Origin of the sequence: Gordonia sp. 'Campus', assembly GCF_022206305.1 — a bacterium.
GTDB lineage: Bacteria > Actinomycetota > Actinomycetes > Mycobacteriales > Mycobacteriaceae > Gordonia.
The window spans coordinates 169,347-284,276 of record NZ_JAKOIW010000005.1; the positions used below are offsets into that span (position 1 = coordinate 169,347).

The 114,930-nt window shown below is 67.9% G+C and carries 105 protein-coding genes and 1 pseudogene (2 of these 106 running past the window's edge); 58 read left to right on the forward strand and 48 right to left on the reverse strand.

Annotation, left to right across the window (positions count from 1 at the left end; genetic code table 11):
* On the reverse strand, positions 1-436 hold the 5' end (the start) of the coding sequence (locus tag MAY35_RS07760) for a phosphotransferase family protein (RefSeq protein ID WP_238420386.1). The gene continues 698 nt to the left of window position 1, outside the view; the window shows 436 of its 1,134 coding nt (coding positions 1-436); the start codon lies at positions 434-436; its stop codon lies beyond the left edge, outside the window.
* Positions 437-551: 115 nt separating this feature from the next.
* Here MAY35_RS07760 and MAY35_RS07765 point away from each other — a divergent pair, with 115 nt between their 5' ends.
* From MAY35_RS07765 to MAY35_RS07775, 3 genes are read left to right on the forward strand one after another with little or no spacing between them, the layout of a single operon-like run.
* A complete protein-coding gene (locus MAY35_RS07765) occupies positions 552-1,139 on the forward strand; it encodes a TetR/AcrR family transcriptional regulator (protein ID WP_238420388.1) in 588 nt (195 codons plus the stop codon).
* A gap of 46 nt (positions 1,140-1,185) precedes the next feature.
* A complete protein-coding gene (locus MAY35_RS07770) occupies positions 1,186-1,611 on the forward strand; it encodes a CoA-binding protein (protein WP_238420389.1) in 426 nt (141 codons plus the stop codon).
* A gap of 16 nt (positions 1,612-1,627) precedes the next feature.
* A complete protein-coding gene (locus tag MAY35_RS07775) occupies positions 1,628-2,401 on the forward strand; it encodes a hypothetical protein (protein ID WP_238420392.1) in 774 nt (257 codons plus the stop codon).
* Positions 2,402-2,451: 50 nt separating this feature from the next.
* Here the strand turns inward: MAY35_RS07775 and MAY35_RS07780 are convergent, their stop codons facing one another.
* Positions 2,452-3,330, reverse strand: coding sequence for a LysR family transcriptional regulator (locus MAY35_RS07780; protein ID WP_238420393.1), 879 nt, complete (start codon positions 3,328-3,330; stop codon positions 2,452-2,454).
* Between the two features lie 100 nt (positions 3,331-3,430).
* Between MAY35_RS07780 and MAY35_RS07785 the strand changes: the two genes are divergently transcribed.
* The 4 genes from MAY35_RS07785 to MAY35_RS07800 all read left to right on the forward strand — a co-directional run bounded on the left by MAY35_RS07785 (position 3,431) and on the right by MAY35_RS07800 (position 7,122).
* Positions 3,431-3,808: a nuclear transport factor 2 family protein gene (locus MAY35_RS07785; protein WP_238420395.1), complete on the forward strand. Its 378-nt coding sequence runs from the start codon at positions 3,431-3,433 to the stop codon at positions 3,806-3,808.
* Positions 3,809-3,889: 81 nt separating this feature from the next.
* Positions 3,890-5,305 carry a phosphotransferase family protein gene (locus MAY35_RS07790; protein WP_238420397.1) on the forward strand — a complete coding sequence of 472 codons (1,416 nt, stop codon included), beginning with the start codon at positions 3,890-3,892 and terminating at the stop codon, positions 5,303-5,305.
* Between the two features lie 55 nt (positions 5,306-5,360).
* Positions 5,361-6,632, forward strand: coding sequence for an acyl-CoA dehydrogenase family protein (locus MAY35_RS07795; RefSeq protein ID WP_238420399.1), 1,272 nt, complete (start codon positions 5,361-5,363; stop codon positions 6,630-6,632).
* A gap of 13 nt (positions 6,633-6,645) precedes the next feature.
* A complete protein-coding gene (locus MAY35_RS07800; protein WP_238420401.1) occupies positions 6,646-7,122 on the forward strand; it encodes a hypothetical protein in 477 nt (158 codons plus the stop codon).
* A gap of 3 nt (positions 7,123-7,125) precedes the next feature.
* Here MAY35_RS07800 and MAY35_RS07805 read toward each other — a convergent pair whose 3' ends face one another.
* From MAY35_RS07805 to MAY35_RS07820, 4 genes are all read right to left on the reverse strand, one after another.
* Complete coding sequence (locus MAY35_RS07805) at positions 7,126-7,299, reverse strand: hypothetical protein (RefSeq protein WP_238420403.1); 174 nt, start codon at positions 7,297-7,299, stop codon at positions 7,126-7,128.
* Positions 7,300-7,386: 87 nt separating this feature from the next.
* A complete protein-coding gene (locus MAY35_RS07810; protein ID WP_238420405.1) occupies positions 7,387-7,917 on the reverse strand; it encodes a DUF1697 domain-containing protein in 531 nt (176 codons plus the stop codon).
* A gap of 55 nt (positions 7,918-7,972) precedes the next feature.
* Positions 7,973-8,152 (reverse strand): hypothetical protein, encoded by a 180-nt coding sequence (locus MAY35_RS07815; RefSeq protein ID WP_238420408.1) that lies wholly within the window; start codon positions 8,150-8,152, stop codon positions 7,973-7,975.
* Between the two features lie 232 nt (positions 8,153-8,384).
* Positions 8,385-9,152 carry a methyltransferase domain-containing protein gene (locus MAY35_RS07820; protein WP_238420409.1) on the reverse strand — a complete coding sequence of 256 codons (768 nt, stop codon included), beginning with the start codon at positions 9,150-9,152 and terminating at the stop codon, positions 8,385-8,387.
* A 102-nt stretch (positions 9,153-9,254) separates the two neighbouring features.
* Here MAY35_RS07820 and rnhA point away from each other — a divergent pair, with 102 nt between their 5' ends.
* From rnhA to MAY35_RS07835, 3 genes are all read left to right on the forward strand, one after another.
* Positions 9,255-9,746 carry a ribonuclease HI gene (gene rnhA / locus MAY35_RS07825; RefSeq protein WP_238420410.1) on the forward strand — a complete coding sequence of 164 codons (492 nt, stop codon included), beginning with the start codon at positions 9,255-9,257 and terminating at the stop codon, positions 9,744-9,746.
* The gene (locus MAY35_RS07830; protein ID WP_238420412.1) at positions 9,743-10,651 is read left to right on the forward strand and encodes a D-isomer specific 2-hydroxyacid dehydrogenase family protein; all 909 of its coding nucleotides are present in this window, start codon (positions 9,743-9,745) and stop codon (positions 10,649-10,651) included. Before rnhA ends, MAY35_RS07830 begins: the two co-directional genes overlap by 4 nt.
* 75 nt (positions 10,652-10,726) lie before the next feature.
* Complete coding sequence (locus MAY35_RS07835; protein ID WP_238420414.1) at positions 10,727-11,518, forward strand: SDR family oxidoreductase; 792 nt, start codon at positions 10,727-10,729, stop codon at positions 11,516-11,518.
* Here the strand turns inward: MAY35_RS07835 and MAY35_RS07840 are convergent, their stop codons facing one another.
* On the reverse strand, positions 11,519-12,211 hold the full coding sequence (locus MAY35_RS07840) for a hypothetical protein (protein ID WP_238420416.1): 693 nt from the start codon (positions 12,209-12,211) through the stop codon (positions 11,519-11,521).
* A 45-nt stretch (positions 12,212-12,256) separates the two neighbouring features.
* Between MAY35_RS07840 and MAY35_RS07845 the strand changes: the two genes are divergently transcribed.
* The gene (locus MAY35_RS07845; protein ID WP_238420418.1) at positions 12,257-12,829 is read left to right on the forward strand and encodes a YdeI family protein; all 573 of its coding nucleotides are present in this window, start codon (positions 12,257-12,259) and stop codon (positions 12,827-12,829) included.
* Positions 12,830-13,233: 404 nt separating this feature from the next.
* On the opposite strand, the gene MAY35_RS07850 is transcribed toward MAY35_RS07845, so the two are convergent.
* The 6 genes from MAY35_RS07850 to MAY35_RS07875 all read right to left on the reverse strand — a co-directional run bounded on the left by MAY35_RS07850 (position 13,234) and on the right by MAY35_RS07875 (position 22,266).
* Positions 13,234-15,153, reverse strand: a complete 1,920-nt coding sequence (locus tag MAY35_RS07850) for an ABC transporter ATP-binding protein (RefSeq protein ID WP_238420420.1) — start codon at positions 15,151-15,153, stop codon at positions 13,234-13,236.
* The gene (locus MAY35_RS07855) at positions 15,150-16,883 is read right to left on the reverse strand and encodes an ABC transporter ATP-binding protein (RefSeq protein ID WP_238420422.1); all 1,734 of its coding nucleotides are present in this window, start codon (positions 16,881-16,883) and stop codon (positions 15,150-15,152) included. The genes MAY35_RS07850 and MAY35_RS07855 overlap by 4 nt, the downstream gene beginning before the upstream one ends.
* A gap of 168 nt (positions 16,884-17,051) precedes the next feature.
* On the reverse strand, positions 17,052-17,861 hold the full coding sequence (locus tag MAY35_RS07860; RefSeq protein WP_238420424.1) for a family 1 encapsulin nanocompartment shell protein: 810 nt from the start codon (positions 17,859-17,861) through the stop codon (positions 17,052-17,054).
* A 49-nt stretch (positions 17,862-17,910) separates the two neighbouring features.
* Entirely contained in the window at positions 17,911-18,930 is a 1,020-nt protein-coding gene (locus tag MAY35_RS07865; RefSeq protein WP_238420425.1) for a Dyp-type peroxidase, read from the reverse strand.
* Positions 18,931-19,041: 111 nt separating this feature from the next.
* Complete coding sequence (locus MAY35_RS07870) at positions 19,042-20,715, reverse strand: FAD-binding dehydrogenase (protein WP_238420428.1); 1,674 nt, start codon at positions 20,713-20,715, stop codon at positions 19,042-19,044.
* Positions 20,716-20,787: 72 nt separating this feature from the next.
* The gene (locus tag MAY35_RS07875; protein WP_238420629.1) at positions 20,788-22,266 is read right to left on the reverse strand and encodes an amidase; all 1,479 of its coding nucleotides are present in this window, start codon (positions 22,264-22,266) and stop codon (positions 20,788-20,790) included.
* A 436-nt stretch (positions 22,267-22,702) separates the two neighbouring features.
* Here MAY35_RS07875 and MAY35_RS07880 point away from each other — a divergent pair, with 436 nt between their 5' ends.
* Complete coding sequence (locus tag MAY35_RS07880) at positions 22,703-23,668, forward strand: alpha/beta hydrolase family protein (protein ID WP_238420430.1); 966 nt, start codon at positions 22,703-22,705, stop codon at positions 23,666-23,668.
* Between the two features lie 360 nt (positions 23,669-24,028).
* Here the strand turns inward: MAY35_RS07880 and MAY35_RS07885 are convergent, their stop codons facing one another.
* Together MAY35_RS07885 and MAY35_RS07890 are read right to left on the reverse strand one after the other, a co-directional pair.
* Positions 24,029-25,384 (reverse strand): DUF3068 domain-containing protein, encoded by a 1,356-nt coding sequence (locus MAY35_RS07885; RefSeq protein ID WP_238420432.1) that lies wholly within the window; start codon positions 25,382-25,384, stop codon positions 24,029-24,031.
* Positions 25,385-25,485: 101 nt separating this feature from the next.
* Positions 25,486-26,862: an AarF/ABC1/UbiB kinase family protein gene (locus MAY35_RS07890; protein ID WP_238420434.1), complete on the reverse strand. Its 1,377-nt coding sequence runs from the start codon at positions 26,860-26,862 to the stop codon at positions 25,486-25,488.
* A 192-nt stretch (positions 26,863-27,054) separates the two neighbouring features.
* Here MAY35_RS07890 and MAY35_RS07895 point away from each other — a divergent pair, with 192 nt between their 5' ends.
* From MAY35_RS07895 to MAY35_RS07910, 4 genes are all read left to right on the forward strand, one after another.
* Positions 27,055-28,098, forward strand: a complete 1,044-nt coding sequence (locus MAY35_RS07895; RefSeq protein ID WP_238420436.1) for an NAD(P)-dependent alcohol dehydrogenase — start codon at positions 27,055-27,057, stop codon at positions 28,096-28,098.
* Between the two features lie 126 nt (positions 28,099-28,224).
* Positions 28,225-28,380 (forward strand): hypothetical protein, encoded by a 156-nt coding sequence (locus MAY35_RS07900; protein WP_238420438.1) that lies wholly within the window; start codon positions 28,225-28,227, stop codon positions 28,378-28,380.
* A 116-nt stretch (positions 28,381-28,496) separates the two neighbouring features.
* The gene (locus MAY35_RS07905) at positions 28,497-29,558 is read left to right on the forward strand and encodes a hypothetical protein (protein WP_238420631.1); all 1,062 of its coding nucleotides are present in this window, start codon (positions 28,497-28,499) and stop codon (positions 29,556-29,558) included.
* Positions 29,559-29,616: 58 nt separating this feature from the next.
* The gene (locus tag MAY35_RS07910; protein WP_238420440.1) at positions 29,617-31,077 is read left to right on the forward strand and encodes an aminotransferase class I/II-fold pyridoxal phosphate-dependent enzyme; all 1,461 of its coding nucleotides are present in this window, start codon (positions 29,617-29,619) and stop codon (positions 31,075-31,077) included.
* Between the two features lie 4 nt (positions 31,078-31,081).
* On the opposite strand, the gene MAY35_RS07915 is transcribed toward MAY35_RS07910, so the two are convergent.
* From MAY35_RS07915 to MAY35_RS07925, 3 genes are read right to left on the reverse strand one after another with little or no spacing between them, the layout of a single operon-like run.
* A complete protein-coding gene (locus MAY35_RS07915) occupies positions 31,082-31,687 on the reverse strand; it encodes a flavodoxin family protein (protein WP_238420442.1) in 606 nt (201 codons plus the stop codon).
* A gap of 36 nt (positions 31,688-31,723) precedes the next feature.
* Positions 31,724-32,158: an SRPBCC family protein gene (locus MAY35_RS07920; RefSeq protein WP_238420444.1), complete on the reverse strand. Its 435-nt coding sequence runs from the start codon at positions 32,156-32,158 to the stop codon at positions 31,724-31,726.
* Between the two features lie 54 nt (positions 32,159-32,212).
* Positions 32,213-33,814 (reverse strand): NAD(P)/FAD-dependent oxidoreductase, encoded by a 1,602-nt coding sequence (locus MAY35_RS07925; RefSeq protein WP_238420446.1) that lies wholly within the window; start codon positions 33,812-33,814, stop codon positions 32,213-32,215.
* 170 nt (positions 33,815-33,984) lie between these two features.
* Between MAY35_RS07925 and MAY35_RS07930 the strand changes: the two genes are divergently transcribed.
* Positions 33,985-34,968: an SDR family NAD(P)-dependent oxidoreductase gene (locus MAY35_RS07930; RefSeq protein ID WP_308192444.1), complete on the forward strand. Its 984-nt coding sequence runs from the start codon at positions 33,985-33,987 to the stop codon at positions 34,966-34,968.
* Between the two features lie 20 nt (positions 34,969-34,988).
* Here MAY35_RS07930 and MAY35_RS07935 read toward each other — a convergent pair whose 3' ends face one another.
* Positions 34,989-36,374, reverse strand: a complete 1,386-nt coding sequence (locus tag MAY35_RS07935; RefSeq protein WP_238420448.1) for a hypothetical protein — start codon at positions 36,372-36,374, stop codon at positions 34,989-34,991.
* Positions 36,375-36,432: 58 nt separating this feature from the next.
* On the reverse strand, positions 36,433-37,806 hold the full coding sequence (allB, locus tag MAY35_RS07940) for an allantoinase AllB (RefSeq protein WP_238420451.1): 1,374 nt from the start codon (positions 37,804-37,806) through the stop codon (positions 36,433-36,435).
* A gap of 248 nt (positions 37,807-38,054) precedes the next feature.
* Between allB and MAY35_RS07945 the strand changes: the two genes are divergently transcribed.
* Positions 38,055-39,566 carry an NCS1 family nucleobase:cation symporter-1 gene (locus MAY35_RS07945; protein WP_238420453.1) on the forward strand — a complete coding sequence of 504 codons (1,512 nt, stop codon included), beginning with the start codon at positions 38,055-38,057 and terminating at the stop codon, positions 39,564-39,566.
* Positions 39,567-39,582: 16 nt separating this feature from the next.
* Positions 39,583-40,305 carry an aspartate/glutamate racemase family protein gene (locus tag MAY35_RS07950; RefSeq protein WP_238420455.1) on the forward strand — a complete coding sequence of 241 codons (723 nt, stop codon included), beginning with the start codon at positions 39,583-39,585 and terminating at the stop codon, positions 40,303-40,305.
* 28 nt (positions 40,306-40,333) lie between these two features.
* Here the strand turns inward: MAY35_RS07950 and MAY35_RS07955 are convergent, their stop codons facing one another.
* Positions 40,334-40,939: a TetR/AcrR family transcriptional regulator gene (locus MAY35_RS07955; protein ID WP_238420457.1), complete on the reverse strand. Its 606-nt coding sequence runs from the start codon at positions 40,937-40,939 to the stop codon at positions 40,334-40,336.
* A gap of 170 nt (positions 40,940-41,109) precedes the next feature.
* On the opposite strand from MAY35_RS07955, the gene MAY35_RS07960 reads away from it, so the two are divergent.
* A complete protein-coding gene (locus tag MAY35_RS07960) occupies positions 41,110-42,936 on the forward strand; it encodes an ABC transporter ATP-binding protein (protein WP_238420459.1) in 1,827 nt (608 codons plus the stop codon).
* Between the two features lie 2 nt (positions 42,937-42,938).
* Here MAY35_RS07960 and MAY35_RS07965 read toward each other — a convergent pair whose 3' ends face one another.
* Both MAY35_RS07965 and MAY35_RS07970 read right to left on the reverse strand, forming a co-directional pair.
* The gene (locus tag MAY35_RS07965) at positions 42,939-44,423 is read right to left on the reverse strand and encodes an APC family permease (protein ID WP_238420461.1); all 1,485 of its coding nucleotides are present in this window, start codon (positions 44,421-44,423) and stop codon (positions 42,939-42,941) included.
* A gap of 148 nt (positions 44,424-44,571) precedes the next feature.
* Complete coding sequence (locus MAY35_RS07970) at positions 44,572-45,195, reverse strand: TetR/AcrR family transcriptional regulator (RefSeq protein WP_238420463.1); 624 nt, start codon at positions 45,193-45,195, stop codon at positions 44,572-44,574.
* 124 nt (positions 45,196-45,319) lie between these two features.
* On the opposite strand from MAY35_RS07970, the gene MAY35_RS07975 reads away from it, so the two are divergent.
* From MAY35_RS07975 to MAY35_RS07990, 4 genes are read left to right on the forward strand one after another with little or no spacing between them, the layout of a single operon-like run.
* Complete coding sequence (locus tag MAY35_RS07975) at positions 45,320-46,474, forward strand: saccharopine dehydrogenase family protein (RefSeq protein ID WP_238420465.1); 1,155 nt, start codon at positions 45,320-45,322, stop codon at positions 46,472-46,474.
* Positions 46,471-47,997: a class I adenylate-forming enzyme family protein gene (locus tag MAY35_RS07980; protein ID WP_238420467.1), complete on the forward strand. Its 1,527-nt coding sequence runs from the start codon at positions 46,471-46,473 to the stop codon at positions 47,995-47,997. Before MAY35_RS07975 ends, MAY35_RS07980 begins: the two co-directional genes overlap by 4 nt.
* A 32-nt stretch (positions 47,998-48,029) precedes the next feature.
* The gene (locus MAY35_RS07985) at positions 48,030-49,385 is read left to right on the forward strand and encodes an NAD-dependent succinate-semialdehyde dehydrogenase (RefSeq protein ID WP_238420469.1); all 1,356 of its coding nucleotides are present in this window, start codon (positions 48,030-48,032) and stop codon (positions 49,383-49,385) included.
* Between the two features lie 50 nt (positions 49,386-49,435).
* Positions 49,436-50,557, forward strand: coding sequence for a Zn-dependent alcohol dehydrogenase (locus tag MAY35_RS07990; RefSeq protein ID WP_238420471.1), 1,122 nt, complete (start codon positions 49,436-49,438; stop codon positions 50,555-50,557).
* Between the two features lie 27 nt (positions 50,558-50,584).
* On the opposite strand, the gene MAY35_RS07995 is transcribed toward MAY35_RS07990, so the two are convergent.
* On the reverse strand, positions 50,585-51,823 hold the full coding sequence (locus MAY35_RS07995; RefSeq protein WP_238420473.1) for a CdaR family transcriptional regulator: 1,239 nt from the start codon (positions 51,821-51,823) through the stop codon (positions 50,585-50,587).
* A gap of 55 nt (positions 51,824-51,878) precedes the next feature.
* On the reverse strand, positions 51,879-52,739 hold the full coding sequence (locus tag MAY35_RS08000; protein ID WP_238420475.1) for a phytanoyl-CoA dioxygenase family protein: 861 nt from the start codon (positions 52,737-52,739) through the stop codon (positions 51,879-51,881).
* Between the two features lie 305 nt (positions 52,740-53,044).
* On the opposite strand from MAY35_RS08000, the gene MAY35_RS08005 reads away from it, so the two are divergent.
* Genes MAY35_RS08005 through MAY35_RS08015 form a run of 3 tightly spaced genes read left to right on the forward strand, consistent with a single transcriptional unit; the run spans position 53,045 to position 56,309 of the window.
* Positions 53,045-54,577: an NAD(P)/FAD-dependent oxidoreductase gene (locus MAY35_RS08005; protein WP_238420477.1), complete on the forward strand. Its 1,533-nt coding sequence runs from the start codon at positions 53,045-53,047 to the stop codon at positions 54,575-54,577.
* Entirely contained in the window at positions 54,577-55,623 is a 1,047-nt protein-coding gene (locus tag MAY35_RS08010; RefSeq protein ID WP_238420479.1) for an alpha/beta hydrolase, read from the forward strand. Before MAY35_RS08005 ends, MAY35_RS08010 begins: the two co-directional genes overlap by 1 nt.
* On the forward strand, positions 55,620-56,309 hold the full coding sequence (locus tag MAY35_RS08015) for a hypothetical protein (protein WP_238420481.1): 690 nt from the start codon (positions 55,620-55,622) through the stop codon (positions 56,307-56,309). The genes MAY35_RS08010 and MAY35_RS08015 overlap by 4 nt, the downstream gene beginning before the upstream one ends.
* On the opposite strand, the gene MAY35_RS08020 is transcribed toward MAY35_RS08015, so the two are convergent.
* Positions 56,296-56,721 (reverse strand): STAS domain-containing protein, encoded by a 426-nt coding sequence (locus tag MAY35_RS08020; RefSeq protein WP_238420482.1) that lies wholly within the window; start codon positions 56,719-56,721, stop codon positions 56,296-56,298. The genes MAY35_RS08015 and MAY35_RS08020 overlap by 14 nt on opposite strands.
* A 231-nt stretch (positions 56,722-56,952) precedes the next feature.
* On the opposite strand from MAY35_RS08020, the gene MAY35_RS08025 reads away from it, so the two are divergent.
* A complete protein-coding gene (locus MAY35_RS08025) occupies positions 56,953-58,347 on the forward strand; it encodes an HNH endonuclease signature motif containing protein (RefSeq protein WP_238420484.1) in 1,395 nt (464 codons plus the stop codon).
* Here the strand turns inward: MAY35_RS08025 and MAY35_RS08030 are convergent, their stop codons facing one another.
* From MAY35_RS08030 to MAY35_RS08065, 8 genes are all read right to left on the reverse strand, one after another.
* The gene (locus MAY35_RS08030; RefSeq protein ID WP_238420486.1) at positions 58,348-59,283 is read right to left on the reverse strand and encodes an alpha/beta hydrolase; all 936 of its coding nucleotides are present in this window, start codon (positions 59,281-59,283) and stop codon (positions 58,348-58,350) included.
* Between the two features lie 36 nt (positions 59,284-59,319).
* On the reverse strand, positions 59,320-59,976 hold the full coding sequence (locus MAY35_RS08035) for an LGFP repeat-containing protein (RefSeq protein ID WP_238420488.1): 657 nt from the start codon (positions 59,974-59,976) through the stop codon (positions 59,320-59,322).
* Between the two features lie 32 nt (positions 59,977-60,008).
* Positions 60,009-60,947, reverse strand: a complete 939-nt coding sequence (locus tag MAY35_RS08040; RefSeq protein WP_238420490.1) for a TAXI family TRAP transporter solute-binding subunit — start codon at positions 60,945-60,947, stop codon at positions 60,009-60,011.
* Between the two features lie 9 nt (positions 60,948-60,956).
* A complete protein-coding gene (locus tag MAY35_RS08045) occupies positions 60,957-62,348 on the reverse strand; it encodes an MFS transporter (protein WP_004020228.1) in 1,392 nt (463 codons plus the stop codon).
* Positions 62,349-62,463: 115 nt separating this feature from the next.
* Positions 62,464-63,906, reverse strand: coding sequence for a HAMP domain-containing sensor histidine kinase (locus MAY35_RS08050; RefSeq protein ID WP_238420492.1), 1,443 nt, complete (start codon positions 63,904-63,906; stop codon positions 62,464-62,466).
* 3 nt (positions 63,907-63,909) lie between these two features.
* Entirely contained in the window at positions 63,910-64,572 is a 663-nt protein-coding gene (locus MAY35_RS08055) for a response regulator transcription factor (protein ID WP_238420494.1), read from the reverse strand.
* Positions 64,573-64,608: 36 nt separating this feature from the next.
* Complete coding sequence (locus MAY35_RS08060; protein WP_238420635.1) at positions 64,609-65,424, reverse strand: bifunctional allantoicase/(S)-ureidoglycine aminohydrolase; 816 nt, start codon at positions 65,422-65,424, stop codon at positions 64,609-64,611.
* A gap of 56 nt (positions 65,425-65,480) precedes the next feature.
* Positions 65,481-66,755, reverse strand: coding sequence for an aldolase/citrate lyase family protein (locus tag MAY35_RS08065; protein ID WP_238420496.1), 1,275 nt, complete (start codon positions 66,753-66,755; stop codon positions 65,481-65,483).
* Positions 66,756-66,945: 190 nt separating this feature from the next.
* Between MAY35_RS08065 and MAY35_RS08070 the strand changes: the two genes are divergently transcribed.
* A complete protein-coding gene (locus tag MAY35_RS08070; protein ID WP_238420498.1) occupies positions 66,946-67,707 on the forward strand; it encodes an IclR family transcriptional regulator in 762 nt (253 codons plus the stop codon).
* A 48-nt stretch (positions 67,708-67,755) separates the two neighbouring features.
* On the opposite strand, the gene MAY35_RS08075 is transcribed toward MAY35_RS08070, so the two are convergent.
* Positions 67,756-69,294 carry an FAD-dependent oxidoreductase gene (locus MAY35_RS08075; protein WP_238420500.1) on the reverse strand — a complete coding sequence of 513 codons (1,539 nt, stop codon included), beginning with the start codon at positions 69,292-69,294 and terminating at the stop codon, positions 67,756-67,758.
* 144 nt (positions 69,295-69,438) lie between these two features.
* Here MAY35_RS08075 and nadB point away from each other — a divergent pair, with 144 nt between their 5' ends.
* The 7 genes and pseudogenes from nadB (at position 69,439) to MAY35_RS08110 (ending at position 76,153) form a co-directional block, all read left to right on the forward strand.
* Positions 69,439-71,118 (forward strand): L-aspartate oxidase, encoded by a 1,680-nt coding sequence (gene nadB / locus MAY35_RS08080; protein WP_238420502.1) that lies wholly within the window; start codon positions 69,439-69,441, stop codon positions 71,116-71,118.
* A gap of 42 nt (positions 71,119-71,160) precedes the next feature.
* A pseudogene (locus MAY35_RS08085) lies at positions 71,161-72,161 on the forward strand (alpha/beta fold hydrolase).
* Positions 72,162-72,274: 113 nt separating this feature from the next.
* Positions 72,275-73,066 carry a hypothetical protein gene (locus MAY35_RS08090; RefSeq protein ID WP_238420506.1) on the forward strand — a complete coding sequence of 264 codons (792 nt, stop codon included), beginning with the start codon at positions 72,275-72,277 and terminating at the stop codon, positions 73,064-73,066.
* A gap of 109 nt (positions 73,067-73,175) precedes the next feature.
* Complete coding sequence (locus MAY35_RS08095; protein ID WP_159371641.1) at positions 73,176-73,469, forward strand: metal-sensitive transcriptional regulator; 294 nt, start codon at positions 73,176-73,178, stop codon at positions 73,467-73,469.
* 38 nt (positions 73,470-73,507) lie between these two features.
* Positions 73,508-73,714, forward strand: a complete 207-nt coding sequence (locus MAY35_RS08100; RefSeq protein WP_238420508.1) for a heavy-metal-associated domain-containing protein — start codon at positions 73,508-73,510, stop codon at positions 73,712-73,714.
* Between the two features lies 1 nt (position 73,715).
* Positions 73,716-73,868 carry a hypothetical protein gene (locus MAY35_RS08105; RefSeq protein WP_238420510.1) on the forward strand — a complete coding sequence of 51 codons (153 nt, stop codon included), beginning with the start codon at positions 73,716-73,718 and terminating at the stop codon, positions 73,866-73,868.
* Positions 73,865-76,153 carry a cation-translocating P-type ATPase gene (locus MAY35_RS08110; protein WP_238420512.1) on the forward strand — a complete coding sequence of 763 codons (2,289 nt, stop codon included), beginning with the start codon at positions 73,865-73,867 and terminating at the stop codon, positions 76,151-76,153. The genes MAY35_RS08105 and MAY35_RS08110 overlap by 4 nt, the downstream gene beginning before the upstream one ends.
* Positions 76,154-76,162: 9 nt before the next feature.
* Here MAY35_RS08110 and MAY35_RS08115 read toward each other — a convergent pair whose 3' ends face one another.
* Complete coding sequence (locus MAY35_RS08115; RefSeq protein ID WP_238420514.1) at positions 76,163-77,635, reverse strand: FAD-binding protein; 1,473 nt, start codon at positions 77,633-77,635, stop codon at positions 76,163-76,165.
* Between the two features lie 141 nt (positions 77,636-77,776).
* Here MAY35_RS08115 and MAY35_RS08120 point away from each other — a divergent pair, with 141 nt between their 5' ends.
* The 8 genes from MAY35_RS08120 to MAY35_RS08155 all read left to right on the forward strand — a co-directional run bounded on the left by MAY35_RS08120 (position 77,777) and on the right by MAY35_RS08155 (position 87,165).
* Positions 77,777-79,375, forward strand: coding sequence for a molybdopterin-dependent oxidoreductase (locus MAY35_RS08120; protein WP_238420516.1), 1,599 nt, complete (start codon positions 77,777-77,779; stop codon positions 79,373-79,375).
* 362 nt (positions 79,376-79,737) lie between these two features.
* Complete coding sequence (locus MAY35_RS08125) at positions 79,738-80,868, forward strand: Re/Si-specific NAD(P)(+) transhydrogenase subunit alpha (protein WP_238420518.1); 1,131 nt, start codon at positions 79,738-79,740, stop codon at positions 80,866-80,868.
* Positions 80,868-81,173 carry an NAD(P) transhydrogenase subunit alpha gene (locus MAY35_RS08130; protein WP_004020381.1) on the forward strand — a complete coding sequence of 102 codons (306 nt, stop codon included), beginning with the start codon at positions 80,868-80,870 and terminating at the stop codon, positions 81,171-81,173. Before MAY35_RS08125 ends, MAY35_RS08130 begins: the two co-directional genes overlap by 1 nt.
* Before the next feature lie 20 nt (positions 81,174-81,193).
* Positions 81,194-82,720, forward strand: a complete 1,527-nt coding sequence (locus MAY35_RS08135; protein WP_238420520.1) for an NAD(P)(+) transhydrogenase (Re/Si-specific) subunit beta — start codon at positions 81,194-81,196, stop codon at positions 82,718-82,720.
* Positions 82,721-82,857: 137 nt separating this feature from the next.
* Positions 82,858-83,097 (forward strand): nitroreductase/quinone reductase family protein, encoded by a 240-nt coding sequence (locus MAY35_RS08140; protein WP_238420522.1) that lies wholly within the window; start codon positions 82,858-82,860, stop codon positions 83,095-83,097.
* 97 nt (positions 83,098-83,194) lie between these two features.
* The gene (locus MAY35_RS08145) at positions 83,195-83,641 is read left to right on the forward strand and encodes a DoxX family protein (RefSeq protein ID WP_238420524.1); all 447 of its coding nucleotides are present in this window, start codon (positions 83,195-83,197) and stop codon (positions 83,639-83,641) included.
* 124 nt (positions 83,642-83,765) lie between these two features.
* Entirely contained in the window at positions 83,766-84,755 is a 990-nt protein-coding gene (locus tag MAY35_RS08150; protein ID WP_238420526.1) for a YdcF family protein, read from the forward strand.
* Positions 84,756-84,888: 133 nt separating this feature from the next.
* Positions 84,889-87,165: a bifunctional SulP family inorganic anion transporter/carbonic anhydrase gene (locus MAY35_RS08155; RefSeq protein WP_238420528.1), complete on the forward strand. Its 2,277-nt coding sequence runs from the start codon at positions 84,889-84,891 to the stop codon at positions 87,163-87,165.
* A gap of 16 nt (positions 87,166-87,181) precedes the next feature.
* Here MAY35_RS08155 and MAY35_RS08160 read toward each other — a convergent pair whose 3' ends face one another.
* Entirely contained in the window at positions 87,182-87,949 is a 768-nt protein-coding gene (locus tag MAY35_RS08160; RefSeq protein ID WP_238420637.1) for a metallophosphoesterase, read from the reverse strand.
* A gap of 246 nt (positions 87,950-88,195) precedes the next feature.
* Between MAY35_RS08160 and MAY35_RS08165 the strand changes: the two genes are divergently transcribed.
* Genes MAY35_RS08165 through MAY35_RS08175 form a run of 3 tightly spaced genes read left to right on the forward strand, consistent with a single transcriptional unit; the run spans position 88,196 to position 91,117 of the window.
* Positions 88,196-88,675, forward strand: coding sequence for a MarR family winged helix-turn-helix transcriptional regulator (locus MAY35_RS08165; protein WP_238420530.1), 480 nt, complete (start codon positions 88,196-88,198; stop codon positions 88,673-88,675).
* A 19-nt stretch (positions 88,676-88,694) separates the two neighbouring features.
* On the forward strand, positions 88,695-90,413 hold the full coding sequence (locus tag MAY35_RS08170) for an MDR family MFS transporter (RefSeq protein ID WP_238420531.1): 1,719 nt from the start codon (positions 88,695-88,697) through the stop codon (positions 90,411-90,413).
* Positions 90,410-91,117 carry a DUF998 domain-containing protein gene (locus tag MAY35_RS08175; protein ID WP_238420533.1) on the forward strand — a complete coding sequence of 236 codons (708 nt, stop codon included), beginning with the start codon at positions 90,410-90,412 and terminating at the stop codon, positions 91,115-91,117. The genes MAY35_RS08170 and MAY35_RS08175 overlap by 4 nt, the downstream gene beginning before the upstream one ends.
* Here the strand turns inward: MAY35_RS08175 and MAY35_RS08180 are convergent.
* From MAY35_RS08180 to MAY35_RS08190, 3 genes are all read right to left on the reverse strand, one after another.
* Positions 91,069-91,833: a dienelactone hydrolase family protein gene (locus MAY35_RS08180; protein WP_238420536.1), complete on the reverse strand. Its 765-nt coding sequence runs from the start codon at positions 91,831-91,833 to the stop codon at positions 91,069-91,071. The genes MAY35_RS08175 and MAY35_RS08180 overlap by 49 nt on opposite strands.
* An 8-nt stretch (positions 91,834-91,841) precedes the next feature.
* Entirely contained in the window at positions 91,842-93,362 is a 1,521-nt protein-coding gene (locus MAY35_RS08185; RefSeq protein ID WP_238420538.1) for a DHA2 family efflux MFS transporter permease subunit, read from the reverse strand.
* 106 nt (positions 93,363-93,468) lie between these two features.
* The gene (locus MAY35_RS08190) at positions 93,469-95,907 is read right to left on the reverse strand and encodes an ATP-dependent DNA ligase (RefSeq protein ID WP_238420540.1); all 2,439 of its coding nucleotides are present in this window, start codon (positions 95,905-95,907) and stop codon (positions 93,469-93,471) included.
* Positions 95,908-95,979: 72 nt separating this feature from the next.
* Here MAY35_RS08190 and MAY35_RS08195 point away from each other — a divergent pair, with 72 nt between their 5' ends.
* Together MAY35_RS08195 and MAY35_RS08200 are read left to right on the forward strand one after the other, a co-directional pair.
* Positions 95,980-96,969, forward strand: coding sequence for a Ku protein (locus tag MAY35_RS08195; RefSeq protein WP_238420542.1), 990 nt, complete (start codon positions 95,980-95,982; stop codon positions 96,967-96,969).
* Between the two features lie 57 nt (positions 96,970-97,026).
* Positions 97,027-98,355 (forward strand): MFS transporter, encoded by a 1,329-nt coding sequence (locus tag MAY35_RS08200; RefSeq protein ID WP_238420544.1) that lies wholly within the window; start codon positions 97,027-97,029, stop codon positions 98,353-98,355.
* A 66-nt stretch (positions 98,356-98,421) separates the two neighbouring features.
* Here the strand turns inward: MAY35_RS08200 and MAY35_RS08205 are convergent, their stop codons facing one another.
* Both MAY35_RS08205 and MAY35_RS08210 read right to left on the reverse strand, forming a co-directional pair.
* Positions 98,422-99,327: a LysR family transcriptional regulator ArgP gene (locus tag MAY35_RS08205; protein ID WP_238420546.1), complete on the reverse strand. Its 906-nt coding sequence runs from the start codon at positions 99,325-99,327 to the stop codon at positions 98,422-98,424.
* A gap of 9 nt (positions 99,328-99,336) precedes the next feature.
* The gene (locus tag MAY35_RS08210) at positions 99,337-100,401 is read right to left on the reverse strand and encodes an ABC transporter permease (protein WP_238420548.1); all 1,065 of its coding nucleotides are present in this window, start codon (positions 100,399-100,401) and stop codon (positions 99,337-99,339) included.
* A 92-nt stretch (positions 100,402-100,493) separates the two neighbouring features.
* Here MAY35_RS08210 and MAY35_RS08215 point away from each other — a divergent pair, with 92 nt between their 5' ends.
* From MAY35_RS08215 to crtI, 7 genes are all read left to right on the forward strand, one after another.
* Complete coding sequence (locus MAY35_RS08215) at positions 100,494-101,111, forward strand: TetR/AcrR family transcriptional regulator (protein WP_238420551.1); 618 nt, start codon at positions 100,494-100,496, stop codon at positions 101,109-101,111.
* Between the two features lie 73 nt (positions 101,112-101,184).
* Positions 101,185-101,805 (forward strand): LysE/ArgO family amino acid transporter, encoded by a 621-nt coding sequence (locus MAY35_RS08220; RefSeq protein WP_238420553.1) that lies wholly within the window; start codon positions 101,185-101,187, stop codon positions 101,803-101,805.
* A gap of 144 nt (positions 101,806-101,949) precedes the next feature.
* The gene (locus tag MAY35_RS08225; protein WP_238420555.1) at positions 101,950-102,798 is read left to right on the forward strand and encodes a YhjD/YihY/BrkB family envelope integrity protein; all 849 of its coding nucleotides are present in this window, start codon (positions 101,950-101,952) and stop codon (positions 102,796-102,798) included.
* Positions 102,782-103,510: a CDP-alcohol phosphatidyltransferase family protein gene (locus MAY35_RS08230; RefSeq protein WP_238420557.1), complete on the forward strand. Its 729-nt coding sequence runs from the start codon at positions 102,782-102,784 to the stop codon at positions 103,508-103,510. Before MAY35_RS08225 ends, MAY35_RS08230 begins: the two co-directional genes overlap by 17 nt.
* 129 nt (positions 103,511-103,639) lie before the next feature.
* Entirely contained in the window at positions 103,640-104,203 is a 564-nt protein-coding gene (gene idi, locus MAY35_RS08235; protein ID WP_238420559.1) for an isopentenyl-diphosphate Delta-isomerase, read from the forward strand.
* A gap of 44 nt (positions 104,204-104,247) precedes the next feature.
* Positions 104,248-105,189, forward strand: a complete 942-nt coding sequence (locus MAY35_RS08240) for a squalene/phytoene synthase family protein (protein WP_238420560.1) — start codon at positions 104,248-104,250, stop codon at positions 105,187-105,189.
* On the forward strand, positions 105,186-106,784 hold the full coding sequence (gene crtI, locus MAY35_RS08245) for a phytoene desaturase family protein (RefSeq protein WP_238420562.1): 1,599 nt from the start codon (positions 105,186-105,188) through the stop codon (positions 106,782-106,784). Before MAY35_RS08240 ends, crtI begins: the two co-directional genes overlap by 4 nt.
* Positions 106,785-107,063: 279 nt before the next feature.
* Here the strand turns inward: crtI and MAY35_RS08250 are convergent, their stop codons facing one another.
* From MAY35_RS08250 to MAY35_RS08270, 5 genes are read right to left on the reverse strand one after another with little or no spacing between them, the layout of a single operon-like run.
* The gene (locus MAY35_RS08250; RefSeq protein WP_238420564.1) at positions 107,064-108,572 is read right to left on the reverse strand and encodes an NAD(P)/FAD-dependent oxidoreductase; all 1,509 of its coding nucleotides are present in this window, start codon (positions 108,570-108,572) and stop codon (positions 107,064-107,066) included.
* The gene (locus tag MAY35_RS08255; protein ID WP_238420566.1) at positions 108,569-109,702 is read right to left on the reverse strand and encodes a glycosyltransferase family 2 protein; all 1,134 of its coding nucleotides are present in this window, start codon (positions 109,700-109,702) and stop codon (positions 108,569-108,571) included. Before MAY35_RS08255 ends, MAY35_RS08250 begins: the two co-directional genes overlap by 4 nt.
* A complete protein-coding gene (locus MAY35_RS08260) occupies positions 109,689-110,561 on the reverse strand; it encodes a carotenoid biosynthesis protein (RefSeq protein ID WP_238420568.1) in 873 nt (290 codons plus the stop codon). The genes MAY35_RS08255 and MAY35_RS08260 overlap by 14 nt, the downstream gene beginning before the upstream one ends.
* Positions 110,558-111,316, reverse strand: a complete 759-nt coding sequence (locus tag MAY35_RS08265; RefSeq protein ID WP_238420570.1) for a monooxygenase — start codon at positions 111,314-111,316, stop codon at positions 110,558-110,560. The genes MAY35_RS08260 and MAY35_RS08265 overlap by 4 nt, the downstream gene beginning before the upstream one ends.
* A complete protein-coding gene (locus tag MAY35_RS08270) occupies positions 111,313-112,458 on the reverse strand; it encodes a polyprenyl synthetase family protein (RefSeq protein ID WP_238420573.1) in 1,146 nt (381 codons plus the stop codon). Before MAY35_RS08270 ends, MAY35_RS08265 begins: the two co-directional genes overlap by 4 nt.
* A 138-nt stretch (positions 112,459-112,596) precedes the next feature.
* Here MAY35_RS08270 and MAY35_RS08275 point away from each other — a divergent pair, with 138 nt between their 5' ends.
* Both MAY35_RS08275 and MAY35_RS08280 read left to right on the forward strand, forming a co-directional pair.
* Complete coding sequence (locus MAY35_RS08275) at positions 112,597-112,890, forward strand: hypothetical protein (protein WP_238420576.1); 294 nt, start codon at positions 112,597-112,599, stop codon at positions 112,888-112,890.
* Positions 112,891-112,942: 52 nt separating this feature from the next.
* Positions 112,943-114,223 carry an alpha-hydroxy-acid oxidizing protein gene (locus MAY35_RS08280; RefSeq protein WP_238420578.1) on the forward strand — a complete coding sequence of 427 codons (1,281 nt, stop codon included), beginning with the start codon at positions 112,943-112,945 and terminating at the stop codon, positions 114,221-114,223.
* A 3-nt stretch (positions 114,224-114,226) separates the two neighbouring features.
* Here the strand turns inward: MAY35_RS08280 and MAY35_RS08285 are convergent, their stop codons facing one another.
* On the reverse strand, positions 114,227-114,930 hold the 3' portion of the coding sequence (locus MAY35_RS08285; RefSeq protein WP_238420580.1) for an oxygenase MpaB family protein. Its footprint extends 250 nt past the window's final position; 704 of the gene's 954 nt are visible here — the last part of the coding sequence; the start codon falls outside the window, past its right edge; it ends in the stop codon at positions 114,227-114,229.

A 114,930-nucleotide genomic window follows, 5' to 3' on the forward strand; every position in this document is an offset into this window, starting at 1 on the left:
TGTACGGCATCACGTCGGGAGCCACCTCGCCCGCGCACCGATCCATGAGGAAGAACGGTGCGCCGAGGAGGGAGCCGCTCGGCTCGAGATGGTGTACCGCGGGCACCGGGACATCGGTCAGTTCGGCGATCCGGCGCATCGTGTCGTACTGGTGGTCCATTCGGTACGAGCGGAAGACCGGTATGTCGTCGGCCGCCGGCGCCATCCGCATCACCCATTCGCGGGCAGGGGATTCGGGCCAGGTCACCGTGAGGGGGATGGTTTCCGACGACATGCCGTTGCTGTCGCCGCCGGCGCCCAGCTGGACCTCGGGTGCGCCGTCGGGTGCGTCTGCCTGTTCCGCGAGCCAGCGCGACAACACCTCGGGGACCGTTGCGTTGTCCCTGCTCGAGCGCTGCAGGTGGTCGACCTGCTCGACGGCGGGTTCGGTGGCCATGGGCACCCCCGGGATTCGGTACCGAGACATTCGCTACGGTGAGTAGCGTTATGACAGCAGACGGGTCGCTCGGTTCGCAGCGACTTCGCGAAATCTCCGGCGGAGGGCAGGCGCGATGACATCAGAGGTCGCCGAATCGGTCGGACGCCCTCGCGACGCGCGGATCGATTCTGCCGTGCTCGCCGCTGCCGCGGAGATGCTCGTCGACGTCGGCTACCGCAAGCTGACGATGGCAGCGATCGCCGAGCGCGCCGGTACGACCAAGACGGCCCTGTATCGCCGCTGGTCGGGCAAGGCCGAGCTGGTGCACGATGTGGCTTTCTCCCGGATGACGCGCCTGCCGCCGTCCAGCGGCGAGGTCGCCGACGACATCCGGACGCTGGTGGACTCGGCCCGAGAGTTGTTCGCCAGCCCGGTGACCCGCGCGGCGTTGCCCGGACTGATCTCGGACATGGCGGCCGACCCCGAGCTCGCGGTGCGCGTCCATGCCGGGTTCGCGGAGGTGTTCGGGGCGCTGCGGGAACGCCTGGTGGTGGCCGTCGAACGCGGCGAGGTGCATCCCGACGTCGACCCCGACCGGCTCATCGAGGCGGTCGGCGGGGCCGCGATGCTGCACGCGTTGCTGCTCGTCGACGGACAACGGTTCGACGCCACCTGGGCCGCGCAGCTGAGCGCGCTGGTCGTGCACGGTGTCGTCCGGTGAGCTCGATGGCCGCGGGCGGGCGCTGCCGCCGACCTACACTCGTGAGATGACCGCACCGAAGAGCACCGACGAGGCCGTCGAACAGATCCTGTCCACCTACGACACCATCACCGTGGTCGGGGCGAGCGCGAATACGTCCAAGGCCGCCAACGAGGTTCCGGCGTACATGAAGAACCACGGGTGGCGCATCATCCCGGTGAATCCCACTGCCGAGGAGATCGTGGGGGAGCGGGTGTACCGGTCGTTGGCCGACATCCCGGAGCAGGTCGGTCTTGTCGACGTCTTCCGTCCGGGGCCCGAGTGCGCCGAGGTCGCCCGGGCTGCCGTCGCGGCCGGGGCCAGTGCACTGTGGTTGCAACTCGGCATCCGCTCGGAGGAGGCGCGCGCGATCGCCGAGGAAGCCGGCCTGCTGTACGTCGAGGACCGCTGCCTGATCATCGAGCAGCGCCGCACCGGCATCGTCCCCGCCTGACGACGGTCGTGGCCCGGTGACATTCCTCGACGAGCTGACGCACCAACGACTTCCGCTGTTCCTGCTGTTCGCGTCGTTCGTGGTCACGTTCGTCGTGACACGGGTGATCACCCGGCTCATCCGAGCGGGCAAGGGGCCGTTCCGCAACAACGTGTCCGGCGGCGTGCACGTGCACCACATGGTGCCCGGGTTGATCCTCACGATCGTCGGCGCCTTCCTGTCGGTCGGCGTCAACGGGGCGTCGCCCGGTGCGGAGATCAGTGCGGTGCTCATCGGCATCGGCGCTTCGCTGGTGCTCGACGAGTTCGCGCTCATCCTGCGCCTCCAGGACGTGTATTGGTCGCCGGAAGGGCAACTGTCAGTACAGGTCGTGGCCCTCACGGTGGCTGCGCTGGGAATGGCATTGCTCGGCTTCAACCCCCTCGAGGACGCCGATCTCGAGATCGGCCCGGTTGCGCTGGTCGCCACTGTGCCGGTGAACATCGCGTGCGCGATCCTGTGCGTGCTGAAGGGCAAGTTCTCCACCGCGATCGTGGGTGTGTTCATCCCCGTGTTCGCCTGGGCCGGGGCGATCCGCCTCGCCCGGCCCCATTCCGCCTGGGCCCGACGCCGTTACGCGCCGGCCAAGGTGGAGAAGGCGCGCGATCGAGCGAAGAACTTCGACGACCGTTGGGGTCGGTGGGGTCTGAGCATCGGCGATCTGGTCGCCGGGAAACCGACCGACGAGCCCGACGTCGCGGCGGTCACCCCTCCCGGAACCAGCGGAAGCGACACGCCTGTCGGGCCCTGATCTGCTCGTTCATACCCTCAAAGTCTCTCCGGGAGTGCTCGATACAGCACCTACGGGACCATTCCGAAAGCGGCCTGTGCCAGCGTGACGAATCGCGAGGCAGCCGCCGACGGTTGCGACCTCCACAGCAGCCCGAGGTGGGCGGTGGCGTCGACTCCCCGGATGGGTAGTCCGACGACGCGGTCGTCCGCAGCGGCGATCGACTCGCTGAGGATTCCGATCCCCATTCCGCTGCAGACCAATTCGATGATGGCGTCCGGCGACGACGCCTCGATCGCGGGACGCACCGGGCCGCCCCGGGCGAGCGCGGCGGCGTCGAAGACCGCCCGGATGCCCGCGCCCACCGGGAGGCAGATGAGTGACTGCCGTCGGAGCGAGGACAAGTCGACGGTCCGCCGTGCCGAGTGTGTTTCGGCGGGCACGACCGCCACGACGCGTTCGGCGATGACCGTCAAGGACTCGATTCCGGCGGGGAGATCGTCGCCGTAGCCGGCCAGTGCGATGTCGAGCCTTCCGTCGTCGACGGAAGTGATCAGGTCCGTCGACGGGGACTCGCTCAGGCTCAACTCGATCTGTGGGTGTGCAGACCGGAAGTCACCGAGTGCGACGAACAGCGGTGCGATGGTGCAGCCCTCGACCATCCCGATCGACAAGCTGCCGCGGACCAGTCCGTCCACATCGGCGACCGCACGGCTCACCTGCTCGGCGGCGGCGAGAGCCGCGCGCGCAGCGGGCAAGGCTGCGACACCTGCATCGGTGAGCCGGATGGTACGACCCGACCGGTCGAAGAGAGCGGACCCGAGCTCACGCTCGAGTCCGCGGATCTGTGCGCTGATGTTGGGCTGCGTCGTGTGGACCCGGTTCGCCGCGGCCGTGAATCCGCCCTCGTTGGCCACGGCGACGAAGTACTCGAGCTGTCGCAGTTCCATAACTGGCAATGATACCTGGCATCAGAATCATCAGTTGGACTTATCTGCTGGCCGGCGACATCTTGGAAACAGAACGACCACATCAACGAAAGGAAAGGCCATGACCACCTACGAGACCGCCCGTAGCCCCGAGGACCTCACCCGGTTATTCGTCGAATTCTCCAACGCCGGTGACGCCGACGCGGTGGCATCGCTGTACGACGAGAACGCCGTGATGGCCTACCCTCCCGGCGAGATGACCCGGGGTCGGCAGGCCATCCGCGACATGTGGGCATCCGTGCTCGAGCACCGGCCGACCTTCGTGCCCGAGCCGCCGCTGCCGACGCTCGTTTTCGGCGACGACCTCGCGCTGACGTCGACACCACCCCGCGACGGCGCCGGCGCCCGCGCCCAGGTGGTGGCCCGGCGTCCCGACGGGACCTGGGTGCGCATCATCGATCAGCCGGAGTTCCAGACCCCGAACGACCCAGATTTCTGAGGATGGATTCAGCTTTCGTGCTAGCTTCGCTGTGTCGGCGGTTACACCCGCGAGCGAGGCGGCGCGAAGGGACGGGATTGCGTGGGAGTACCTGAAGCGGGAGAAGTGGCCGCCGCGATCGCGTCGCGACTGGCCACGACGCGCGGCGCGACCATCACCGTGGACTCGGCTCGCCGCCTCCCGGCCGGCGCCAGTCGTGCGACATATGCGGCGACGCTCTTCGACGGCGCAGGCAACACCGAGCCGATCATCATCCGTGCCGTACCCGCCGCCACCGACGACGGCGGGCTGCGCGACGAAGCCCAGGTACTCCGGGCGGCGGCGGACGCGGGCGTACCGGTGCCCGTGATCCTCGACGCGGGGTTCGACGAGCCGGACAACGTCCTGGGTTTTCCCTACCTGGCGATGAATTTCATCGGCGGAGAATCAATTCCGCGACGGATCCTGCGCGACGACGCCTACGCGGGAGCCCGTACCGGCTTCGCGACCCAGGCGGGTCAGATCCTCGCACGCATCCACGCGATCGACATCTGGAAGACCCCCGGCCTCGTCGAGCTCACCGATCCGATCGACGGTCTGCGCCGGCTGTTCCCCCGCGAGTTCGACGCCATGCCCGCGGGTCTGGTGTTGGCCACGCAGTGGCTCATCGAGAACAGGGGGCTCATCGAGAACCGACCCGCAGGGTCCAGCCGAAAATGTCTGGTGCACGGGGATTTTCGTCTCGGAAATCTCCTCGTCGACCCCGACGGTGTTGCCGCGGTACTGGACTGGGAACTCGTCCACATCGGTGACCCGGTGGAAGACCTGGGCTGGTTGTGCGCGAAGGCATGGCGATTCGGTGGTTCGACGCCCGTCGCCGGGATGGGTGATCGCGCAACGCTGCTGGACGCCTACGCGGACGTGGCCGGTTGGCGGCCCACCGAGGATGCGTTGCGGTGGTGGGAGCTCTACGCCACCGTGAAGTGGGGCCTGATCTGCGCGGTCCAGGCCGCGCGGCACCTCGACGGCGTCGAGCGGTCCGTCGAGCTCGTCGCGATCGGAAGGCGAAGCGCCGAACAGGAATTCGACGCACTACTCGACCTGGGTCTCGTCATCCCACAACCGGTGGCCGACCCGTTGGACGATCCGTCGACGGCACCGCGCGAGGATCTGTACGGGTCCCCGAGCACCTCCGAATTGCTCGAAGCGCTCGCCGAGTTCCTCCGCTCGGATGCCGTGCAGGCCGACCTGTCGCCTCAGGTGCGGTTCCACACCCGGGTCGCGGGCAACGTCGTCGATGTCGTCCGGCGTGAGGAACTACTCGGAGCCCGGCACGCCGCCGAGAGCGCGCAACGCCTGAGCGCGCTCGGGGTCGTCGATCAGCGGGCGTTGTGCGATGGGCTCCGGACCGGCGAACTCGACGGCAACGACGAGAAGGTGCGCAACGCGATCGTCGCGGATGTGCGCGCGCGATTGCTGGTCGCGAACCCCAGGTACTTCGCGGTCCCGCATCCGTGACCGCCGGCCATCCGTACCCGACCGTCCCCCCGATACCGACCGAGAAGGATTGACCGTGGACTTCGCAGTGCCCCAGTCGCTGAGCGACTACCTCGACGAACTCGACGCCTTCATCGAGGCCGAGATCGTGCCCCTCGAGCAGACCGACGACAACATCCGGTTCTTCGACCACCGTCGGGAGGATTCGCGAACCGATTGGGAGCGTGGCGGTCTGCCGAACAAGGAGTGGGAAGCACTCCTCGGCGAGGCCCGTCGCCGGGCCGACGCCGCCGGTCACTTCCGGTATCCGTTCCCGGCGGAGTTCGGCGGACGTGACGGATCGAACCTGGCGATGGCGATCATCCGGGAACACCTGGCGTCGAAGGGGCTCGGTCTGCACTGCGATCTGCAGAACGAGCACGCCATCGTCGGCAACAACATCGGTCTGCTCCTGATGCTGGAGTACGGAACTGACGAGCAGAAGCAGGAGTGGGTCGAAGGGCTTGCCGCCGGAACCAAGTTCTTCGCGTTCGGTATCACCGAACCAGATCACGGTTCCGACGCGACGTGGATGGAGACGAGCGCGGTCCGCGACGGCGACGACTGGATCATCAACGGCGAGAAGACCTGGAACACCGGGATTCACGCCGCGCACCGGGACATCATCTTCGCGCGGACCAGTGGTGAGCCCGGCGAGGCCCGCGGGATCACGGCGTTCCTCGTGGACCCGCAGGACCCGGGCTTCGCGGTCGAAGAGTATCTGTGGACGTTCAACATGCCCACCGATCACGCCCACATCAGCCTGCGCGACGTGCGGGTGCCGGACTCGGCGGTCTTCGGGGCCGAGGGCGCAGGCCTCCAGGTGGTTCAGCACTTCTTCAACGAGAACCGCATCCGGCAGGCGGCGTCGAGCCTCGGCGCGGCGCAGTACTGCATCAACAGGGCCGTGGCGTATGCCAACGAGCGGGCGCCGTTCGGCAAGAAGCTGTCGACCAATCAGGCCATCCAGTTCCCGCTGGTCGACCTGCACACCCGCGCCGCGATGGTCCGGGCGTTGATCCGGGAAACCGCCTGGAAGATGGACACCTACGGCCCGTTCGCGGCGTCGGCGGAAGTGTCGATGTGCAACTACCAGGCGAATCGCCTGTGTTGCGACGCGGCCGACCAGGCCATGCAGGTGTTCGGTGGGCGTGGCTACTCACGGCACGAGCCGTTCGAACACATCTACCGCCATCACCGTCGGTACCGCATCACCGAGGGAGCCGACGAGATCCAGATGCGGCGGGTCGCCGGATACCTGTTCGGTTTCATGTCGGGCAAGGCGCCCAAGGGAGTGCGTTCGTCCTGAGTAGGCTGGCCACATGATCGCGGTCATCATCATCGTGGCGGTTGTCGTGGTCGCCGTGTTCATCCTCGGCGGCGCCGCCTGGTTTGCCTACGACTCGGACAAACGAGTGCGGTCGTTCGCGCGGTCCACCGAGCTGATCCCCGGCCGTCCCGGCCGGGCACCCGAGAGCTGGACCACTGACAACACCCGAGAAGCATTGCTGCATCGACGGATTCGCTACGCAATCGCCGATGTTCACGCCAACCCGGCCATCCCGCGGGACGACGATCTCGTCGCCGCGCGGAATCGTCTCGACGACGCCGTCTTCGAGATCGACGATCGGCTGATCGCCGCAGCAGACCTCACCGGAGACGAATCCGCGGAAGCGCTCGATCGTGCCGAGGCGGCGATCAAGGATCTGGAGAAGCTCCCGAAGAAGCTCTGGGAGGCTCCGAAAGAGGACCAACTCGCCGATCTCGACCGTGTGACCCGCGCGCTGTCGCGGGGCTGACTGTCAGATGACGGTCGGTCGGGGCGGGGGATCCGGCTCGGCCGGACGCGGTTGCGGTTCGGGCGCCGGCGGTGGCGTCGGCACGGGGATCGGCGGCTCGGACGGCGGCTCGGGGACCGGTTCGGGCGCGGGGATGGGCTCGGGTGGTGGCGGTGGCGGCGGGACCGGCTGGTTCATGTCCGGATTCCTCTCGGCGTGCGCGTCGGGTGTCTGCTCGTCCTTCTCCGACGCTACGCCCGCCGCTGGAGACCGGCCACCGCGTCGTCAGGTCGACGTCGACAGGTCGAGCAGCGTCCGTACGGTGCGGAGGTTACGGCCCGTGCCCTGGACGCCGAGCCCGCGCGCGATGACGGGTGCGGTCAGTTTCGACCGGCCCGCGCCGTCGGCGTAGCGGATGTGCAGGTCCGCGCCGACCACGCGGCAGACATCGCCGTCGAAATCCCTTTCCGCGAACGCCGACGCCTTGTCCGGTGCAGGCGCACCCGTCAGGAAATAGACATAGGAGTATTTGTCGTCGACGACCTCGAACGGATGCGCGGCCAGCGCGCTGCGGACCTGTTCGGGTGTGCGACTGATGACTTCTCGAAACCAGCCGTAGCGTTCCTGCAGCGCCGCCTCGAGAGACCGATCGAACTCGTCGGAATCACCCGGCGGCGCACAGATCAGGTTTCCCGACGCGATATACGTCGACACCTCCGTCGCGCCGAGTTCTTCTGCCAACGAACGCAATTCACTCATCGGTAGCTTGGCTCCACCGACGTTCACCGCGCGGATCAGGATGATGCGTCGCGTCATGGCCGTACCCCCTGGGGAATCGACATGGTGCCAGTGTTGCAGACGTGCGGGCGCTTCACTGGGCGTTGTCCGCGAGGGGGAGGAGTTGTCGCGGGGACGGGCGCCCCCACCCGTCGACTGTGCGTCGTTTTCCGTCGACTGTGCGGCTTATCTCGTCGACCGGGTGGCCCATCTCGTCGACCGGGCGGCTCATCGCGTCGACCGGGCGGCCTATCTCGTCGACTGTGCGGCTCATTGCGTTGATTGGGCGTCGGTCCTTGGCGATGAGCGTCGTTCGAATAAGCCACTGGACGGGCGGAACGCACGGTCGACGGGGATCGACGCCCAGTCAACGGGAAACGACGCACGGTCGACGGGATCGACGCCCAGTCAACGGGAAACGACGCACGGTCGACGGGATCGACGCACGCTCGACGGGAAAGGACGCACGGTCGACGGGGATCGACGCACGGTCGACGACGTCCGGGTCAGCGGCGGCTCGCCACCGCGAAGGTGCGACGGAACGGCAGGACCGTGCCGCAGTCGCGGCTCGGGTAGGCCTCGGCGAACCGCTGTTTGAGGTCGTTCGCGAACTGGTGACGCAGGTCGTCCGGGAGCGCCTGCAGGTAGGGCCGGGCTCCGGTGCCCGACATCCAGTCGAAGACCGGGTCGGGCCCCTCCAGCACGTGGAAGTAGGTCGTCTCCCACACGTTGGTGTGATAGCCGCGCTCGGTGAAGAAGTCCAGATACATCTCGGCGTCGAGCCGGGGAAGGGCCCGCAGGTCGCCGAAGGCCCCCACGTATGGCTCGGTGGCGGCCAGGTCGGCGAGTGCGGAATGGGTGGGTGAATCGGTGTTGTTGGGCACCTGCAGGGCAAAGGCTCCACCGTCGGTGAGGTGCCCGAGCAACCGGTCGATGACGTCGAGATGATCGGGCACCCACTGGAACATCGCGTTCGAGATCATGAGGTCGACGGCGCGGTGCGGGGCCCAGTGGGACACATCGGCGACGTCGTAGTTGGCATGCGCATCGGTGTTGTCGCGGATCGCGCGATCGACCATGGCCGCCGAGTCGTCGATGCCCAGGATCTCCGCGGCCGGCCACCGGGCGCGCAGGTGCTTGGTGAGATGGCCGGGACCGCAACCGAGATCGACCACGGAGGTCGGATTGATGGGTATCTGCCCGATGAGATCGAGGAACGGCCGCGCCCGGTCGTCGGCGAACTGCAGGTAGCGTGTCGGGTCCCAGACAGCCATGGTTCCACCCTAGGTCTCGCGGCCGCCGATGTCAGCGGCGCGAGCACTTTGCCCCACGGTGAGCCCGCGGTCGCGCGCGGCGGCTGCCGTAGGCTTCCCCCCGTGACAGCTTCCGCGAATTCTGAGTCTGACAGTCCCCAGGCGGACCCGGCAGGTGCTGCTGTGGTCGAGATCTCGACCGACGGTGCGTGTCTGGGCAACCCCGGTCCCGGCGGATGGGGTGCGGTGCTCCGCTACAAGGGCACGGAGAAGCGGATCTCCGGTTCCGAACCCGACACGACGAACAACAAGATGGAACTCACCGCTGCCATCGAGGGTCTCGCTGCGCTGACCAGGCCGTCGAACGTGATCATCTACACCGACTCCACGTATGTCCGCAACGGGATCATGAAATGGGTGAACGGCTGGCAGGCCAACGGGTGGAAGACGAAGGACAAGAAGCCGGTCAAGAACGCCGACCTGTGGCGACGCCTCGTCGACGAGGAGAAGCGACATCAGGTGGAGTGGCGCTGGGTGAAGGGCCACGCGGGCGACCACTTCAACGAGATCGCCGACGAACTCGCCACGACCGCTGCACGGGCGGTGTCGCGATGACTCTCCCGGTCGCCGTCGAACCCCACCACGACGAGCACCTCGTCGCCGCCGTCGAGGGCGCGGGCGGTCGAGTCGTGACGCTTGACGAGGCGCGCGTGCTGGTCTGGATCGGGCCGCCCGCGGAGTTCCCCGAGCTGCCCGACGCCGTCGAGTGGGTGGCGCTCAAGACCGCCGGCATCGAGGACTTCGTGTCGGCCGGTGTGCTCGACGGTCGTCGTCTGTGGACCAACGCGTCCGGTTTCTACGCCGAGAACGTGGCCGAGCACGCCCTGGCGCTGCTCCTCGCGGGACTGCGGCAGATCAACACGGCCGTGCTGCGTCACTGGGACAAGGACCGGATCGACACCGCGGTGCGGTCGCTGCACGGATCGACGGTGACGATCGTCGGTGCGGGCGGCATCGGTGCCTCGCTCGCGCCGCGGCTGCGCGCCTGCGGGGCGCGTGTCGTCGCGGTCAACAGGTCGGGCCGGGAGGTTCCCGGTGCGCATGAGGTGCGGCGGTCGAGCGAGCTCGCCGACGTGTGGGGTTCCACAGATCATGTCGTGCTGGCCGCGCCTGCCACGCCGGAAACCCACCACATGATCAACGCCGACAGTCTCGCCGCGCTGCCGGATCACGCCTGGATCGTGAACGTCGCGCGTGGGCCACTGGTGGACGAGGGCGCCCTGTACGACGCGCTGACCGAGGGCCGGATCGCGGGTGCGGCGCTGGATGTGACCGATCCCGAGCCTCCCCCGACCGACCATCCGTTATGGTCGCTGCCCAATGTGATCATCACCCCGCACGTCGCCAACCCGGCGTCCGGTCTGACCCGCGAACTCGCGCCGTGGGTGGCCGAGAACCTCCGCAGGTTCGCGGCGGGGGAGGAACTGCTGTCGGTGGTCACCGCCGGGCGCGACTACTGAGGCTCTGATCTGCTGGTTTAAACCGATTCCTAGAACACGTTCTCGTTTTGCTGGTCGACGTGGCATGGTCGACAGGTGATTCTCGACAGATTCCGGATAGACGATCAGGTGGCCATCGTGACCGGCGCGAGCCGGGGGCTCGGGGCGGCGATCGCGGTCGCGTTCGCCGAGGCGGGCGGCGACGTGGTGATCGCGGCCCGCAGTGAGTCCGACCTCGAGCAGGTCGCCGATCGGGTCCGCGCCGCCGGCCGCCGCGCGCGCACGGTCGCTGTGGACCTCGGCGACCCCGACGCCGCCGCGGCGCTCGCACAGACCGCGGTCGACGAATTCGGGCGCCTCGACACCGTGGTCAACAACGTGGGCGGCGCGATGCCACGTCCGCTGTTCGACACCAGTCCCAAGCATCTGCGGGACGCCTTCGACTTCAACGTCGGCAATGCGCACGCGCTGGTCGTCGCCGGTTCCAAGCAGATCCTCGCGACCAGCGGTCACGGCTCGATCATCAACATCACGTCCGCGGTCGGCCGCCTGCCCGGTCGCGCCTACGCCGCCTACGGGACCGCGAAAGCGGCTCTCGCGCACTACACCCGCATCGCCGCGATGGATCTGAATCCGAGGATCCGGGTCAACGGCATCGCGCCGGGCGCCATCCTGACCTCCGCGTTGGAGATCGTCGCGGGCGACGACGGGATGCGCACCGCCGTCGAGACGTCCACGCCGCTGCACAGGCTCGGCGACCCGGAGGACATCGCCGCCGCGGCGCTGTATCTCGCCTCGCCTGCGGGGGCCTACGTCACCGGCAAGATCCTCGAGGTCGACGGCGGGATCATCGCTCCCAACCTCGACCTGCCGATCCCCGACCTCTGATCACTCCGAACCGCGCTCGAGGGCGCCGGCGATCTGTCGTTCGAGCTGCGCCGCGGCCACCTGCGGGACGTCGATGATGCCCTCGAGTTCGGCCCGGGCCTTCTTGTAGGCCGCCTGCCGCTCTGCGGGCGTGGCCGCGGAGTCGGCGGCCACGCCGATCAGCTTGCGCGCCCGGTCCAGGGCTTCCCGTTCGACGGGTGAGAAGTCGGTTTGCCTGCGCCGCCGGGACTCTCGTTCGGCCGCGTCGAATGCCGCGGCGTATTCGCCCACAGCGTCGCGGTACTCGGCGAAGTCTGTCGGGGACATCGAATCAGGCAGTGGCGCCTGTGCGCCCGGCTCGGGTCGCAGATCGTCGGCGCGGACCCGGGCGCGGTGGAACGCGAGGGTCAGCGGTTCACGCATGTCGGTCATCATCGGGTACTCGATGAGCGTCGCGAGATCGAGCTCGTAACCGAACCACTTCTCGTTCAGCGAGTCGTGCTGGCGGAGGGTCCGGCGCAGCTGGTCGGCCGACGTCGTCGTGAGTTTGAGCTGCTCGGTCTGGGCGTTCGCCTTGATGCGCGCCAGTTCGATCTTGTCCTTGCGCCGCTTCTCGTTGTACTTCCCGATCGACCCTGCCCAGCCGCCGACGACAGCGCCGATGGGGAAGATCAGCCACCAGTTGTCTGTCGCGAAGCTGACGATCTCGTTCACGGCTCAACTGTACCGAGACGAGGCCCGGCTCATTAGGGTGAACGCATGGCCGACCCCGATGCGCCGAAGCTCGCCGTGGACACGATCGAGGCGTGGCGAGAGTGGTTGCGGGACAACCACGACTCGTCAGCGGGTGTGTGGCTTGTGTTCTGGCGCAAGGGGTCGGGCCGGGAACCCCTCGACTACGACGAGAGCGTCCGGGAGGCGCTCTGCTGGGGTTGGATCGACGGCCACACCCGGGTGATCGACACCGAGCGTCGCGGCATGTGGTTCACGCGGCGTGGCCGCACCAGCGGATGGTCGGCATCGAACAAGGCCCGGGTGGCCGAGCTCGCCGCCGCCGGACGCATCCAGCCCGCGGGTCAGGCCGTCATCGACGACGCCAAGGCCCGCGGGCTGTGGACGATGTTCGACGACGCCGAGGCGCTCATCGAGTCCCCGGAGCTCGCCGCGGCGCTCGACGCCAACCCGGTCGCGCGCGCCAACTGGGACGCTTTTCCGCCCAGTGCCCGCAAGTTCGGGCTGGCCCAGCTGGCCATGGCGAAGCGGCCCGAGACCAAGACCAGGCGCATCGCCACCATCGTCGACCAGGCGGAACGCAACGTGCGGCCGTCGTGACCTTCGTGGCTCGCCTGGCACCTCCCCGGAAAGAAGCGCTACTTCGGCTGAACCCGCGCTACCTGCAGCTAGCGCAGATGAGTATGAGGTGGCGCTTCTCGTAGCGCCGCCCCGTTGACGACCCAATGCGGGAGGTCAGGGGTCATCTCGGCTCAGAGCGGTGGAGTCGCCGACCACCCGCGCGAAGTCTCGTCCATCTGAGCACTGCGCGAGGGCACTATGCCCTTCCGGCGTCGTGAGGTGGATGAGTATTCCCCGTGCATGGGTTCGGGGCCCTTCGTGGCTCGCTTCGCTCGCACCTCAGGGAGCAAGGCTCGCTTCGCTCGCACCTCAGGGGGCGGTTGGTCGGCGCTCGCACCTCAGGGGGCGGGCGCTCGGCGCTCGACCTCAGGGAACAACCGGCCTCAGCTCGCCTCGATCGCGCCGGTGAACTGGCTCTCGTAGAGGCGGCAGTACGCGCCGCGGGCGGCGAGGAGCTCGTCGTGGTTGCCCTGTTCGACGATGTGGCCGTCCTCCATGACGACGATGACATCGGCGTCACGCACCGTCGAAAGGCGGTGGGCGATCACGAAACTCGTCCGATCCGAGCGCAGGTTCGCCATGGCCTTCTGGATGAGGAGCTCGGTGCGGGTGTCGACCGAGCTCGTCGCCTCGTCGAGGATGAGGATCGTCGGCCGGGCGAGGAAGGCCCGGGCGATCGTGATGAGCTGGCGTTCACCGGCACTCACCCCGCCGCCCTCGTCGTCGAGGACGGTGTCGTATCCCTCGGGCAGGGTGCGCACGAAGTGGTCGACGTGGCTCATCCGGGCCGCGTCGAGCACCTCCTCGCGGGACGCGGTGGGGTCACCGTAGGCGATGTTGTCGTAGATGGTGCCGCCGAACAGCCACGAGTCCTGCAGCACCATCCCCGTCCGTTCGCGCAGGTCGTCGCGCGTCATCGTCGTGGCGTCGACGCCGTCGACGCGGATGACACCGGAGTCGACGTCGTAGAACCGCATGATGAGGTTGACCAGGGTGGTCTTGCCCGCGCCGGTCGGACCGACGATCGCGACCATGTGACCCGGCCGGGCCACGAGGCTGAGGTTCTCGATGAGCGGCTTGTCCTCGACGTACCGGAACGAGACGTCGTCGAACTCGATGAGCCCGTTGTCGGAGGCCGGGGTCTGCGGGTGCGCGGCGTCCGGCGTCTGCTCATCGGCGTCGAGGATGTCGAAGATGCGTTCGGCGGAGGCGACGCCGCTCTGCATCAGGTTGATCATCGACCCGATCTGCGTGAGCGGCTGCGTGAACTGCCGCGAGTACTGGATGAACGCCTGCACCTCGCCGAGGCTCAACGAACCCGATGCCACCCGTAGCCCGCCGACGACGGCGACGGCGACGTAGTTCAGGTTTCCCAGGAACATGATCGTCGGCATGATGACGCCGGAGATGAACTGCGCGCGCCAGCTGGACTCGTAGAGCTTCTGGTTGCGTTCGTCGAAGGTCGCCTCGATCTCGCGCTGACGACCGAAGGCGGTCACCAGCTCGTGGCCGGTGAAGGCCTCCTCGACCTGGGCGTTGAGGGCCCCGGTCGAGGACCACTGCGCGGAGAAGTGCGGCTTGGACCGTTTGGCGATGACCCCCGTGGCGATGATCGCCAGCGGCACCGTGGCGACGGCGATCAGCGCCAGCAGCGGCGAGATCCAGATCATCATGATCAGCAGGGCGATCACCGTTAGCACGGAGTTCGCGAACTGGGAGATGGTCTGCTGCATGCTCTGCGACAGGTTGTCGAGATCGTTGGTGACCCGGCTGAGCAGTTCGCCGCGGGGCATCGTGTCGTAGTAGCGCAGCGGCAGACGGTGGACCTTCGCCTCGACGTCGTCGCGCAGGCGCCGGATGGTCCCGACCACGACGATGTTCAGCAGGTAACCGGCCAGCCAGGCCAGCAACGACGAGACGACGTAGAGCGCCAGGGTGATCAGCAGAACCCGTCCGACGTCGCCGAAATCGACTCCGACGCCGGGGGTCACGTCCATGGACGAGACCATGTCGGCGAAAGTGTTGTCACCGCTCTCGCGGAGGCCCGCGACGGCCTGGTCCTTGGTGAGCCCCTCCGGCAGGGTCCGCCCGATGACGCCGTCGAAGACGAGGTCGGTCGCATGCCCGAGGACACGCGGCGCGATCGCGATGAGCACCACCGAACCCACCAGCGAGCCCAGGGTGACCGCCATCAGCATTCGGTAGGAAGCCAATTGGGCGACAACGCGTTTGACCGACGGCCAGAACGACCGCGGCTTGGATTCGGGTCCGGCCGCCATCGGCGGGCCTCCGGGCCGGGTCATGAACGCTCCTCCATCGCCATCTGCGATTCGACGATCTCGGCGTAGGTGGGACACGACTGTCGCAGGTCGTCGTGCGTTCCGAGTCCGACGATCCGGCCGCGGTCCAGGACGACGATCTGTTCGGCCTCGACGATGGTCGAGACACGTTGTGCCACCACGATGACCGCGGCGTCGCGGGTCGCGGGCCGGAGTGCGGCCCGCAGTCGTGCGTCGGTGGTGAGGTCGAGTGCGGAGAACGAGTCGTCGAAGAGGTAGATCGAGGGCTTGCGGATGAGGGCGCGTGCGATCGCGAGGCGCTGGCGCTGTCCGCCCGAGACGGTGGTCCCGCCCTGGGAGACCTTGGTGTCGAGTCCGTCGGGCATGGCGGACACGAAGTCCTCGGCCTGCGCGATGCGCAGCGCCTCCCAGATCTCGTCGTCGGTCGCGTCGGACTTGCCGTGCAGCATGTTGGAGCGGACGGTCCCGGAGAACAGGTAGGGACGCTGGGGGACGAGGCCGACGACCGAGCGCAGTTCGTCCGGGTCGAGCCGTGTGACGTCGACGCCGCCCACCCGCACCTCGCCGGCCGTCGTGTCGATGAGGCGGGGCACCAGACCCAGGAGCGTGGTCTTGCCCGATCCGGTCGATCCGACGATCGCGGTGGTCGTGCCCGGCGTGACCTGGAAGGTGATGTCGTGCAACACCGGATCGCTGGCCCCGGGGTAGCGGAATTCGGCGGCGTCGAACTCGACCGTGCCGGGATGCGCGGCGAATCCGACGGGATCGGCGGGCGGGTGCACCGAGGTCTCGGTGGCGAGTACCTCGGAGATGCGTTCGGCGCAGACGGCCGCCCGTGGCGCCATCATCGCGAGGAACGACGCCATCATCACCGACATCAGGATCTGCATGACGTAGCTCATCACCGCGGTGAGCGCGCCGATCTCCAGCGAACCGTCGGAGACCGCGTGACCGCCGAACCAGATGACCGCGACGATGGTGACGTTGGTGATCACCATGACGACCGGGAACATCAGGGCCATCAGCCGGCCGACGTGCAGGGTCGCGTCGGCGAGATCGTCGTTGGCGACGGCGAACCGTTTGCGCTCGTAGTCTTCGCGGACGAAGGCGCGGACGACCCGGATGCCGGTGATCTGTTCGCGCAGCACACGGTTGACGTTGTCGATCCGTTCCTGCATCGCGCGGAACCCGGGGATCATCTTCGCGATGATGGCGCCCATCGACACACCGAGGATGGGTACCGCGATGGCGATGACCCACGACAGCGCGGGGGCCTCCCGCACGCCCATGATGATTCCGCCGACGCACATGATCGGCGCCATCACGAGGATCGCGCTGCTCATCACGATGAGCAGCTGCACCTGCTGGACGTCGTTGGTGGTCCGGGTGATCAGCGACGGGGCGCCGAAGGTGCCGACCTCGCGGGCGGAGAACGAGTTCACGCGGTGCAGGAGATCGCCGCGGATGTCGCGGCCGACGCCCAGTGCGGCTCGGGCGCCGAAGTACTGCGCGGTGACCGTGACGACGATCTGGGCCACGCTCACCAACAGCATCCATCCGCCGATGCGCAGGATGTAGCCGGTGTCCCCGCGGGTGACGCCGTTGTCGATGATGTCTGCGTTCAGGCTCGGCAGGTACAGCATCGCCACGGTCGCCAACAACTGCAGCACGATGACGAGGGCGACGTTCAGCCGGTACCGGGCGAGGTAGGTGCGGACTAGTTGGGTCAGCATGCCGGCGCCGGGAGCGGAGCGAGCGGGCCGATTTGGACCGGCGCCGGGAGCGGAGCGAGCGGGCCGAGTGCTACTGCGATCACCTGCGCCAGGGTAGTTGCCGTTCGCAACGGACTCATCCGGGTATCCGCCGGATGGGAATCGTCGACGACCCCCGGTCGGTGTGCGTCAGAGGACTGTCGGCGCGGTGAGGGCGACCGCGGCCTCCGCGGTGTGGGTGAGGAACGTGAACGACTCCTGGAAGTACAGGTTCACGACGTCGGCGTCGTGTGAGTCGTATCCGATGGACACGTCCTGGCCGATGGTCAGCTCGAAGTCGCCGCCGCGGGTGCTCATCACGAATGCCCCGCTGATCGCCGGCGCCCACACGATGTCGCCGGTGAGCAGCCGCTGGATGTGTTCGAGGATCGGGTAGCCGTGGTTCGACGTCTCGTTGACCTGCGTGTAGACGTCGGCCGACATGGCGACCGCGTACGGTCCGTCCACCGAGGCCAGCCGCAGCGTGCTCAGGGCCTGGGTGACGGCCTCGGGGTAGTCGCGGACGTCGTCGGGCAGGGCGATGGGACTGGCGGAAGCCTCGGACCGGATGCCGGTGATCGATGCCGCGGCGTATCCCTCGAAGATGGCCCGGTCCTCGGCGAGGGCGAGTTCGCGGGCGGCCTCGACGACCGGGTCCCAGTCGGAGTCCTTCGCGCCGCGGTCGACGTCGTCGATCGCCTCACGCGAGACGGTGAACGGGACCTTCAGTTCGACCAGCGACTGGGTGCGGCGCTGGAACGCGGTGATGCCCTGGGCGGGCGAGTCGATCTTCGAGCGGTGTCCGAGGGTGACCGATGCGGTGTCGGAGCCGAGTGGACCGGTCACGTCGACGAGTCGACGGCCGGCGATGTTGCGCTTGAACGAGCGCGTCGCCTCTTCTTCGATCTCCGCCCACGCCGCCTCGGAGATCGGTGCGAGTTCGCGATGCAGGTTGTTCATGGTTCCTCCTGGTGCGGTGCGGGCGGTGCTGTCTGGGTGCTTCGACGGTTCAGTGCAGGGACCCGATCCCGAGCGAGCCGTCGGATGGCGTCGCGCGGGCGGGTTCGGGTACCGGGGCGCCACCGGGCGCGGGCGGCAGGTCTTCGAAGAAGTCGAGCGTAGGGGTGAAGAACTGGGCGCCGGTGACCGCGGTCGTGAAATCGAGGAGGCGGTCGTGGTTGCCGGGCGGGTCGCCGATGAACATCTTGCGGAGCATCTCCTCGGTGACGTCGGGGCCGGCCGAGTAGGCGATGTAGAAGGTGCCGTTCACCCCCGGGCCATCTGCGCTGTTCCCGGAGACGTCGCCGTAGGGCATGTTGTCCCGGACGACGTCGATCTCCTCGCCGTTCTCGTCTTCGACCTTGTTGAGCGCGATGTGGGAGTTGGCCGGCTTCTCGTCGTCGGACATCTCGATGTTGTCGAGCTTGGTGCGCCCGATCGCCGCCTCCTGGTCTTCGGTGCTCAACGCGTTCCAGGCCGACAGGTCGTGGACGTACCGCTGGATGGCCACGTAGCTGCCACCTTCGAAGTCGGGGTCGTCGTCGCCGACGGTGATCGCCTCGATCGCGGCTTGACCGGTGGGGTTCTCGGTGCCGTCGACGAATCCGATGAGATCGCGGAGGTCGAAGTAGCGAAAGCCGTGTACCTCGTCGACGACGGTGACCGCGTCTCCGAGGGCCTCGGTGATCTTGGCGCCGAGTTCGTAGCAGAGACCCATGTCGTCGGACTTGATGTGCACGAGGAGGTCGGCCGGGGTCGCCGGCGCGGTGTGGACTGCGCCCTCGTAGGGGACGAACGGGCGCAACGAACGCGGTCGTGGGCCGTCGAAGAGGCGGTCCCAGGCGTCTGATCCGATCGACACGATGCCGGCCAGCGCTGCCTCGGGTGCCCGCGACGACACCGCGTTGTTCAACCCGGGAATCTCTTCCAGCGCATCGCGAACCGCGTCTTCACCGCCGTCGTCGATGGTGAAGACCAGGAAGATCGCCGACTTCGTCTTCCGCGTGAGAATGGTCTGGGGCACCGGCACGCTGAACACCCTAGCCCATGGGCTCGAACGGTGGGGTGGCAGATCGTGCCGCGAATGTATAGGGCAGGCAACCCTTTTGGACGACGATCAGGCGCTGTGGTCGGCCCGGAATCAGGTGCGCGGTAAGGCCCGCGCCACTGCGCGTCCGGCGGCGCGGCCGGAGAAGATGCACCCGCCGAGGAACGTGCCCTCGAGGGCGTTGTATCCGTGCACGCCACCGCCGCCGAAGCCGGCGACCTCGCCCGCGGCGAACAACCCGTCGAAAGCGCTGCCGTCGGGTCGCAGGACCTGGGAGTCGAGGTTGGTCTCGAGCCCGCCCAGGGTCTTTCGGGTGAGCACGTTGAGTCGGACCGCGATCAGCGGGCCGTGCGCGGGGTCGAGCAGACGATGCGGCTTGGCCACTCGAACGATCTTGTCCCCGACGAACTGTCGGGCATTGGTGATGGCCATCAGCTGGGCGTCCTTGGAGAACTTGTTGCCGACCTCGGCGTCCCGGGCGGACACGATCCGCTCGATGTGTGCGAGGTCGAGTTGCGGACCTCGTGCGATCTTGTTCATCCCGGCCACCAGTTCGGGCAGGTTGTCGGCGACCACGAAGTCGACGCCGTTGCGGACGAAGGCGTCGACGGGCCCGGAGGCGCCCTTGGCGAGTCGGCTGCGCGCGGTGAGCTTGAGGTCCTTCTCCGTGATGTCGGGATTCTGTTCGGACCCAGACAGCATGAACTCCTTCTCCACGATGGTCTGGGTGAGGAGGAACCACGAGTAGTCGTACCCGGCGGCGAGGATCGCCTTCATCGTCGAATTGGTGTCGAATCCGGGGAAGTTGGGCGGCGCGAGCCGGTTGCCGTTCGCGTCGAGCCAGAGCGACGACGGGCCCGGGATGATCCGGATCGCGTGATCGGGCCAGATCGGGTCCCAGTTGTGGATGCCCTCGGTGTAGTGCCACATGCGGTCGCGGTTGACGATGTTGGCCCCGGCGGTCTCGGTGATCTCCAGCATCCGGCCGTCCACGTGGGCCGGCACGCCGGAGATCATCGTCTCCGGCGCGGGACCGAGCCGGTCGACCGGCCAGTTCTTACGGATGAGGTCGTGGTTGTGGCCGATGCCGCCGGATGTGACGATGACCGCGCCCGCCCGGATCTCGAAGTCGCCCATCACATCCCGATTGGAGGCCTGGCCGCGATCGGCGTCCGTGGGGGCGAGGGTGGCGCCTCGGATGCCCACGGCCGTGCCGTCTTCGACGATCAGCTCGTCGACGCGATGGCGGAACCGGAACTCGACGAGGCCGCGCTTCTCGGCCTCGAGGACCGGTTCGGCGAACACTCGGACCACCTCCGGCCCGGTGCCCCAGGTGAGGTGGAACCGGGGCACCGAGTTGCCGTGGCCGTCGGCGAACCCGCCGCCACGTTCGGCCCACCCGACGATCGGGGTGATCCGCAGGCCGAGATCGTGCAGGTATTGACGCTTCTCCGTGGCCGCGAAGTCGACGTAGGCGCGGGCCCATTGCCGCGGCCAGTAGTCCTCGTCCTCCCGGTCGAAGCCCGCGGAGCCCATCCAGTCCTGCAGGGCGAGGTCGGCCGAGTCGCGGATGCCGAGGCGCCGCTGCTCGGGTGTGTCCACCATGAAGAGGCCACCGAGGGACCAGAACGCCTGTGCGCCAAGATTGTTGCGGTTCTCCTGGTCGACGACGAGCACGCGTCGCCCGGCTTTGGTGAGCTCGTACGTCGCGACGAGACCCGCAAGTCCCGCACCCACGACCACCGCGTCGGCCTCGCGCTCCGCCACCGCAACTCCTCACACCGCCGCCACGCCGGGCTGCTCCCGGCATGTGCACTCGCAGACGAGGTTAGCCCGGTACTACAGCGCGATGTCGGCGTACCGGTGGAACCACGGCGCGGCCTGCTCGAGGCCGGCGGCGAGAGCCAGGAGATCGCCGTCGGCGCCGAGCCTGCCGACGAACTGGACGCCCAGGGGGAGCCCGGCGTCGGTCCAGTGCAGCGGCACACTCATCGCCGGCCGTCCGGTGAGGTTCGCGAGCTGCGTGTACGGCACCCACCCGAGGCTCTCGTAGACGAGTTGGTCGATGATGCCGAGGCGCGAGATGACCCGCCCGCCGCGGGCGCGCGCCGCAAGTCGGGCGGCCTGCTGGAGAACCGGTGGGGTGGTCATCGAGCCGATCCGCGGCGGCGGTACCGCCAGCGTGGGGGTCAGCAGCAGGTCGTGGGTCTGGTGGAACCGTTCGAGCGCCAGGACGTGGTCGTTGATGTGGTCGAGTGCGGTGAACAGTGGCACGACACCCGCGGAGCGACCGAGCTCGGCGAGGGTCAGTGTGTCCGCCTCGAAGTGGGAGTCGGGTGCGCCGGTGAGTCTGCGGACCTCGTCGACCTGGGCGGCGCACTTGGCGAACCAGATGTCGAGGAAGTCGCGGGCGAGTTCGGCGTCGTCGTGGGGCGGGTCGACCTCCTCGACCTGATGGCCCAGGTCGGTCAGCAACGCCACGGCGCGCTCGACCGCGGCCACCGCCTCGGGGTGGGGATTCGGGTTGATCGCCGACTTCGTGGTGACGCCGATCCGCAGCAGGCGCGGGGGAGTCGCGATGCGGGCCGTGTAACTCTCGGTGTGCAGGGGCGTGGGGTAGGTCGACGACGGTGTCGGGCCGATGAGGGCGTCGTAGAGGGCGGCGGCGTCGCGTACCGTGCGCGTCACCACCCCTTCGACCCCCATGCCGAACAGCGGCTCACCGGTCTGTGGGCCGAACGGCATGAGGCCGCGCGAACTCTTCAATCCGAACAGGCCGGCACATGCAGCCGGGATGCGGATCGAGCCACCGCCGTCGCTCGCGCCGGCCGCGGGGACGATGCCCGCGGCGACCGCGGCGGCACTGCCGCCCGAGGAACCGCCGGCAGTGACCTCGGTGTTCCACGGATTGCGGGTGGGGCCCCAGTACGTGGGTTCGGTGATCCCCTTGGCCCCGAACTCGGGGGTGTTGGTCTTGCCGAAGATCACCAGCCCGGCGTCGAGGAACCGTTGGACGGTGACCGAATGCTCCTTCGCGACGTGATTGGCGAGTGCCCGCGACCCGCGGGTCGTCGGATAGCCGCGGTAGTCCTGGGCCAGATCCTTGATGAGGAACGGGACACCGGCGAACGGGCCGGAGAGTTCGCCGCCTGCCCGGCGGTCCGCCTCGGCATCCATGCGGATCACGATCGCGTTCAGAGCATCGTCGACCGCATCGGCGCGAGTCCGTGCGAGGTCGAGGAGCTCGGCGGCTGTGACCTCACCGGACGCGACGAGCCCGGCCAGCGTGGTGGCGTCGGCCGACAGATACTCATCCATGTTCACCGACCCGACATTAGTGGGTGGCCGCGCGTCGGGACCTGGATCCGGCCCACGACGATGCGGCGCCCAGAGCGCCGGTCGGCGGGGATTCCACGAGTCACCGTTGCCCACCCAAACCGATAACGGCCGGATCGCGACGAGTTGGTCCGTTCGGACGACATCACGGCCGGGAGCGCCGCGTATGCACCAAATGGGCTGTTCGCAGGGGCCCGATGTGATGTGCGACACTCGAAGTCGTCATCACGAGACCCGCTCTCGCCTTTGCTGCGACGTTATCGTGCCGTTACACTTCAGCAGGACGGGTACCGCTCCCAGGGGGGACCAATACAATCCCCTCTACGTACGACCTCGTACACATGCCCGCAGCAGTACCCGGTAGCAAGACCCGCAAGCGGCCGATTCCGGCCGTGGTGATCCGAAGGAAAACTGACGAATGCTGACACGCGCCCGTAAGCGCCTGGTCGCCGGACTCGTGGCTCTTGTGGCCGTCTCGGGTCTGACGCTGGTCGCCGCTCCGCCGGAGGCCTCCGCGGCCAACGGCTGCAATGTCGAGTACGTCCGCTCCAACGCCATGAACCGGACCGTGCCCGTGTGCATCGTCTCGGCCGGCGGTGGTGGACCCAAGCCGACGCTGTACCTGCTCGACGGCCTCCGTGCACCCGCCAACAACAGCGGCTGGCTGATCAACACCGATGTCGCGCGCTTCATGGCCGGCAAGGGCACCAACGTTGCGATCCCGTTCGGTGGCGCAGGCAGCTTCTACACCGACTGGCAGACCCCCGACCCCAAGCTGGGCGTCAACAAGTGGGAGACCTTCCTGACCCGTGAACTGCCGGGCTACATGGCAGCACGCCACGGCAGCGACAACCGTCGCAACGGCATCGCCGGCCTGTCGATGTCGGGCACCTCGGCGCTGAACCTCGCGTCGCGCCACCCGAACTTCTACAAGGCGGTCGCGTCGTACAGCGGCTACCCGACGGTCACCATGCCCGGCTTCACCCAGGGCATCATGGCCTCGGTCGCCGAGGTCGGCGGCAACCCGTTCAACATGTGGGGCTTCTACCCCGCCGGAACCTGGTTCCAGAACGATCCGTTCCTGAGCGCGGGCAACCTGGCGGGCAAGAACGTCTACGTCTCGTCCGGTAGCGGCGTCGGCAGCAAGTACGACTCGTCGGTCAACCCGGCCAGCGCCAACTTCGACCCGGTCAAGTTCGCGCAGATGATCCCGCTCGAGGTCGCCGCGTCGACCAGCAGCCAGCTCTACATCGGCCGCCTCGCGCTCGTCCCGGGCGTCAAGCTCACCACCCGGATCACCCCGGACGGTGCGCACTGGTGGGACTACTGGCAGAGCACCTTCAAGGAGTCGTGGGCCAAGACCTTCCGCCCCGCGTTCTTCTGAGCCGACCGCTCACGTAAGCACTCGGCAAGGGCCGGTGACCTTCGGGTCACCGGCCCTTGTTGTTGTGGGGGCCCTTCTTCTCACTCCCTGTGGTGCGGGGCGCCTCGTTTATCGCTCCCCCGTGGTGCGGGGCGCCTCTTTTGCTCCCTGAGGTGCGAGCGGAGCGAGCCACGAAGGGTTCGAAACCGGCGTCACCATGCCCTTCGAGGCTCGTCGCTTGCGCTCCTCGCACCTCAGGGGGCAGGAATGCTCCTCGCACCTCAGGGAGCGGAAAGAGCGATGCCGAGGTCCTACACAAACACCGCGGGCGCACCCGGTGGATACCGGATGCGCCCGCGGTGGTCGCTGTACTGCCGAGCCCTACTCGGGCGGTGGCTTGCGGAAGGTCCGCGTGGCCGAGTCGTCGGCCGGCGGGTCGCCGCCGTCGACCCTCGGGATCTGCTCGGTCGGCCGTTCCCACGGGTTGGCGCCCGCAGGTGTGGCACCGGCGGCCGGCGGCGGGTCACGCTTGATCAGCGTGGTGTCTCGCTCGTCGGCCGGCGGAGTGACGACCGGCGGCGCGTCGTCCGGACGGGTGTCGTTCCGTCGACCGCGGAAGAACAGGAGTGCCGCGATGATCAACAGGATGGCGCCGACGACGCCGAGGATGATGGGCACCCACACACCGCCGACCTTGAGCTGGTCGACGTAACCGCTGGCCTTCTCGGTCTGGTTCTTGACCGTCGCGTCGGTCCACTTGAACGTGCCCTTGAGTGCATCCATGCGGAAGTCCCGCACCGGCGCCGGGGTTGCGTCGCTCTGATCGGGCGACTTGAAGTACTGGTGCTGGTCCTCACGTCCGTCGACGATGGTGCCGGTGGTCGGCTCCACCCACACGTGGCGGGTCGCCGCCGCGTAGCGGTGCATCGTGATCGGGTCGTTGGCACGAACGCCACGACCGGTGATGCCCCACCACCGGGCGGGCATCGTCAGCATCGTGCCCAGTGCGGCTTCACCCTGCGCGTTGGGAAGATTCGACAGGTCGGTCTCGGGGACGTCGCACACGAAGTGGTAGGTCTTGACGCCGTCGATGGTCTCTTCGCCCTCGAACTTCGCCGCGCAGTCCTGGCGGGTGTTGAGGTCGTAGTACGGGTAGTCGCGCTTCTGGACGTCGAAGCCGAACTTGTACTGGTAGCCGGTGCGGTTGTCGAGGGCGACCGACACGTCGTTGACGTTGCCGCCCTCGGGGACCGCCTCGAGCTGCAGCGAGCTCACCGCCCCGTTCGGTGCCGAAGTCTTCCGGTTGACCGAGACGCGGTCGATCGTTGCGGTCAGCAGCCCGTCCTCACAGGTGCGGGTGTCGCCCGCGCCCGCGACCGTCGGCTCTGTCTCGACGCCCTCGGCGTCACGCAGTCGCTCGATGAGGACGGTCTGCGCGGACTGCAGGCTCGCCTGGCGACTGTCGGACGGCTCGGTGATGATCGAACGGCGCTGCTGCTTCAGCGACGCGTCGAGCGTGCGAGCCCGATTCTCCGACACCGAGCAACGGTCGAAGATCACCGCGGGGAACCGCTCTCCGGTCGAGCCGTCTGCGGCAACCGTGGTGGCGTCGGAGGTGATGTCCAGATCGAGTGGCACCACCTTCAACTGCGGTACCAGATAGAGAGGTATGGCGATGGCCGCCGCGATGCACGCGGCGCCAAAGAAGGCCAGCACTGCCGGCACGAATCGCTTCATGTGTGACTCCTGGTATCAGCTGATCGCCCCTACCCTAGCGGTCGCACCGGCCCGAGCAGGTCACAGTGGGGGTCCGACATGCCGGGATCGGCCACCGGCGATCAGCCGAGTCGTGCGCGGTCGGCTCGCCGGTCGCGCTCGGCCTCTTTCAGGATTCCCGCCATGTAGCCGTAGATCTCTTTGTCGGACATGGCCTTCCATCGAGGCGCCAGCAGCTTCATGTACTTCTCGACGTAGAGCAGCTGTTTGCCGACGAGGACGAGTTCGCGGGGCAGTCGCGCGTCGTGGGCCCGCGCGACGGCCGCGAGCTGACGCCCCAGGTCGGTGTAGGACATCGAACCGAGATCGGTGGTGGACAACGGCGAGGTCACCTTCTTGATGTCCTCGGCGCCCTGGGTCGTGGAACCCGGCTTGTGTACCGCTCCCAACAAGAAGATGGCCCGGCCTGCGGACTCGTGATCGCCCCGCACGACGAGATCGACGACGAGCTGTCGGAGGATGCGACGAGTGCGCGGCGTGAACCGTCCGACGATGCCGAAGTCGAGCAGCACGAGCTTGCCCGCGTCGTCGACGAGCACGTTGCCCGCGTGGAGATCGCCATGGAACAGGCCGCCGTGGAACGCCGAGTCCAGCAGCGACAGGAGCAGATTGCGGCACAGGGCGACACCGTCGTGCCCGGCCGCGCGTACGGCGGCGGCATCGTCGATGCGTGTGGCGTAGATGCGTTCCATCGTCAGCACCCGCTGCGTCGTGAACTCGTCGTGGACCCGCGGGACGCGCACCCGGTCGCCGAACGGGCCCGGTTGCAGGCAGTCGAACCATTCGCGCATGGTGTCGGCTTCGATGCGGAAATCCAGCTCGGCGTCGAGGCCTGCGGCGAAGTCCTCGACGACGTGTCGCGCGCTGAGCATGCGGCCGTACTCGGAGACCTCCACGAGCCCGGCGAGGCGTTCGAGGATCGCGACGTCGGGGGCGAGTCGGTCGGCGATACCCGGCCGCTGGATCTTCACCACGACCTCTTCGCCGCTGTGCAGTGTTGCGGTGTGCACCTGCGCGATCGAGGCCGAGGCGATGGGCTCGGGGTCGAAGGACGCGAACACGTCCTCCGGCGGGCGGCCGAGCTCGGCGACGAACTGCGCGCGCATGAGCGCCGGGTCGGCGGGTTTGACGCGGTCCAGCAACGACTCGAATTCGGCCGACATCGCTTCGGAGAACACACCGGGACTCGACGCGATGAGCTGCCCGAGCTTCACGTAGGTGGGGCCGAGGTGTTCGAACGTCGTGCGGATCTCGTGTGCGACGCGTGCAGAACTGGGTGCGCGACCGCGCATCGCGTCGCCTGCCGTGTGGAGGACGAATCGGCCCACGCCCGCCGCCGCGTGCACGGTTGTCGTCCCGAATCGCGTGATCTCGGCGACCCGGGACACCGGATGCAGCTGGCTGCGTTGACCGTCGTCGACTGAGCTGTTGATCGTCACCGTCGGTCATTGTAACGATCGGCGGCCGAGGATCCAGCGGGTGCGGGCCTCCCACGTGCCGTTATGGCGTCGATGCGGGTTGGGCGGGCAGACTGGCGGTACCGCACACATGCGCCAGTCCGCATCCGTCCACGAGACCTGTGCGACGACCTGTACATGCGCAGCAGCCCGACACCGACCGCAGGAGGCCCCATGCCCACGCCCGTCAACGCCTACATCGCGCCCGCCGCCGACCGCCCGATGGAGCCGACGACCATCGACCGGCGCGATCTGGGTCCCCACGACGTGTCGATCGACATCGCGTATGCGGGGATCTGCCACTCCGACATCCACACCGCGCGCGACGAGTGGGGAGGCACCAGGTTCCCGGTTGTGCCCGGGCACGAGATCGCCGGAACCGTGGCGGCCGTCGGTGACTCGGTCACCCGGTACGCCGTCGGCGACCGGGTCGGGGTCGGTTGCCTCGTCGACTCGTGCCGGGAGTGTGAACCGTGCCGCCTCGGCGAGGAGCAGTACTGCGAGCGCGGCGGTGTCGGCACCTACAACGCGATCGGCCGCGACGGCCAGCCCACGCACGGCGGTTACAGCACGGCGATCGTCGTCGACGAGAACTACGTGTGCCGGATCCCCGAGGGCATCGGACTGGCCGAGGCGGCACCCCTGCTCTGTGCTGGCATCACGCTGTACTCCCCGTTGCGGCATTGGGGCGCCGGGCCCGGCAAGAAGGTGGCCATCGTCGGCTTCGGCGGCCTCGGGCACGTCGGGGTCAAGATCGCGCATGCGCTGGGCGCAGAGGTCACGGTGCTGTCGCAGTCGCTGAAGAAGATGGAGGACGGTCTGCGCCTCGGTGCCGATCACTATCACGCGACCAGCGATCCGCAGACCTTCAAGGAACTGCGGAACTCCTTCGACCTGATTCTCAACACCGTGTCGGCGAACCTCCCGATGCAGAAGTACCTCGGGATGCTCGCCCTCGACGGGACTCTTGTCGAACTGGGCCTGCCGGAACACCCGATCGAGGTCCCGGCCGGCGTGCTGATCGGCAAACGGCGCAGCTTCGCGGGCTCGATGATCGGCGGCCTCGCGCAGACCCAGGAGATGCTCGACTTCTGCGCCGAGCACGGCATCGGCGCGGAGATCGAGGTGATCTCGGCGGATCGAATCAACGAGGCATATGACCGCGTGGTCGCCTCGGATGTGCGCTATCGCTTCGTGATCGACACCTCGACGCTGTGACGCGGGCACTCCGGTAGCTCATCGGCGCGGAGTCCGGACGTTTGACGGCGGTCGGGCAGGGGAACCCGGCGACGGTCCGCAGTCCAACAGGAATGGTCGTGATACCCGATGTCGGAAGAACTCCCGATGGAACTGAGTGAGACCGGAACGCCGAGCGCCACACCCGACGACGCGCGCCGGAAGGTGGACGAGCTCGAGGAGCGCACCGTCGACGAGCCGGATGCTGCCGAGCAGCAAGACCCGGACCCGTCGGATGCGGGTGCACCCGAACCGCCGGACTGAGTCGCGCTAGTGTTCGGGCCATGCTCACCGAAGGACACGACGGCGAGAGACACGACGGCGAGAGACACGACGGCGAGGGTTCCGGCAACGGCGGCGGGCGCGCGGGCGGCCTGCGGATCGTGGCCGAGCACGGCTTGCCCGAGACCCTGATCGCGCACGGGGAGAACAAGATCGAGCAGATCGCTCGCGAATCGGGGCTCGAGTACCGGGGTTTCACCGTCACCCGTGATACCACGTTGCAGATGACACCCCGCGGTGACCTCGAAACCGTCTGGGGGACCGACGACACCGCGGGCGAGGTGATCGTCTTCGTCACCGAGATGCCGCGTCTCTACCAGTCCCGCGGCGCGGGCGACGCACCCGATTCCACGCGGAACCGGGTGGTCCTGGCCGAGGTCGATCGCGAACGCCGCGCGGCGGTACTGGCGTTGCCGGCTCTGGGTGCCACCCCGCGGCGTGCTCTGCGAACCCTGATCGAGACCGTTGTTCGCGCGACGCTCGACGCCGGGTCCATGAACGAACTCGAGGATCGGCGCGGGCTGAGTGTGGTGCGCGACGGCGACACCGAATACGTTCTGGCCGAGGGCTATCGGCATCGTGCACGATTGATGGCTGGGATGGTGCGGGGCAACCGGCCGTGGCGGTTGATCCCCACCCTGACCGGTATGACGGCTGCCGCCGCGGCGGCAGCCTCGTTCGGCATCTTCTTCTCCACGATCTGGTCGATGGCCAACGCGTTGAGCCCTTGGCGGCTGGGTGCGATCAGCCTGTTGTCGATGGTGCTCGCCTCGGTGTGGCTGATCACCAACAACCGGTTGTGGGAGCGTTCGGCGGTCACCTCGAAACCGAGGGCCCGGCTCTACAACATGGCGACGGTGTGCACCGTGGCGTTCGGTGCGCTCGTGCTCTACGCCGGTCTGTTCGTGGCCACCCTGATCGCGGCGCTGATCGTCATCGAAGAGAACTTCCTCGCTTCACAGCTGGGATATCCGGTGGGACTGCGCAATTACGTGTATCTCTCGTGGCTGGCCACTTCGATGGGCATCTTCGCGGGGGCGTTGGGCTCCAGCGCGGACAGCTACGACGACGTCTTGCGCGCCACCTATGGTTATCGGGAACGCCTGCGCCGTCAGGCCTCGGAGGCCGCGCGCCGCGAGCGGGACGACGAAACCGACTGAGTCGGAGTCGATGTCACGCTACCGTTGCGCCTCGTCGATCCGCTCGTACGATGGGGTGGTGGACCAGTCCCGCGCACCGCTCCTGGAAGCCCTCGACGCCTATCGGCGGAACAACCGATACGGGTTCACCCCGCCGGGACACCGTCAGGGTGCAGGTGTCGACGATCGCACCAGGCGAGTGATCGGTGCCGATGCCTTCGCCGCCGACCTCCTGGCGTCGGGCGGTCTGGACGACCGGCGGATGCGGGGCGGCTACCTGTCGGACGCCGAGAACCTGATGGCGCAGGCTGTCGACGCCGAGATGGCGTTCTTCTCCACCTGCGGGAGCTCGCTGTCGGTGAAGGCGGCGATGCTGGCCGTGGCGGGCGGCGGCAACGGCGAACTGCTGATCACCCGCGACGCGCACAAGTCGATCGTGGCGGGCCTGATCTTCTCGGGCCTTCGTCCACGATGGGTGCGGCCGCGCTGGGACGAGAACCTGCACCTGACCCACCCGCCGTCACCGGCCGAAGTACGCAAGGCGTGGGAGACCGACCCACAGGCCTCAGGTCTCCTCATCGTCAGCCCCACCCCCTACGGCACCTGCGCCGACATCCGGGCGATCGCGGACGTCTGTCACGAGTTCGGGAAGCCGCTGATCGTCGACGAGGCATGGGGTGCGCACCTGCCCTTCCACGACGAATTGCCGACGTGGGCGATGGATGCCGGTGCAGACGTCTGCGTCGTCAGCGTCCACAAGATGGGAGCCGGATTCGAGCAGGGATCGGTGTGCCACGTCCAGGGTGACCTCGTGGACCGGTCGCGCCTGTCCCAGTGCGCCGATCTCCTGATGACGACCAGTCCCAATGTGTTGATCTATTCGGCGCTCGACGGTTGGCGCCGGCACATGGTGGAGTCGGGTCGAGAGTTACTGGGTGCCGCGCTGGACCTGGCCAGGTCCCTCCGTCGCAGCATCGACGAGCTACCCGGGTTCACGGTCATGCACGACGAACTCCTGCACGAGGAGGCCAGCCACGACCTCGACGAGCTACAGGTGCTCATCGACGTGTCCGACCTGGGGGTCAGCGGCTATCAGTGTGCGGACTGGCTGCGCGAGCACCGGCAGATCGATGTCGGACTCAGCGACCACCGGCGTGTACTCGCGACCATCTCGCAGGCCGACGACGAGAAGACGGCCCATCGGCTTCTCGATGCGCTCACCGATCTGGGTTCCGCCGCAGCGTCATTCGATCCGCCCGGACTCATCGTGCAACCGTCGCCGCTCGAACTGCAGCTGGAGAACGCGATGCTGCCCCGTGACGCCTTCTTCGGCGACACCGAGTCGGTCCCGCTGGACGAGGCGCCCGGACGGGTTGCCGCCGAACAGATCACGCCCTACCCGCCGGGTATCCCGGTGGTCGTGCCGGGCGAAGTGCTCAACGAGGCAGTGGTCGAGTATCTGCGGACCGGGAAGAACGCGGGGATGAACCTGCCCGACGCCGCCGACGACGCCCTCGACACGATCAAGGTCGTGCGCTGACGCGTCACTCGTAGGCGGGATAGGCGTTCTGCGCGAGGAGACGGGCCAGGTGCGCGGCGTTGCGTGCCGCGTTGTGGGTCGTGGTGTCGACGGCCTCGGGCACCGAGGCGAGGTCCTTGTAGTCACGGCCGCCCATCGCCTCGTCGTTCCAGTAGGTGCTGCCCTGCCCGGGGATGGTGAATCCGATGTCGTCGAGCGCGCCGAAGACGTCCGCGATGATCTTGTGGGCGCCGTCCTCGTTGCCGACGACGGCGCACATCGCGACCTTGCCGAGCATGGAGGGGCGTCTGGCGTCGTCGGTTTCGGAGACCTCCGCGTCGAGGCGCTCCAGCACACGCTGGGCGACGCTCGACATGTGGCCCAGCCATGTCGGCGTGGCCAGGATGAGGATGTCCGCCGCTGCGACGCGCTCGAAGATCGCGGGCCAGGCGTCACCCTCGCCCATGTCCCGCTCGACGCCGGGCCTGATGTCGTGGTCGACCGCCCGGATGATGTCGCCGTCGACACCGTGCTGCGCGAGCGCATCGAGAAGGTGTTGCGCGATGAGGTCGCTGCTCGACGGCGCGGGTGAGGGCTTGAGAGTGCAGGTGATCGCCAGTGCTGTGGTCATATCGGGCGCGTACCCGAGCAGGGGGCGGAGCAACCGTCAGAAGGCGTGATTCTCGGCGAGCATCGCCAGACGCTTCAGGCATTCGTTGAGCCGCGGTGACATCGCGGTCTCCTGGATCATCGGCGGAATCCACCTCAGCGGTGCGGTTTCCACGAACTCCTCCATGCCGATCAGCGAACCGTCGCCGTCTTTCTCGATCGTCATCCTGATGCGGGCGCGACCGAAAGGCCAACCGGCGGCGGAGAGTTCGAGCAGACCCGCCTTGGACTCCACGGATTCGGTCTCGTCGTTCAGCAGTGCCGGCCAGACACCGACGGAGTGGTGGATCTTCGAGCCGGCCTGCGGCCAGTTGTGGTCGACATCGCGGATGCGGGAGGCGCCGACCACCCAGGAGGCGTAGAGCCAGCCATTGGACAGCACCGACCACACCTGGGCCGGGGTTGCGCTCGTGTGGCGTTGGACTCGATTCATTCTTCCGTGTCTCCGTTCGGTGTGGGTTCAGACGTCCGCTGTCGGTTCAGATGTTCAGTGGGCGTTCCGGGTCTTCGTCATGCGCTGCAAAATGTTGCGACTCAGGAGTCTTCGCGGCAGGCCGCGGACACCGTCCGATGCCAGTGCGGCACGCGCCGCGTTGTTGCCGCAGGCGCCGTGGACCCCGCCGCCGGGGTGTGCGCCCGATCCCGCGAGGTACAGGCGATCGATGGGTGTCGAGGCTCCCCCGAGGTTCGGGGTGGGACGGAAGATCAACTGCTGGAACAGTTGTGCGGTACCACCGTTGACCGTGCCGTGTTCGAGATTGGCGTCGGCGGTCTGCAGGTCGTGCGGCGTCTGGACGCTGCGGCCGACGACGAGGTCGGAGACCCCGGGGGCGTGCGCTTCCAGCACCGCGTCCATCCGACGGGCCAGCAACTGCGCTGCCTCGTCGTCGGTGACGCCCCGCGGCAGATGGCTGTACGACCAGGCACTTTCGGTGCCGGCGGGTGACCTGCTCGCGTCGGACGTGGTCATCTGGCCGAACAGCAGGAAGGGATGTTCAGGGACCCGGCCGGTCTCGATGTCGGCTGTCGAATACGCGATGTTGCGCGCGTCGGCGCCGAGGTGGATGGTGCCTGCCCCGCCGAGATTGGAACTCCGCCAGGGGATTCGCTCGCCGAATGCGTAGTTGATCTTGACCACCGGGGTGTCCCAGGTGAACAGTCGCAGGTCGTCGAGGACGCGGGTCGGTACATCGTCGGGGGAGAGCAGCCGAGTGTAGAGCGCCGGTGCCGAGACGTCGGCCAGCACGGCGCGGGTGGCGGGCCAACGGCGACCGGTGCCGTCGAGTACGCCGACGGCGCGCCCGCCCTGGACATCGATCGATGTGACCTCGGTGTCGCAGACGACACTCACCCCGGCGCTCTCGGCGCGTCGCCGCAGTGCTGCCGACAGCTCACCCGCGCCCCCGACGGGGACCGGGTAGCCGGTGTCCTGGCCGAGCATCGTGAGCAGGTAGCCCATGAGACCGCTGCCGGGAGCATGGAGCGGGATGTCGGCGTGCAGCGCGTTGCCCAGGATGAGCAGGCCGGACTTCTCGCTGCTGAACAGCTCCCGCACCATCTGGTCGGCGGGCAGGATCAGAAACCGCGCGAGGCGCAGCGCATCAGCGGTGCCGATCGATCGCAGCAGCTTGAGCAGCGTGCCGACCGGCGGAAACGGTCCGAACAAGGTGTTGAGAATTGCGGGACGCAGTTGGTGCCACTGCTCGATCAGGTCGAGCCAGGCGCGTTCGTCGTGGCGGTCGAAGTTGCCGAGATGCGCCGCGGTGTCGGCCGCGTCGGGAAACACCACCGGCGCGTCGTCGTCGTCGGGACCGGCAGGGTGTCCGAAGGCCAGCGGCGCCCGGCTCCAGCGGAGGCCGTGCGCGTCGAGGTCGAGGTCGGCGAACACCGGCGAGGCCACCGCGAGCGGGTAGAAGGCGCTGAACAGGTCGGAGACATAGCCGGGCGTCAGCTCCGCACTGCGTACCGCGCCGCCGACCTCCGGCTGCGCCTCCAGCAGCGTGACGTCCCACCCGGCGTCGGCGAGCCGGATCGCGGCGATGAGACCGTTGTGGCCGGCTCCGATGACAACGGCGTCCGATGCGCTCAACTGCCGCCTCCTCTCGTGTGGTCACGTTCGGTGCGCGGGGTACCCGGGCCCGGTCTCGGTAAACGCCCGGTCCCGGTGAACGCACGGTCTCGGTGAGCACACGGTATCGGGAGGCGCCCGGTGGAAACACGGGATGTGTAGCGGTCCGGCGAGCGGGTAGTTCCCCGAGGGTGACGAACTGGCGCGCGTTCCTGCAGCGATGTCCCGACCTCTCGTGGCGTCCCGAGGTGCTCTGGCATCCACAGGTCAGTGACCACCGGCTCCGGCGACTGTGTGCCGGGCGGCCGGTCGTGATCACCGGCGCGGGTGCGGGCATGGGCCGCGCGCTCGCCCGGCATCTGACCGGCGCGGGGGTCGAGGTGTTCCTGGTCGACGACGACGTGTCCGCGGGCCACGAGACCGCACGGATGTGTCGCGCTGACGGCGGTCGGGTGACGTTCACCGAACTCGACGTCTCCGACGCCGGGGCTGTACGTGCCTATGCCGACGGGATCGTCGAGGCGGCGGGACCGCCCGCCATCGTGTTCAACAACGCAGGCATCACGATGGTCGCCGGCATCCTCGAGGAGGACGACGATTACGCACGCCGGATCATGGCGGTGAACCTCGGTGGCGTCGTCAACGGGACGACGGCCTTCCTTCCCCATCTCGAATCGGCCGGCAGCGGACACATCGTCAACACGTCGAGTGCCTTCGGGCTACTCGGCTCGCCATCCCAATCTGCGTACTCGGCCTCGAAGTTCGCCACCCGTGGCTACTCGGAGACCGTGCAGCACCAGCTGCGGGCCGAGGCGTCGGGCGTCACCCTGCACATCGTCTTCCCGGGCGCGGTCCACACCGAGATCGCCTACCGCGCACGCTATGTCGATCCGCGCGTACGTGACTTCGTGGCGAAGGGCTTCACCCACCGGATGCCCGGTACGCGTCCGGCCGCCGCGGCCGCAGCCATCCTCCACGGGGTTCTCGCCGGGCGCCTGCGAATACCGGTCGGGATCGATGCGCGCGCAATCGATCTGGGTACCCGCATGCTGGCCGGCGCCGTGCAACGACCGGTGGCCGTCCTGACGCGGCCGGTGTTCCGCCGCATCCTCGGTGGCGCGGGTCAGAGTGTCCGGACCGGCCAGGGGTCCGATGGCACACCCGCATCCGTGTAGATCGAAACCGGTCGGGGTCCTCACCAGATCCGATGCGCCAGACCCCATTCGGTCAGTTCCCGGCTCAACAGCGCCCCGAACGTCTCGTCGTCGACGAAGTGCGTCTCGTCGAAGCCCGACACGGTGAAAGTCGTGTGACCCTCGGTCCGGGTGAGCCATGCCTGGACCCCCTCGCCGTATCGGTGGCGGTCGTCGGCCACAACGCCTTGTGCGTGGCCCCGGACGGTCACGTCGTCGGCGGTGAGACCCCCGATAGTCAACAGTTCCGGGGGCAGCTGGCCGACATTGGACGCGACTGCGTCCGGGTACCCGGCGTCTGGCGCGCCTTTGCCTGCGATTCGGCTCGGCGGAACGAGCCACGCCAGAGGCCGCAAGTGTGTGAGTGCCGGCCGCCGCCCCTCGGCCAGTCTGGTATAGGCATCTCGACACACGTTTCGCACGCGACCCAGATCCGTGGCGGGGGAGGGCACCGGGGTCAGATAGACCGTCACGCCTGCCACGGCATTGCCCCGCATGTCGTCCTCGCCGGTACGGTCCGCAACCGGCACGCCGACCTTGACGGGGTTGTCGGGCGATGTGTACCCGGCCACCCTCAGGAGGCCCGCAACCACCGCGATGAACAACGAATTGGCAGTGCCGCCATGGCGTTCGGCGGTGCGGTCCCAGTCCTCGACCGCCACCGACGCAGTGGCCCACACGGGCGTGGCCGTGGGTGCGCGCTCGGCGAGCGGCGACCGCGGCGGGCGGGGGTCGACGGCCGTCGGGTCGACGTCTCGCCGGACGGACTGCCGGAGTGCACGCGTGACACCGAGACCCGCCGCGGCCACCTGGCGCGCGGCGTCGTAGACATCGGCCCACGTCGACGCGGTCGCCGGGTGCTCCTCGGCCGCGTTCGTCGGTGCCCCGAAAGCTGTGCCGCGCAACGCGTCGCGGACCGCGTCGATTCGCGCTCGACCGTCCGCCACGAGGTGGAGTGTGCACAGCGACAGTACGGTGCGCCCCGACGTCGTCACCCCTGCGCGAATGCGCCAGCAACGCCCGGCATACGGATCGAGCTCGACGTCACGCAACTCGGTCACCGCCCAGTCCGAGATACCCGCATCGTCGATCCGCTCGACATCGAACGCCGGTGGGACGGATTGTGACGGCCTGACCCAGTACGGCCGCGCGCCCGGAACTCGGGCGTCGACCAGGCGCCGGTGCAGACGCCCCTGTGCCAGCGCGTCGTTGAACTCACGAAGACTTTCCTCGGCCACGTGTCCCGGGAAGACCCACAGCATCTGTTGCACCACCGACCACCCGAGGGCTTGGTGCAACAGCCAGAACGGAGCGTCCTCGTCGGTCAGGCGTACCAACGCCGGAACCGGGCTCGACGGCAGTGACTTCCGGACGATGTCGTTGGGCACGCTGACGATGTTCTCAGACCGGGCGGAACGGACCCTGCGGAGGTCCGCGCGGTCGGCCTCAGACGTCGCCGCGTCGGAGCATGCGCCCGCGGGCGGTCTCGAAGTCCACCTTCTGCCCGCGAACCCAGGTCCCCGTGACTACTCCGGCGAGCGCCCGGCCGTCGTACGGGCTCACCGGGTTCTTGTGGTGGAGGCGGTTGACGTCGACGATCTGCGCGGACTCCGGCTCGAAGATGGCGAAGTCGGCGTCGCAACCGAGGGCGATGCGGCCCTTGGTCGGCAGGCCGGCGAGGTCGGCGGGCTTCGACGCCATCCACTCGATCACCTGTGGCAGGTCGATGCCGCGCTTCTTGGCCTCGGACCAGATGAGTGACAGCCCGAGCTGCAAGGAGGCGACTCCGCCCCACGCGACCCCGAAGTCGCCGTTCTCGGGGTCCTTGAGGTCGACGGTCGACGGCGAGTGGTCGGAGACGATGCAGTCGATCGTGCCGGCCAGCAGACCCTCCCACAGCAACTCACGGTTGCCGGCCTCGCGGATGGGCGGGCAACACTTGAAAGCGGTCGCGCCGTTGGGCACCTCCTCGGCCAGCAGCGTGAGGTAGTGCGGGCAGGTCTCGACGGTGATCTTCACGCCGTCACGCTTCGCACTTTCCAGCATCGGAAGGGCGTCCGACGACGACAGGTGGAGCACGTGGGCGCGGACCCCGGTCCAGCGTGCGCGCTCGATCACCTCGGCGATCGCCAGGTTCTCGGCGCCGCGCGGCCGTGAGGCGAGGAACCGTTGATACTCATCGCCTTCGGGTGAGGGGGCCTTGTCGATGGCGCGCGAATCCTCCGCGTGCACGATCATCAGCGAGTCGAACTCGGCGAGTTTCGCCATGTCGGCTTCCATCTCGTCGGCCGTCAGGTGCGGGAACTCGTCCACGCCCGAGTGCAACAGGAAGCACTTGAAGCCGAACACGCCGGCATCGTGGAGTCCGCGGAGGTTGTCTTCGTTGCCGGGGATCGCGCCGCCCCAGAAACCGACGTCGATGTGCGTCTTTCCCTGCGCGGCAGCTCGTTTCTCGGCGAGGGCGTCGACGTTCACGGTGGGCGGTATCGAATTGAGCGGCATGTCGATGAGCGTGGTGACGCCACCGGCGGCGGCCGCCCGGGTGGCCGAGTCGAAGCCCTCCCATTCGGTGCGGCCGGGCTCGTTGACGTGCACGTGGGTGTCCACCAGGCCGGGGATCATCACCTGGTCGTCGGCCAGTTCGATGACCTCGGCGCCGACCAGGCCGCTCCCGAGCGGTTCGATGGCGACGACCCGGCCGTCGCGGATGCCGATCTCGCGCGCCACGATGCCCGCGGTCGTCAGCGTCTGCTCGCCACGCACGACCAGGTCGAACGGGGTGTCGGAGACAGGGGCCTGGTCACCGGATTCTGAGGTCATGGGGCGGGACTCCTTGATGGTCGCCGTGTCCTGGGTCGATCCAGAGACTAGCTCAGACTATTCCTCATCATGGAATTCTGCGCGGTCATTTCGGAACGTAACTCGCGAGTAGCCCGGGGTCATGCTATTGACAACGGCCCTGAGCGTGGGGCTAACTATCACGAACGCGGAAACTTGATTCCACATCACGGAACGCCCGCAAGTGTAGGAGCGCGGTCATCGCCGACCGTCCGACCGAAAGTGCAGAGATGAGCACTGAGCAGCACACAATCTCCGTCGGAGAGGACGTTTCCGGCACCACCGGAACCGTCCCGGCCGGGCTGAGTCCCAAGCTCTACAACGACGATCTCGCGCCGACGAGTCGCGCCGGGCGGCGTTGGAGCAGCTACAACATCTTCACGCTGTGGGCCAACGACGTACACAGCCTCGGCAACTACGCCTTCGCGATCGGGTTGTTCGCGCTCGGGCTCGGTGGTTGGCAGATCCTGACGGCGTTGGTCCTCGGCGGTGTCTTCCTCTTCCTGCTGCTCAACCTCTCCGGGTTCATGGGCGAGAAGACGGGTGTGCCGTTCCCGGTCATGAGTCGCATCTCGTTCGGTATCCGCGGCGCGCAGATCCCCGCCCTCATCCGAGGCGGAGTGGCCATCGCGTGGTTCGGCATCCAGACCTACCTCGCGTCCGTCGTCCTGCGGATCATGCTGGTGGCGCTGTTCCCCGGCGCGGCCGATCTGGACACCAACCGCTTCCTCGGGCTGTCGACCCTGGGCTGGATCTCCTTCGTGTCCCTGTGGGTGATCCAGGTGATCATCGTCAGCTACGGCATGGAGATGATCCGTCGCTACGAAGCCTTCGCCGGCCCGGTCATCCTGATCACGATGGTGTCCCTGGCCATCTGGATGCTGAGCAACGCCGACTGGACCATCGCGTGGTCGACGCCCGATTCCCTGACCGGCGTGGACATGTGGCTCCAGATCATCGGTGGCGCGAGCCTGTGGGTCGCGATCTACGGCACCTTCGTTCTCAACTTCTGCGACTTCACCCGGAACGCGGAATCGCGAAAAGCCATCGTGGGCGGCAACTTCTGGGGCATCCCGCTCAACATGCTGCTCTTCGGCGGCATCGTGATCGTCCTCGCCGGGGCGCAGTTCCGGATCAACGGCACGGTCATCGAGTCGCCGGCGGACATCGTCCAGACCGTGCCCAACACCTTCCTGTTGGTGCTGGCCTGCCTCGCGCTGCTGATTCTCACCGTCGCGGTGAACCTCATGGCCAACTTCGTCGCGCCGATCTATGCGCTGTCGAACCTCTTCCCGCGTCATCTCGACTTCCGGCGCGCGGCGCTGGTCACCGCGGTGATCGGGTTGGTGATCCTGCCGTGGAATCTCTACAACTCACCCGCGGTGATCAACTACTTCCTGGGCGGGCTCGGTGCACTCCTCGGACCGTTGTTCGGCATCGTGATGGCCGACTACTGGCTCGTCCGTCGTGCCCGGATCGATGTACCCGCGCTGTTCAGCGAGGCCCCCGACGCCGCCTACCACTATCGCGGCGGGGTGAACATGCGTGCAGTCGCCGCTCTGGTCCCGACTGCAGCCATCGCTCTGGTGATGGCGTTCGTCCCGGCCTTCGAAGTGATCTCGGAGTTCTCCTGGTTCATCGGCGCCGGTCTCGGCGCGGTGGTCTACCTGGTTGTCGCCGACCGTCGCGGGCCGTTCGCCGAGGTGTCGGGCGAACCGATCTCCGTCGCCAGCACCCACTGACCAGGAAGAAGATCTGATGCGCATCCTCGTCGCCAACGTGAACACCACCGAGTCGATGACCGAGGCCATCGCCGATTCGGCTCGATCGGTGGCCTCGCCGGGCACCGAGATCGTCGGCATCACACCACGATTCGGCGCCGACTCGTGCGAGGGCAACTTCGAGTCCTATCTCGCCGCCATCGCGGTGATGGACGCGATCCTCGCCTACTCCGAGCCGTATGACGCGGTGATCCAGGCTGGATACGGCGAGCACGGCCGCGAGGGGCTGCAGGAACTCCTCGAGGTCCCCGTCGTCGACATCACCGAGGCGGCGGCGTCGACGGCGATGTATCTGGGACACCGCTTCTCGGTGGTGACGACGCTGGACCGGACCGTCCCGCTCATCGAAGACCGGCTCAAGCTCGCCGGCCTCGATCAGCGCTGCGCATCGGTCCGGGCCTCGGGACTCGGTGTGCTGGAACTGGAGTCGGACCCGGAGCGTGCGGTCAAGGCGATCGTCGAACAGTCGACGCGCGCCGTGGCCGACGATCACGCCGAGGTGATCTGCCTCGGCTGCGGCGGGATGGCCGAGCTCGAGGAGCAGGTCCGCGAAGCAACCGGCGTCCCGATCGTCGACGGCGTGCGCTCGGCGGTCACGATCGCCGAAGGTCTTGTCCGGATGGGACTCTCGACGTCGAAGGTGCGGACCTACGCCCCGCCGCGCGAGAAGAAGATCACCGGCTGGCCGTTCCGCATCTGAGTGTCGTCGCGCCTGTGGCGGCAGCGCGTCAGGGCATGTATCGGCGGGTTGCGGTGCCGTCCTCGGGTCGCCAAGAGTCTGCGTCGATGAGATCCAGGAACACAGCCCGTGCGTGCGCGATCGTCTCCTCGGTGTAAGCGTCGTCGTAGTAGGCGGCACCGGCGAAACCCTCGACCGCATGCTGGACGACCAGTATCCGGTCGGGATGCAAGCCGTCTTGCCCGAAGAATTCGCGCCACACCCGGCTGTCCTCGTTGAGGGCTTGCGCCACGCCGGGGATCGAATCGACGGGGCCGCAGAACTCCGAGGCGTAGATCCTCATGGCTTCGCGGCTGCCTCCGCACAGCGCACGCACGTATGCTCGAAGACCTTTTCCCGGCCGGTTCTCCGACAGGTCGACGAAGGTGAGCACCTCGGCGCGGAAGCGTTCCAGGGAATCGGTGACCACGTCGAGAAACAGGCTGTCTCTGGTGGGAAAGTGGTGTAGGAGACCGCTTTTCGAGACGCCGGCAGCGGCGGCGATCTCGGACAGAGACGTGGCGAGGCCGCGCTCGGCGAGCAACTCTCCAGCGGCTTGCAGGATGGCCCGCCGAGTTCGCTCGGTGTTTCGAGTGGTCGGTGCTGGCGATGTCACTGAACGTTCCTGAGGTCGATGTGCGTGAGTGAGATGGCCTGAGGCGATCCAGGTCACGATACCCCGTGTGACCCACCACGCAGCTTGTCACTGCCGACCGATTGGTCGGTACTATAGGTCGTTATAGATGGTTGCGATTCCGGTTGCGACCGAAAGACTGGAGACGACCCGTGACGACGCAACACTTCGACGAGCCGGTGGCGGCACATGCTGACGACCGTCAGGAACGCCCTGACCCCGAGGGCGCACTGCCGCGTCTTCGCGTCCTGTGGGGTCTGGTCCGGCCGCACCGGTCGTCGCTGATCATCGGGCTGGTGCTCGGGCTCGGCGCGACCGGGAGTCTGCTGGCCACGCCGATGGCGATCAAATGGGTGCTGGACAGCTTGAGCGCGAACGGCTCGATGGTTCTACCGGTGGTCATCCTGCTCGGCCTGCTGGTGATCGGTGCCCTGCTCGGATTCTGGCAACAGCTGGTCCTGGGGACGATGGCGGAGAAGGTGGTGCTCGGCGCGCGGACCTCGCTCATTCGTCGTATCTACGGCGCGCGAGTGGACGCTCTCAGCACGCGATCGGGCGGAGAACTGGTCACCCGTGTCACCTCGGACACCGTCTTGTTGCGAGAGGCGTCCTCGTCGAGCATCGTCCAGATCGTCAACAGCTCGATAACGTTGGTCGGTTCGATCGTGCTGATGGCGGTGCTGGACTGGCCCATCCTGCTCGTCACGCTGGCAGCGGTCATCGGCGTCGGCGGCGTGGTCGGGTTCCTGATGCCGCGCATAGCGAGTGCGCAACAGGGAGCGCAGAACGCGCTGGGCGATCTCGGTGCGCGGCTCGAAGGCGGTATTCGGGCACTGCGGACGATCAAGGTGAACGGCGCCGAGCGCAGCCAGGCCGACCGGGTGATGTACGACGCGCAGGTGTCGGCGCGGCACAGCATTCGCGCTGTGCGGACCGAAGCGGTCGCGTGGACCACGGCGGGCGCGGGAATCCAGCTCTCCGTCATCGCGGTTCTCGCCATCGGGGCCTGGCGGGTGTCGAACGGAACGTTGGCCGTCTCGACCCTTGTCGCGTTCTTGCTGTACGCCTTCCAACTCGTCGACCCGGTCACCGAACTCACCGTGCACATGTCCCAACTACAGGCGGGCATCGCTGCGGCGGGTCGAATTCGCGAGCTGGAATCCATTCGCGTCGAATCAGACCACGCGTCGGCAACGCCTGGGACGGTCGAGGTGAAGACCGAACGTCGAAGTGCAGGCGGTGTTTTCGAGGAATCCGCGCTGTTGCGTTTCGTCGATGTCGAGGCCCGCTACGATGCGACGTCGAAGCCGGTGCTGATCGACGCCGATCTGGACGTGCCGCGCCGGGGTCATCTGGCGATCGTCGGCCCCTCGGGTGCGGGCAAGACGACGATCTTCTCGTTGATGCTCCGGTTCCTCGATCCCTCCGCTGGGCACCTCGTTCTCGACGGCACGCCGTACGAACAGCTGACCTACCACGAGGTGCGGTCCCGGTTCGCCTACGTCGAGCAGGACACACCTGTTGTTCCCGGGTCGGTTCGTGACAATCTCGCCCTCGGGAACCCGCGCGCCGACGACCTTGCGATGTTCGACTCGCTGGCTGCGGTGCATCTCGACGAGCGCGTCCGAGCCCTCCCCCAGGGTCTCGACACCCCCGCCATGAGCACGACGCTGTCCGGCGGCGAACGTCAGCGACTCGCGCTCGCCCGTGCGCTGATCAGCGACGCCGACATACTGCTTCTCGATGAGGCGACTGCCCAGCTCGACGGCCGCACCGAGGCCGCCATCCACGAGGTGATCGGCAGAGTGGCGCAACGCAGCGCGGTGATCACGATCGCGCACCGCTTGTCGACGGTGATCGACGCGGACGAGATCGTGGTGCTGGAGCGCGGACGCATTCGTGCTCGCGGTACGCATCACGAACTGCTGAAAGGCGACGAGCTCTACCGCGAATTGGTTGCGGCACTGCGAATCAGTTGATGCTAGCCGTGTTCACTCGGCTGCCTCGACGCTACCGAGAGGTCGAGCCGACCCACGCCCGGCCCAGCGGTGCCGGCCGCGATGCGTGTGCGGAGGACGACGGCCCACCAGAGGAACCCCAGCACCAGCAGGACGGCGAGCGGAGCGACGTTGGGTCGGAAATCCGGTAGGAGGACCAGTGCGCCCATCACGATCGAGAAGCAGAGCAACCCGACGATGTGGACGGGGCGCCGGAAACGTCCGAGGTCGAAGAAGCCGGGTTCGGACGACGGGAACGTTCCGCGACGATCGGCGACCATCATCCCGGCCGTGGTCAAGATGTACACGCCGACGTATCCGATCGTCGCCATGCCCAGGATGTAGGAGAACGCCTTCTCGCTGAACAAGGCGGTGAACAGGAAGAACCCTGACACAGCTGCCGATCCCCACACCGCGGTCGTCGGGATCTTGTGCTTGGGCGAGACGGAGCCGAGCGCCCGCGAGAAGGGGACCATGTTGTCGCGGGCCATCGCGTACAGCAGTCGGGTGGCGACGAGCATGTTCGCGAGCACGCACACCAGGATGTTGGTCAGCGCAATCGCGACGACGAAGTTCGCGAACTGTGGCGACACCTGGGCGGAGATGATCTCCAGGATGGGCGCCGAGGATTCGGAGGTCGCTCCGATGTCGGCGGTTGCCAGCAAAAACGTGATGTACATGAAGAACTCGATCGCCGCGGCCGTCCCGAGTGCGAGGAACATCGTCCGGGGGATGACGCGCCGCGCCGATTTGGTCTCCTCGGCGATGTCGGCGGGCGCCTCCACGCCGAGCAATCCGAACATGACGCCGAGACTGGACACCATCCACGCGAAGACGAACGTCGCGTCAACGGTGTTCCCATGCGAGGCAAGGTAACTCAGAGGTTGCCCGGATTCCTTGACCAGGACCACGTAGATCAGGACGAAAGCGGTGATCCCGACGGTCAGGAAGATCTCGAGCATCACCCCGATGTTGTTGACCGCGGTCGCGAGCCTGATGCCGTAGACGTTGATCAACACGCAGAGCAGCAACACGCCTGCCGTCACCCCGAGTAGCTGCGGTGTGGAGGCGTCCCACCCGACGAGGCCGGCAAAGTAGGTCGCGAACGTGAACGCGACGCCGGTGAACCCGGAGATGAACCCGATCAACGCGATGAACCCGGTGAACCATCCCAGGTTCGGGTGAACCAGGCGACTCGTCCATTGATACGCGTAACCCGCGAGCGGCAGTTTCACCGCCAGATCGGCGGCGATCATCGCCCACAGTGCGAAGACCACAACGACGACGGGCAGGGTCCAGACGAACATCGGGCCGACCGTGTCGACGCCGAAACCGAATCCGGCGTAGACGGCAGTGGTGGCGCTGATCAGCGCGAATCCCACACAGAAACTCGCGAACGGGGTGACGGAACGATCGAGTTTCTGTGCGTACCCGAAACGTTCGAGATCGCGGTCCTCATCGGAAGTCATCAGTTGTGTCCCATCTGAACACCGGCGGGGGCCGGGTGGGGGGCGGAAGCGAAAGACTCAAGCAGGGGAAACGAATATTCGTTCGCTTGAGCGGGGCAACGTTAACCCCGGTCGAGACGAGTGTCAATGACTTGGTGCGATATACGCGCTAGTCGGCGAGCATTCGGCGTGCCAGGCGCCAGTGCAGCTCCGCGACGTCATCGGGAGTCAGCGCACTGTCGGCGTCGTACCAGATGGCGACGCGATCACACATGGCGAGGATTGCCATCGTCACGATGTCCACCTCAGGCGCAGGCAGTTTCGGTGCGTACGCCGCCACTCGCCGACCGAGCAACTCCAGATAATCACGCTGCTGTTCGAGTAGTCGGTCGTAGTCCTCATGCGAGACGAAATCGCCGGCTGACGCCGTGTCGAGGAGCATGTCGGCCACGCGGGCGAGATGCACGTTCTCGATCTGATAGAGAACATGCCGACGGACGGTGTCGCGGAGTTCTTCTTCCGGTGTGCCGTCGCCGACGGCGGCCGCGTTCTCGGTGAAGTCGGCCAGTACCCGCGAGACGGCCTCGGTGAGGATCTCCTCCTTGGAGCGGAAGTGGCTGTAGAGGCCGGGCGCCTTGATGCCCGCGGCCTCGGCGACCTCGCGCACGGTGCATGCACCGAATCCGCGCGTCGCGACGATCGTGACAGCTGCCGCCAGAATTCGTTCGCGCCCGATGCTCTGGTCGAAGACGCGGTCGAGACTGGTGGGTTCCGCACCTCTGGTCGACGGCATGGTCGCAACAGTACCGCGATGTCCGAACGCTTCCGACAGTCACCGAGCGACCTGGGGCGTTGACCGACGGCCCTTCAGGCGCTAGCTTAACGAATATTCGTTCGCTCGCTTGAGGAGGCTGGAAATGGTGTCAGTGGCAATCGTCGGGGTCGGTCAGATGGGTGGCGCAGCCCTGCGAATTCTGTTGGAGCAGTTGCCCGACGCGCGCTTCGTGGCCATGGACCGCGCGCCGGAGGCGCTCACGCGCGCCGAAGCGCTCGATCCCCGGCGCGTCAGCGGCCAGGTCGTCGACGTCTCGACCGAGGAGGTCGATCTCGCCGGGATCGACCTCGTCCTCAACATGTCCGGCCCGTTCTTCGCCGGATCGGGAAGCCTGGCCCAGGACGCCCTCCGGTCCGGCACCACCTATATCGACATCGGTGACGACCTCGAGGCCACCGACAGCATCCTCGCCCTCGATGCGGCCGCGAAGTCGGCCGGTGTCGCGCTGATCACCGGCGCGGGTTGGTCTCCCGGCGTGACGAACTGGTGCGCCGCCCGCCTGCTGGAGGAGCACCCGCATGCAGACGGTGTCCAGGTGGTGTGGGCGACGCACGAACGCAACCCCGGCGGACTCGCGCCGCTGCGGCACATGCTGCACATGGCGGTCAGCCCCTGCCCGGTGTGGTCCGACGGCCGGTGGGTCGAGTCGCCGGGGTTCGTCCCGGCCACCGCGGCCGAGTTCGACTTCCCGGAACCGCTGGGCCGCATCGAGGCCTACGACACCGCTCACCCGGAACCCCGCACTCTCGCCCGTACCTACCCGCACCTGCGGAACGCAAGCTGCAAGGGATCTCTGCGGCCGGCATGGGCCAACGCCGCGTTCTCCACCCTCGGACGCATCGGCTTCGGATACCACGACCTCGCGATCGACGTCGCGGGGCACGACGTCGAACCCGCGGAGTTCTTGTGGAAGATGATGTGGGCCAGGCACTCCGCCGGATCGCGCGGAAATGAGGGCGTGGCCCTGACCGCGTTGCTGGTGCAGGTGCTCGGCGGTTCAGGCGCCGAAGTCCTCGGCTCGCTGGCAGTCGTCGACGACGCGCCGATGTCTCGCGGCACGGGTCTGGGCGCCGCCGTCGCCGCCGTCGCCGCACTGCGCGAACCCCCGCCCGCCGGCGCGTGGGGACCCGAGGTGCTCCCATGGCAGTTCGCGCTCGGCGAGTACGAGCGGATCGGTCTCGAGCTGGGTGGTTTCGGCCCAGGTATCCAATCGTCGATCGTCTCGGTGCCGGAATGACCGCCCGATCGAACCGACCGACTCTGTCGCGTGCCGTCTCCGCCTGGGCCGAGGACCGCCCGACCGCCATCGCCGTGGAGTCAGCGGGCGACTCCGTCACCTGGTCCGAACTCGATGCCGCGCTGACCCGACTCGCCGGTGAATTGCGTTCCCGCGGTGTGGGCGTCGGCGACCGCGTCGCACTGTTCGGTGAGAACAGCGTGGAGTGGGTCGTCGCGTTTCTCGCCTGCGAACGCGCGCAAGCCGTCGTCGTGCCGATGAACACCCGGCTCGCGCCGGCGCAGATCGCGCAGCAGGTCCGTGCGGTGGACGCCGCGCTCGTGCTGGTCGATACCGATTCGGACATCCCGCCGCTCGAGGGGGTGGCATGCGTCGAACTCGGCGCGCTCGTCGCCTCGGTACGCGCCGGCGCACCAGCCGATGCGCCGGTGATCGACACGAGCGACCTCCAGGACGACCTTCACGATGAGGTTGCCGATGATGCTCCCGCGCTCATCAGCTTCACCTCCGGGACCACCGGAACCCCGAAAGGCGCGACGGTCTCACGATCGTCCCTGTCCGCGTACGGACACGGGTTCGCGCAGTACTTCGGCACCCGTCCGGACGACAGCACACTCGTCATCGTCCCCATCTTCCACAACACCGGATTCGCCGATCAGCTCGCGCACATGATCGCCGCGGGAGCCACCACGAGGCTGCTGCGGCGGTATCGCACCGACGCCGCCGTCGCCGAACTCGTCGCTCGGCCGGTCACTTTCCTCGCCGCAGTGCCCAGCATGTTGCGCATGCTGATGCTCCACCACGACGCCGATGCGGTCTTCGCAGGTGTATGCACCGTCATGTACGGCGGCAGCGCCATCCCGGAGGCGTGGGTGCGCGAGTTGCACCGGCGATGGCCGCACCTCCGGCTCGCACATGCCTATGGACTGAGCGAGTTCACCTCGGTGTGTACCGTCCTTCCGAGCGAACTCGCCTCGACCGCAGCCGAATCCGCGGGCAGGCCGCTGCCCGGCGTCCGGATGCGGGTCGTCGAAGACGGTCGCGATGTTAAACCGGGCGATACGGGTGAGGTCTGGGTGTCGGGACCGACTCGCATGCTCGGCTACTGGAACCAACCCGAGTTGACCGCGCAGAAGTTCGCCGGGCCGTGGTTGCGGACCGGGGACGTTGGACACATCGACCCCGACGGCCTCCTCTGGCTGCATGGTCGGGTCGACGACGTGATCAACCGCGGCGGCGAGAAGATCATGCCCGCCTTCGTCGAGTCGCACCTCGCCGGGCACGACGGCATCGCGGCCGCGTGCGTCTTCGGCTATCCGGACGAGATCCTGCGCGAGCGCATCGCCGCGGCTGTCGAACTCCGCGACGGGGTTGTGTTCGACGCCGACGCCATCCGGTCTCACCTACGGGAATCGTTGCCCGACTACGCCGTTCCCGATCGCTGGATCGTGTGCGACACCCTCCCGCTGAACGCGTCCGGGAAGGTCGACCGCAGGACCCTACGAGCCGAACTGACCCGATAACCCACTCTGCCGACATCGAGGAGTATCCGATCATGACCGACCCGACGTACGCGGTCACCGACCCCGCGACCGGCGAGACGCTGCGGACCTATCCGGCCGCAAGCGATCAACAGATGGACGCCGCCCTCGGCGCGGCATGGCAGGCCCACCGGGAGTGGTCGAGAACGTCGACCGTGGCACAGCGCGCCGAACTCATCCGCGAGGTCGCGTCGCTGCACACGCGACGCCGCGACGAACTGGCCGAGATCATTCATCGGGAAATGGGTAAGCCGCTCGAGGAGTGCGTCGGCGAGATCGATTTCAGCGCTGCGATCTACGAGTACTACGCCGACCACGCGGAACGCCTCCTGGCCGACCAGCCGATCGAACTCCTCGACGGAGACGGCAGCGCACTCGTCCGACGCGAGTCCATCGGAGTCCTGCTGGGGGTGATGCCGTGGAACTTCCCCTACTACCAGGTCGCTCGCTTCGCCGGTCCGAACCTCGTTCTCGGCAACACGATCGTCCTCAAGCACGCGCCTCAGTGTCCGGAGTCGGCGGCCGCGATCGAACGGATCTTCGCCGACGCCGGGCTGCCTGCCGGCGCATACGTCAACGTCTACGCCACACACGAGCAGATCGCCGATGCCATCGCCGATCCGCGGGTCCGGGGAGTGTCGTTCACCGGGTCCGAGCGGGCGGGCGCGCAGATCGCCGAAACAGCGGGCCGGCATCTGAAGAAGGTGGTGCTGGAGATGGGCGGGTCGGACCCGTTCATCGTGCTGTCCACCGACGATCTCGACGCCACGGTCGATGCCGCCGTCCAGGCCCGTCTGGACAACACCGGCCAGGCGTGCAACGGCGCCAAGCGGATGATCGTCGTCGACGATCTGTACGAGGAGTTCCTCGCCGCGTTCACGGAGCGACTGCTCGCCCACACCGACGGAGTGGCACCGCTGTCGTCGGTCGCCGCGGCCGAACGGCTCGAGCGACAGGTTGCCGACGCGGTCGCCGACGGGGCGACCCTGGTCCGCACCCGCACCCGATCCGGGGCGTTCTTTCCGCCCGCCGTTCTGACCGGCGTGGCCCCCCAGTCGGCGTCCGCGGCACAGGAATTGTTCGGCCCGGTCGCGACCGTGTACCGGGTGGGCTCCGAGGACGAGGCGGTCGACCTCGCGAACGCGACGCCCTACGGGCTCGGCTCCTACGTGTTCACCTCCGACCCGATCCAGGCGATGCGTGTCGCCGACCGGCTGGAGGCCGGGATGGTCTTCGTCAACGGCGTCGGCATCGAGGGCGTCGAGCTGCCGTTCGGCGGCGTCAAACGCTCGGGCTTCGGCCGCGAACTCGGCAACCTCGGAATCGAGGAGTTCGCCAACAAGAAACTCATCCGTATCGCCGGGTCCTGAAGCGTCACAGAGCAATTCGGACATCTGAACCCAGACAGGGAAGCACAACCATGACCACCATCGAGTTCCAGGCCGCCGTCTTCCGCGCGCCGAACACCCCGCTCACCGTCGAGACGGTGTCGATCCCCGCCACCCCGCCGCCCGGGGAGGTGCTGGTGCGGTTGAAGGCGAGCGGCTTGTGCCACAGCGACCTGCACGTGATCGTCGGCGAGTGGGACGGCATCCCGACACCCACGATCCTCGGACACGAAGGTGCCGGCGTCGTCGAAGCGGTCGGCGATGGCGTCGCCGATCTCGATGTGGGTGACCACGTGGTGTTGACGTGGACTCCCTCGTGCGGGCGATGCCGGTATTGCGTCAGCGGTCGACCGGTGTTGTGCGACAAAGCTGCCGAGCACTCGGCCAACCACGTCTCCTTCGACGGCGGTACCAGGGTCACATCCGCGGACGGAGAATCGGTTCACAGTTTCGCCGGTCTCGGGACGTTCGGGGAGTACGCCATGCTGCCCCGATCCGCGGCCGTCGCCGTCGACCGGACCGCGCCGTTCGAGCAGTCGGCGCTCGTCGGTTGCGCGGTGACCACCGGGATCGGCGCGGTCGTGAACACCGCTGCCGTCCGCCCGACCGATACGGTACTGGTCATCGGGTGTGGCGGGGTGGGCCTCAACGCGGTCCAGGGGGCTCGGCTCGTCGGGTCCCGCCGCATCATCGCCGCCGACATCAGTGATCAGAAGCTGGAACAGGCCAGAGCGTTCGGCGCCCACGAGGTGATCAACACGACCACCGAGGATCTCGGGGAGAGGATCGCACAGATCACGGACGGTCGGGGCGTCGAGGTCGCCGTCGAGGCGATCGGTCTGCCGCAGACCATCGAGGCGGCCTACGGCGTGCTCGCGCGTGGCGGCCGGGCGATCGTCGCCGGGCAGGTGGCAGATGGTGTCCGGGTGTCGATCGACCCGTTCGTGATGTCCGATCAGGAACTGTCACTCGTCGGGTCCAATTACGGCTCGAGCCGGCCCGATATCGATTTCCCGATTCTCGTCGACCACTATCTGCACCGACGCATCGACCTCGACTCGCTGGTGACCGGCGTGATCGGGCTCGACGAGATCAACGACGGATTCGAGGAGATGAAGCACGGCAAAGGGATTCGCACGGTGGTCGCGTACTGAGCGATCCGGCGGGGCCGAGTGCGACGGTCACTCACCGCCCCGCCGGACCCTCAACAGGGTGAGCGCGACGACCACCTCGGTCGGGTTCTGCGCGAACGGTGTGGGGAGCAGCTCGTCGACCCGGGCCAGGCGGCGGTCGATGGTGTTGCGGTGGGTGTACAACCGTTCGGCCGTGCTGGTCCGGTTCAGGCCCTCCTCCACATGGACGAGCACCGTCCGATGGAGAACGGGACTCGCGTCGAGGAAGTCGCCGAGGACATCTGCCACGAAACGGTCGGCGGCGGCCACGTCTCCCGAGATGAGATCGATGAGATGGACGTCTTCGTAGCGCACCACCGTCAACTGAGAATCCAGACGGACCAGAAGGCGCTGCGCTGCAGCGGCATCCATATGCGTCCGGCGGAAGCCCGCCGCGCTTCGCGCCGGCCGTCCGAGTGCCACGCGGACGTGCCGATGTCCACGGAGTCGATCAGCAACAGCCTCCGGCGACGGCGTGACGGCCGTCGGAATCCAGAGCCACATCGTCGCTGTTCCGGCGACCACGGTGAGACGACGATCGGCGCCACACGCCCGCATCACCTGTTCGGCAGCGCGGTCGAGCGAGCCGACGTCGTCCTCGGAATCGACCCAGACCACCACACCGAGGTGTGATCCGGTCAGCGCATATCCCAGCTGCCCCTCGGCATGCGCGGTAGAGATGTCCGCACCCTGCAGCAGCAACTCGACCGTGGCGTATCGCTGCAACTGAGAACCGCCGGCGAGCTCGTCGGAGATCCGCCGCACATATTCGCTCAGCTCCGCCATCGCGTCGTCGGTGAACGTGGTCAGCGTGTTGCCCGAGACCTCGCACAGTTCACGGAGCTCCGCCGGATCGTCGGTGGCGTCGAAACACGCTGTCAGCCACCATTTCCAGCAGACGCGCTGTACCGACCGCCAGGCGCCCACATCGTCGGCGACGAGACCGCGCAGCACCACATCGCGCGCGAACGTGCGCATCTCGGCCCCGCCGAGTGGCCGCACCCGCTTGCCCGGTTCGGTGATGTTGGACGTCACCCAGTGCTTGACGAGCGACACGACCAGGCGTGCGTCTGCGTCGGCGAGTGTCGGGTCGTCGGCGATCGTCCGGTACTGGGGCTCCGCGATGGACGCGGCGGTCGCGTCGGCGATGACCTCGTCCAACCGGGCGAGCAGTGTCTCGGCCAGCTCGCGGATCAACCGTGACACCGACTCGGAAGGGTCGGGCCACGGCTGATTCGGCGTCGTCATGCCAGCCAGTCTCCTCGCGAGAGCCTCGGGCATCAGTGATTCCGGCAGACTTCGACTACAGGCCCAGGTAGTCGGCGAGTTCGGCGTAGTCGACCTGCCAGAGTCCCGGCGAGCCGAGGGGGTACTGCGAACGGAAGCCGAGAATGCGCTGCACGCGCTCGGGCAGGCTGGCGGCCACGTCCCGCGACACGAGGAAGGGGTAGGCCTCCTCGCCCACGAGGTAGCCGGGGTTGAACGCGAACGACACCGCACGCCGATATTGATCGGCGGTGACGTTGGCACCACCGCCGTGAACGGTCTTCCCGCTGATGAACAGTGCGTCACCGGGCTTCATCGTCGCCGGAATCGTCTGCTCCGGGGATCCGCGATCCTCGAAGTCGCTCCAGAGGTGGCTGCCCGGAATGACCCGCGTGGCCCCGTTCTCCTCGGTGAAATCGGTCAGCGCGATGAGGAAGTTCAACGTGATCTCGGGTCCGGCCGGTCCCATCCCGACGAAGGGGTACCAGTTCTCCAGGTCTCGGTGCAGCATCTGGGCACGGTTGCCGGGCCCGATTTCGATGACCTGGGCGGTGGTCATCCAGTAGGTTCCCGACTCTTCCAGGAACCGCGCGTCGCACAGTTCGTGGACCAGGTCGAGGTCGATGATCTCGTCCCGGAACACGTCACTGCGGTTGACCAGGTTGGTCAACCGCTTGGTGTTGACGCCGTGGAACTCCTGCACGATCTCGTTCTCGTGTGTGCTGCCCGGTGCCAGGGCCGCGACCGAGGGGTCGATCTCGGCGTTGAAGCGCGAGACCTGTTCAGGGGACAGCAGTCCTTCGATGACGACGCCTCCGTCTCGCGCGACGATAGCGAGGATGTCGGCGGCGGGTGTCGTACTCGGGACTCGCTGGATGGCGGTGTCGAGGCTGGTCATGGCACTTCCTGTCTGTCCGATCGAATGTGGCGCAGGTCTCACTATCGACATCTCCGGGCCCGTTGCCCATCCGCATGTTTCAGCGTTTCCGGGGTGGCCGCGGTGCAGAGTGCACCGGTCCCGCAGGTCGGTGCGCTGCCGGCGGCGACGGGCGAGCGAAGTGTGTGAGGAATGCACACTCCGATCGTCGAAGACGCTCACATCTGCTGTGGCGCGCGTTACACCCGCGTCGGCAGGCTATGCCCATCACACAGTCGTTCAAGCCAAGTCGTCGGCTCCCCGGCGCGCAAGGGAGGCAGAGGATCATGCCCGGACACTCACCCACCTCACCGGAGAATTTCGACGTCGTCATCATCGGCGGCGGGATCTCAGGGATCGGTGCCGCCGTCTACATCACGCAGGAGTTCCCGACGAAGAAGGTGGCCCTCCTGGAGGGTCGGGACGCAATCGGCGGGACATGGGACCTGTTCCGCTACCCCGGTATTCGGTCGGACTCCGACCTGCACACCTTCGCCTACGAGTTCAAGAGCTGGCGGCACGAGACCGCCATCGCGGACGCGCCGCTGATCAAGGACTACCTCGCCGAGACCGTCGAGGAATACGGCCTCGACGCGATCGTCCGGTATCGCCACCACGTCACGTCCGCGGACTGGTCGGAGAGCGACGCGCGGTGGACGCTGGCGGTGGACATCACCGACACGGACGGGGCCGTCCGGCACGACATCATCACGGCCGGTTGGGTTTTCGGTGCCACCGGTTATTACCGGTACGACGAGGGTTACACCCCCGAGTTCGAGGGCCGGGACGACTTCGCGGGTGACATCATCCACCCGCAGCACTGGCCCGAGGACTACGACCACACCGGTAAGAAGGTGGTTGTGATCGGCAGCGGTGCCACTGCGATCACGCTGATCCCGTCGATGCTGAAGGGACCGGGTGCGGCGTCGCACGTCACGATGCTCCAGCGGACGCCGTCGTACATCATGACGATGCCGCGGATCGACGGACTGAGCCTCACGTTGACCAAGTTGCTCGGCGAGCGTCGCGGATACCTGGCGACTCGATGGAAGAACGTGTGGGCCGACTGGGCAGTCGTCAAGACGCTCACCACGTTCCCGAAGGCGTCGCGGCGAATGATCCGCTACCTCAACACCAGAGAGCTGCCCGCCGGGTTCGACGTCGACAAGCATTTCAACCCGCCCTACGACCCGTGGGACCAGCGCCTGTGCCTCGCGCCGGACGGTGACTTCTTCACCTCCATCCGCACCGGCGATGCGTCCGTCGTCACCGACCGCATCCGGCGGTTCGTCCCGGACGGCATCGAACTCGAATCCGGCGGGAAGCTGGAGGCCGATCTGATCGTGACCGCGACGGGACTCAACATGCGGCTCCTCGGCGGTATCGACCTCACCGTCGACGGTCGTCCCATCGATCTGCCGTCGTCGGTGGTCTACCGGGGGATGATGCTGTCCGGCGTGCCGAACTGGGTCATGGCCGTCGGTTACACGAAATCGTCCTGGACGCTGAAGATCGGGCTGCTCGGCAAGAGCTTCATCGAATTGCTCCACCACATGGACACCCACGGATTCGACACCGCGACAGCGGTTGCCCCCGACGGCACCGGCACCCGTCCGGTCATCGACCTCGATGCCGGATACATGCTTCGCGCGAAGCACGCGCTGCCTCGACAGGGTGATGAGATGCCGTGGCAGATGAAGAGCGTATTCCTCGAGGACCGAAAGATGTTCCGCGAACCCGTGATCAGCGATGCGCTCACGTTCTCTTCACGTCTCGAGCGCGAACTGGGCAAGCCGGCCGCAGTGGAAGCTGCACGATGATGACGGTTCTCGAACGATGTCAACGCGCGGCGTTCACCGCTGTCGGTCGTCTGCCCGACACCGTGCTGAGCCGTGTCGTGCCGCCCGTCATGAACTCCGACGGTGACGTCATGGCGCCGGAAATCGCCGTCCTGATGAAGGTCTCGTCCTCCGGTCCGGACTTCAGCGACGGGACCGTCGCGCAGGCACGGGTCGCGATGGACAACGATTGCCGGGTCTTCGCCGACGACGCCCCGGCGATGGACGTCGACGATCTCACTCTGCCGAACGGGATACGCGCCAGCCTGTATCGCCCGCCCGGCCGGTCCGATGGACTCGTCGTGTTCCTGCACGGCGGAGGTTTCGTGCTCGGCAGTCGAGCCGGGTACGACGCACCGGTCCGCCTCATCGCCGACCGCGCGGGCGTGGCCGTCCTGTCGGTCGAATACCGGCGCGCGCCCGAAGCGCGGTTTCCCATCCCGGTCGATGATGCGTTGCACGCGTGGCGTTTCGCTGTCGATCAGGCTTCCGAGTGGGGAGTCGACCCGGAACGGATCGTGCTGCTCGGTGACAGCGCCGGGGCCAATCTGTGTGCGGTGCTCGCCAACGATCTCGCCGACGAACGGCTCCGGCCCCTGATGCAGGTGCTGATGTATCCGGTGGTGGACGGCGTCGGCGCTCATCCGTCGCGCACCGAGTTCGCCGACAATCCCGCATTGTCGGCCAGGCAGATCGACTGGCTGTCAAAGCTTTATGTCCCCGACGGCCATCCCGCGACGGACCCGCGTGTCTCGCCGCTGTACGCCGACGATCTGTCCCGGGCGCCGGCGACGCTGATCACCGTCGCCGGATTCGACCCGCTGCGCGACGAGGCGATCGCGTACGCCCGTCGGCTGATCGACGCAGGCGTACCGACGCGCGTGATGCGCGAAGGCGGCCTGGTCCACGGTTACATCTCCCTGACACGCATCAGCAAGGCGTCGCGCCAGGCCGTCGACCGTGTCGCAGACGCAATCGCCGACGCACTTCGACATGACGCCGGGCCAACCCGAGATGAGTTGCCATGAGCTTGATTCACATGACGTTGGTGTTGATCGCCAATCTCGCGATGTTGGGCGCGGGCTATGTCTACGGTGTCCGATTGCTACGGCGCCATCGCAACCTGCTGCTGGGCGTCGAATGGCTGGTGATCGCGGTGTCCGGCACCAACATCTTGGTCCTCGCGGCCACCGGGGTGTCCCACGACAGCGTCAGCTACCACCTGATGGTGTTCTTCGACGCGTTCTCCCGGTCGTTCGGCATGACGGTCATGTTCATCCTCGGGATGCTCGTGGTCACCCATCGGTACCGACCGAGCTGGATCGTCGAGGGGCTCGTGATCGGAGCGGGAATCGCTGTGGGGCTTGACCGTGCCCTCGACGTCCGGCCGGTCAGCACGGGGTGGACGGTCTTCTACACCGTCGCGAACCTCGCGACCGCGGTGTTCATGCTCTACGTCGCCGCGCGCCTCTTCCGTATCGGCGAACGGCGTCACGGCACCTGGGTGGCGGTCGCGACCGTGCTCGGCGCATTCATCGCTGCCTCATACGATTTCATCCGCATTCCCGGCGACGACGCCGACCGCACCCTGTTCTACAGCATCGCCATGGCGGTCTGGGCGCTCATGCTCGTGACCTACTACCACGGTTATCGCGTCCTCGGCGAGCATCAGCAACAGCTGGCGCGTACCGGTTCGACGCTCATCCGGAGATGAGCGACTGCGTGTCGGAGTCGGTCATCGCGGACACCGCCTGCCTAAGCGTCGGATACAAGGTCAGCGTCTGATCCAGACCCGCCGCTCGAAGAGGTCGCGTGGTCACGGGGTGAGCGGCGACGACGCCGAACCGGCCCTCCGGTGCGATGGCGGTGTGCGCGGCGAGCAACTCGGCCATGCCCGACGAGGCGAGGAACTCGGTGTGCGTGAGATCGACGATCAACCCTCGTGGTCTCGCCTCGACGGCTTCCCGAACGGCCGACCGCAGTTGCGGAACGCTGAACAGATCGATGCTGCCTCGGACACCGAGGATCATGAGGTGGTCGTACCACGTCGTGGTCACCGTCATCGCGCGGTGCACGAGCGACTCATCGTCGCCGAGGATCACCGGTTCGAAGCCGTATGCCGGCATGTATCCCTGCCTCTCGTAGTCGAGCCACTGCGTGCCATTCGGAGCGGGCAGTGGCCCGGATTGCCGGGTTGGGAATTCGGCTGTCCGCGGCCCCCTGGAGTGTTCCGCGGAACACCCGCGACCTCCGGTTTTGTCGGTGGTGATCGTTACATTTCGTCTGTTCCGTTCGTTCGGCTCAGGGGGGTTTCGGTGGGGGTCAGTGCTTTCGGTTCGCGGGAGGGTGTGTCGTCGATGTTCGATGATGCGGATCCGGCGGCGTTGTCTGATGCGGTGCTCGAGGCGCGGGTGTTGGGGTATGCGGCGCAGATCAGTGCGTTGACGGCGCAGTTCTTGGGTCTGGTTGCGGAGTGGGATCAGCGGCGTGCGTGGGCGGGGCCGGGGGTCGGTTCGTGTGCGCAGTGGTTGTCGTGGAAGGCGGGGATCTCGTTGAGGACCGCGCATGAGCAGGTGCGGGTGGCTCGGGCGTTGGTTGGACTGTCGGTGATCCGAGAAGCGTTCGCGCTGGGGAGGTTGTCGTATTCGAAGGTCCGCGCGTTGACGCGGGTTGCCACGCCCCAGCGGGAGCTGGAGTTGGTGAACCTGGCGTTGTCGACCACGGCGGGTCAGTTGGATCGGGCGGTGCGGGCGATGCGCCATATCGACCGCGATCGCGGCGTGGACGAGGGCGACCGGGCGGCGGTGGAGTCGACGGGTCGGTGGAAGTGGAATGCGGACGGGTCGTTGTCGGTGTCGTTGACGTTGAGTCCGCTGGACGGGGCGCGGTTCCTGGCGGGTGCGGTGCGGGCGGAGTACGAACGCACCCGGACCTGCGACGACCCGGATTTGCCGACCCTCTCGAGTGTTCCGCGGAACACTGAGACGTGCCCGGATGAGCAGGAGCCCGAGACTGCCCCGGCACAAAGTCGGGATCTGTGGCGGCAGGTGCCGTCGAATGTGGCTCCGGCGGTCGTGGCGATGGCCGGGATGGTGCATGACGGGATCGCGATGCCCGATCTGGCGCCGGGCGCAGAGATCTTGATCCATGCCGGGGACGGTGTGGACCACGCTCATTTGGACGATGGTCCCGCGTTGTCGGAGGCCGATGTGGCAGAGGCTCGGTGTGGGGCGTCCACTCGAGATGTGCTGAGCCGCAGAGTTTCCGGGCAATCGGGCAAGCTCGCGCTGTTGGGTATGGGGCGTCGGAAACGGGCGCCGAACAAGGCGTTGGTGCGGGCGTTGTTCGTGCGGGATCGGTGTTGTCAGACTCCTGGGTGTGGGCGCACACGTCATCTGCATGCCCATCATGTCGAGTTCTGGTCCGCGGGTGGGCGGACCGATCCCGACAATCTGATCTTGTTGTGCGGTTCGTGTCATCGGTCGTTGCATCGGGGTGAGTTCTCGATCACCGCGCATGGTCGGCAGCGGTTCACCTTCCACCGCCCGGACGGGTCCGAGATCGAGATGGTGCCACCAACGTCGCGGCCCGCCGGGTGGCGGCCGGACTGCAGGGTCGGCGTCGCGGCCACGGTCCCGGTCGGTGGGGGTCGGATGAACCTGGGGTACACCACGGAGGTGCTCTACGCGGTGTGGGAATGGCGGCAGCGCAACGAAAATCGACCGGTGTCGGTCATCCAGGATGCGGCCTAGCTATTCGTCGCGCAGCTTCTCGAGGTCGGCCCGGGCGATCTCGTTGAGGCGGTCGATGATCCGGGTGTAGGCGGGGGACTGGCGATGAACGAGTGAGGTGTGGGTTTCGCCGTCGAACAGCAGCACTTCGGTCGATCCCCCAGCGGCGTCCAGGGCGTTCGCGTAGCGCCGGGAGTTGGCCGGGTCGACAACGGTGTCGGCTGATCCGTGGAACAGGGTGACCGGTAGCGCCGGGTCGAGATTGCGGATGGGGTCCACCGAGTCGTAGCGGTCGGGGACTTGACTCGGTGTGCCGCCGAGAATATGGGTGATCACTCGGTTGTTGCCGTGGTCGACGGCGTAGCGTATGTCCAACGGGCCGGAGATGGACACCACCCGCGACGGAACGAATGCCGGACGCGAACCCACCTCGTCGTCGGTGAGGCGATGGCGAGTGCCGCCCCACACGGCCAACTGTGCACCGGCGCTGTGACCGATCACCAACTCGTCGTCGATGCGCAACTGCGGGTAGGTGTCGGCGATCGTGGGCACGTGGTCGAGTGCCCGGGCCACGTCGTGGAAGGTGGTGGGCCATCCTCCGCCGGTGCCGAGACGCCGGTACTCCACGTTGTACACAGCCAGCCCCCGGTCGGCGAGGTCTCGGGCCATCTCGTCGAATTGTTCTGCACCTGCACGGCTTTCTAAACCGCCGCCGTGGATGATCGTCACCAGCGGCAACGAATCGTCTGCGCGGGCGCCAGCCGGAAGGTACAGGTTGGCCCAGTTCTCGGCGGGGTCGGCATCGGCGTCATCGAGATACTCGACGCGGACGACGTCAATCGATTCCGTACTCGCGGGGACCGGGGGAGCGGTTGCCGCCGTCGGTGTGCTGCCCGAGGGTGGCGACGACGGCTCGGGTTGTGTCGAGCATCCGCCGCCGGCGAGCGCGACCGCCATGCCGACGGCGACTGTGAGAACCCGGCGTCTCATCGGCTACTTCAGGCCGGATGGGACGGTCGTGCCGTTGACGGTCACGGTCACCTCGCCCGTCGATGTGTTCTCGGTGATCCTGCCGTGCTCGAAGGTCCCCACCTCGAGGTCGCCGTCGATTGTCACGTCACTCGTGGGAACTCCCAGAGGTCCGGCCGAACCGTTGGTGCCGGTGAGCAAGGGGACCCCGTCCGGCCCGCGCTCGGTGTTCCACGCGTCGCGGATCTTGCCGGAGGTCATGATGTACGCGGGCGTTCCGGCGGCGCTGTTCTTCGCGATGATCACTCCACCGCGGAACTGTTGGTACACAACGCCACTCTCGCGAGTCCCGGCATTGTGATCCCCGGTCAGCGGCTTGCCCAGGGCTTTCCGTTGTGCCTCCGTCGCCGACCCGTACTTCACCGCGATCGGACCGGTGAGGGTCACCTCCTCGTCGTCCTCGCCCATCACCGTCACCTCGGTGGGTCCGGGCGCGGCATTCTGCGCGACAGTGGAGGGGGCCGTCGTGTCGCCGGCCGGTGTAGTTGTCGTCGAAGACCCCGTCGTCGGGGACGCTGCGGGTGAGTCGTCGGCATCTGAGGTGCCGCACCCGGCGGCGAACAGCGTGACCACGAACAATCCGGCAACGAACTCGGCGCGGCGGGAAGCCATGTGCTTCATGTGGTCACCCTAACGGTGAACGGCAGGTGTGCTCACCCGTGCCGACGGCGATACTCACGCGCGGCACCCGGATGCAAGGGGATGGGGCCGGTGAGGATCAATGACTGCGCGTCGAGGAACTGACTGCCGATCGCCTGCGACGGCACGAGGTGTGCGGACTCGTCGAGGAGTAGATCGACGACGGCCGCGGCGGTCTCGTCCGGCACGTCCCGACGGGCGAGCAGCAGGTTCGCGACCCCGACGGTGGTGACCGCCGGGTGTCGGCCGTAGATGTCGGCCGGGATGCGTACGGGCTCGTACGCCGGCCCGTACTCCCGTCGTAAGGCCGCCACGACACCACCGAGATCGAGGAGGGCGATCGGCACGCGCAGGTCGGTGAATGCCGGGGTCGGCAGACCACCCGCCCACATGACGGCATCAACCGCTCCCGCGGCGAGCGCCGAGCCGGCGTCCCGCATGGTCTGGCGAACCGGCCGGATGTCGCGGGCGGCATCGAGGCCGGCCGCGACGAGCACCCGCTCGGAGAGTCCCGCGGCACCGGAACCCGGCGCGCCGACACTCACCACCCGTCCGCGCAGATCGGCGATCGTCGCGATGCCGGAATCTGCGCGGACGGCCACCTGGAAGTAGTTCTCGTACACGCAACCGAGGGCGGTCAGTTGTGGAATCGCACGTTCGATGGCCGTGTCACTGAGGCTCATGGCCAGGTCAGCGGAACCCTCCGCCAGCGCGTCGAGGTTCTCGGCCGAGCCGCCGGACCGACGCGGGCGGATCGGCGGCGCGCCCGACCGGTCGGCCGCCGCGGCGAGCAGTCCGGCGAACTCCCAGAAGAACCCGCCCGACTCGCCCGCGGCCAGGCGGACCGGCGCCCCGCGCTCGGTCCCACACGCGGACACCAGGAGCAGCGCGCCCAGGCCGGTGGTTCCGCGGAGCATGGTCCGCCGGTCCACCGACCCGCGCGCGAACGACATGGTGCCACCTTAGGCCCGTCGCGCGCCGACCCCTGCGTCGAGGAAGGCCCGCCCCTGCTCGCGATCGAGCGGCGTCTCCGCCTTGTTGCGCAGGACGAAGATGTACACCATCAACGACACCGCGATCACGATCGTGACGTAGGCGATGAACCACGGGACATGACCGCCGTTCTTCGCCGCCTGGTAGATCAGCGGTGCGGTGCCGCCGAACGCCGAGTTCGCGAGCGCGTAACCCAGACCCACTCCCAGCGCGCGGACGTGCGAGGGGAACAGTTCCGCCTTCACGATCGCGTTGATCGAGGTGTAGCCGGTGAGGATCACGTAGCCGACGGCGAGCAGGGTCAACGACGTTGCCACCGAGGTCGTCTGGGGCAGGTAGGTGATCAGGACGTAGGTGTACAGGACACCGCCGACGCCGAAGAAGATGAGGACGGGTTTGCGTCCGACCTTGTCGCTGATCATTCCGCCGATCGGCTGCAACACCATCAGGAACACCAGTCCGATGAGGTTGATCCAGGTCCCGGTGCGACCGTGGTCCTCGTAGGCGGTCTTGACGATCGCCGGAGCGTTGACGCTGTAGGTGTAGAAGGCGATGGTGCCGCCGATCGTGACCAGGAAGCAGACCAGCAGGGGACGCCAATAGTTCACGACGAGTTCGCGAATCGATCCGGACTCGGAGTCGGCCCCGCTGCGCACGGCCTCCAACTGCTCCGGTGTGAGGGACTCGTCCATGCTGCGTCGCAACCAGAAGACGACCACCGCGGCCACGCCGCCGATGAGAAACGCGATGCGCCAACCGAAGTCGGAGATCTGCTCTTTGTCGAGGAACACCTGCATCACCAGCAGGGTGAGCTGTGCCAGCACGTGTCCGCCGATCAGCGTGACGTACTGGAACGACGAGAAGAAGCCGCGACGCTCACGGGTGGCCGCCTCGGACATGTAGGTGGCCGACGCGCCGTACTCGCCTCCGGTGGCGAATCCCTGCACCAGACGACAGAGCACCAGGACGACCGCCGCCCACACGCCGATCGATTCGCGACCCGGTGTGAGCGCGATGACCAGGGAGCACGCCGCCATCAGCGACACACTGAAGGTCAGCGCCGCCCGTCGGCCCCGACGGTCGGCGTACCGGCCGAAGAACCAGGAGCCGACCGGCCGCATCAGGAAGGTGACGGCGAAGATGGCGTACACGTAGACAGTCGAGTTCTTGTCGGCCGAGTCGAAGAACTGGCTCTCGAAGTACGTCGCGAACACCGTGTAGACGTAGACGTCGTACCACTCGACGAGGTTGCCGGAGGACCCGCGCAGGGTGTTGAGCACGGCACGGCGCGTCGCCGCGGCCGACGAGGTCGGCGGTGCGCTCCGGGCGTCCGCGGGCTGCCGGGTGGGCGAGTCGGTCATCGGGCTCCTCCAGATCGTCGAACGTGCACCCGACCCGGTCCGGCGTCGGTGCCCCTAACACTGTGAACGCAGTCACAGGCGAAACGGAAGCCGATCGACGTTTCCTAACACTCCCTTAGGAGAGGTCCTGCACGTCGACGTCCGCCGCCGGGATCCAGAGGTCCACCCGCAGTCCCGTGGGGCGTCCGGCAGTCACCCTCAGCTCGCCACCGGCCGCGTCGACGAGGGCCGCGGCGATGGACAATCCGAGTCCGGACCCGGGGACGCCGCCGGTCGACGCGCGGAAGAACCGCTCCGTGACGCGCGGCATCTCGGCGTCCGTCACGCCGCGGCCGGTGTCGGCGACCCAGACCCGGATCCGTGCGCCCTCGGACCGACAGCCCAACTCCACGTGGGCACCTGCCCCGGCGTGGTTGACCGCGTTGCTCATCAGGGCGTCCATCACCCGGATGAGATCGTCCTCGTCGAGCGCGGCGATCACCGACCGCGGCCGGGGCGAGACGATCGACGCCGACAGCCCGGCATCCACGAGCGCATCCGCCCAGAAGTCGTGCCGTTCGACCAGTACGGCGGCGACGTCGCAGACCCCCGTGGTGGAGCCGGCGGGCCGCGACTCGGCGGTGGCCAGGACGAGCAGGTCGTCGACGATCCGGTCGAGCCGATCGATCTCCACGATGGTCTTCTCATGTGATTCGAGCGAGCGGCCGGTCAATCCGAGCCCGAGGGTGTCGAGACGAAACCGCACGGCCGCGAGCGGATTACGAAGTGCGTGCGCGGTGTCGGCCACCAAGCGGCGCTGGGCGCCGGTGGCGTTCTCGACGTCGTCCGCCATCGCATCGAAGATCCGGGACAGCTCGCGGACCTCCGGCGGGCCGGTGTGCCGGTGATCGGGCGGTCCGCCCAGGGTCGTTCCGCTCGCTGCCGTCCCAGTCGGTGTCGGACCGCCGTCGATGATCGAGGCGCGCAGTGATCGCACCCGTGCCGTCAACGCGGTGAGTGGGCGAACCGTCCACCGCGACAACGCAACCGCGATGAGGGAACCGATCACGAGCATCGCGAGGGCTCCGCCGGTGATCACGGCCCACGTCCTGCCGACATCGCGTGTCGCCGCCGCCGTCGACGCCTCGATGACGACCGCACCATCGACCTGGGTGCCCGTACCGATCGGCATGGCCACCAATACCGATTCAGGCGACCAGGGTGTCAGTCCCGACGCGATCCGGGTGCGCTGGTTGCGCAATGCCCCGGACACGGCCTCGGCGACCTCCGGTGACCGGGCCGAGAGGCCGGCCGAGGCGCGGGTCTTGCCGGCTCGGTCGACCACCAGGACACCTTCGTCGTAGAGATCGCGATAGCGTTCGACGGCCCGCTGCAACTCGGTGCCCCGCATCTCCGGTTCCCGATCGGCGAGGTCGGCGAAGTAGATCGCGGACGCGGTCCGGCTTTCGGTGAACCGTTGCAGCCGTTCGCGACTCACGGTCGTCGCGAGGGGGACCGCCAGGCCGAGGACCACGATCGCCGAGTAGGCGACCAGCACGAGCAGCACGCGCCGCCACACCGTTCAGGAACCCCACCGGTAGCCGAACCCGCGGATCGTCTCGATCACACCCGGCCTGCCGAGCTTCGCCCGGAGTGCGGTCATGTGGACGTCGAGGCTACGGGAGATCGCGACATGGGCGTCGCCCCAGATCGCATCCATCAACTGTTCGCGGCTGACCGCCTCGCCGCGCCGCGCGACGAGGTGCGCGAGGAGTTCGAACTCCTTCGGGGTCAGGGCCACGTCGGCACCGTCCACGGTGACCAGTCGCGCATCGAGGTCGACCACGATGTCGCCGGTCGCGATCCGTCGCTCTGCGAAGGCAGGCGCATCGGCGACGCGACGGCGGGCGGCCACCTCCAGACGCGCCATCAGCTCTCCCAGCCGCGCCGGCTTGACCACATAGTCGTCGGCACCCGCCCGAAGTGCCCGCACCACGGATCGTTCGTCGTGCCGTGCGGTGAGCACCACCACCGGCAGCTCGCTGACGGTCCGCAAGCGGCGCAACACGGTCAGGCCGTCGTCGTCGGGAAGGCCCAGGTCCAGAAGTGCGAGGTCGACATCGCGATGACCGAGTAGGAGATCGGCGCCGCGCCGCATCCGGCGGGGCTCGTGACCGACCTCGGTCAGGGCGTCCACGAGCGCATCACCGACCCCGTCGTCGTCCTCCACCACCGCGATACGCATCGCGTCCACGGTACGACAGGGACGGGAGCGGGCCCGTCAGAGCACGATCTGTCGGTTCACGTCCTTGTAGAGCAGGTATCGGAAGTTCGACGGTCCGCCCGCGTAGCAGGCCTGCGGGCAGAACGCGCGCAGCGACATGTAGTCGCCCTCCTGGACCTCCACCCAGTCCTCGTTGAGCCGGTAGACGGCCTTGCCCTCCAGGACGTACAGGCCGTGCTCCATCACGTGGGTCTCGGCGAACGGGATCGACGCCCCGGGCTCGAAGGTGACGACGTTGACGTGCATGTCGTACGCGAGGTCCTGCGGATCGAGCATTCGCGTTGTGCGCCAGGCCCCGTCGGTGTCGGGCATCGGCGAGGGCTCGATGTCGCGCTCGTTGCCGAACTTCGGGGCGGGCTCATGACCGGCGATGGGCTGGTAGCGCTTGCGGATCCAGTGGAAGGACGCGGGGGCGTCGCCCCGGTTGTGCGCCGACCACGGGGTGCCCGCCGGCAGATAACCGAAGCCGCCCTCTGTCAGGACGTGGTCGGAGTCCGCGACCGTGACGGTCAGTTCGCCGGAGGTGACGAAGAGGAAACCCTCGACCTCCGACTGTGGTTCCGGCGCTTGCGAACCGCCGCCCGGGGCGACCTCCATGATCGTCTGGGCGAATGTCTGGGCGCCGCCGGGAACCGGGCGGTTGAGGACCCAGGCGCGGGTGTCGGTCCACTCGGGGAACACCGACGTGACGATGTCGCGGAGTACACCACGCGGGATCACCGTGTACGCCTCGGTGACCACCGCGCGGTCGGTGAGCAGATCGGTCTGCGGCGGCAGTCCGCCGGTGGGGCTGTAGTACGGCGACGCGGTCATCGTGGTGTCCTGTTCGTCGAAGGGATGAATGGTCATGTAGGGCTGATGGTTCGGTCTCAGGCGCCGGGGGCGGGCGGACGATGGAGCGCGAGCTCCCGCACCTTGGTGAGGGGGAGGTCTGTCGCGGCCTCCACCTCGTCGACGGTCAGCGCCCCGCACAGCTCGCCGCGGCGGATGAAGCCGGCGAGCGCGCGAGCCGTCGCGGGTTCGTCGAGCACCGACGATTCGATCTGGTGCGCGTAGTTGCGCAGACGTACTGCGGCGGAACCGAACCCGTCGCGGTAGAACGCATACGTGGCCAGGAATCGGGTGACCAGTTGAGCGGGATGCAGATCCCATCCCTGGTAGAAGCCGCGTTCGAGGTGGCGGCGGACCAGTCGCGCGTGCAGGGCCCAACCGGCCTCGACGGCTTCGGCGTCCCCGACCGGGAGAATGTTCGTCGACCCGTCCGACAGGCGCACACCGGTGCCTGCCGCGGCGAGCTGCATCACGGCCTTCGCGTGGTCGGCGGCCGGGTGCTCCATCGACTGGTAGGCGGCGGCGATGCCGAGCGACGCCGAGTAGTCATAGGTCCCGTAGTGCAGCGCGGTGACCCGTCCCGCACCCGCATGGATCATCGGCGCAACGGCTGCCGTCCCGTCGGCACTCATCACCGACTGCGGTGTCTCGACCTGGATCTCGAATCCGATGCGTCCGTCCGGGAGTCCGTGAACCCGCTCGAGTTCCCGGGCCACGCTGACCATCGCGACGACCTGGTCGGTGGAGGTGACCTTCGGCAACGTGAGTGTCAACCCGGTGGGAAGCTCCCCGGCCTCGGCCAGTCCGGAGACGAACAGGTCGAGGGTGCGTAGGCCGCGAGCTCGGACGTCGGCCTCGAAGCACTTGAAACGGATGCCGATGAACGGCGGCGAGGCAGCGCCGGCGTTCCCGATGGCGGTGACCGCGACGGCCACGGCCGCGTCCTCCTCATCGTCGGACCGGACGCCGTAACCGTCCTCGAAGTCGACACGTAGATCCTCGATGGGCTCGGTGCGCAGTTTGTTCTCCACGAGGGCCGCGAGTGCGGTCGCATCCGAGTCGGTCCGGGCGACGGTCGAGCGGGCGATGGCGGCGAGGCCGCCGTGTTCGGCGGCGGCAGCGAGCGCTGCCTGCCCCCACTCCCGGGCGATCCCCGCCGAGTACCTGTCCGCCGGGACGTAGACCGTGTGGACGGGCTGCCGGCTGCCGTCGTCGCCCGGGTATCGACCCGACAGCACGGCGTCGGCCGGGGCCAAGACGGCCTCGACCTCGGCGAGAAAGGCCGCACCGAAGCGACCGGGCTGCGCACTCACGACAGGCACCCCTCATCGATTGATGGAAAAGTAATTCCGCAGAGCGGAGTTTACTGTAGGAACGGTGCCAGCCACCAGTCCTGAGCTGCGACGGCGTCTGATTGTGGTTTCACATCACGGAACGTAGCGTGATGTCGGACTGTGGAGTGCTGAGAAGTCTGTCGAGAAACGTTGCGACGGGGAGGTGGCGATGGCGGGGAGCTCGGGCGGAGTGCAATCGGTCGAGCGCGCGTTCGAGCTGATGGAGCTCATCGGACGCGCCGGTGGCGAATGCTCTCTCAGCCACCTGTCCGCGGAGTCACCGTTGCCGCCGCCAACCATCCACCGGTTGCTGCGGACGCTCGTGGGCATCGGGTACGTCCGGCAGCTCCCCAACCGGTCCTACGCGCTGGGTCCCCGGCTGATACGACTCGGTGAGGTCGCCAACCGTCAACTCGGGGCGGTGGCCGCGCCCGTACTCGGCTCCCTGGTCGCCGAACTCAGTGAGACCGCAAGTCTCGCGGTACTCGACGGCGACATGGTCATCTACGTGGCGCAGGTCCCGTCACCGCACAGCATGCGCACCAACAACGAGGTCGGACGTCGGGTCACCATGCACAACACCGCCGTCGGCAAGGCCGTGCTGGCCGAGCTCGACGACGCGCGAATCCTGAAGCACGTGACCCAGGCCGGGCTGACCGCTGCCACCGAGTGGAGCGTCACGTCCCTCTCCGGAGTGTTCGCCGCCGTCGAGCAGGTGCGCGCAGACGGCGTCGCCACCGACGAGCAAGAACACGAGGTGGGCGTCTGTGGCATGGCCGTCGCCGTCCCCGGAGCCCCGACACCGATGGCCGTCGGCATCTCCGGGCCGGTCGCCCGATTCGACGACGATCTACGCGACCGCGCCGTCAAGGCACTGCGCGCCGCTGCCGAGACCGTCTCCGAAGCGCTCATCGGTTCCCGGGAGTCCTAGCTCCCGGCGCGGTGTCGATTTCGCCCGCTCGCTCCGCTCCCGGCGCGATCACCCGTCGTGAGACGCCTTCTGAGAAGCCAGATTTCGGGTCGCCGGGCCCTCCAGCACGTTGCCCTCGGGGTCGAACCGCGAGGCGTGTAGCGGGCAATCCCACGTCTGTTCCGCGTCGTTCCACCGAAGGACCCCGCCCAGGTGGGTGCAGAGCGGCGCAACCGACTGGGTCTCCCCGTTGACGGTGCACACACCGCGCGGCGTGAGCCCATCGTGGCCGACGACGCCGTCGCCTTCGGCGGGATGCTTCTTGGTGGGTTTGAGCAAGCCCGCATAGCCGGCGGTCATGTACGCAGCGACCTGACCGTTGGCCGAGAGGGCCGAACCGAGCGCTCCGAGGCTGGTGACCTCGGAGGTACGGAACGGACGGAACGTCTTCGACCACGGTGGCTCGTTCCCGAGGATCCTGCCGGTCATCGCCAATGCCGCGGCGACACCATTGGTGAGGCCCCACTTCGCGAAACCCGTTGCCACCTGGACGTTTTCCACACCCGGAAGGATGGGGCCGACATAGGGGAGCTGGTCGATGGTGGTGTAGTCCTGTGCCGACCAGCGGGCCACCATCCGCGCGGTGGGGAAGTGCTTCTCGGTCCACGCCAGCATGTCCATGACGTGCTGGCGCTCGGAACCGGTGCGGCCCACCTCATGACCCCAGCCGCCCACGAGCAACAACTCGCCGTCGTAACCGGGGCGGGTGACGGTCCGCAGTGACACCGACGGAGTGTCGGCACCCAGGTACATCTCGCGCGGGATCTGCTCGTCGACGGTGAACGCCGCGGCATACGACCGGGAGAAGTGCATACGGGCGAAGTAGCCGCCGCGGTCGAAGATCGGCTGGCCGGTGGCCACGACGACGGCGTCGGCGCGGACGTCCCCGGCGTCGGTGGACAGCACATTGGGCGACCCGTGCTTCAACCCCTGGACCCGTACGCCCTCATAGAGGTGGCCGCCGTGGGCGCGCAGGTCGTCGGCGAGCGCCCGCAGGACCACCATCGGGTCGATCTGGGCCTGACCCTCGAGCCTGATCGCGGTCTTGACGTCGAAGGGGAGCTCTGGCGTGTCGACATGCGACACCGGGAGGTCGTGCGCGCGGCAGGCCGCGAACTCCTCCTCCACGGTCTTCGCCCCCGAGGCGGTCGAGGCGAACGTCAGCGCCGCTCGTTCGTCCACCTTCAGGCCACGGCGCTCGAGGTAGTGGCGAAGCCAGGCCTGCCCCTCCCGGTTGGCCTCGACGTAGTCGCGCACCGCGGACTTCTTCTGTCGGCTCGCGATCGACGACAGTCTCGATCCCTGCAGCAGGGAGAGCTTGCCGGTGGTGTGTCCGGTCGCGGCGGCGCCGATGTGCCGCGCTTCGAGAACCGCCACGGTCTGCCCGGCCCTGGCGAGCAGCAGCGCGGTCGTGAGGCCGGTGATCCCGCCACCGATGACCACTTGGTCGTAGGTGTCGATGACGTCGATGGGCATCGTCTCCGGGCGGACGTCGGGCAGGGCGTCGGAGGCGGAGTCGCCCACCGGGTCGAACCAGAGTGTTTTCATGACCCCCGGATTTGCCGTGATCAGGAGGGATCAAACATTCTCGGCGGGGCACGCGGAGAGTAAGGTTTTCGACTGGGAATCGAAAACGTGCGCCGGGAGTTGCTCTCGAGTGCGGGTTGCCGACGCGGCGAGAGGCGGTTGAAGATGAGCGGGTCCACAGATGGGCGGGCCGAGCAGGTCGGCGCGCTGCGCGCCGACCTCGTCGTGGTCGGGGCGGGCATCGCCGGACTGACCGCCGCCCTGTGCGCCGCCGAGAACGGGCTCGAGGTGATCGTGCTCAACAAGGGGCCGCGCTGGGATGCCACCCGCGGGGAGCAACCGACCTCCACGTTCTATGCCCAGGGTGGCGTCGCCGTGGTGATGCCCGCCGGCCACGGTGACCCCGACGACTCGGTGGGCCGTCACCTCGCCGACACCGTCGCCGCGGGTGCGGGTCTCACCGATGCCGCCGCGTCGAGGCCGATCCTGGCAGACGGGTGGGCATCGGTGTCGGCGCTGATCGACTGGGGAGCCGAGTTCGACCGGAACGTCGACGGTGCCCTGCTCCGCACGCGCGAAGGCGGTCACTCGCTGCGTCGGATCATCCACGCCGGCGGCGACGCGACCGGCGCTGCGATCCAACGCGCGCTGCACTCGGCGGTACGCACCGCCGCCGGCCGCGGGGATGCGCCCGCCATCCGATTCCTCGACGACGCGATCGCGACCGCGGTGCTCCTCGACGACGACGGTGGCGACGGCCACGACAACGACGGCGGTCAGCGGCGGGCGGTCGGCGTTGCCGTTCTGCACGACGGACGTCCCGGGTCGGTACTCGCTCCGACCGTGTTACTGGCGACGGGCGGCGCGGGACACCTCTACGCGGCGACGACGAACCCCCCCGGTGCGACCGGTGACGGCATCGCGCTCGCTCTGCGCGCCGGCGCCGAGGTCGCCGACCTCGAGTTCATCCAGTTCCACCCGACGATGCTGTACACCGCGGGGGCACGGGGCCGGCGCACGTTGATCAGCGAGGCGGTCCGCGGCGAGGGCGGGACACTCGTCGACGTCGACGGCCGGTCGGTGACCGACGGGGTCCATCCGATGGGCGACCTCGCCCCGCGCGACGTGGTCGCCGACGCGGTCGAGACCGCGATCGAACTCACCGGCCATCCGTGCGTCTACCTCGATGTCGGTGGTGTCCACGACTTCGAGGCCCGGTTCCCGACCGTCAGTGCGGGAATCCGGGCCGCGGGCCTCGATCCCGCATCCCGGCGTATCCCGGTCGTGCCGGGCGCGCACTACCTCTGCGGCGGGGTCGTGACCGACGGCGACGCCAGGACTGCGGTCGACGGGTTGCTCGCGGCCGGGGAGGTCGCGCGGACCGGGCTGCACGGCGCCAACCGCCTGGCGTCGAACAGCCTCCTGGAAGGTCTCGTGATGGGCCGCCGCGCGGCCCGGGTCGCGATCGACCGGCGTGGCCTGTCGGTACCCGAACGCGTACGGCCGCCGGTCGCGGAAGCGGTCCCCATCCTCGATCGCGACCTCCTGCAGGACACGATGTCGCGCCGCGCGGCCTTGCGCAGGTCGGCCGACGGACTGGCCGAGACCGCCGACCTGCTCGCGACGGCACCACGACGGGTTCCGCGTTCGGTGCGCGAGGTCGAGGATGCGGCGCTGACCCTCACCGCGTCGGCCGTCGTGGCATCGGCGGCCGCCCGCACCGAGTCCCGAGGCGCGCACGTCCGCGTGGACTTCCCGCTGACCGACGAGACGTCGGAGTCGCGCGTCCTCCGGCTCGTCGACGGGGAGCTGCGAGATGCCCGTGTGGCGCTCACGCCGGGCTGACGTGGGGCAAGTCGATGCGGGCGGCCTCATGACAGGGCAGGATTGGCGTCGATGACCTCAGCAGACGGCCTGGCGCGCGGCCAGGTGAACCCAAGCGGCGGGTCTCCGGACACCGTCGACATCGACCTCGGCCACCTCACCCTGCGTGCACTGACGTGGGGTCCCGACGACGGCCCCGTTGCGGTGTGCCTCCACGGTTTTCCCGATTCGGCCTGGACCTGGCGGCACCTGGGTCCCGAGCTCGCGAAGGCCGGTTACCGGGTCATCGCGCCTTTCACGCGCGGCTACGCGCCGTCGGACATACCGGCGGACAAGGACTTTCACGTGGCCGCGCTGGCCCACGATGCCCGCGGGATTCACGCCGCGGTGGGTGCCGGTGACGACGCCGTGCTCATCGGGCACGACTGGGGTGCGATGACGGCCAACGCGCTCGCGCACCGCGACGACAACCCCTATGCGGCGGTGGTGTCGATGGCGGTGCCGCCGGTGCCCGCTGTACGGCGCTCGCTCGCCCAGGGCGCCGAGGGTGCACGGATGCTGGGTCGTCAGCTGCTCATGAGCTGGTACATCGCGTTCAACCAGTTGCCCTGGGGGCCGGAGCGCACCCTGGACACGCTGATCCCGCTGTTGTGGCGCCGGTGGCGGCTGACCCGCAGGTCCCGTCCGGCACAGCTCGACATCGATCACGCGCTCGCGGCATTGCCCACCCCAGCGCATCGGTCGGCGGCCCTGGGGTACTACCGGGCGCTGCGCACACCGCGTGTCGATCCGCGATACTCCGATCTCCGCAACGACTGGCTCGGCGAACCCCGCTGCCGCACGCTGTATCTTCACGGGGCCGACGACGGCTGCATGCAGTCGCGCTTCACCGACCGCGTCCGCGAGGTGCTGCCGCCCGGAAGCGGCGCTGCGGTGATCGCCGGAGCGGGTCACTTTCTCCATCTGGACGAGCCCGATGAGGTGAATGCGAGGATTCTCGGGTTCCTCTCGGAAACGCGCGGGGGCGACGGGGTGGCACGGGACGGGTCCGCTTCGTAGACTGACGCCCGGGATCGTCACGTCGTGGCCACCGGGGGGCGGCCACCGCATCGCATGCCGGGGGGTTTTGCGTGCCGGCGAAGAGGCGTCGCGAGGCAATGCATGAAGGGGAGTCCGTATGAACGGCGAGGGCTGTTGGTCGACGGTGGTGTGCCGGCCGACCGAACGCGCGGCGCTGGGACTGTCGGGTGACTCCGAGTGGTTGCTGCAGTGTCGGCTGGCGATCGGGCATCGGGGCAACCACGCCACCGACGCGAGCACGCACCCGCGGCACGATCGGCGTCTCTGGCTGGAGTGGAACGACTTCGACGATCGCGCCCAGTCGCTCATCGAACGCAACCCCTGCCCGGTCCCGTCGCCCGAAGGTGCGGGATGTGTGTTCTTCGCCGGGCACGGCGGACCCCACTTCTACGCCCGCACCAACGGTCACGCGCCGTCGGTGATGACCGGTGCCGGAGCCCCGGGTCCGCAAGCGGTCGGTCCCGACCGGTCCCTGACCACCCAGCACCAGCCGCCGACCCGCATGGGGACGCACCGGTTACCCGACTCCCATCAACCCGTCCCGCTCCCACAGCAGCAGCCGGTCGTCGAGCCCGATCCGCAGCCGGCTTACCGCGGGGGGCGTCGGTCCACCAACGCCGAGCCGCTCGTCACCGAGGATTACCAAGGCCGCCGCCACCGGACGGATGGCCTGAACACGAATGGCGCGAGCGCAGATGGTCTGACCGCGGATGGTCTGAACGCGGGTGGCCTGAACGCGGGCGGACCGGCGCCGAGCGGGCCGGCCGACCCGGAGCCCGGCGCGCCGGCCGTGCAAGCCCTCGACACCGCCCGGCTCGAGGCGATCGGCGCGGCGCTCGACGAGGTCGCCACCGCACTGGCCCGACTGGCTGCGGTGCTGCGCGCGTAGTCGGACTCGTCACCCAACCAGGCCGGTACCCTAGGGGGGTACCGTTTTGCCGCCATGACTGGTATACCTGGTCGGGCATACCCGTGAGGGGTATCCGGACGGGAGTGACATGGACGAGCATCAGCACGGTTACATCGGCCGCAAGGACGATTACCTCCGCCGACTCAAGCGCATCGAGGGGCAGGCGCGTGGCCTGCAGCGCATGGTCGAGGAGGACACCTACTGCATCGACATCCTGACGCAGGTGTCGGCGATGACGAAGGCGCTGCAGGCCGTCAGCCTCGGCCTGCTCGAAGAGCACATGGCGCACTGCGTCGTGCACGCGGCTCAAGAGAGCGACGAGGCCGGCAAGGCCAAGGTCGACGAAGCCATGGCCGCGATCTCGCGCCTGGTCAAGTCCTGACCGCCACTCGCACAAACCCGAACTCGAGGAGTTATCCGATGAGCACCACCAGCACCTACACCGTCACCGGCATGACCTGCGGCCACTGCGTGGCCTCGGTCCGCGAGGAGATCGAGGCGCTGCCCGGCGTGACGGATGTCGAGGTCACCCTCGACGACGGATCGGTACGCGTGGCCGCCGACCGCGAACTGGGCCGGTCCGAGGTCGAGGCCGCGGTCACCGAAGCCGGATACGCGCTGGCCTGACATGACAACAGCAGTCGTCCGTCCGGTCGCCTATGTGGCGGCCCTGGTCGTGATCGTCGCGATCGCGTTCGTCGTCGGCCGCGCGTGGGGGCCCGATGTCGAACCGGCGCCGCAACATTCGCCGTCCCACAGCGTCGATGGTGGTCACCGATGACCGCGACCGCACCCCATCTGATCGACCTCGACATCTCCGGCATGACGTGCGCGTCATGCGCCAACCGCATCGAACGCAAACTGAACAAGCTCGACGGGGTGACGGCGTCGGTGAACTATGCGACCGAACGCGCCCACGTCGAGGTGCCGAACGGCCTGTCGACGACGGACCTCGTCGAGGTGGTCCGTGCGGCCGGTTACGACGCCGCGCCGATCCTGCCGGACCCGCCGGCAGTCACCGGGGGCCAGGAGCCCACGGTGTCGGGCGACCCCGAGTTGGACGCACTCCGTCAACGTCTGATCGTGTCGGCGGTGCTGTCCATACCTGTGATCGCGCTGGCGATGATCCCGGCGCTGCAGTTCACCTACTGGCAGTGGGCGTCGCTGACCCTGGCTGCACCCGTGGTGGTCTGGGGCGCGTACCCGTTCCATCGCGCCGCTTGGGTCAATCTGCGCCACGGTGCCACCACGATGGACACGCTGGTCTCGGTCGGAACCCTGGCCGCGTTCGGATGGTCGCTGTACGCCCTGTTCCTGGGAACGGCCGGCACACCGGGTCTCACCCACGGCTTCGACCTGCTGCCGCAACGCTCAGACGGGTCGTCGCACATCTACCTCGAGGCCGCAGCCGGCGTCACGACCTTCCTGCTGGCGGGCCGCTACTTCGAGAAGCGAGCCAAACGTCGTGCGGGCGATGCACTGTCGGCGCTGATGGATCTCGGTGCCAAGGATGTCGTGGTCCGCGACCACAACGGCGTCGAGACCCGAATCCCCATCGCGCAGTTGGCGGTCGGTGACGAGTTCGTCGTGCGACCCGGCGAGAAGGTCGCAACCGACGGCCTCGTCGTCGAGGGCGCGTCGGCGGTCGACGCCTCGATGGTGTCGGGCGAGTCGGTACCCGTCGAGGTCACCCCGGGCGACGCGGTCGTCGGCGCGACGATCAACACCAGCGGGTTGCTGGTCGTGCGTGCCACCGCCGTCGGGTCCGACACCGCGCTGTCCCAGATGGCACGCATGGTGACCGCGGCGCAGGAGGGCAAGGCCGACGTCCAGCGCCTGGCCGACCGCATCTCGTCGGTGTTCGTCCCGATCGTCATCGCGATCTCGGTTGCGACACTGGGATTCTGGCTGGGCGTCGCGTCGACGTCGGACTTCGCGGGCGGAGACGTCACCTTCGCGTTCACCGCGGCGGTCGCCGTCCTGATCATCGCATGCCCGTGTGCGCTCGGGCTCGCCACACCGACGGCACTGATGGTCGGCACCGGCCGGGGGGCGCAGCTGGGCATCCTGCTGAAGGGACCGGAGGTACTCGAGTCGACGCGACGGGTCGACACCATCGTGCTGGACAAGACGGGCACCGTCACCACCGGCGAGATGACGTTCTCCGCGATCACCGTCGCCGACGGTCACGACGAGGAGCAGGTCCTCGGCTGGGCGGCGTCGGTGGAGTCCGGATCGGAGCATCCGATCGCGGCCGCCATCGTCGACGCCGGACGGGACCACATCGACTCGCCCGCCCGCGACTTCGTCTCCACGCAGGGCGCGGGCGTCGCCGGGATGGTCGGAGACCGATTGGTGCACGTGGTGTCGCCGAGCAAGGTCGACGTGCCCTTGCCGCGATCACTCGCCGACGCGGTGGCCACCGCCGAATCCGAGGGCGCGACGGCGGTCGTCGTGCTGGCAACCGACCGCACCTCCGAAGAGACTGCCGGACAACCGGTTCCCGTGGGGGTCGTCGTGGTGGCCGATCGGATCAAACCGTCGTCGGCAGCGGCGATCACCGAGTTCCGGCGCCTGGGACTGACGCCGAAGCTGCTCACCGGCGACAACGAGGGCGCCGCTCGGGCCGTGGCGTCGAGAGTCGGCATCGACGATGTGACCGCCGGTGTCAGTCCACGACGCAAGCTCGAGGTCATCGCGGAACTCCAGGAGCAGGGTCACGTGGTCGCGATGGTCGGTGACGGGATCAACGACGCCGCAGCGCTCGCGCAGGCCGATCTCGGCCTCGCGATGGGTACCGGAACCGACGTGGCCATGGCCGCCAGCGACCTCACCGTCGTCAGCGGTGACCTCCGTGCGGTGGCCGACGCGATCGCACTGGCGCGCCGAACACTCGGCACCATCAAGGGAAACCTGTTCTGGGCGTTCGGTTACAACGTGGCAGCCATCCCGCTGGCGGCAGCTGGCATGCTGAACCCGATGATCGCGGGCGCCGCGATGGCACTGTCGTCGGTGTTCGTCGTCGGGAACAGCCTGCGACTCCGGGGGTTCGCCCCGAAGCGCTGACCGGGGTCGTTACGCGCTCGTGGTCACTCGCGCCGCCGCGTGCCGCCCGGCGCGCCGGCCGAAGTACGACCCTTCGCCCAGTTGCGTTCCGCTGCAATAGCCCTTGCAGTCCTGGGCGATGTTGGTCGCACTCGCGCCGGCCGCGTAGAGGCCGGTGATGACGCTGCCCGATTCGTCGAGCACCTCGCCGTCCAACGACGTCGCCATGCCGCCCATCGTGAAGCCGGCGTACATGGCCTTGCCGAGCGAGAGGTCGTAGGCGGCCCAGGGGCCGGTGTCCTGCGGTTCGAGGAACTCCGCCGCCTTGTGGAAGTCGGGGTCTTCTTTCTTGGCGGCGTTCTCGTTGTAGCGGGCCATGGTCGCCTGCAGCTTGCCCTCGGGGATTCCGAGGTCGCGCTCCATCTCCTCGATGGTCTCCCAGCCGTCGATGAGCGGTACGAGATAGTTCTGCTTCTCGTTCATGTGCGACTCGTTCACGATGAGGTATGCGACCGAATCCGGCTGTTCGAGAACGAATCCCGAAGTCCGCGCGTGATAGGAGTCCTCGGTGACGAACCGTTCGCCGTACTTGTTCACGATGACGCCCATCACCATGCTCGCGGGCGGGTAGATCGGCGCGGTGATGAATGCGTTGTCCATGTATTTCAGTGCGGCACCGGCGGATTGACCCATACGCAGGCCGAGTCCGTCGTCGTAGGTGTTGCCGAGGACGAACGGCTTCTCGGCGAGATGCGGGGTGTGCTCAGCGACCATGTCGGGGTTCATCACGAAGCCGCCTGCGGCGATGATCACCGAGTCCGCGCGGATGACGCCTTCGGCATCGGGCGTCTTCCACGTCACGCCGACGACCGCACCGTTGTCATCGACGACCAGCTGACGGGCGCCGGTCTCGTACCGGACCTCGGCGCCGAGCTCGTCGAGCCGGGTGACGAGCAGGTCGATGACCAGCTTCGCGCCCCCGGTCTCCCCGGGTACCGGGACCTTGTGGCCGCGCGGTGCCGGTACGGCCTGGTCTTTGAACGGCCAGACCTTCTCGTTGCCGGTGAACATCAGTCCCTCGGTGCCGGGCTGGATGACGGCCTTCTCCGGATAGAAGCTGCGCTCGAAGGTGAAGCCCAGGCCTTCGAGCCAGTTGAAGTGGTCGACGCTGTCGGCGCAGTAGGCGTGGATCTTGTCGGGCTCGGGATCGACCGACACCGCGGTGAGGTACTTCTCCATCTCCTCGACGGAGTCGTCCTGGCCGGTGGCCTTCTGAACGGCGGTGCCGCCGCCGAGGTAGAAGAACCCGCCGGACAGCGAGGTGGTGCCGCCCGGAGCCGCGGCGCGTTCGAGCAGGAGCACCCGCGCCCCGTTCGCGGCGGCCTCCGCCGCGGCGCATCCGCCGGCGATGCCGAACCCGATCACGACGACATCGACCTCGTCGGAGAACTCGGACACCGAAGAGAGGGGGACGGTCTCCGGGATCTCGGTACTGGTAGCCATGGGCGTCAGATTAACCGACGAACTAGAACCTGTTCTAGTCCTTGGTAACGATTTGTGCACCGGTCTGCCGGTCGGGTCACCGGGTGATCTCGGAACTAACGGCCCACGGCGTACTCACAGGTTTCTTCGGTATCAAGAAATATGTCCTCTACTACGACGCGGCGTAGCCTGTCGCCGGCCCCCGGGATCGCGGGTGTGGTGGCTGTCGGTGCTGCTCTCGCGGCCGGCGAACTCGCCGCGGTGCCGATCTCGCCGGACGCGTCGCCGTACTTCGCGGTCGGCTCCTCAGTGGTCGACCTGTCACCCAAGCCGGTACGTGACTGGGCCATCGACACCTTCGGCACCGCGGACAAGCTCGCGCTGTTCGTCGGCATGGGCGTACTGATCGCTGTTCTCGCGGCCGCCTGCGGATACCTCGAGCGCCGTCGGCCGCCGCTCGGCTCCCTCGTGGTGGTGGCGTTCGGGGTCGTCGGTGTCATCGCGGCACTCAACCGGCCGAACGCCACGTGGACCCACGCCCTGCCCTCCGTCGTCGCCGGCATCGTCGGCGTCCTCGTTCTGCGACTGCTGTTGGCGCAGCTCGCTCCGCGCCGTGCTGGCGCTGTGACCGATGGCGCTGTGACCGATGGCGCCGGGGCGGATGATGCCGATGCGCGCCCGGCCGAACGCGCGTCGATGTCGAGACGCTTCGTGCTGACCGCGGCAGGCGTGGCCGCGGTGGCCGTCGCCGCGGGTGTGGTCGGGCGCAAGATGCTCACCGACACCGCGGGCATCATCGCCGACCGGGCTCGCATCCTGCTCCCGACGCCGAGGACGTCTGCTCCGCCGGTACCCGACGGGGTCGATCTGTCCGATTCCGGCGCAACGCCTTTCATGACCGACAACGACGACTTCTACCGCATCGACACAGCTCTGCAGGTGCCGACACTGACCACCGAGGACTGGCGGTTGCGCATCCACGGTGACGTCGACAAAGAGGTCACGCTCACCTGGGACGACCTCCTGGCGATGCCCATGACCGAACGCATCGTGACGCTGACCTGTGTCTCCAACGAGGTCGGCGGCGACCTCGTCGGCAACGCCCGCTGGCTGGGGGTGCCGATGAGCGAGGTCCTCGACCTCGCGGGCGTCAAACCCGGGTCCGACATGCTTTTGTCGACCAGCATCGACGGTTGGACATGCGGTACGCCCATCTCCGATGTCACCGACGGCCGCGATGCGTTGCTGGCCATCGGCATGAACGGATCCCCGCTGCCGTTCGAACACGGTTACCCCGTTCGCCAGGTGGTGCCCGGACTGTACGGCTACGTCTCGGCAACCAAGTGGGTCGTCGACTGGGAGATCACCCGCTTCTCCGAGGCGAAGGCGTACTGGACGACGCGCGGGTGGTCGGCGATGGGTCCGATCAAGATGGCCTCGCGGTTCGATCGCCCGGCCGACAACTCCGAGCACCCCGCGGGAGAGGTCATCGTCGCCGGCACCGCCTGGGCCCAGCACACCGGGATCGAGCGCGTCGAGGTCCGTGTCGACCAGGGGCCGTGGCAACCCGCGGAGCTCGCCGAGGAGTACAGCATCGACACCTGGCGGCAGTGGCGGTTCCCGTGGCAGGCGACCAAGGGCGAGCACACCCTCGAATGCCGCGCAATCGACAAGCTCGGCCGGCCCCAGATCGAGCGCTATCAGGCGACCGCTCCCGACGGCGCGAGCGGTCTGGACGACCACGTCTACACCATCGTCTGACCCTTCTGCTCGACCCCGTTCACACGGTGTGGGCGCGCCCTGCGGACGACTTCTGTCCGGACATGTGTCCAGAAGTGCGGAAAACCGCAGCGTCAAGGGCAGAGTGAGGTATCTGACTCGCCTGAGCTGCCGCTGAGAACGCATGTTATGTTCAACGCACCTTTATGTGAGCCGGGTGACAGTCATCCCCTTGTCCGACCCGTGCACCTCGTGACCTGCGTCAGGTCGTCCGTTCCGCCGACACACATGGCGGAGCTGCACGATCTGGTGGCGGGTCACCTCGTTGACAAGACGCGCCGAGTGCAGGCGCGCCAACCAACGGCGTCGCGGTGAGCGGCGCCGGATCAGGCAGGGTGAAAAAAATGACAGTGGGTGTCGTGCGCGAGACGGCCCCGGGGGAGCGCCGAGTGGCGCTCGTCCCGAAGGTGGTCGCCGCGCTGGTGGGCAAGAAGGTGCCCGTGGTGGTGGAGTCGGGGGCCGGTCTCGGCGCTCTGATCCCCGACGAGGCGTACACCGAGGCGGGAGCGTCGATCGGTGATCCGTACGAGGCCGATGTGGTCCTGCGGGTATCACCGCCGTCGGATTCCGAGATCGGCAAGCTTCGCAGCGGTCAGCGGCTGATCGGCTTCCTCGCGCCGCGCAACGCCGACAATCAGATCGGCACGCTGCGCGATGCCGGGGTCGAGGCGTACGCGGTGGAGGCAATTCCGCGTATCTCTCGTGCGCAGGTGATGGACGCGCTCAGCTCGCAGGCGAACGTCGCGGGGTACAAGTCGGTCGTCGTGGCCGCGGATGTGTCGACGCGGTTCTTCCCGATGCTGACGACGGCCGCGGGCACGGTGAAGCCGGCCACGGTGCTGGTCCTCGGCGTCGGCGTGGCGGGTTTGCAGGCGCTGGCCACGGCCAAGCGTCTGGGCGCCCGGACCACCGGATACGACGTGCGGCCCGAGGTCGCCGAGCAGGTCCGCTCGGTCGGTGCGCAGTGGCTGGATCTGGGCATCGATGCTGCCGGTGAGGGCGGGTACGCCCGTGAGCTCACCGACGACGAGCGCGCCCAGCAACAGCAGGCGCTCGAAGACGCCATCAAGGGGTTCGACGTGGTGATCACCACCGCGCTGGTGCCGGGTCGTCCGGCGCCGCGTCTGGTGACCGCGGCCGCGGTCGAGGGCATGAAGCCGGGCAGTGTGGTCGTCGACCTCGCCGGTGAGACCGGCGGCAACTGCGAGTTGACCGAACCGGGCGAGACCGTCGTCAAACACGACGTGACGATCGCGGCACCGCTGAATCTGCCTGCGACCATGCCCGAGCACGCCAGCGAGCTGTACTCGAAGAACCTGCTGGCGCTGATCGAGCTGATGCTCGACGACAACGGTTCCATCACACCGGATTTCGACGACGAGGTGATCGCGGCCGCGTGTGTCACCCGAGATGAGCCCGGCGCCGGGAACGAAGTGAGCGGGCCGAAAGACGGCCAGCAGGAGGTGAGTGCCTGATGTACGCCGGACTTCTCGCGAATCTCGCGATCCTGGTGCTCGCCGGGTTCGTCGGCTTCGCCGTCATCTCCAAGGTTCCGAACACCCTGCACACCCCGTTGATGTCGGGCACCAACGCCATTCACGGCATCGTCGTGCTCGGTGCGCTGGTCGTCCTGGGCAAGCTGCCCGCCGATGCCGGGTGGGGTGTGCGCATCATCGCGTTCGTCGCGCTGGTGTTCGGCACGCTCAACGTGATCGGTGGCTTCGCGGTCACCGATCGGATGCTGGGCATGTTCAAGGGTAAGAAGGAGGCGGCCAAGTGAACGGCTCCCCAGAAACATCTATGTCACAGCTGATACTCGCGGCGGGCGCGCATACCCCGAGTGAGGGCGTCGCCTACCTGGTGACCGCGCTCTACATCGTCTCGTTCTCCCTGTTCATCTATGGCCTGATGGGCCTGACCGGACCCAAGACCGCGGTGCGCGGCAACTGGATCGCCGCGGTGGGCATGGGTCTGGCCGTCGCCGCGACACTGCTCTACGTCTGGAACGAAGGAGCGGTCGGTTCCGACGGGCACTCGACCGAGGGCGTGCCCACGATCAACTGGGTGCTCATCGTCGTCGGTCTGGTTCTCGGTGTGGCACTGGGCATCCCGCCTGCGCTGAAGACCAAGATGACGGCGATGCCGCAGCTGGTCGCGCTGTTCAACGGCGTCGGCGGCGGCACCGTGGCGCTGATCGCGTGGGCCGAATTCATCGAGACCTCCGGGTTCTCGACCTTCCACAACGTCGAACCGGCCTCGCCGCTGGTGATCGGTTCGCTGATCGCCGCGATCATCGGCTCGGTCTCGTTCTGGGGATCGCTGGTGGCATTCGCGAAGCTGCAGGAGATCATGCCCAAGGGGCTGGAGAAGACCTTCGTCTCCAACGCCAAGCTGTTCCAGGCCGCCAACATCGTGTTGCTCTTCGTCGCTCTGGGACTGGCGATCTACCTCGGTGTCGACGCCTCGAACGGCGGCGGCGCGAGTGTCTGGTGGATGGTTGCGGTGTTGGTCGCCGCGGGTGTGATGGGTCTGTTCGTGGTGTTCCCCATCGGTGGTGCGGACATGCCGGTGGTCATCTCGCTGCTCAATGCGATGACGGGTCTGTCGGCGGCAGCCGCGGGTATCGCGCTGGACAACACGGCGCTGATCGTGGCCGGCATGATCGTCGGCGCCTCGGGTTCGATCCTGACCAACCTGATGGCCAAGGCGATGAACCGGTCGATCCCGGCCATCGTGTTCGGTTCGTTCGGTGGCGGCGATGCCGCTGCCGCAGGCGGTCCCGGCGCCGAGGGTGGCACCGTGAAGGCGACGTCGGCCGCCGACGCCGCGATCCAGATGGCGTATGCCAACCAGGTGATCGTCGTCCCCGGGTACGGTCTGGCCGTGGCGCAGGCCCAACACGCGGTCAAGGAGATGGCGAAGCTGCTGGAGGCCAAGGGCGTCGAGGTCAAGTACGCGATCCATCCGGTCGCCGGTCGCATGCCCGGTCACATGAACGTGCTGCTGGCCGAGGCCGATGTCGAGTACGACTCGATGAAGGAGATGGACGACATCAACGGCGAGTTCAGCCGGACCGACGTCGCCATCGTCATCGGCGCCAACGACGTCACCAACCCTGCGGCGCGCAATGATCCGAGTTCGCCGATCCACGGTATGCCGATCCTCAACGTCGACGAGGCGCGATCGACCATCGTGCTGAAGCGGTCGATGAGTTCGGGCTACGCCGGCATCGAGAACCCGCTGTTCTTCGCCGACGGCACCAGCATGCTCTTCGGCGACGCCAAGAAGAGCGTCGACAGCGTCATCGAGGAACTGAAAGCGCTGTAACGCTTCACCCTCGCCACGAGACCCCGACAACCGTTCTGGTCGTCGGGGTCTCGTCGTCATCGAGCAGGAATCGAGAAGCGACGGGCGCGAAGGCCGCCGTAGTGTCGGTGCATCATCTGATCGCAACGGAGGAAACCATGTCCCTGTCACTGCGTTCCCTGTCGCTCTGGTATCAGCGAAGGATCAACGCGCGCACCGTCACCCGTATCCGGAACAAGAGCGGATCGATGTGGGGCATGGAGATGCTCGTCCTCGGGGCCGAGGAGCGGGCAACCGCGTGGGATCGGGTCGTCGACGCCCAGCCGCGCTACGCCAAGTACCAGAAGAAGTCGGCTCGCGAGTATCCCCTCGTGCGGCTCGAGCCGATCACCGGATAGGCCGTTGCGATCTCGGGCGGCCCGGGCCGATGAGTTCCGGCGACGTGAGGTGTCTGTCCCTGCACAACACAACGCATTCCGCGCAGAGGAGATCGTCATGGCTCACAACACCGTCACCGCCGACAACCGCACCGATTCCGAATCGGCGGATGCCCCGTCGTCCGGCCGGAACCGGCGTCGCATCACGGGCATCGTCATCAGCGTCCTGGTCGGTGCCTTCCTCACTTTCGACGTCGTGATCAAGCTGACGCGTCCGCAGGAGGTGGTCGATTCGATGGCGAAGCTGGGCTTCCCGATCGATCAGGCGCTGGTGATGGGTGTCGTACTCCTGGTGTGTCTCATCGTGTTCGCCATCCCACGTACCGCGGTCCTCGGCGCCCTGGGCATCACGGCCTACCTCGGTGGCGCGGTCACCGCCAACATGAGGATCGAGGCGCCCCTGTTCGACACGGTCCTGTTCGCGGTCTACACCGGGGTCTTCATGTGGATCGGGCTGGCGTTGCGCCGTCCGGAACTGCTGAAGGTGGCCGGCCTGAAGCGCTGAGCCCCACCGGCACGCCGAACCACCGGCCCCGCACCCGTTACCGATCTGGGATCGCACGGGTGCGGGGTCGTTGCGCATCTCTCGTACCGTTACGCGAGTGACTGGTGTTGCCAGAGTGAAGCGGATGAAGGTGGCGGCTGCCGCGACGATCGCGGTCGCGGCGCTCGGTGGCGTGGCCGTCGGCACCCTGCCGGCGCAGGACGCATCGGTGGTGACGACCGCGTCGGCCGTCGATCCGGCCGGTCTGTACAACAGCGCCCAATCGAAGTTCGGCGGCGGCGACGTCGCGGGTGGACTCGACTTGTTGCAGCAGGTTCTCGCGATCGCGCCGGCAGACACCGATGCGCTCGCCTTGCAAGCGATCTGGGCCGACCAGATCGACGATGTCGTCGTCGTCCGCTCGGCCCTCAATCGACTGTCGATGATGAACCCGATGCTGGCCACCACGGCGCGCAACATCATCGCGGGTGTCACCACCGCCGCTCAGATCGTTCCGGCGACCACGCCGCAACCGGTGTCCGGCCGGGTGGCGATCGTCGTCCTCGGATACGGCCTGAACGCCAACGGCAAGATGGCGCCGGAACTCGTGAACAGGGTGTCGGCAGGTAAGGCGCAATCCGAGGTCACCACCAGCGCCCCCATCGTCGTGACCGGCGGTGTGCCCAAGAAGGGCGTCACCGAGGCGGCCGCGATGCGGACCTGGCTGATCGACAACGGTGTCGGGTCCGACCGAATCCTCGTCGAGGACAAGTCCGGGTCGACGGTGGCCAATGCCCAGAACACCGCCGAGATCCTGCGAGCGCGCGGCATCCGCGACATCGTCCTGGTCACCTCGCCGAACCACATCCGGCGTGGGGCAGCCGATTTCGGCGCCATGGGCCTGCGCGTCGTCGGGTCCCTCACCACCGCGACAGACCTGGAGAAGTTCCAGACCCCGTTGACGAAGTCGCAACAGACCGGCATCAGACTCGAAGCCACGCGGACCGCACGCATCCCGGCGACACACGAAGCCGGGTTGCTGCCGCAGAACCTGCCCGACCCCGGACCCGGCCTGATCCCGGAGATCGGCGGGAAGATCCTCCAGGAGTTGTTGCGCGCCGGCTCGTCCGGTTGAGGGCCCCACAGGGCAACGGTCACGGCCGATGTCGTGAAGTGAGTCACACCGCTTTTCCGCTGCGCTGCGGTTTCGGCGTCTGTCGCCGGCAGAATTCATCTGGATTCAACAAATCGTCGGTAGCTTCGGACATATGCGAAAAAAGGGAGTCGGGGCCCTGGGGATTCGCGACGTGGTGCGGTACGACCTACCCGCATCGCTCGTGGTTTTTCTTGTCGCCCTTCCGTTGTCATTGGGAATTGCCATCGCGTCGGGTGCTCCGGTACTCGCCGGACTCATCGCCGCGGTCGTCGGTGGGATCGTCGTCGGCCTGATAGGTGGTAGCCCGCTTCAGGTTTCGGGTCCGGCCGCCGGGCTCACTGTCGTCGTCGCCGACATGGTCGCCAACTTCGGCTGGCGCGTAACGTGTTTGATCACCGTGGGCGCCGGGGTACTGCAGATCCTGTTCGGACTCAGCAAGGTGGCGGGGGCCGCACTGGCCATCGCGCCCGTGGTCGTGCACGCGATGCTCGCCGGAATCGGTATCACCATCGCGCTGCAGCAGATCCACGTGCTACTCGGCGGCAGTTCGGCGAGCACCGCGTGGGAGAACGTGACCTCGCTGCCGTCGGGGCTGGCGAACATCGAGACCTCCGGTGCACTCGTGGGTGGCACGGTGATCGTCGTACTGCTGGTCTGGCCGCTGCTGCCGTCACCGGTACGCAAGGTGCCGGGGCCTCTCGTCGCGATCGTGGGCGCGACCCTCATGACCTTCGTGTTCGGTCTCGACGTCGAGCGGATCAGCATCGACGGCAACTTCTTCGAGGCGATCATGCTGCCGGAGCTGCCCGACGGTGGTTGGGGCGCAGTCCTTCTCGGTGTGCTGACCGTCGCCCTCATCGCGAGCGTCGAGTCGCTGCTCTCGGCGGTGGCCGTCGACAAGATGCACACCGGACCGCGCAGCAACCTCAACCGGGAGCTGCTCGGCCAGGGGAGTGCGAACATCACCTCGGGGATGCTCGGCGGACTGCCGGTGACCGGCGTGATCGTCCGCAGCACGACCAACGTGGCCTCGGGTGCGCGCACCTCGGCGTCGGCCGTGATGCACGGTGTGTGGGTGCTCGTGTTCGCGGCGTTGCTGACGGGGCTCGTCGAGCGGATCCCGATGGCCGCGCTGGCCGGCTTGCTCGTGGTGATCGGTATCCAGTTGGTCAAGTTGGCGCATATGCGGATCGCGTTGCGCACCGGCGATCTCTGGGTCTACGTCATCACCGTGTTGTCGGTCGTGTTCCTCAATCTCCTCGAGGGCGTCGGCATCGGTCTGGCGGTGGCGATCGGACTGGTCGTCTGGCGCGTGGTCCGCGCCGAGATCACCTCCGAGCCGGTGGGGACCGGCGTCGACGCGGGGCAATGGGTTGTCCGCGTGCATGGTTCGCTGAGCTTCCTGTCGCTGCCGAAGCTGAACAAGGCGCTGACACAGGTGCCGGACGGAGCGCACCTGACGCTGGATCTCGACACCGACTTCCTGGATCACGCGGCGTCGGAGATGCTCGGGGACTTCCGGTGGGCGCACGAAGCGGGCGGCGGTACGGTGCTCGTGGTCGAAAAAGGTCGTGCCCGGCTCGTCGACGCCCCGCGTCGACCACCGCGTAGACACACGACGGGGTTCGCCGGCCTCACCCCATGGCGCAATCGGGTCGGCGCCGACACCGCTGCCGCGCAGGAACGTCCGGCAGCGCTGCGTTCGGTGCTCGGTGGTGTGGACGAATACGAGAACTCGCACGCCGACGCGCTGCGGGCCATGCTCGCCGACGTCACCGAAACGCAGGATCCGGACTCGCTCTTCGTGACCTGCGCGGACTCTCGACTCCTGCCGAACGTCATCACGGCCAGCGGTCCGGGCGATCTGTTCACCGTGCGCAACGTCGGCAACCTGATCCCCACCGAGTCCGATGGCGACGTATCAGTGCAGGCCGCACTGGAATTCGCGATCGGCGAACTCGCGGTCTCGTCCATTGTGGTGTGCGGTCATTCCTCCTGCGGCGCCATGCGTGCTCTGCTCGACGGTGAGCAGGCGGAGTCCGATCCCGCCGGGACGACCGCGGACGGTCAGACCTCGGACCGGACGCCCATCCAGCGCTGGCTGCGTCATGCGGTGCCGAGCCGGGTGGCGTTCCGCCACGGACATCCCGCCGGCCGGGCCGCGGCCGAACTCGGACTACCCGAGGTTGATCAACTGGCGGTGGTCAACGTCGCGAAGCAGATCGAGACGCTTGCGCGCCACCCGTTGGTCGGCCGGGTGGCCGCCGAGGCCCGGCTCCGAATCGTCGGCCTCTACTTCGACATCGCCACGGCGCGGGTGTACGAGGTGACCCCGCAGAGTCTGTCCCCGGTGGCGCGGCGCGCGGAGGCGCCTGCGGTCTCGACGTGACGGCGGTCGGAAGCGGTCAGGACATCACCGAACGGAAATGGGTGACGAACCGGCCGTTGCCCTGAGCGTCGTTGTCGAACATGTGGAACGCGATGCCCGGCGGTTGACCGCGATTGACGACCTCCAGGCCCTCGAACGGGAGGTTGAGGGTCGAGGAGACGCCCGGTGCGACGCACAGGGGACGGTCGGCGAAGGTGGTCACCGCCGGGGTGTGTGCGTGTCCGCACAGGAAGGCGACGATGTTGGGGTGCTCGACCACGAGCGCGGCCAGGCGCTCCTCGCCGGTCTGACGGATCGAGTCCATGAACGGCATGTGCAGCTCGACCGGTGGGTGGTGGAAGGCGATGAACACCGGGGTGGACGGGTTCTCGGATCGGAGTTCGTTCGACAGCCACGCGATCGTCTCGTCATCGAGGTGGCCGTCGTTGCGTCCGGGAATCGAACTGTCGCAAATCAGGAAGACGACATCGTTCCCGTCCCGTCCACGTAACCGCCGTGCGTGGTTGATCGGCCCGGAGGTCTCGGTGCCGATGAGGGCTGCGCTGAAGGGTTCGCGGACGTCGTGGTTGCCCGCGGTGATCAGCATCGGCAGCGGGCTCTCGAGCACATCGTGGGCCTCGCGGTACTCGCTCGGTACGCCTTCGTCGGCGATGTCGCCGGTGACCAGAAGGACGTCGATGCCGGCGGCGTGGGCATTGACATAGTCCAGCGTCGACTCGATACGGCTCCTGTTGAAGCGCGTCCCGTTGAAATGCAGGTCGCTGATGTGGGCGACAACGAACACGAAGAGCTCCCGTTCCGGTCTCTGACTCACACGAGGCTATCTGCCGTGCGGTCCGGGGGACCCATCGCGTCGTCGGTGCGAGGCGCAACGCACTCCGTGGACGCGACTGTGGTCCAGCCCGCTCCGATGTCGGAATCGACCTGTTTGCATTCTCTCTACTTCGCGCGCACACTTGCGAACGGCAACTAGTTGCAGGCCGCAACTAATTGCAAAGGGAAAGTAAAGGCTCGGAGTGCAGGGGGTGGAATGCTCGATCACCAGGCGATCGACGACCTATTCGAGACGCTGCTGCGATTCGTACGCATCCGCGAGCGCGCGGTCCACACCACGTTCCGGACACGCGAGGGCGAGTTCGAGGCGGCAGCGTTCAAGGCGCTGTTCCCGCTCTCCCGGCGGTCCATGCGTTCCCGGGAGCTCGCCGAGGCGATGAACGCCGACCCGTCGACGGTGAGTCGTCACGTCGCTCAACTCGTGGACCACGAACTGATCCGTCGTGAGGCCGATCCCGATGACGGACGTGCCACCCTCCTGGTCATCACCGATGCGGGCCGGGACCGTGTCCTGGCGATGCGCGAGATGCGGCGATCGGCGATGGCGGACGTCATGGCGGAGTGGACCGACGACGAACTCCAGACTCTCGTAAGGCTTCTCGGTCGATTCGTCGACGCTGCCGATGCGGCCCTCAACCCGGCCTGCCCAGCCCGCAAGCCGGATGCGGATGCGTGAAACCCGTGAAAGGACAACAATGACAGACTCCTCGGCGGCCCCCGAAACGGTGGTCTCTGGAACGGCGGCACACGACGAGGTCGCCGGGGCCGGACTGACCCATCGCCAGATCCTGACCATCCTGGCCGGGCTCATGATGGGCATGTTCCTCGCCGCCCTCGACCAGACCATCGTGTCGACCGCGATCCGGACCATCGCCGACGACCTGCAGGGATACGACATGCAGGCGTGGGTGACCACGGCCTATCTCGTCACCGCCACGATCGTGACGCCCCTGTACGGCAAGCTCTCCGACCTCTACGGGCGCAAGCCGTTCTTCCTGCTCGCGATCTCGATCTTCATCGTCGGTTCGTTGCTGTGCACGATCGCCACGTCGATGTACGAGCTGGCCGCATTCCGCGCCTTCCAGGGACTCGGTGCGGGCGGTCTGATGACCCTCGCGCTGACCACCATCGGCGACATCGTGCCGCCCCGTGAACGCGCCAAGTACCAGGGGTACTTCCTTGCCGTGTTCGGCACCTCGAGCGTGCTCGGCCCGGTCCTCGGTGGCCTGTTCGCCGGCCAGGAGACGATCCTCTGGGTGTCGGGCTGGCGCTGGGTGTTCCTGGTGAACGTGCCGATCGGGCTCGTCGCACTGTTCGTCGTCTACAAGGTCCTCAACTACGACCAGCAGAAGGGCGTCGGTGGGCGCACCGACTACTGGGGCGCGACAGCGCTGGCCGTCGCGGTGGCGCCGATGCTCATCGTCGCCGAACAGGGCCGCGAGTGGGGCTGGAGTTCCGGTCTGGCGATTCTCTGCTACGGCATCGGGATCGTCGGTATCGCGGCGTTCATCTGGATCGAGCACAAGATGGGCGACGACGCACTGATCCCGTTGCGGGTGTTCCGGAACGTGGTCTTCAGCCAGGGCATCGTCATCTCGGTCATCATCGGTGCTGTCATGTTCGGCGGCATCTCGATGCTGCCGCAGTACTTCCAGGTACTCCGCGGATCGAGCCCGATGATCGCCGGTCTCCAGATGCTGCCCATGGTGCTCGGACTCATGACCGGCTCGATCCTGTCGGGTCAGTTGATCTCCCGCACCGGTCGCTACAAGATCTTCACGATCATCGGCGCGGTGCTGATCACCACCGGCACCTTCCTGCTGCACCTGGTCGGCACCGAGACCCCGGTCTATCTCGTCATGTTGATGGCGGCGCTGCTCGGCTTCGGTCTCGGCAACCTGATGCAGCCGATCACCCTCGCGATGCAGAACATCCTGCCGCCCAAGGACATGGGGCTCTCGACCGGCACCGCCACCTTCTTCCGCCAGATCGGCGGAACGCTCGGTGTCGCGGTCTTCTTCTCACTGCTGTTCTCCTTCATGGGGCCGAGCATCAAGGACGAGATGGTGTCGGCGGCCGCTCAGCCCGAATACCGGGCGGCGGTCGTGGAGGCTTCGCAGAGTTCCGACCCGCAGGTCAGCGCCTTCGGACAATCACTCATCGCGGCCGCCGAGAATCCCGGTGCCGCAACGGGATCGTCGGACAGTGTCATGAGCGACACCTCGATCATCGAGAAGCTGCCCACCGAGCTGGCGCAGCCCATCAAGGAGGGCTTCGCCGACTCCATGGATCGGGTGTTTCTGGCGGTGTCGATCATCTCGCTGCTGGCCATCATCGGCACGGTCACCTGGAAGGAGCTGCCGCTGCGCCAGGGCCGGCCGATCGGTGAACCGGCGCCGACGCCGGCCTCGTGACGAGGCGGCTCGCCGGAATCCTGATCGCCGTTGCGGGCCTGTGCTATTCGTCGTGGGTGATGGAGTTCGCGTGGGCTGATTCGCTGGACCCGATGCGCAGCTTCCTCAGCGAGCTCGACGCAGCCCACCGGCCCCACCGCGAGATCTACGTGGTCGGAGACGTCACCACCGGGATCTGCGCACTGGTCGCTGCTGCTCTCCTGCTCGTCCCGCATCACGTGTTCCGCGGCCGGATGGCGACCGTCGCCCTTCTTGCGCTCGCGGTTTTCGGCGCGGCGACGGTCGCCGACGCGCTGTTACCCATCGAGTGCATTCCGGGTGTCGACGCCGGGTGCGCGCGCGAGCCGAGCGGCATACTGCCGCAGCTCCATCACATTCATGCGCTGACGAGCACGGTCGCAGTGTTCGCCATCTTCACGGTGATGGTCGCCGCGGGCATGTGCGCGCTGCGTGCCGGCACGGTGAGCCCGGTGTGGCCGATCCTCCGGCGGATCGGGAACGGGGTGCTCATCGTCGTTGCGCTCGCGACGGTGTGGATGCTGGTCGCCGACAACCTGTCCGGCGACTACAGACTCGGACTGGCCCAGCGCATCCAGGTCGGCGGGATGAGCGTCTGGCTGATGCTGTGGGGGTGGGCTGTGGCCACCTCGCCGTCTCACACCGACAGGGTTCGGCGGAACAGGGCCTCCAGCTCGCTGAAGTGATGTTCGCTCGCCTCGTGGTGGTACGCGGCGAGGTCGGACATCGTGTATCCGTGCGGCGCGCCGGGGTAGACCGTCGCCGAGTGGGCCACACCGCTCGTGGTGAGCGCGTGCTCGAATCGGGCGACCGCGGTGGCCGGGAGCGACCGGTCCTTGTCGGCGTGGATCGCGAGGACGAAGCCATCGATGTCGGCGAGGTGCAGGTGGGGACTGTCGTGGTCGTCGGTGACCAGTCCGCCGGTGTGGAACATGCCCACCGCGGCCACGTCGTGGGGCCGCACGGCGGCGATGTTCAACGCGAGACGACCGCCCATGCAGTAACCGCTGACGCCGACGGGTCCCGGCGCGACACCCGGCAAAGATTGCAGCGCATCGAGATAGGCGACGAGATCGGGACGGACCGCGTCGGGGGTGAGGGTGCGCGCCCTTGGCATCGCAGAGGCGAAGAAGGAGGCTCGTGCCTCGGGCAGCAGCAGATCGTCGTCGGGTGCCCAGTCCTCCGCGGACCCGAATCGATGGAAGAGGTGGGGAACGAGGACGACATATCCCCACGAGGCGATGCGGTCGGCCATGGCCCGCGTCCGGGGACGCAGTCCGATGATGTCGGTCAGGAACAGGACCCCCGGGAGCTCCGTCGTGGGCAGGGAACCGTCGGGCCGTGACACGTAGGCGTCGGTGTCGCCGTGCGCCGAGGCGATGGTGATCGATTCGCCGGTCATGGCGGGCCTCACATCCCCGGCGCCGGCGCCGGGGCGGCGTCCCGATCGCCGGATCGGTGGCGCGGCAGGAAGAGCGCAGGCAGGAAGATGACCGCGGTCAGACCGAAGGCGACCCAGAACGCATACCCGAAGGAGTCGGCGAGCAGGGGTCCGACGACGGGCATCGCCTCGGGCGGAATGGAACCGAGCTGGTCGGTGCCGCCCCCGGCCGCCGGGATGTCCTTCGTGGTCAGCTCATGGGTGAGGTGCTGGGTCAACGCGGTGACCAGCAGCGCGCTTCCCAGCGACGCACCCACCTGTTGGATCGCCGACAGGGTCGGCGCCGCGCGGGTGACCGCGTCTTTGCTCAGCTGACTGTAGGCCGCCGAGATCGTCGGCATCATCACCGATCCGAGCCCCATGCCCCGGACGAACAGCGCGATGCTCAGCCACACGTAGGAGCTGTCGGTGTCGACCTGCGTGAAGGGGTAGGTCCCGATCATCGCGAGCACCACGCCGACGGGTACGACGTAGCCTGCACCGATGCGATCGGTGATCCGACCGCCGATCACCATGGCGACGACCGCGCCGAGCCCCTGCGGGGCGAGCAGCAGGCCGGCGTCGAGGGCACCTTCACCGCGAACGGTCTGGTAGTACAGCGGGAGTAGCAGCATGCCGCCGAACAGGCCGATGGCCACGAGAAACACCGAGATGGTGCCCGCCGCGAACACACGATTCTTCAGCAGGCGGACGTCGACGATCGAATCCCGGCCCTTGCGGAGACTGTGCAGCGTGTACAGCGCCAGTCCCGCCGCGCCGCCGATCAGCCACCCGAGAACGCCCCACTCGGAGAAGCCGCCATGTGAACTCGCCCGGGACAGTCCGTAGAGCAGGCACACCAGGCTGCCCGACAGCACGGCGAGTCCGAGCAGGTCGAGATGGTCCCGGTCGGGTGCGGTGTCGCCGCGCGGTAGCTTCCACGCCGCGAGGCACACCGCGACGATGCCGACAGGCACGTTGACGAGGAAGATCCAGTGCCAGCTGCTGTATTCGACGAGCAGTCCGCCGATCACTGGTCCGAGTACCGGCCCCAGAAGCATGGGCACGCCGAGGATGACCATCGCCCGGCCGAGTCGGTCGGGGCCCGCCGCGCGGGTGATGATGGCCTGCCCGGCGGGCAGCAACATGCCGCCGCCGAGGCCCTGCAGAATGCGGAACGCGATGAGGCTCTCGATCGACCATGCGGTCGCGCACAGCGCCGACCCGACGACGAACAGCGTGACCGCCGTGATCCACGTGGACTTGGAACCGAACCGGTCCATGGCCCACCCGGTGAGTGGGATGACCAGCGCCACCGCCAGGAGATATCCGGTGACCACCCACTGCGTCGTCGACAGCGAGGAGTCGAGCTCCCTGCTCAGGGAGTCGAGGGCGACGTTGACGATGGTGGTGTCCAGGACCACCATGATCATTCCCGAGACGATCACCAGACCGGTGATGATCACGCTGCGATCGAGTTTGTCCGATCGCTGCTCCACGGAACCTGCCATGTTCACTCCGTCCGGAGAAGCGGCGACGTGCGCCGGATGCGCAGTCAACCCATTGTGCGATGAGGTGGGCGATCCCGGGGGTCTTCGGACCTGACCGCGCGATATGTCAGAGGTCGCCGGGCAGTTTGTCCCGACGGATCCCCCGCCAGCTCGGATGACGCAGGTGGCCGGCCGTCGTCCAGTCCATGAAGCGGACCTCGCCCACGATCTTGGGCAACACCCACACCGCGCTGGACGCGACGGGTCGGTCGAGCTTGTCCAGGAACGGCGACCGGGAGATCTCGAGAGGACCGAGTTCTTCTGCGAGCGCACGTAACTGGGCGTCGGTGAATCCTGTTCCGACGCGCCCGACGTAGCGCAGCCCGGTCTCTTCCGGCAGCCCGATCAGCAACGAACCGATGGTGTGGGCTCGGTTGCCGCGGCCGGGCCGGTAACCGCCCACGACGACCTCGATGTCACTCCAGTTCTTGTGTTTCAGCCAGGTGGTGGACCGGCGTCCCTGCTGGTACACCGAGTCGCGGCGCTTGGCGACCACTCCTTCGAGGTTGTGCTCACGGCTGTACTCCACGGCCGCGCGGCCGGGTGCCGGGAGAAGCGGTGGGACCTCGACGAAGGGGGAGTTGCGGAAGGCGGGCGCGAGTTCTTCGAGGAGTTCACGACGCGTCGACCACGGCTTGCGCAGCAGCGACGACCCGTTGAGGAAGAGGATGTCGAAGAGGTGGAGCCGCAGTGAATACGGCTCGTCGGTGTGTCGACGCGAGGTCAGGAGCGTGAAGTTGGTGCGACCCGACGAGTCGACCGCGACCACCTCGCCGTCGAGCACGACGTCCATCAGACCGAGATCATCGGCGAGACCGGCCAGTTCGGGGAAGTCGCGGGTCATGTCGATCCCCGACCGGGACGTCAGCCGGAATTCCCCGCCCACCGAGCGGATCAGCAGCCGGTAGCCGTCCCATTTGCCCTCGAATGCCCAGTCGCGACCGTTCAGATTGTCGATGGCCTCGTCGGTCGCGAGCATGGGCCGCGGATCGGTGAGGCTGTCGGGCAGGATCGGGCGGGGTTCGTCGCTCATCAGGTGGGCGAGCCAGTTCTTCTCACCCGTGCGGATGAGGGCGTAGCGGCCCTGGACGCGTTCGCCGTGGAGACGGACGACCACCTCCTTCTCACGCCACTTCTCGAGCTCGAATGTGCCCTTGTCCCAGATGGATACGTGGCCTCCGCCGTATTCGCCGGCGGGGATGTCGCCTTCGAAATCGGCGTAGTCCATCGGATGGTCCTCGGTCTGGACGGCCAGCCGGTTCTGGTCGGGGTCGGTCGGCAGGTTCTTGGGAACGGCCCACGACACCAGGACCCCGTCGTGTTCGAGGCGGAAGTCGTAGTGCAACCGGCGCGCGTGATGCTCCTGGATCACGAAGATGGGTGCGCGCTCGCCGGTCTCGGAATCCGCGTCCGAAGAATCGGACTCGCCGGCTTCGACGCGCTTGCGGTGGGCCTCGTCGCCGAACGGTTCAGGGGTCTTGGACTGGTCGCGTTTGCGGCGGTACTCGCGCAGGTTGATGACCTCTCCGGCCTGCGGTGCCGACGCCGGCGACGGTCGGTCGCCGTCGGTGCGGTTGTCCGGACTGTCGGTCTCGAGAGTGTCGGTGCCGGCGGTGTCGGGGGCGGCAGTGACGTCGTAGGGGTCGTCGAGGCCGTCGAGGAGGTCGCCGACGTCGGCGACACGGTCGAGGACCTCGGTGTACAGCAGCTGCGAGAGACCCGGGTCCTCCATCTCCTCCCAGGTGCGCGGAGCGGCCACCCAGGGTTCTTCCCGGCCGCGCATCGAATACGGCGCGAGTGTGGTCTTCGCGGCGTTGTTCTGGCTCCAGTCGATGAACACCTTGTCGTCGCGCAGCGATTTCGACATCTTGGCGGTGATGAAATCGCTGTGCTGGCGGGCGAACTCGTTGGCCACCTCCTGGGCCACCTTGCGTGCAGCGTCGGAGGTGACGGGCTTGGGCAGGCGGGCATAGATGTGAATGCCTTTCCCGCCGCTGGTCACCGGATAGGTGTCCGCACCACCCAGCCAGTTCCGGATCTCGCAGGCCACCTCGGCGGTGCGGTGCAGCGGCACCTGCGGCCCGGGGTCGAGGTCGAAGACGATGCGGTTGGCCATGGGTGCGCCGTCCGGTCCCATCGGGAGGCGCCACTGCGGGGTGTGGACCTCGAGCACCGCCATCTGGGCGAGCCACACGAGGGTGGCCCGGTCGTCGGCCATCGCGTAGGTGATGACCCGTTCGCTGTGCTGGATGCCGTGCCGGCGGATCCACTCGGGTGCGCTGTCGGGGAGGTTCTTCTCGAAGAACGGTGTCGACTCGACGCCGTTCGGCCACCGCTTGCGGGTGATGAGCCGGTTGCGCAGGTGGGGGAGCATCACCTCGGCGATGCGTGAGTAATAGTCGATGACCTCGAACTTCCGGGTCTTCGCCGCCGGATAGAGCACCTTGGAGAGATTGGTGATCGAGATCCGGCGGCCGTCGACCTCCAGGGACTCGCCGCCTGCCATTCCTCCATTGTCCACACCGCGGGGGTGTTGGGTTGCCCCGCTTCCCGCCATCGGACCCGAAGTACTGGCAGAATGGCCCCCATGCGCTCGATCTGGAAGGGCGATCTCAGCTTTGGTCTGGTCAACGTGCCGGTCAAGGTCTATTCCGCGACCGAGAGTCACGACCGGAAGTCGTATCAGGTCGACTCGACGGACGGGACCCGCATCCGTTACCGACGTGTCCGGGAGGGCACCGACACCGAGGTCGACTACGGGGACATCGCCAATGCGTATGAGGCCGAGTCCGGTGAGACCGTCATCCTCACTAAAGAAGACCTCGCGTCGCTGCCCGTGCAGAAGAGCCCCGAGATCTCGATCCTCGAATTCGTTCCCGCCGAGCAGGTCGATCCGATCTACTTCGACAAGCCGTACTACCTCGAGCCGTCGTCGAAGTCGCCGAAGGCCTATGTGCTGCTGGCGCGCGCGCTCGAGGAGACCGATCGCCTCGCGATCGCGACGTTCACCCTCCGCAACCGGACACGCGTCGCGGCGTTGCGGGTCGTCGACGGGGTGATGACCCTGCAGACACTGCTGTGGCCCGACGAGGTCCGCAAACCGGATTTCGAGTTCCTCGGCGACGAGCCGGAGATCCGCGACCAGGAACTGCAGATGGCGTCATCACTGATCGAGTCGATGGCGTCGGACTACGACCCGTCGGAGTTCGAGGACACCTACCAGAACGAGCTGTCGAAGCTCATCGAGGCGAAATCCGAAGGTGGCGAGGCTTTCCCGGAGTCCGACGAGGAGGACAAGGGCAGCGAGGACTCCGAGGTCGCGGATCTGCTCGCCGCGCTGCGTGCCTCGGTGAAGGACCGCGGGGGTTCGGACTCGGACTCCGAGGACGCACCCGCCAAGAAGGCTCCGGCGAAGAAGGCGGCGTCGAAGACGGCCGCGAAGAAGGCTCCGGCCAAGAAGGCGGCCGCGAAGAAGTCCACATCGAGCAGTTCGGGTTCGAGCGGTTCGGGAACCAAGAGCACCGCCAAGAAGGCTCCCGCGAAGAAGTCCTCGCGTAAGGCCAGCTGAATCCCGGCCGGCGGAAATCGCTGGCGTCCGGCACCGCGGTTCAGGCACGCTCGAAGGATGAATCCATCCGCCGAGACCCGGCTCCCCCGCGCCCTGTTGCCCTTCGCGCGGCGGCAGTACCGGTTGCTGGCCTCGGGGCTGATTCTCGCGATGTACGCCGACGGGGTGTGGACGATCGCGGTCATCTGGCAGGTCATCGCGCTCGGCGGAGGACCAGGTCAGGTGTCGCTGGCGACCGGTGTCGCGGCGGTGGGCATGTTGTTCTCCACCCTGGCCGGCGGGGTTCTCGCCGACCGGGTGTCGCAGCGGCAGATCATGATCGGGCTCGAGATCGCCAAGATGGTTGCTTTCGGTGCCATCGGTCTGGCCTCGGTGACAGGAGTGCTGCAGCTGTGGCACGTGGTGCTGGCGTCGTTGCTCGGCGGCATCACCACGGGTATGTACTACCCGGCGTACTCGGCACTGCTGCCCGCGATCGTCGCGCCGTCGGAGTTGCAGGCGGCGAACGGTATCGAGGGCTTCTTCCGTCCGGTCGTCTTCCAGGCCGTGGGTCCGATGATCGCGGGCGCGGTCATCGGTGCCTGGGCTCCCGGTCCAGCGGTCCTGATGGCTGCACTCGCCGCGATCGCCTCTGGGGTCTGTTATCTGTGGATGGCGCCGGTCACGGCGCGACGCCTCGGTGAGGCCGACGACGAACCGACGAGCGTCGAGAGGACGGGCGCCCGTCGGATCGTCACCGATCTCGCGGAGGGTTTCGTGTACATGGCCCGCACGCCGTGGCTGTGGGGCACCCTGCTGTTCGCCTGTGTATTGGTGCTGGCGACCCTCGGTCCGATCGAGGTGCTGGTGCCCTTCGCGCTCCGCGAACGCGTGGACGGTGGCGCGACCCAACATGCCTGGGTGCTGGCCGGTTTCGGGCTCGGGGCGGCGGCCGCCTCGCTGGTGTTCGCCTCGATCCCCATGCCGCGCCGCTACCTCACCGTCATGTTCTCGCTGTGGGGGTTCTCCAGCGTGCCGCTGGTGCTGATGGGCCTCGCCGACTCGACGTGGATGTTCATCGCCGCAGGTGTCACCCTGGGCATCCTGTTCGATGGCCCGATGGTGGTGTGGGGCACGCTGTTACAGCGACGCGTACCGCCGGCTCTGCTCGGCCGGATCGCAAGCCTGGACTTCTTCGTGTCGGTCGCACTGATGCCGGTGTCGATGGCGATCGCCGCGCCGGTGTCCGCGGCGATCGGACTGACCGCGACCTTCGTCCTGGCGGGTCTGTTGCCCGTTCCGATCGCCTGGGCCTTCTACTTCGCGGCCCGCATGTGGCGCGACGAGATCGAGAATCCCCTCGTCGACGAGGACCACCCCAAGCTGGTCGACCCCGCCGTTTCCTAGCTCCGGACCGCGCCACGCGCAGTCTGGAGCTATGAGTCGGAGAGGCCGCCACTGACCGCGGCTGAGCTACAGCGCGCGGGCCGCCCCGTCGACGACGCTCGTGGTGAGCGCTTGCAGCAGAGGGGAACTCAACTTCCAGTACTGCCAGTACAGCGGGACGTCGACATGATGATCGGCGAGGAGTCGCACCCGGCCCGCCGCGAGTGCGGCGGCGATCTGGACGACGGGTACCGCGCCCCAGCCGATCCCGAGTTCGACCGCGCGGTGGTATTCGGTCGACGCCGGGATGTACACCGCCGGTGGGTCGACGGGGCGTCCCGCCAGGGCCGAGGAGATGTTCCGCTGGATGTGGTCGTTGCGGTCGAACTGGACCATCGGGGCCCGGGCCAACGCGTCGGCGTCCGGTCCGTCGGGTAGCCAGGTCGCGATGAAATCCGGTGTGGCGACCGGGAGGTAGCGCATCGCCCCCAGCGATTGCAGCGCGCATCCGCGGATCGCGAGTGGTTCCGAGGTCACCGCGGCCAGGACGTCGCCGGTGCGGAGCAGTGCGCTGCTGCGGGTCTCGTCGTCGCGGAAGACCTCCACCGCGACGGCGTGTTCGCGGTGGAACCGTGCCAGAACCGGGAGCAACCAGGTGGCGAGCGAGTCGGCGTTGGTGGCGATCGGGAGGTGGATGCGGGGACGGTCGACGAGCGGCAGCTCGTCGTCGCCGGGCGCGCCGACGAATTCGGCGCGGGTCTCGGCGAGCAACAGGTCCCACTGCTTGGCCAGGCGGACGAGTACCTCACCGTCGGGGGTGGCGGTCGCCGGCTTGGTCCGACGCAGCAGCACCCGTCCGGCGGCGGTTTCGAGAGCCTTGATCCGCTGACTCACCGCCGACGGGGTGATGTGGAGACTGCCGGCAGCCGCGTCGAAGGTGCCTTCGCGCAGGACGGCGGCCAGTGTGCGCAGGCCCTCCTGGCTGATGTCCACGAGCCGAGGCTAGACGACGGCAGGTTCCCGGCGCCGCATCCGCAGCACACCCAGTGCGAGCAACACGGCACCTACGACGACCCAGCCGAGGAGGACCGCGACCGGACCGGCGACGCCGGCCCCGGGAAAGTACGCCGCGCTGCGCAGCAGCGTCCCGCCGGCGCCTGGCGGTAACCACTGACCGACGGCTCCCCACGGAGCGGGGAGCAGGTACGGCGACGACGCCAGGCCCGACAACGGGTTCGAGATCAGAACCATGACGAGCGCGGACAACCCGACGCCCGCGGTGCCGAGGAGCGTCCCCGCGCCGAGGGTGAACCAGACGATGGCGCCGATCATCACCGCCGCGGCCATCCCGACCGCGCCGATCCTGCCGTCGATGACCCCCAGCCACGACCAGACGGCGGCGAAGCCGAACCCGGCGACGAGCGGGCCCGCGACGGCGAGAGTCAGCTGCATGGCGACGCGACCGCGCAGAGCGATGGCCGCGGCGCCGCCCAGAGCCATGCCGGCGATGAGCAGGGGAAGCAGCCCGGCCGCGAATCCGGTTCCGCGCGCATCGGTCTCGGGTGTCGAGACGACGGATTCCACCCTCACCGGCATCCGTTGCGCGGAACCGATGCCGGTGCCGACGGCGGTGATCACCTGTGCGAGCGCGGGGGATCCGGCCTCCGCGGTCAGGACGGTCACGCCGTCCGGGCCGATCGCCACGGCGCCCATCACGTCCCGTCGCTCGATCGCGGCACGCGCCTCGTCGGCACCTGCGAATCGTTCGACGACGAAGGCGTCGTTCCCGGCACGCTCGGCGAGCGCCGCCTCGATCGCCTGCGTGGCAGGCGGGGGAGCGATCAGTCCGAGTGGGACCCGGTGGGGTTCCGGGCCGACGGCCAGCGACACGAACATGGCGGCGATCGCGACGACGACCGTGGGTATCAGCACGACCATCGCGGCGACGACGCGCCAGTTCGGGGCGTGGCGCCGCGGTTCGGCTTCGCCGTTGCCGCCGGACGTGTGGTCGCCGTCGGCTGCGGACGGAACGTGTCGCGTGTCGCCGGAGTGCAGGCGAGTGCTCATGGCCTCCTCCTAAAAAGAACGAATCCTCGTTTTGGAGTATGCGCGTGTCGGCGCGGGTAATCAAGAACGAATCTTCGTTTTAAACTGATCGCATGCCGAAGATCAGTGACGATCGCAAGCTGGAACGAAGCCGACAGATCCTCGACGCCGCGCGCCGATGCTTCGCCGAAAAAGGCTTTCACCGGGCGTCGATGTCCGACGTCATCAAGGAGTCCGGCCTCAGTGCCGGGGCTGTCTACTCGTACTACTCGTCGAAGGAAGAGCTCATCGCCGCGGTCGCGCGGTCGATGTTCGTGGCGTACGAGGCCGGGATCCACAGCTTCGACGACCCGCAGGCGCACCCCGCGTCCCCCGAGGCCGCGGTACGAGCGCTCGCGGAACGCATCCTGCTCGAGATCGCCCCGTTGACCGACGGCTTCCGGATGGTCCTGACGGTATGGGGTGAAGCCGCGAACAATCCGGCCCTCCGCGACACCGTGCGCGACATCGTTCGCGGGTTGCGTGGCGTCTTCGAGCGGGTTCTGACCGACTGGCAGGCTGCCGGACACACCCTGCCCGCCGAGCCCGTGGTGCTCGCGCAGGTCATGGTCTCGGTCATGCAGGGGGTTGTCGTGCAGCAGGGACTGGTCGGCGACATCGAGGTCGAGGACTACATCGATGCGTTCTGTGCGGTGCTCCGTGGGGTCGGATTGGGAGAACCACGTCCGTGATCTGAAGCTCTACTGATGATTCGACAGAAACATTCGCTGTACTGACCGGACGTCGAACCCTAGCGTCGTCCGCGTGACCAGTTATCTCGTGCCCGCCCTGGCCGGTCTCCTCACCGGCGCCGGGCTGATCATCGCCATCGGACCGCAGAACGTCTTCGTCCTCCGCCAAGGGGTCGCGCGACAGCACACCGGCGTGGTCGTCGCGGTCTGCGCCGTCTCCGACGTCGTGCTGATCGTCGCCGGTGTGGCGGGCCTCGGAGCTCTCGTCGCCGCTCACCCCCAGGTGGTCACGTTCGCGAAGCTGGCGGGTGGACTGTACGTGGGCGCGCTCGGAGTGCTGGCCGCCCGACGCTGTCTGCGGACCGACGAAGCGATCGCCGCCAACGCCGAGGAGGCCGAGTCGGCGGGACGCTGGGTCGCGGTGGGAACCGCGCTCGCGTTGACCTGGCTGAATCCCCACGTGTATCTCGACACCGTCCTGACCATGGGCGCCATCGCCAACGGGCACGGAAACGGCAAATGGGCCTTCGCCTTCGGCGCGTGCATCGCCAGCATCCTCTGGTTCGGCGCGCTCGGCGGCGGAGCGCGCCGCCTCGCCGGTTTCTTCGCCAGCCCGCGCGCCTGGAAGGTGCTCGACGCGGTCGTGGCGGTGATCATGATCGGGATGGCGGTGGCCCTGATCGCCTCCATCTGACCGGCGTCGAGCCGGCCTGAGACCGGTGTCTCAGGGCGCACGCGGTGTGGTCGCAGACCATGCCGGGGTGTTTTCGGGTATCCCGGAGGGGTGACCCTCCGCCGACCGGCCCCCACGGTGTCTTCCGAGAATCGCGAGAACTCCGTGAGGTTCGACGTGCGCGCCCTGCTGTCCGGCATCCGCGAGGTCCTCGGGCGCGGCGACCTCGCGGCCTCGGCGGCCACCCTCACCTACTACGCCGCGATCGCCGTCGTGCCGTGGGCGCTGCTCGCCATCTGGTCGACGACCTGGATGCCGGGTGGCGCCGATGCAGAGTCGCTGTCGAAGTTGCGCGTGCTCATCCCGCCCCAGATGGGTGGCCGAGGTGTCTTCGACGAAGCGGTCGCAGTTGGCACGGGTTTGTCCCTGCTCAGCGCTCTCGTGCTGCTGTTCCCGGCGTCGTTCTACGGCGAGGGCATCCGCCGCGCGTGCGTGCCCCTGCACCCTCGCGAGGACCGGTTCACCGGGTGGCGGTCCCGCGCCTGGGTGCTGGGTCTCCTCGTGGCCCTGCCGCCGCTCACCTACGTGGTGGTCACGGTCGCCGGCGCACTGACCACGCTGGCTCCCGACGGTGGTGGCACCGGCGGGTTCGTCGACCTGGCGGTCCGGGTCGTCGTCGAGTTCATCGTCGTCTGGCTGACCCTGACGGTGGCATTGACCTGGGTGTACTGGCGTGTGACCCCCGGGCGTCCGAAGCTCGGTGTTGCTGCCGCGGCCGCCCTGGCGACCTCGTCGTTCATCGCCGGATTCACGCAGGGCTTTCTGCTGTTCCTGTCCCTCCCGATCGATGTCGGGGTGCCCTACGGCGGCCTCCGGGTGATCGGCGGAGTGGTGGCCGTCGGACTGTGGCTGTTCGTCGCGCATGTCATCGTGATCGTCGGATGGGCGCTGGCCCAGGCCATCGGGATGCAGGGCATCGGAGCGCGGGGAGGTGATCGTGCCCCCGGACCATGACCGACTGTCGCGCGTGAACCGACCCGCGCCCGGGTCGTCTCACGACCGTGCGTTGGACGCCTGGTCGGAACTGCACGGCGGGATCGATCCGCGGCAGAGCTTCTGGGTGCGCAACTGGGTACTCATCAGCCACGCCTGCGCGCGACCACTCGTGCGATTGGGAATCACCCCGAACACCGTGACCGCCCTGGGCGTCATCGCCACCGCCGTCGGACTGTGCCTCACGATCCTCGGTGGCTGGTGGCCGCTGCTCGCCGCGGTCGTCATCGTGGTGGCCGCTCTCCTCGACGGCATCGACGGCGCGATCGCCGCGCAGACCGGAACCGCCTCGCGGTGGGGACGCATCAACGACGCCGTCGCCGATCGTTTCTCGGATGTCATGCTCGTCGGCATCATCGTGGTGGTGGGCGCGCCGCCGTGGCTGGGTGCGACGCTCGCCGTGCTGACGCTGATCCTCGAGATCACCCGCGCGACGGCCCAGGCCGTGGGCATGAAGGGGCCGGGCACGGTCACCGTGTGGGAGCGGCCGTCACGGGTGATCCTGGCGGTCGTCGCGGCGGCCAGCGCGAGCTGGTGGTGGGGCGCGGACGTGAACCCCGACGTCGCGTCGACACTCGCGACGACGATCGCCGCGGTCGGGGTGGCCCTTGCACTGATCGGGACCATCCAGCTCGGGGTCGCGGTACGACGCCAGACGCGCGTTCTCGGCTGACCCGTCCCATCCGGATCACGCGTCGGTGACGAACAATGGGAGACGCACGCCTGTCAGACAAATGCCTGCCAGTCGCATGCCTGTCAGACGTACCCCTGCTCGACACTTCAGACCCGCAAGGATTCCAGGATGACGAACGATTCGGTGGTTCTCGCCGACGCCGACGGCCGCCCGTGCGGCACCGCCGACCGCGAGGGCGTGCACGGATTCGACACACCGTTGCACTTCGCCTTCTCGTGCCACCTCGTGGAGAACGGCCGCATCCTCATGACGCGCCGCGCGCTGGCCAAGCGTAGCTGGCCGGGTGTGTGGACCAATTCGTTCTGCGGTCACCCGCGACCCGGCGAGGACGTCGTCGACGCCGTCCACCGCTACGCCCGCCGTGAGCTGGGCATCGACGTGGCCGACGTCCGCTGCATCCTGCCCGACTTCCGGTATCGCGCCGTCGACGCGAGCGGGATCGTCGAGAACGAGATCTGCCCGGTGTTCGTCGCGCGCCCGCTCGGGACGCCGGCGCCGAACCCGGACGAGGTCGCCGAACATGTGTGGGCCGACGTGACCGACGTGTGGTCGACCGTCGAGCGGACACCGTGGGCGGTCAGTCCCTGGTTCGTCGAGCAGGTCCGACAACTGCCCGAGCGCGCCGGGGCCCACGGCACCCATCCGGTGATGTCCCGGGCCTCGAATTCATGACGTCAGGCAAATCCGTTCAATCAGTGAGGTCGAGGAGCGGTCGGATGATGCACATACCCGGTCATACCGAGGTGGTTCCACCCCATCGTCGTTACGACGAAGTCGCCGAGGCCAGCGCAGCGCTCGTCATCAAGTCGTACTCGAGTTCGTTCGGGCTGGCCTCACGGCTGCTTCCCCCGCGGATCCGCCGTGACGTCCAGAACATCTACGCGCTGGTCCGCGTCGCCGACGAGATCGTCGACGCACCGCGCCCGGAGCAGGGGCTCGTCGACCGCAGCAACGAGCTCGACCAGCTCGAGGAGCAGACCAGCGTCGCGCTGGTCACGGGGTCGAGCAGCAACCTCGTCGTCCATGCCTTCGCCCAGACGGCGCGGCGGGTCGGCATCGACCTCGACCTGGTCGGGCCGTTCTTCGATTCGATGCGTAGCGATCTGACCCAGGTCCAGCACGATTTCGACTCGCTGGCGACCTACATCTACGGCTCCGCCGAGGTGGTCGGTCTCATGTGTCTGCGGGCGTTCCTCGACGGCGAGGCCAAGGCCGCAGCGCGCTACGACCACCTCGAGCCCGGTGCCCGCCGCCTCGGTGCGGCGTTCCAGAAGATCAACTTCCTGCGTGATTTCGGCGAGGACAGCGACGGTCTGGGACGTCGATACCTCGTCGGCCTCGACCCCGACGACCCGGCCGACGCCGCGTGGTCGCTGTGGCTCGACGACATCGACCTCGATCTCACCGCCGCCGCGGCCGCCATCCCGGATCTGCCGGTGGGCAGCCGGGTCGCGGTGTGCACCGCGCACGATCTCTTCGCGGAACTGACCGCCCGCCTCCGCGAGTCGTCGGCGGCTCAGGCGCGTCGCAGCCGGGTCCGAGTGCCCAACGCGGGCAAGGCGAGGATCGCCGCCGCGGCGGTGGCCCGCCGTGGCATGCCCCGCGCCACCACACGACGCGACGTGTCGCGTATCCACGGACGGAACACATACGCATGATCGACCCGAAACGCGTCGTCGTCATCGGCGGCGGGGTGGCCGGCCTCGCGACCGCAGCCCTCCTCGCGCACGACGGGCACGACGTCGAGATCGTCGAGAAGAACGACGAACTCGGCGGTCGCGCGGGTTCGTGGGATCGCGACGGGTTCCACTTCGACACCGGCCCGTCGTGGTGGTTGATGCCCGAGGTGTTCGATCACTTCTTCGAGATGCTCGGCACCTCGACCGCCGAACAGCTCGACCTCGTCCGGCTCGACCCGGGTTACCGGGTGTTCTTCGGCGACAACGAGTCCGACGGCCCGCCGATCGACATCGCGGGTGACTACGCCCGCAACCGTGCGCTGTTCGAGCAGATCGAACCCGGTGCCGGTGCCGCCCTCGACGACTACCTGCGCACCGCGCGGCAGGCATACGACCTCGCGGTGGAACGCTTCCTGTACACCAGCTTCGATTCGCCGCGCGCGTTCCTCAGCGGACCCGTGCTGCGGCACGCGAAGACGCTCGCCACCCTGCTGTCATCGTCCCTGCAGTCGTTCATCTCGTCGCGTTTCAGCGATCGACGCCTGCAGCAGGTGCTGGGGTACCCGGCCGTCTTCCTCGGATCGTCCCCCGAACGCACTCCCGCCATGTACCACCTGATGAGCTGGCTCGATCTGGCCGACGGCGTGCGTTATCCCAACGGCGGGTTCACGACGCTGGTCGACGCGCTGGAACGAGTCGCCCGGGAACGTGGCGTGCGGGTACACACGGGTGCCGCGGCGACCGCGGTGCTGACGCGGGAGCGGACCGGTCGGCGAATCTCCCGGCGCCGCGCCGAGGTCGGCGGGGTGCGTATCGAGACAGCCGACGGTGGCACGCGAGATCTGTACGCGGACATCGTGATCGGTGCCACCGACCTGCACCACCTCGAGACCCGGTTGCTGCCGGCAGAGTTGCAGACCTTTCCCGAACGCTACTGGGACCGGGCCACTTCCGGACCGGGGGCGGTGCTCGCGCTCCTCGGTGTCAGCGGTGAGGTGCCCGAACTGGCACACCACTCGCTGTTCTTCACCGAGGACTGGAAGACGAATTTCGACGCGATCTTCGAGACACCCACGCGCATCCCCGATCCGGCGTCGCTCTACGTGTGCAAGCCGTCGGCGACCGACGCCTCGGTGGCGCCGACCGATCACGAGAACCTCTTCATCCTCGTCCCCGTACCGCCCGACCCGGGTCTCGGACACGGTGGTGTGGACGGCGGGGGCGACCCCGACATCGAGAAGGTCACCGATCGCGCGATCTCGATGATCGGCCAGTGGTCGGGCGTCCCGGACCTCGCCGATCGCGTCGTCGTCCGGCGCACGATCGGGCCGGCCGACTTCGTCGACTCGGTGAACTCGTGGTGCGGCGGCGCACTGGGCCCGGCCCACACACTGCGCCAGAGCGCGTTCCTCAGGTCGACGAACCGTTCGCGGAAGGTCGAGGGGCTGTATTACGCGGGATCGAGCACGCGTCCGGGTATCGGCCTGCCGATGTGCCTGATCAGCGCCGAACTCATCCGCAAGAAGCTCCGCGGGGACCGCTCGGTGGGGCCGATGCCGACGACCCAGGCTTGAGCAGGGGTCCAGAGGCGACTTCGAGGATTGAAAGCTGCATCACCCGGGTACAGGGCCGTGACAATGCTCACAGGAGAGGCCGGGGTGACATGCAGAAGACGAGTAACAGCAGTTCATGGTGGCGCGGAGCGCGGTGGATTCGTATCCGTCAGGACCTCACTCCCCAGGAACGACACAATCTCCGGGCATCGCGGGTACCGGTTGCGGTGGTGACCGCGTCGCTGGGCGGCCACCTGCAGCCGTCTCACGACCGGTACTGACGGTCGGAACCGGCCGGCGTCACCCGTCAGACGGGGCGCCGGCCGGTCCGATGAGGCCCGCGACGATACGTGCGGACAGGACCACGAGCGGAAGACCGCCGCCGGGATGCGACGACCCGCCGACCAGGTAGAGACCCGGTACGGGTGAGGTGTTCGACGGCCGCAAGAACGCCGACCGCGGGCCGTTCGACGACGAACCGTAGATCGACCCGCCGGGTGTCCTGGTCCGACGTTCGAGGTCGGCGGGCGACACCAGCAGGCGGTGGCGGATGCGGCCGGTGACGTCGAGCCCACGATCGGCCATGACCCCGACGATCCGATCCGCGTAGGACTCGGCCAATCCTGCTGCGTCCCAGTCCACCCCATGTGCGGGGTCATGGCGTGGGGCGTTGACCAGGACGAACCACGCGGCCGTCCCGGACTCCGGCACGATGTCGGGGTCGGCGGGCGCCGAGATGTACACGGTGGGACGTGCGACCGGACGGGGCGGACCGTTGAAGCCGAAGACCGCGTCGAATTCCTCGTCGTAGTCCTCGGCGAACAGCACCTGGTGATGCGGCTGGTCGGGCGGCGGGTCGTCAAGTGCGAGGAGGAGTACGAATCCGGACAGCGACGGCGTCGTCCGCCGCAGGAGTGCGCGGGGGACGCGACCGGCTCGTGGGGAAACGAGTCGGTCGTAGACCTGCCGGGCGTCGGCGTTGGCGACGACGATGTCGGCCGAGCGCCGGGTTCCGTCGGCGAGTTCGACGCCGTCGACTCGGCCATCAGGGCTCGTCGTCACCTGCGTGACGTCGACTCCGAGTTCGAGCTGCCCGCCGAGCGCGCGAAGCCGATCCCGCATGGCGGTCGCGATGCGTCCCAGACCGCCACGGACGTACCACGATCCGAAGGCCTGCTCCGCCCACGGCACCGAGGCCAGGGCCGCCGGGGCGCGACGCGGGTCCGAACCGGTGTAGGTGGCATACCGATCCAGGAGCATGCGCAGCCGGGGGTCGACGAGGTGTCGATCGCCGAGCCCGCGCAGCGTTCGCCACGGTGCGACGGTCGCGACGTCCGATGGGGTGGCGATACCGCCGATCATGGTGCGGATGCTCATCGGCGATTCGAGGAAGGGGCCTCTTGTCACATCCCAGATCGACTGTGCGCGGTGCAGGAACGAGGACCACTGCGCTCCGCGTCCGGGTCCGAGCGCGGCGTCGAGTGCTGCGGGGATGTCGTCGAGGGCTCCGGGCATGTCGAGGTTCGTGCCGTCGGGGAATCGGTAACGTGCTGCGACGGAGAGCCGTTCGAGCGTGAGGACATCGTGGATGGACTGCCCGGTGTCGTCGAAGAGTTCCTCGAAGACGTGCGGCAGGGTCACCAGCGACGGCCCGGTGTCGAAGACGAAGCCGTCGTGTTCGATCACACCGAGCTTGCCGCCGACGTCGTCGAACTGTTCGAGAACGGTGACGTCGTGGCCGGCTGCGGACAGGCGCATGGCGGTGGCGAGACCGCCCACCCCGGCGCCGATCACGAGGACACGGCTCATCGGTGGGCCTCGATGGGTCGTCCCTTCCAGTGCAGGTCTCCGCGCTGATGCGCCAGTGTCGAGTCCACGGCCAGGCCGGTGAAGGCAAGGATCGACGCGGGGTGGGCCAGGGCGTCGGGCCACGTGCGGCCACCTGTGCAGCGCGCGGAGACGGCTCGCGAGGCGACGCCGGACAGGTAACCCACCAACCCGGTCCTGGAACCGAACAGTGCTGCGACAGCGGGCACGACGTACATCAGGCAGAGAAGGCCGGTGATGGCGAGTGTCCCGGCCGGCGAACCGAACGCCGACCACAACGACTTGCGGTAGCCCGCGCGGACCTCGTGCCAACCGTGGTACATCCGGCAGGTGGCGACGGTACTGCCCTCGGCGACCACCCCGCGACCGCCCGCCGCCTTGATGGCCCGCAGCAGGCCGATGTCCTCGAGTACGACGCCGCGGACGGCGTCGTGACCGCCCGCGCGGTGATATGTCGCGGCATCGACGACCATCATCTGTCCGTTTGCCGCGGTGAGGGATTCGCGCGGCGAACGCTCGGCGAGCCCGAGCGGGAGGGTGCTCAGCCACGACCACTGCAGCAGCGGTTGGACCAGACGTTCCGCCGCGCCGACCGCGACCTGACGGGGGTACGGGCTCACCAGGGCGAGTCCGGTGTCGCGCAGCAGCGCCAGGGACGAGGTGAACGCGTGCGGTTGTACCACGACGTCGGCGTCGATGAAGATGTAGACCCCGTGGGGAAGGGCCGCGTCGGCCAATTGTCGACACGCCCAGGCTTTTCCGAGCCAGCCCGGGGGAGGTGGTGACCCTCGACGCACCTCGATCCGCTCGTCCCCGCCGGCCAGACGTGTCAGCACCGCGTCGGTGCCGTCGACGGAACCGTCATCGAGCACGACGATCCGGACGGGCCCGTGCCAGCGGTCGGCCGCCTCGAGCACGGCGGTGATGCACCGTTCGGCGGTGTCGACCTCGTCGCGCATCGGGATCAGGATCGAGAGCGGCTCTGCGGCCGGGATGTTCGACAGGCCGGGCCTGCGCACACGGCGTGCGTTGTCGACGGTCAGCACCAGCGAGGCCACGGACAACGCGGTGCCCACCGCGACCAGCCGGTGGCCCAGCTCAACCGCTCGCACGGTGCCTCTTGATCTCGATGACCAGCAGCGGTATCGCGATGACCCCCATCAGGATTCCGCCGGTGATCGCAACCGTCGGGCGACCGAAGAACATCGCATGCGCCATCACCGAGGAGAAGTAGGTCCACAGGTAGGCCGTGATCGGCACGGCATCGGTGCCGGCACGGTCGGAACGGCCGATCGCGAGGTCGAGGGCCGCGATCATGAGGAACGAGACCAGGAGCCAGCCCGCGAAGTTGGTCAGCGGGATGTCGGCGACCCCGGGCAACGACGGCTCCGGATACCGCCACGCCCAATTGCCCTGATCGACCATCTGCGGGTCGAGGAACACATCCCACGCGGTGAGTGCATACGCGCCGACGACGGCGATGATCGGTCGCGTCGCCGCGCCGGACACGCCGAGCGCACCGACAAGTCGACGCGTGACCACCAGCGCGGGCCACGACATCATGATCCAGGCCAGCGGAACCAGTACCGGGACGCCGAAGGCCTTGAGTCCGAGACCGTCGGTGTACTCGTATGTCCCGAACGGGAATCCGGTACTGACGCCGACAGCCTCGGCGAGCAGACCGCCGCCGCCGGCGATCACCGCGAGCGCCGCCGCGGCCCCCGGGCCGCGTGTCGCGCCCACGTGGACGAGTGCGGCCGACGCCAGCAGCAGGACACTCGCGACCGTCAGCGGGAGCGTGCCTCCGCCGGTGAACGGAAAGGCGATTTGCACACCGATCGTCGCGGCGAGCAGCACCCAGGCGAGTGTGACCAGTCGGCGTCCCCACGTCGGGTGCGGGTGGCCGGTCTTCCGCGAGTCGACGGCGGTCGGTACCGGGCGGCGGGTGGCGAAGTCGTTGGCGCTGGTCATGCCGACCTCCCCTCGTAGGTGCCGACCACATCGGTGACGGCGAAGCGGGCGAACAATTCCTCGGCGTACCAGCGCGCGGACTCCGTGCGCCGGACGGCGGACAGATGTGCGGGTGACCGATACGCGAATTCTGTCAGATCTCGCGCCGTGTCCCAGAGTGAGAAGGTGCCCTGCACGCCGAGCGGCAGTTCCCCGACTCCAAGGGCGAGCCGGTTACCTTGTGCGCCCGCGAGTTCGGTGGCCACCGGCGGAACCGCACGCCAGAACGAGACCATGGTCGTGGGACGCAACCGGGCACGGGTGAGCGCGGCGACGGGACCGGTCCACCGCGGGCCCGCGTCCCCGGTCGTCGTGTGGTTGCTCGTCGTCTGGTTGGTCGTCGTGTGGTTGCTTCTTGTGGAAGGGTCGCTGCCGAACGGATCGACCCGCGACCACCGTCCTTTGGAACGCAGCGGGCGCATCGTCACGCGTAGTTCCTCGGTGCTCGAGTCCTGCCACCGCCGCAACACGGGCGAGTCCGCGGCGGCGCGGGCGGCGGCCTCGTCGTGCCACACCGTGAGCGCGGCCCAGTGCCGGAGATCGGCGCTGTCCAAGGTGAAGGTGCGTGACGTGCCGGTGCCGAGCAGCTTCGCGAAGCGGAGGCCCGGTGTCCGGCGCAGCGCCCGGCGCCCCGACGACATGCGTCCGAGGGCGGGGATGACCCGGTCGACTCCCCAGACGCGGAGTTCGACCGTGGGTCCGCCGGGTGAGGTCATGAGCGACGCCACACGCAGCGTTCGACGAGGGTCGTGAGCGCCTGCCTGCTGTGGTCGTCGACCCGGGCTGAGTCGATGACGGCCAGCGCCTCCTCGGCCAGATCGACGATGCGCTGTTCGACGCGGTCCACCGATCCCGTCGACTCCAGGACCTCGCGCATGCGCGCGGCACCCTCCTCGTCGAGGTCGGGGTTGCCGAGGCCGTCGGCGATCACCCGGCGTTCCATCCGGCCGGCGGATTCCTCGGCCAGGGCGATGAGCATGGTCCGCTTGCCCTCGCGGAGGTCGTCGATGGCTGGTTTGCCGGTGACCTTCTCGTCACCGAACACCCCGAGGATGTCGTCGCGGAGCTGGAACGCCTCACCGGCGGTGAGTCCGATGCGGTCGTAGGCGTCGAGGAGTGACGCGTCGGCCCCGGCGAGGGTGCCGCCGAGCCGCAACGGCTGACCGATCGTGTACCGAGCGCTCTTGTAGCGCAGGATGCGGGCCGTCCGGTCGGCGTCGGTCTGCTCCTCGGTCTGGCTGAGCATGTCGAGGTACTGGCCGCCGTATGCCTCGTCACGCATCGCCGACCAGGTCCGGCGTACGGCTCGCCGGGTCTCGCCGTCGGCGGTGTCGGTGGCCGTCGCGGCCAGGTCGTCGGACCAGGACAGGCACATGTCACCCACCAGGATGGCGACCGCGGTCCCGTGTCGTTCGGCATCACCGCGACGGCCCGCGCGCAGGTGATCGTCGGCGAAGAGCCGGTGGACGGTCGGCAGTCCGCGTCGGGTGTCGCTGTCGTCCATCACGTCATCGTGGACGAGCGCGGCCAGGTGGAAGAGCTCGATCGCCGCGGCCATCTCGACCATCCCCGGCACGGCCGCACCCTGCGCGGCTCCCCGTGCGCCCCACAGGCAGAACGCGGCACGCAACCGCTTGCCGCCACCGATCCGCTCCGACACGGCGTCGATCGTCGGGGTCAGCTCGGGACCCACCTGCCGCAGGGTGGCGGCGTGCTGCCGGAAGTGCGAGGCCACGACCTCTTCGACGAGTTCCAGGTCGGTCGTCGCGTTCTCGATCGGGTGGAGCTCGCGGAGTGTGGAGGTCGACAGGGATGACGGCGGTACGGACGAATCGGTCATCTCTGCGGTGGGTGTCATGTCGGGGCCCTTCGGAGTCCGGGGTCGGGGACGTGTATCCGCGGATCGTGGTGTTCGGAGTCGGTCTCGGATACCCCGTGTTCGGAACGGCAACCGTGGGCGGATGGGTGGCGGCGACATGCCGGTAGCCTGAGCCGCATGGCTGTGGACGCAACGGTGCCCGTGGTGGCGGTCGGTCTTGTCGGTGGTTTCGCGGTCGCCCGCTACAGCGGCCGTCGTGAACTGGGCGGGGTGGTGCTCGGCACGGCCGGCGCCTGGTGCACCCGCCAGTGGGCGGTAGAGAAGGGACCCGCGGTGGCGGGCGGTCTGCTCGTCGGCTACCTGGCCGCGTTCGGCGGGTCGCATCCGCTGGCGAAGAAGATCGGTGCGTGGCCCTCGGTGGCCGCGGTGACCGTGGCCGCGGCAGGCGCCACGGCTCTCGCGACCCGCTGACGGCAGGCGATCGCCGACCGCGATCGACGACCCGGCGTTACGATCACCACCCATGACCGCGGGATACGGACGGACACGCCAGAACGACATCTACACCGCCGGTGTTCACCGGCGGAAACCGCGTGTGCCAACGGATTTCGCCGAACTCGAGCGTCGGGCCAAGCGTGCCATGTCGGCGCGGGCGTGGGCCTACATCGCCGGCGGCGCCGGTGAGGGACGCACCATGGCGGCCAACCGTGCGGCGCTCGACCGCTGGGCGATCGTGCCGCGAATCCTCCGGGACGTCGCGGAACGGAACCTGGGAGTCGATCTGTTCGGCCGACGACTGCCGGCGCCGGTGCTCTTCGCACCCGTCGGCGCGGGATCACTCGCCGCGCCCGGTGCCGATGCACTCATCGGCCGCGCCGCCGCCGAGCTCGGCGTGCCCTACATCTTCTCCAACCAGGCCAGCGTCGCGATGGAGGACGTCGCCGCGGAGATGGACCGGGTCAGCCCCGGCGCGCCCCGCTGGTTCCAGCTGTACTGGTCCACCGACGACGACCTCGTCGACAGCCTTCTCGCCCGCGCCGAGAAGGTTCGCGCCGACGCGGTGGTCGTCACCCTCGACACGACGATGCTCGGGTGGCGGCCGCAGGATCTGAACCTCGGGTCGTTGCCGTTCGCGCGCGGTGAGGGCATCGCGCAGTACACCTCCGACCGCCGCTTCGTCGACATCGTGGCCGACCGCCTGCGTGCCGCTGCCGACGAACGTCCCGAGATCTCGCTCGGCGCGATCGCCACGCTGGTCTCCATCACCCGCAACGCGCCGGGGAGGTTCCTGGACAACCTGAGGTCGCCCCGGCCGCGTGCCGCGGTGCAGACATTCCTCGACATCTACTCGCGGCCGTCGCTGAACTGGAACGACCTCGCCGGCCTGCGCGAGCGCACGTCGCTGCCGATCGTCCTCAAGGGCGTCCTGCATCCCGACGACGCCCGCTCAGCGGTGGACGCCGGTGTCGACGGCATCATCGTGTCGAATCACGGCGGCCGGCAGGTCGACGGCGCGATCAGCACCATCGATGCGCTCGAGGCGATCGCCCCCGTCGTCGACGGGCGGATCAAGGTCCTCATCGACTCGGGCATCTACACCGGTTCCGATGTCTTCAAAGCGCTGGCGCTCGGTGCCGACGCCGCCTGCATCGGCCGGCCGCACATGTACGGACTCGCGCTCGCCGGCTCCGACGGTGCCCGCGACGTCGTCGCCGACATCATCGCCGAGCTGGACCTCACGCTCGGGTTGTCCGGCCACACCGACGTCGTCGACCTGGACCGCGACGCGTTGCGGCGGTTGTAGGGGTCAGACCAGCGGGCGGCCCGTCCGCATCCGCCACCGGACGTCGGCGAGCAGGACGTTGAACGGGAAGGCGCGGATCCACTTCGGCGCACGTGTGATGAATGCGCGCAGGACCGCGTTGTGCTTGTCGAAGTACAGCTCCTGCCACGGCGAGAGCTGGACGCGCATCTTGCGTCGGAAGTCCTCCGGAAGGAAGCCGATGGCCATGATCTCGAGATGCCAGCCGAGCAACCGCGAGACGACGGGGCCGAGGAACTCTCCGCGGGCGATCGACATCAGGTACTCGCGAATGGTGTCGTCGATCTCGAGGGTCTCGACCGTCTCGTTCCAGTACGTCTCGAAGTCTGCACGGGTGGCGGGCCACATCTCACGGGGGACCTGGAGCGTCGTGCCGAGCACCGCACCCGCCTGGTAGCGCTCGTCGGTCACCTCGGTGACTCCGCCGAAGATCCGGTGGACGTCCTCGGTGCCGCGATAGAGACAGGCCGCGACCCACAGCTGCAGCGCGGGATCGAAGGCGTTGTACTCGACCGGGCTCTCCGGGGTCGAGCGGACCTGCGCGTGCGCCTTGCCGATCGCCTTGCGGTAGGCCTTGCGGTCCTTGGCGCTGCCGAGTCCGGCGACGGCGAGGTAGCTCAGGGTGGTGCGTCCGCGCTTCATCGGATGCTTGAACAGGTTGCCCGAGTCCACGCGGCTCTCGTACACGC

Coding starts and splice junctions, on each gene's coding strand:
- MAY35_RS07765 (WP_238420388.1), top strand. CDS start 552: ATGACATCAGAGGTCGCCGAATCGGTCGGACGCCCTCGCGACGCGCGG.
- MAY35_RS07770 (WP_238420389.1), top strand. CDS start 1,186: ATGACCGCACCGAAGAGCACCGACGAGGCCGTCGAACAGATCCTGTCC.
- MAY35_RS07780 (WP_238420393.1), bottom strand. CDS start 3,330: ATGGAACTGCGACAGCTCGAGTACTTCGTCGCCGTGGCCAACGAGGGC.
- MAY35_RS07785 (WP_238420395.1), top strand. CDS start 3,431: ATGACCACCTACGAGACCGCCCGTAGCCCCGAGGACCTCACCCGGTTA.
- MAY35_RS07800 (WP_238420401.1), top strand. CDS start 6,646: ATGATCGCGGTCATCATCATCGTGGCGGTTGTCGTGGTCGCCGTGTTC.
- MAY35_RS07805 (WP_238420403.1), bottom strand. CDS start 7,299: ATGAACCAGCCGGTCCCGCCGCCACCGCCACCACCCGAGCCCATCCCC.
- MAY35_RS07810 (WP_238420405.1), bottom strand. CDS start 7,917: ATGACGCGACGCATCATCCTGATCCGCGCGGTGAACGTCGGTGGAGCC.
- MAY35_RS07815 (WP_238420408.1), bottom strand. CDS start 8,152: ATGAGCCGCACAGTCGACGAGATAGGCCGCCCGGTCGACGCGATGAGC.
- MAY35_RS07820 (WP_238420409.1), bottom strand. CDS start 9,152: ATGGCTGTCTGGGACCCGACACGCTACCTGCAGTTCGCCGACGACCGG.
- MAY35_RS07830 (WP_238420412.1), top strand. CDS start 9,743: ATGACTCTCCCGGTCGCCGTCGAACCCCACCACGACGAGCACCTCGTC.
- MAY35_RS07845 (WP_238420418.1), top strand. CDS start 12,257: ATGGCCGACCCCGATGCGCCGAAGCTCGCCGTGGACACGATCGAGGCG.
- MAY35_RS07850 (WP_238420420.1), bottom strand. CDS start 15,153: ATGACCCGGCCCGGAGGCCCGCCGATGGCGGCCGGACCCGAATCCAAG.
- MAY35_RS07855 (WP_238420422.1), bottom strand. CDS start 16,883: ATGCTGACCCAACTAGTCCGCACCTACCTCGCCCGGTACCGGCTGAAC.
- MAY35_RS07860 (WP_238420424.1), bottom strand. CDS start 17,861: ATGAACAACCTGCATCGCGAACTCGCACCGATCTCCGAGGCGGCGTGG.
- MAY35_RS07875 (WP_238420629.1), bottom strand. CDS start 22,266: ATGGATGAGTATCTGTCGGCCGACGCCACCACGCTGGCCGGGCTCGTC.
- MAY35_RS07880 (WP_238420430.1), top strand. CDS start 22,703: ATGCTGACACGCGCCCGTAAGCGCCTGGTCGCCGGACTCGTGGCTCTT.
- MAY35_RS07885 (WP_238420432.1), bottom strand. CDS start 25,384: ATGAAGCGATTCGTGCCGGCAGTGCTGGCCTTCTTTGGCGCCGCGTGC.
- MAY35_RS07895 (WP_238420436.1), top strand. CDS start 27,055: ATGCCCACGCCCGTCAACGCCTACATCGCGCCCGCCGCCGACCGCCCG.
- MAY35_RS07900 (WP_238420438.1), top strand. CDS start 28,225: ATGGAACTGAGTGAGACCGGAACGCCGAGCGCCACACCCGACGACGCG.
- MAY35_RS07915 (WP_238420442.1), bottom strand. CDS start 31,687: ATGACCACAGCACTGGCGATCACCTGCACTCTCAAGCCCTCACCCGCG.
- MAY35_RS07920 (WP_238420444.1), bottom strand. CDS start 32,158: ATGAATCGAGTCCAACGCCACACGAGCGCAACCCCGGCCCAGGTGTGG.
- allB (WP_238420451.1), bottom strand. CDS start 37,806: ATGACCTCAGAATCCGGTGACCAGGCCCCTGTCTCCGACACCCCGTTC.
- MAY35_RS07945 (WP_238420453.1), top strand. CDS start 38,055: ATGAGCACTGAGCAGCACACAATCTCCGTCGGAGAGGACGTTTCCGGC.
- MAY35_RS07950 (WP_238420455.1), top strand. CDS start 39,583: ATGCGCATCCTCGTCGCCAACGTGAACACCACCGAGTCGATGACCGAG.
- MAY35_RS07965 (WP_238420461.1), bottom strand. CDS start 44,423: ATGACTTCCGATGAGGACCGCGATCTCGAACGTTTCGGGTACGCACAG.
- MAY35_RS07970 (WP_238420463.1), bottom strand. CDS start 45,195: ATGCCGTCGACCAGAGGTGCGGAACCCACCAGTCTCGACCGCGTCTTC.
- MAY35_RS07975 (WP_238420465.1), top strand. CDS start 45,320: ATGGTGTCAGTGGCAATCGTCGGGGTCGGTCAGATGGGTGGCGCAGCC.
- MAY35_RS07980 (WP_238420467.1), top strand. CDS start 46,471: ATGACCGCCCGATCGAACCGACCGACTCTGTCGCGTGCCGTCTCCGCC.
- MAY35_RS07985 (WP_238420469.1), top strand. CDS start 48,030: ATGACCGACCCGACGTACGCGGTCACCGACCCCGCGACCGGCGAGACG.
- MAY35_RS07990 (WP_238420471.1), top strand. CDS start 49,436: ATGACCACCATCGAGTTCCAGGCCGCCGTCTTCCGCGCGCCGAACACC.
- MAY35_RS07995 (WP_238420473.1), bottom strand. CDS start 51,823: ATGACGACGCCGAATCAGCCGTGGCCCGACCCTTCCGAGTCGGTGTCA.
- MAY35_RS08000 (WP_238420475.1), bottom strand. CDS start 52,739: ATGACCAGCCTCGACACCGCCATCCAGCGAGTCCCGAGTACGACACCC.
- MAY35_RS08005 (WP_238420477.1), top strand. CDS start 53,045: ATGCCCGGACACTCACCCACCTCACCGGAGAATTTCGACGTCGTCATC.
- MAY35_RS08010 (WP_238420479.1), top strand. CDS start 54,577: ATGACGGTTCTCGAACGATGTCAACGCGCGGCGTTCACCGCTGTCGGT.
- MAY35_RS08015 (WP_238420481.1), top strand. CDS start 55,620: ATGAGCTTGATTCACATGACGTTGGTGTTGATCGCCAATCTCGCGATG.
- MAY35_RS08020 (WP_238420482.1), bottom strand. CDS start 56,721: ATGCCGGCATACGGCTTCGAACCGGTGATCCTCGGCGACGATGAGTCG.
- MAY35_RS08025 (WP_238420484.1), top strand. CDS start 56,953: ATGTTCGATGATGCGGATCCGGCGGCGTTGTCTGATGCGGTGCTCGAG.
- MAY35_RS08030 (WP_238420486.1), bottom strand. CDS start 59,283: ATGGCGGTCGCGCTCGCCGGCGGCGGATGCTCGACACAACCCGAGCCG.
- MAY35_RS08035 (WP_238420488.1), bottom strand. CDS start 59,976: ATGAAGCACATGGCTTCCCGCCGCGCCGAGTTCGTTGCCGGATTGTTC.
- MAY35_RS08040 (WP_238420490.1), bottom strand. CDS start 60,947: ATGTCGTTCGCGCGCGGGTCGGTGGACCGGCGGACCATGCTCCGCGGA.
- MAY35_RS08045 (WP_004020228.1), bottom strand. CDS start 62,348: ATGACCGACTCGCCCACCCGGCAGCCCGCGGACGCCCGGAGCGCACCG.
- MAY35_RS08055 (WP_238420494.1), bottom strand. CDS start 64,572: ATGCGTATCGCGGTGGTGGAGGACGACGACGGGGTCGGTGATGCGCTC.
- MAY35_RS08060 (WP_238420635.1), bottom strand. CDS start 65,424: ATGACCGCGTCGCCGTACTACAGCCCCACCGGCGGACTGCCGCCGCAG.
- MAY35_RS08070 (WP_238420498.1), top strand. CDS start 66,946: ATGGCGGGGAGCTCGGGCGGAGTGCAATCGGTCGAGCGCGCGTTCGAG.
- MAY35_RS08075 (WP_238420500.1), bottom strand. CDS start 69,294: ATGAAAACACTCTGGTTCGACCCGGTGGGCGACTCCGCCTCCGACGCC.
- nadB (WP_238420502.1), top strand. CDS start 69,439: ATGAGCGGGTCCACAGATGGGCGGGCCGAGCAGGTCGGCGCGCTGCGC.
- MAY35_RS08090 (WP_238420506.1), top strand. CDS start 72,275: ATGAACGGCGAGGGCTGTTGGTCGACGGTGGTGTGCCGGCCGACCGAA.
- MAY35_RS08095 (WP_159371641.1), top strand. CDS start 73,176: ATGGACGAGCATCAGCACGGTTACATCGGCCGCAAGGACGATTACCTC.
- MAY35_RS08100 (WP_238420508.1), top strand. CDS start 73,508: ATGAGCACCACCAGCACCTACACCGTCACCGGCATGACCTGCGGCCAC.
- MAY35_RS08105 (WP_238420510.1), top strand. CDS start 73,716: ATGACAACAGCAGTCGTCCGTCCGGTCGCCTATGTGGCGGCCCTGGTC.
- MAY35_RS08110 (WP_238420512.1), top strand. CDS start 73,865: ATGACCGCGACCGCACCCCATCTGATCGACCTCGACATCTCCGGCATG.
- MAY35_RS08115 (WP_238420514.1), bottom strand. CDS start 77,635: ATGGCTACCAGTACCGAGATCCCGGAGACCGTCCCCCTCTCTTCGGTG.
- MAY35_RS08120 (WP_238420516.1), top strand. CDS start 77,777: ATGTCCTCTACTACGACGCGGCGTAGCCTGTCGCCGGCCCCCGGGATC.
- MAY35_RS08125 (WP_238420518.1), top strand. CDS start 79,738: ATGACAGTGGGTGTCGTGCGCGAGACGGCCCCGGGGGAGCGCCGAGTG.
- MAY35_RS08130 (WP_004020381.1), top strand. CDS start 80,868: ATGTACGCCGGACTTCTCGCGAATCTCGCGATCCTGGTGCTCGCCGGG.
- MAY35_RS08135 (WP_238420520.1), top strand. CDS start 81,194: ATGTCACAGCTGATACTCGCGGCGGGCGCGCATACCCCGAGTGAGGGC.
- MAY35_RS08140 (WP_238420522.1), top strand. CDS start 82,858: ATGTCCCTGTCACTGCGTTCCCTGTCGCTCTGGTATCAGCGAAGGATC.
- MAY35_RS08145 (WP_238420524.1), top strand. CDS start 83,195: ATGGCTCACAACACCGTCACCGCCGACAACCGCACCGATTCCGAATCG.
- MAY35_RS08150 (WP_238420526.1), top strand. CDS start 83,766: ATGAAGGTGGCGGCTGCCGCGACGATCGCGGTCGCGGCGCTCGGTGGC.
- MAY35_RS08155 (WP_238420528.1), top strand. CDS start 84,889: ATGCGAAAAAAGGGAGTCGGGGCCCTGGGGATTCGCGACGTGGTGCGG.
- MAY35_RS08165 (WP_238420530.1), top strand. CDS start 88,196: ATGCTCGATCACCAGGCGATCGACGACCTATTCGAGACGCTGCTGCGA.
- MAY35_RS08170 (WP_238420531.1), top strand. CDS start 88,695: ATGACAGACTCCTCGGCGGCCCCCGAAACGGTGGTCTCTGGAACGGCG.
- MAY35_RS08180 (WP_238420536.1), bottom strand. CDS start 91,833: ATGACCGGCGAATCGATCACCATCGCCTCGGCGCACGGCGACACCGAC.
- MAY35_RS08185 (WP_238420538.1), bottom strand. CDS start 93,362: ATGGCAGGTTCCGTGGAGCAGCGATCGGACAAACTCGATCGCAGCGTG.
- MAY35_RS08190 (WP_238420540.1), bottom strand. CDS start 95,907: ATGGCAGGCGGCGAGTCCCTGGAGGTCGACGGCCGCCGGATCTCGATC.
- MAY35_RS08195 (WP_238420542.1), top strand. CDS start 95,980: ATGGCCCCCATGCGCTCGATCTGGAAGGGCGATCTCAGCTTTGGTCTG.
- MAY35_RS08200 (WP_238420544.1), top strand. CDS start 97,027: ATGAATCCATCCGCCGAGACCCGGCTCCCCCGCGCCCTGTTGCCCTTC.
- MAY35_RS08210 (WP_238420548.1), bottom strand. CDS start 100,401: ATGAGCACTCGCCTGCACTCCGGCGACACGCGACACGTTCCGTCCGCA.
- MAY35_RS08215 (WP_238420551.1), top strand. CDS start 100,494: ATGCCGAAGATCAGTGACGATCGCAAGCTGGAACGAAGCCGACAGATC.
- idi (WP_238420559.1), top strand. CDS start 103,640: ATGACGAACGATTCGGTGGTTCTCGCCGACGCCGACGGCCGCCCGTGC.
- MAY35_RS08240 (WP_238420560.1), top strand. CDS start 104,248: ATGATGCACATACCCGGTCATACCGAGGTGGTTCCACCCCATCGTCGT.
- crtI (WP_238420562.1), top strand. CDS start 105,186: ATGATCGACCCGAAACGCGTCGTCGTCATCGGCGGCGGGGTGGCCGGC.
- MAY35_RS08250 (WP_238420564.1), bottom strand. CDS start 108,572: ATGAGCCGTGTCCTCGTGATCGGCGCCGGGGTGGGCGGTCTCGCCACC.
- MAY35_RS08260 (WP_238420568.1), bottom strand. CDS start 110,561: ATGACCAGCGCCAACGACTTCGCCACCCGCCGCCCGGTACCGACCGCC.
- MAY35_RS08265 (WP_238420570.1), bottom strand. CDS start 111,316: ATGACCTCACCCGGCGGACCCACGGTCGAACTCCGCGTCTGGGGAGTC.
- MAY35_RS08270 (WP_238420573.1), bottom strand. CDS start 112,458: ATGACACCCACCGCAGAGATGACCGATTCGTCCGTACCGCCGTCATCC.
- MAY35_RS08275 (WP_238420576.1), top strand. CDS start 112,597: ATGGCTGTGGACGCAACGGTGCCCGTGGTGGCGGTCGGTCTTGTCGGT.
- MAY35_RS08280 (WP_238420578.1), top strand. CDS start 112,943: ATGACCGCGGGATACGGACGGACACGCCAGAACGACATCTACACCGCC.